Raw genomic sequence first — 115,343 nt, 5'->3', positions numbered from 1 at the left:
CCCCAAACGCACCATCGGCGCAGAAGAACCGTTGATCACCGCCGGCGAACAACCGATGGCTTCCAACATTTTCGGCAGGCTCGACCCTCAGGGTCGGAATGGGCTCATCGCCATCAAAGTCGAAGCCAACAACCAGGTGGATTGGGCGTGGATAAAGGGCTGGCAGATGGCCGATGCAGCACGCCGTACTCCCGGCGCACTCATCATGTCCCTCAGGATGAATTTCAGCACGACCGCCATTGACACAACCACAAATGTAGCGCGAAACCGAATCGTCACGGACTCCTCGGGCCAATCGTCGGCAGACTTGGCAAAACTTGTCGATGACGACCCTTCAACCTCGGTGACCGTCGGCGGAAAAATTCTCGACTGGATCGAAATCGATCTCGGCCGCGACCGCGTTGTGGGCGAGCTGCAACTGGTCGGCGGGTCTGACGCCTTTTGGGAGTCTTTCGACATCTTCGTCTATGCCACTGGGCAGACCGCCGAGCAAGCGCTGCCTTGGTCCCGAGAAAAACTGTGGAGTTGGTCGTTCGCAAACGCGGGAGCAAGTGTCACAGGGGGCGGACGCGCGGTCGCCTATCGAGGTGTCGCCCAGAGATTTCGTTATATCCGGATCGTCAATCGAACGCCCTCCGACAAGGCAACCCTGCATGAGGTTCGCGCCTATCCTATCGTCCGCGAAGGCGGCTAACGACGAGGAACGATCAGGAGCGCACCACTCCGTGACAATCGACAAACCAGCAAACCAATTCAGAGGGAGCAAGCGTCGCAAAAATATGCGAGTCTTGCTTGTTCTGCTCGGGGTTTCGCTCTCATGTGCAGCAATGGCACAAATGCCATGGATTTACGCACGTAGCCAGAACCACGCTTGGATGCTGTATCGACCCCAAAAGCTTCGCATCAACGTTGTGACAGACGCACGGATCGGGCAGGTGACGATGAAGGTTGAAGCGGTCAAGCTCGACGACAAGGAGTGCAGGCTCTACTCATCGAAGACCGAGCTTTGGCCACACGCTGGCGGGCCAGACATGCAAATCGACACGTCCACCCAGACCTGGGTTGACGACAAAGGCAAGGTCCTCAAAATTGTTTCGAGATACGAGCGGGGCTCCACTGTGGCTATCGCAACCGCCGTTGTAAAAGGTGATGAGCTCGAAGTAACCACCGAAAACCGCGACGGCAAAAAGATCGCTATCCTCTTTCCAGCGGGTGGCGTCGAGCTCTTTGACCAAGCCTTTTCACCCTTCATGAGAGAGGAAAAGAAGATTGGCGATACCTGGGAGTGGTACACGCTTGACCCTCTCAAGGGCGTCCCAATCAAAAACACCGCCAAGGTCAAAAACACCTTCCAAGGCAAGTTTGGTGATGTAGTTTACGATGGCCGATCTTTTGAAATCACAACGCCTACTGGCACCATGGTCGCGTATGTCTCGAAAGACGGCGAGCTCATGCAGATCGACTACACCAACGGTGTGCGCATTTATCCTGACTATTACGTTCCGACTTGGAGGACTCTCGAAACTCCAGGTGTGCCGCCGCCTCAGCCATAAGATCAGGCTGTTGCTAGCATGTCCATCTCGTTGAGAGATTCGGAATCCAAGACCATCCTCACGGCAAGAACAGGTAAAACGCATCCGGTGAAATGATGCGTTCAAGGGCAATCTCTCTATTTGCAATCTTGCTGGTTCTGGCTCCTGTATTCGGACTCTGCCAGGCCACAAAAGTTGATCTATCGATCTTCTCAGGGATGAAGTACCGGCAGATCGGGCCGTTTCGAGGCGGACGCTCCGTCGCCGTCTCTGGTGTCTACGACCAGCCTGAGCACTTCTATATGGGCACTACAGGAGGCGGTCTCTACAAGAGCACCGACACTGGTGAGAATTGGGTGCCCGTTTCCGACGGTTTCTTCAAGACTGGTATCGTCGGCGCGATCGGCGTCGCCAGAACCAACGGGAATATCGTCTACGTCGGCATGGGAGAGACTCCCATCCGAGGCAACATCTCTCATGGCGATGGCGTGTACAAGACCGAGGACGGCGGCAAGACTTGGACTCACATGGGTCTGAAAGAAACGCAGTACATCTCCCGAGTCCTCGTCCACCCAAAGGATCCAAATACGGTTTGGGTTGCCGCACTTGGGCCTGTGTTTGGTCCGAGTCCTGAGCGGGGCATTTTCAAATCCACCGACGGCGGCAAATCCTGGAAGAAGACGCTCTTCGTGAGCAACAAGGCAGGGGCGATCGATCTTGATTTCGATCCGAACAATCCCGACGTCATGATCGCCGCAACTTGGGAGGCCTGGCGTACGCCTTACGGAATGAATAGCGGCGGCCCGGGCAGCCGTATCTTCCAAACCAAAAACGGCGGGGAGACTTGGACGGATATCACTTCCCGCCCTGGCCTTCCCACAGGGATGCTCGGCAAGATCGGCCTTTGCATCAGCCCCGCTAACCCCAACCGTTATTACGCGATCATTGAAGCCGAAGCCCGCGGCGTTTACCGCTCCGACGACGCTGGCCAAACGTGGAAGCTGATGTCGTCAAATCCCAACTTGCTCCAACGTCCTTGGTACTACATGCGCATCCACGCTGACCCCAAGGATGAAAACGCCGTATACGTTAGCAACGTCGGGTTCCACAAGTCCACCGATGGCGGGACAAACTGGCGTGGAGTGAGGACGCAACATTCCGACAACCACGATCTTTGGATCGATCCGAACGACCCCAAACGGATGATCAACGGCAACGATGGCGGTGCGAATGTCACCGTTGATGGCGGTCAAAACTGGTCCGAGCAGGACTTCGCCACCGCCCAGATCTATCACGTATCTACCGACAACGCATTCCCATACAACATCCTCGGCGCACAGCAGGACAACAGCACAATCCGCATCCCCAGCCGAGCTCGGGGGGCGCTTGATAAGGACAGCTGGACCTCAACGGCAGGTGGTGAAAGTGGCTACGTTGCAGCAAAGCCTGACGATCCCGATATTGTGTTCGGCGGTTCTTACGGCGGTGACCTGTCGTGGAGAAACCACAGAACGGGCGTCAGCCGGAGCGTCGATCCTTGGCCCGATAACCCAATGGGCCACGGTGCAGGCGACCTCGAACATCGGTTCCAGTGGACGTTCCCGATCGTGTTTTCTCCGCACAACCCGAATGTGCTCTACACCGGATCGCAGTACGTTCTTCGATCGACCGATATGGGGGAGAGCTGGACGAAGATCAGCCCCGACCTCTCGCGGAACGACAAGTCGCGTCAGGGGCCCTCTGGCGGGCCGCTCACGAAGGATAACACCAGCGTTGAGTATTACTGCACCGTCTTCACAATCGCCGAATCGCCGAAGCGAGGGGGAGTGATTTGGGCGGGCTCGGATGACGGCCTCGTGCATATCACCCAAAATGGTGGACGCACTTGGATGAACGTCACACCCAAAGATGCCCCGGATTGGGGTCTTGTGAGTCTTATTGAAGCCTCACCCCATAACCCAGCAACCGCATTCGCGGCGATCAACAACTACAAGAACAACGACCACAAGCCGTACATTTACCGCACAGATGATTACGGCAAAACATGGACAAAGATAGTCAACGGCATCGGCGGCACGTTTGTCCGCGCCGTCCGCCAAGACCCCGTCAATCCCGATCTGCTCTTTGCTGGAACGGAGAACGGCGTGTATGTGAGCTTCGACGGTGGGAAAGCCTGGCAAGACCTGCGCCTGAATCTGCCGTTTGTCCCCGTTCACGACCTCGTCATCAAAGAGGGCGATCTCGTCCTCGCAACCCACGGTCGTTCGTTCTATGTCCTCGACGACATAAGCCCTCTGCGTCAAGCAACTCTAGCGATGGCGAAAGCTGGCAACTACGTCTTCGAGCCTCGAAACGCATACCGCGTTCGTTGGGGAAGCTCGTCAACTCCGTCGGCAACGGCAACTGTTGGTGCAAACCCATTGAGCGGTGCAGTTGTTAACTTCTATTTGAAAAAAGCCGTTGCGAACATTGATTTGCAGGTTTTAGACTCAAAGGGCGAAGAAGTAAACGCGGGCGTACGCACCGTCCGTGGCCAAGAAGGCTTCAATCAGGTTGCGCTTTGGATGACCTATCCTTCCTACAAATCGATCCCTGGCGGAGTGTTCTGGGGTGCTTTCCCGTCTCCGGTGTTGGCACCTCCCGGCGAGTACACGCTGAAGATGAAGATCGACGGCGAAGAGTTCGTTCGCAAATTCCGATGGATGTGCGATCCACGATCCAATGTCAGCGATGCCGATGTAGTCGAGCAGTTTAATCTCTCGATGAAAGTCATTGCCCGAACGACGGAAGCTAACCAGGCCGTGCTCGATATCCGGGCGCTAAAGGCACAGATTGAGGATCGGGTTGGCAAGAACGCTTCGCTCAAGCCAGATGCCGACTCACTGAGTGCAAAGCTCACCGCGATCGAGGACGAACTGCATCAGGGCAAGTCCAAGAGTGGCCAAGACCCCTTGAACTATCCGATTCGCCTAAACAACAAACTCGCCGCTTTGGCGGGGTTTGTCCAGAGTGGGGAGAGGAGACCACCGAAGCAGAGCTACGATGTCTTTAATGACCTGTCGAAGAAGCTCCAAGTTCAGCTCGATGCTCTCAAGGCAGTTCTTAGCAAAGACCTCGCTGACTTCAATCGAAAGGTGAAAGCTGCAGGGCTGGACGAAGTGAAGACAGGTTAGCAAATCCTGAAACGTCATGATTACTTCCCGTCCAGCTCGGAAGGGAAGTAATCATCAGTTGGATGCTGTGAGAAGGACGAATGGGTTGGCTATGCAAGCGATAGCACAGCTTCGGAACAGAAGTGCTTGCCTGTTCGAGTGAGTTTGACTCGATCTCCAGCCTTCTCAATCCAACCCCTTTCTTCAAGCGCGGACAACTGAGCGCTATCTAATTCGAGTCCATCGGAGATCAGTCCTTCGTCCAGTCGCAATCCCAGCATAATCTTCTCCAATCGTTCTGCATCCGGTGTGAGAGATTCCTGCTCGCACCACAGCGGTGCGCCTTGCTCCACCGCTTCGGAATACCCCTTCGGGTGTTTCAGGTTCGTATATCTCACCCTGCTCTCGTCTACACTCACGCAGCCTACAGCCCCTGGCCCGTAGCCCAAGTAGTCCTCTCCATGCCAATAACACAGGTTGTGTTGGCACTGACGCCCAGGCTTTGCGAAGTTGCTGATCTCATACTGGAAGTACCCAGCCGAAGCCATGAAGTCCAGCGTGTAATCGTACATGGAAACTTGATCCTCGTCGCTCGGCAACTTCAGCAGACCCTTGTGATAGAGCTTGTAGAAGCGCGTGTTCGGCTCGATAGTGAGGCAGTACAGACTCAAATGGTCCGGCCCAAGCCCAATCGCTGTCTCAAGATTTCGCTGCCACCCCTCACTCTTTTGCCCAGGCAGTGCGAACATCAAATCCAGATTCAGATTCTCAAACCCTGCCTCTCTTGCTGACCCCACTGCTCGCCCGATGTCGTTCGCCTGGTGAACCCGTTCAAGCTGCTTGAGATCGCGGTCGAGGAAGCTCTGTGCACCAAGGCTGATGCGGTTGACCCCTGCTTTACGCATCGCCTCAAACTTAGGGATGTCTACAGTCCCCGGATTCGCTTCACTGGTGATCTCACAGCCCTCAACAGGCGGGTGAGCGTCCAAGATCGCGTGGATCAGTTTCACGATTAGGGCTTCAGACAGGAATGTAGGGGTTCCCCCGCCGATAAAGATGGTTTTGGCAGGCTGTCCGCGCCATCGGCTCGTCTTTAGCTCACGGATCATTGCCTCGGTCGTCCTCTCGACAATATCCCCTTGCATCGCATAACTGTTGAAGTCGCAATAGCCACACTTCGATGGGCAAAAGGGTGTGTGGACATAAACGGCGATCGGATTCATTTGAGTTAGTCTCGGCGCTCCATCAGCACGGCGAACGCCCCTATCAGTACCCCAACAATCACCGGCACCGCCGGATTTTTGGCGTTGATTCATCCCGACCCGCACGAGCGCATCAACAGCGAATAGCCGCCACCAAGAGCAGCACCAATTGTGCACGCGAGGAGAAGCTTGCGAGTCATAGAGTTAGAATACGGCTTAACAGGTTCAACTGTTTAAGCCACTAGGCACTCCAAAACGAAACATTCGTCCGTAGGATCAAGATGGCAGTCGTGTTACCGTCATCTGAGCGTCGACCGGCGTCCGCGACCCTGGGTAGGGAGCATTCTTTAGCTTGACGTCGGACTTGACCAAGCTGCCGTCCGCGACATTGATCCACACGGTTCCTTCGCTCTTGGCCGACTGGGCTCCCGAAGATTCTGCATAGGTGAACTTGACCACTGCTGTTTTCATCCCGCTGACCTCTTCCAGTTTGGTGAGTTCATAGTTCATCTTCGCGCCGATCTGGTCATTGTTCGCGCTGGGTTTAATTTCGATGGACCACTTCTCGCCAACTTTGAGCGTCTTAGAAGGATCAAGCTGGATGTTTGTCATGTTCGCGATGCGAAAGGCGGTTCCACGTTCGGAGTCCCCCACGATATCGAGGATCTCACCCCAAGCGCTGTACTTCACGCGTTGAGCTGGAGCTGGGTCTGGCGCATAGTCGCGTTCGCCATACTTGACCCGTACCTCGCTCTGGAGCGTGACGATGGAATACGAGCCATCTTCGTTGATCTCTGTAACTCGGTCGGTCGAGATACCGGAGAAAATCGCTTCAGTTCCTGCGAGGTCGATCGTCACGTTGACTTGATACTTGATCGTCTGCTCTAATTTTGGACGCCGTGCGAGGCTCACTGAGTCCTGCGCAAAAAGCAGGCTGACCAAAAATGTCGCCGCGATAAGGAATCCGAAACGCTTAATCATGGGTTGGTTGTGTCTCCGAACTGTCTATTTTGAATGGATTGCAGTCTAAAACGCCACCTTCGTGAGGATAGGACGGATCAACGCTCTTTGAATTACATCAGCCTCACATCATTAGCGAGTCGTTTTGAATATTGGCGGCAACGGATAAATAATGCCAAACACAATAGTAATATTCAATTTCATTTTATGCATTTTGAACTTGTTACGGGCAATTGTTAGCAAGTTTTGATTTGAAGGGTAAATGTTTACGATAGTTTGCCGTACAATAAGGATGGATCATCCCCACCAGAGGGATGCAGCAGCCCAAACAATTGCTTGCGCGCCGTCCCCAAAGGGAGACGGCGCTTTTTTCTCTCGATTTCATCAAAACTCTATCAGGATCGTCACATAGAGCAAGCCTCCATTTCGGTCGCGCTGGCATCATTTCGATATGCTTTCGGCAATCATGGCGGCATGTGGCTTTGCCGCGCCTCTTTCCGGCATTAGCGCTTACACTCCGAGCTGCCCCTGTCATTCGTTTCTGCCTGAACTCACTAGTTCGGTCGTGATGGACGCTCATCAAGCCTTTGCTCAAGACTCGGTCCCTATCGACTCGCATCGCCAAGAGAAGCACTTGAAGAACATTCGACAGCTCACCTTCGGTGGGCAGAATGCCGAAGCCTATTGGAGCTACGACGGTTCCAAAATCACCTACCAGACCCGACAGCCACAATGGCCCGACGAGCAGATTGTGACGATGAACCTCGATGGTTCAAACAAGCAACTCGTGAGTACAGGCAAAGGACGCAGCACATGTAGCTACTTCACGGCAGACGGAAGATGGATCTATTTCAGCTCGACTCACGAAAAAATGCCCGGAGCACAGCCGCCGCTTGACATGAGCAAGGGCTATCTGTGGATGGTGAATCCGGCATTCTCCCTTTACCGAGCCCGTCCCGATGGGTCCGGCATACAAAAACTAATTGATAAGGGGTCGTACATCGCAGAAACAACGATCGATCCAAACGGCAAGTACATGACTTTCACAGGCGATTGGGAAGGAGACCTGGAAATCTATCGCGCAAACCTCGATGGGACTGGTATCCGCAGACTGACGAACGAATACGGCTATGACGGTGGCCCGTTTGTGAGTTGGGACGGCAAGAAGATCGTCTATCGGAGAGCCTTTATCGAAAATGAATCCCAACGCAAAGAATACGCCGACCTCCTGAAGCAGCACCTCGTCAGGCCAAGCAAGCTTGAGATCATGATTATGGATGCCGACGGCAAGAACAAGCGCCAGGTTACGAGTCTCGCAGTGGCATCGTTTGCACCGTTCCTGCACCCTGACGGCAAACGTATCATCTTTAGCTCGAACTTCGGAGACAAGAAGGGCAGAGAATTTGAAATGTGGATCGTCAATGTAGATGGAACAGGCTTGGAGCGCGTTACTTACACAAGCGATTTCGACGGTTTTCCGATGTTCTCTCGTGATGGGAAGAAGATCGTCTGGGCATCAAACCGGAACGGCAAGGTCCCTGGCGAAACCAATATCTTTGTTGCCGATTGGGTGGATTGACGAAAGTTCATTTCAACGGGGCTTTTGCACCTATTCCGTGGGCCAGAAGAGCCTATTTGTCCTACATTTGGACGGAAGGGATTATCCTAAGCAAACAGCCGCGCCCATCGTGCGTGCGGAATGCTTGGAGAATTATTGATGACAAAAAGAATTGCAGGGGTGATGGTTGCCATCGCCCTGACAGTAGGGCTGGTGTTCGGCCAGGACGCCCTTTCGATCAAGCCAAAGCCAAAAGCAGGCTCCACATGGAAGCTCAAAGTTCACGCAGACGTTGAGATCATGGGAACAACCGCCGCTTTCAGCGCACTCGAAACCGCGAAGGTCACAAAGGTAGATGCGAACGGCGACTTTAGCGTTGAGCTGAGCATGTCGGACGTCAAGGTTGACGTTGGCGGCTCAGTCCAAGAGCAGCCAGAGGAGCCCCCGACCACCGCAAAGCATAACGCTTCTGGCGAAATCATTGATCTCAAAGGCGAAAAGCCCACTGCAGCCGATTACACGATGGGCACAGTTTCGACACCGATCTTCCCGAAAGAAGATGTTAAGGTCGGGAGCAAGTGGACTGTCGAGACAAAAGGAATGTCGAGCCTCGGCGCAGCGGGAATCAAGCTCAGCTACGAAGTTTTGCGTGTCGAAGAAGTCCTTGGAGTCAAGGCCGCCGTTGTCAAGTTCACGGCCAAAGAAACCTCAGGGGATGCTCCGATGAGCGCCTCCGGTCAGTATTGGGTTGATCTGTCAAACGGGTTTGTCGTGAAGGGCGAAATGGACATCAAGCAGATCGTCATGAGCCCGGAACTTCCTCCGATGGACATGAAGATGAAAATGGAAAGAGTGAAGTAAATTCGACTCTTAGGAATTGAAACGTGCCTGTCAGTAACTGAGAGGCACGTTTTTCTGTCTCTTTCCCGGGCCTGCATGCAATGGACAAGATTATTGTTCGTCTATACGACATGCATCTCTTGGCAACGCTTTGCCTTGCTGCAATGGGCAGCTTTCTCATTCAGGACCCCGATCCAGCGCCAGTAGACATCAACTTCACACCGAGGCAGGATCAAACAACAGCCTACGCACTGCGAATGCGCGTTACTGTGGGCAAATCAAGCGTGCTGACGACGGCGACCCTCTCAGAAACGATCAATAACATTGAGAAAAACGGCAACTACGGCGTCAGTGCCAAGTTAACTCAAATCGTCAAAGAAACGACGGTTGAGAAGGGCAAACCCACCCGAAGTACTGAGCCAGATCGAACTGTGCGCACGGTCCTTCTTTCCCGTCTGGGAGTCCACCTTGGTCACCAGGTGCCGAAAATAGACGCTGCTGATTACGCTCTACAGCGCTATTTTTATGTGACATCGCCGGGTAGTCCAATCTTTGAAGGCGTGGGCTGGCGGACCGATTGGCAAAGCGCTCAGTATCCAAAAGTGCCCAAGGTGTCGGTTGATTACGAGTTGACCGGTTTTACCGAGACCAACGGTGTCCGATGTGGGGTGGTCAAGGTCACAACGTCTGAGCAAAATGGATCGGTTACCGTCGAAGGCAGCGGAAAGTGCCTGGTTGAAGTTGGAACCGGGGCCGTGCATCTTTACATGATCACGCTGAATAACGTCGTCATTCCCGGCTCACAATCGCGTGGCACACTCACCTACTACAAAGAACTCATCCGGTGATTGTAGATTGAGAGCTCGGGCCGAGCGATAGTTGATTGGACAGCATCGAATGTCGGGTCACCAATCACCAATCTACAATCTACAATCTACAATCTACAATCTACTTTCCCCTACTCATTCGCCCAACGATTGATAAGCCACCAAGAGGCTTGATCGTGCGGCACGAATTTTGGATGGGTAAGAATCTCAAAGGCTGGCAGGTAACCGAGCGAACCGTCGCCATAATCGCGGATGCGCTTGATCACTCGCTCGACATGTTCGTGGGCAATCCTACAGCGCTCAATATCTGCCAGTGAGCCACCCCAGTTGATATTCGCAGCCATTGCAACTTTCTCCAAGTGTTCGAAGACTTGGCGGCATGGCGCGAGACTCGCCACCGCAACTCCGGGGATGCCTTGTGCGTAGGCTTGGCGGGCTTGTTCGGCGAAGCGTACGAAGTCGATCGTGAGCTTCACAAACTCGGTGATCCCGCGCATGGAAGGGTTCGGGGCAAAGTGTGCTGCACGATCCAGGATGGCCAGCGCCTCATCTCCTTTCAGGCCACAAAGCTCCTCGTGATGGTGCATCCAGCACAGGAATGGGTTTGCGTTGAGCAGGAGCCTGACCTTGAGTGAGGAGCGTGTCTTGCTAAAGCCGAAAACTCCACCTACTTTCGGCAACTCCACACTCATTAGTCGTGCCCACTCAGCATCACTTTCGCCGACTTCAGCGTAAGCAGCGAGCATTTGCGGCGCGTCGGTGAGTGTGAAATAGTTTTCCGGGTTCCCCTCCCTCGTCAATGTCGGAGACTTGATGAGGGAGGGGTTAGGGGAGGGAGAATCTGATTGCAGATTGGCGATTGTAGATTGATGATTGTCATTCCCCAACATCTCCCCCGCCGCCTTAATCGCAGGCAGAATCGTCCCGTAACTCCCCATCAACCCGCACTCCCACGTCGTCACACAAACCCCGTATGCCCCGACTTCATCTGCCGAAGCAACCGCATCGGCAACGTTCTGCTCGCTTTGAGGCAAGTGGCACCAGACCGAGTTGTAGGTGTGAATCGACGGGCAGCAGACCACATCAAAGCCCCTCTCTTTGAACTGGCGCGACGTCTCTGTACAGTTGTTGAAGTACTGCCAGTCGAAGATCAGCGTCTCCTTTGGCAGAAACTCTAGGGCGGCTGGATGTTCCAGAACCATATCGTGCCAAACAGCAGGCCGCCGACCTTTCTGAAGTACTCGATGGGCAAGCGGTCCAAAATGGCTGCCATACAGCATCGCCTTCCCATCTTTGCCAAGAGCATTGTCCCGCTCGACTTTGGCTTTGCAAATCTCGCACTGCCCAAGCTGCCAAGTCTCGTCTCCGCCAATGTGGATGATCTCCGAGTCAAAAATCTGGATGGTTTCGTCAACGAGCGTTTCGCAAAGCTGAATGAAGTCGGTGCTACATGGGCATGCCTGCATTCCTTGGAGAAGGGCTTCCCGGTATCGCTTCCCGTGCTCGGTGTAGATCATGCCTTCAAAGTGCCCGAGCAGGTTGATAAACGGGATGATTGGTGTGTTCGGAAACTCCTCTTGGAGCGTCTTGACCATCTCTGGTGTGACACAACCTTTGGCATGCGCCCAAGGGGTTGAGGGGTAAGCAAAACGGTGCTCCATGTACAGCCCGAACGCGTTGTAGCCTGCGTCCTCAGTAAGGCGCATAAAGTCGCGCAAGTGGTCAAGCGTGGGGGCCTGCTCGCGGGCGAGATCGTAGCTCCACATGCGGAGTTGCATCGGTCGAGGTTACCTTTGGTGATACGTCGGAAGGTGGTTATCAAGTTGTGGGCAAGGAGTGAGCAGGCTGTTCATTGCACTTGATTGCAACATGCCAACCACTTGCCAACTACCTGTTGACTAACCTTCCGTCCCCGTATCCCTCTCCATCTTCTCTGGAGCCGAAATTCCAAGCAAGTTGAAAACTGCGCGCAGACCGCTTCGCGTCGCCAGGCAAAGGGCAAGTCTGGCCTGCGTCAACTCCGGCTCTTCCGGTTGGATGACGCGGCAGGCGTCGTAAAAGCCGTGGTAGGCGCGGGCAAGTTCGGTGGCAAAGGTGGTGAGGCGGTGGACGCCGTAGTCCTCGGCGCAACGCTGGACCTCGTAGGGAAGGTCGAGAATTTTTTTGATAAGGGCGAGCTCGCGTGGGTGATTCAATTGACGATTGACGATTGACGATTGACGATTGTCTCCACCCCCTGCCCCTTCTGCCTTTAACTTTGCCTCCAACCCATCAACATCTATCCCCGACTCCTCGGCCTTTCTAAGCACCGAGCAAATGCGCGCGTGTGCGTACTGAACGTAATAGACCGGGTTCTCGTCGGATTGCTTCTCGGCGAGGTCGAGGTCGAAGTCCATATGGGTGTCATGGCTTCGCATCAGATAGAAGAATCGAGCAACGTCTTTGCCGATCCGCATCTGTTCTTCTTCGGGGGCGTTGGGGGCGGCGTTCTTGCCGATCTCCGACATGAGATCACGTAAGGAATAGATGTTGCCATCGCGCTTGCGCATGGGGGCAGGTTTGCCCTCTTTGACAAATCGGACGATCTGGAAGATGACGACTTCCAACTCCTTTTGGGCCTTGGCAAGGGCGGCTTGGCAGGCGGCCTTCTCTTCGGGAGAGTGCCAGATTTTGGAGTCGAAGTCGTCGAGCGGATCGCTGATCGCCGATCGCTGATCGCTGATTTCCAGCTCCAACGCTGCCAAAACCGCGTGCAGCCGACCAATATATCCGTGGTGGTCCGGGCCGAGCACGGTGATCAGCTTGGTTGCGCGCTCTGTTCCAGCCTTGTTGCCCCGGTTGAACTTGTCTTTGTGATAGGAAACGTCGCTAGAGATATAGGTCAGGCGTCCGTCTTTTCGGCGCAGGACGCGGTCCATATCGTCGCCGAACTTGGTTGACCGGAGCCATAGGGTGTTCCCCTCAGGACTCTGACTCCCTCCCCCTTGACGGAGGAGGGTTGGGGTGGCATCAGCCCTTGTCTCGACCCCAGCCACATCATCCTCATCAACTTCACTCGCTTGGCTCAACCATTGAACATCTTCGACCTTCCCGCCTTTGCCCATCTTGATCACCGTTCGATGCTCGTCTTCGTCGGCTGCACCTTTGGCGATAAGGTCGGCGACGTCTTTTTCCACTTGGCCTGATTCGTGGAGCGACTGCTCGGAAAACCATGTGTCGAACTTAACGCCAAATATATCCAAATCTTCATGCTGTCTCTGGAGCATGACGCTTTGCACGAATGACTGATACCACTCAAGAGTTGGCAACGCATCACCAGGCAAGGGATGAAATGGGACAGTCTCGTTGAGCGCTTGGTAGAGTAGGTGGTCAACCTCCGTTGCAATTTGTTCCACTGATCGCGGTTCGCTTTTTACACGCTTATCCCCATTAAAGTGAAACGTTCCTACATAAGTAAATGCCACAGCAATGGCTTTTTCCAGCTGTACAAAAGACAACCAATTCGTGGTACTGACTGTCTGCACAGAATTCATGTACAGAGCACAGATGCGAATCATCGAATCAAACTCGTGATTTCGTTGACCAGCTACCGGCAAATTTAGGGACAGTTTGAGCTGAGTTCTTAACTCACTAACAAGTTGTCCGGGGGTGAACTTCCAATGAGTGGGAAAAGCACCAGCCTCAAGTGCAACTTTAGCTCCAAACAGCGAGACTTGCAGGTAGCACTCGGCAAATTTTGCGGCAGCCGAAACATAATCGCCCTTATAACCTTTTTCAGGCAGTGGCTTACCGGTGACGAAAGACATCACACTCTCTGCAAACAGTCGCATCTGCTCGCTGTTGACGCCATCGTTGATGTAGTACTCCCGATGAACGTCGTTCCCTGCCGCTTCCAGGACGTTGCAAAGCGTTGAACCAAAAGCCGCGCCTCGCCCGGAGCCCACCGTGATCGGACCGTTAGGGTTAACGGAGACAAACTCAACGTTAATTTTGGATTTTGGATTTTGGATTTTGGATTCAGTTTTTGCTAAGTCGTTTCCGAGCCTGACGATCTGCGGGACGTAGGCCGCTAAAGCATCAGCCTTGAATCTAAAATTGATAAACCCGGGTCCTGCGATTTCGGATGATTCGATCAGATCGTCTGCGTCCAGCGAGTCTAGCAAAGCTTGGGCGATTTCGCGTGGGGGTTTGCCTGCAGCCTTCGAAGCAGTCAGACCGAAGTTGCACGCAAGGTCGCCATGATCCGGTTGACGCGCATCCGAAATCTCCATACGGGGCAGCCCGTCGGCGGGCAGAAAGCCATCACTGACGAGCTTTTGGACAGCGGAGACTAATCGGGATTCAAGTTCAAAACGGATCAAAGTAGTTCGTGGTACCCGTTGACGGGTGAGGGAAGCAAGGCCCGCCCAAGCCACTCTGAAGCTGCCTTAAGGCTTAGTCAAGCACGGATGACGGCCTTAAATCGTGCTAACGAATGGAGAAGATCGCTGCTATCTAAGCATAGTCAGCGTTCAAATGGGGAAAACTCTGCGCTCAATTTCACAAAATCCCCGCAATTTGTCTTGAACCTTCCCTTCAACCTGTCCCGTCCTCACAGCAGATGAATATTTCCGAGGATGAGGGCGCTATTCTCGGGACTATTGGTCTAAAATAGGTGTCTGGTGGGGAAGGCACGGGCCACGAGCCCATGCCCGAATGAGTTCGACCGGCAATGTCCGGTTGGGAGTGTAGAGATATATGGCATTACCGCGCGTGCCCATGGAAGAGTTCCTTGTCAATAAGGAATTCCTGAAGCCCGAACAGCTCGCAGAAGCTAAAAAAGTACAAGCCCAAACAGGCGATGACCTGGGAAGGGTTCTCGTTGAGCTCAACATGGTTGGCGAACGAGAAATCTACATGGCGAAAGCTCAAGAGGCTGGCTATCCGTTTGCCGATCTTGATCGCGTCAAAATTGACAGCTCTGCGATTAACATCGTCCCGGAAAGAATCGCCAAGAATCATGGTGTTTTGCCTGTCAAAAAAGAGGGAACAAACCTCTGGCTCGCCATGGCGAACGTCAACAACATCGTTGCTCTTGACGATGTAAAGCTGGCTTCTGGATGCCGCGTGTATCCGGTCATGGCGCTTCCAAACGCCCTCGAAGACGCAATCCGCAAGTATTACGGAGGCGGACTTGCTGGCGGCCCAGCCAGTACTTCGGATGGCGACAATGAAGCAGGATCCGTCACCGTTAGCAATGCTCAAGTCGCGAATGAATTGAAGATTGCCATCGCGACAGCAAACGTTGAGCGAAGCCGCGAAGGCGACGAGGGAGCAGATGGCGACGCCGAGAAGATGGCGGAGCAGGCGCCGATTATCCGCCTTGCGAATGCCCTCATCCAGCAAGCGATTTTAGACAGAGCGTCGGACATCCACGTTGAGCCGCAGCATCGCGCGGTTCGCGTTCGATACCGAGTTGACGGCGTTTTGGCCGAAGCGATGATGCTTCCGAAGAACCTTCAAGCTCCGCTCGTGAGCCGCTTGAAGATCATGGCGGACATGAACATCGCGGAGCGACGTGTCCCTCAAGACGGACGTATTGAGGTTCGCCACGCAGGTAGAGACTTCGACCTTCGTGTCAGCACGGTCCCCACACCGTTCGGCGAAAAGGTCGTTATGCGTATTCTTGACAAGTCGAGCGTTATGATCGGCTTGGGCAAGCTGGGCTTTACCGACGAGAACATGCTCAAGATTGAGGAGCTGACCAATCAGCCCAACGGTATGTTCCTTAGCACAGGTCCTACGGGTTCTGGAAAAACGACGACGCAGTATTCGGTCATCAACCGACTCAATACAGTGGGTGTTAACATCCTGACCGTTGAAGACCCGATTGAGTATCAGCTTAATGGCATCGCCCAGGTTCAGGTAAACCGCAAAGCCGGTCTTACCTTTGCAACCGCTCTGCGATCCTTCCTTCGTCAAGACCCTGACATCATCATGGTCGGTGAAATGCGTGACCTTGAAACCGCTGAAATCGCGATTGAATCGTCACTCACGGGTCACTTGGTCTTGTCCACGCTTCACACCAACGACGCCCCGTCGGCTACGCTACGTATGATCGACATGGGTGTTGAGCCGTACTTGATTGCGGCAACGGTTATCGGTGTCTTGGCTCAACGACTTGGGCGACGTATTGACGGCGAGCATAAGGAACAGTATTCGGTCACACAGCTTGACCTCCGACGATTTGGCTTCCAGGTGCAAAATCCAGAAGAAGAAGTGATGCTCTATCGTGGAGTTCCCCACGAGAACAACCGTATGACTGGCTTCAGAGGCCGAACCGGTTTCCATGAGCTGATGGTGATGAACGCAGAGATTGCGGAAATGGTTGTTCGCAGAGCCCCGCTTGCCGATATTAAGGAAGCAGCAAAGGCGAACGGCATGAAGGAGTTGCGCGAAGACGGTCTGGTCAAGGTTTTGGCCGGTATTACCACGCCCGATGAAGTTATGCGTGTTGTCTTCACCGCTGGCTTCTAAGCAAAACGTAGGAACAAATTAGAACAGAGAGTGTTCAGAAGGTAACAGAAATAGAATGAGTGAGTTTCCATCGTTTCAGGTGGGTGCGGAAACTACCGTATCCCAAACCGAAGAGAAGTCGGCCGATGCGCCGTTGTCAGTAGAGGACTTACATATCGATGAGTTGCTCCACATCGTCGTGGATCGCAACTGCTCGGACCTCCACATCAGCGCGAACTGTCCCCCGGTCATTCGTGAGGACGGCGAATTGAAGCGGCTTAACTACGAGGCATTCCCCGCGTACGTCACGCAGAGAATGATCTACGATATCCTTACCGATGAGCAGATTCACAAGTTCGAAACGACCTTAGAGCTCGACCTTTCTTACGCATTGCCGCGTAGAGCCCGGTTCCGCGTGAACGTTTATCGCGATCGCGGTTCTGTTGCTGCAGCCTTTCGTCTGATTGCTCAGAAGATTCCGACGGTTGACGAGCTCAACCTTCCGAGGATCCTTCTCAAGCTCACCGAGAAGCCTCGTGGACTCGTGCTCGTTACTGGACCGACGGGTTCCGGTAAATCGACTTCACTCGCCGCGATGATCGGACACATCAACGCTACAAAAGCGGTCCATATCATCACGATCGAAGACCCGATTGAATATCTGCACTCAAACAGAGAGTGCGTTATTAACCAACGTGAGTTGGGGCAAGATACAAAGAGCTTCTTGAACGCGCTTCGCGCATCCCTTCGTGAAGACCCAGACGTCATTCTCGTCGGTGAAATGCGTGACCTGGAAACGATTCAGTTAGCGATCACGGCGGCTGAAACGGGTCACTTGGTCTTTGCCACGCTCCACACGAACAACGCAGCGGAATCCATCGACCGTATGATTGACGTTTTCCCCCCTGGGCAGCAAGAGCAGATTCGTATCCAGCTCGCCAACAACCTGCAGGCGATCATTTCGCAGCAGCTGTTGCCAAGGGCGAGTGGATCGGGTCGTGTTCCGGCGAACGAGATCATGCTCGCTACGCCCGCTGTGCGAAACCTTATTCGTGAAAACAAGTCTCACCAAATCCACTCAACGATCCAGACCGGACACTCGTACGGAATGATCTCGATGGACCAGTGCCTGCGCGATCTCTACCTCAAGGGAATCATCACCTTGGAAGAAGCGATGTCGCGCGCGGTGAACGTCGACGAATTGAAGAAGATGATTTCGACGCCCCAGACTTCTTCTGGTGGCGGTTCTTCCCAGGGCGGAGCGGCCCCTCCCGCAGGACGATAGTAGGAGCAACCCATGCCAGTCTACAGCTACACCTATAAAGACGCTAGCGGCGGTTTTCAAAAGGGAACAGCCGACGTTGAAAGTGAAGAGGTTCTTCGCAAACGTTTTGAAGAGCAGGGCTTCGTGATTACCGAAATCACGATGATCAAGTCGAAAAGCCCACGCGCCAAGACGTACGGAAAAGTCCGTCTCACGAACCTTTCGATCTTCTGTCGTCAGTTCTCGACCATGGTCGATGCTGGCGTATCTCTCGTGCGCTGTCTTGACGTTCTTGCGCAGCAAACACAGGATCCAAAGCTGAAGAAGATCATTGCCGACCTTGGCGAGCGGGTAGAGGGAGGCGAAAGCCTTTCCCGTGCAATGCAACGACACCCGCGAACCTTCAGCAACCTGTTTGTTGGACTTGTCCGAGCTGGTGAAATCGGTGGTGTCTTGGAAGAATCCCTCCAGCGACTTTCGCAGTTCTTGGAGAAGGACGTTGAACTTCGACGCAAGATCAAGTCAGCGATGACCTATCCGGTCCTCGTTATGGTCATGGCGTTTGGTATTACCTTCTTCCTGGTTTATTGGTTCGTTCCGCAGTTCGCAAAAATCCTTGAAGATCTTGGATTGAAAAAGGACGACATTCCTGGACCAACACAGTTCCTTATCGATCTTGCGCACAACATCGAAAAGAACTGGTGGATCATGCTGTTGACAGTCATCGGCATCTTCGTGGCCTACAAGCTTTTCGCAAGCACGAGGTTTGGACGACGAGTCGTCGACCGAGTCAAGCTCAAAGTGCCTGTCTTTGGCAAACTCCACCATAAGATCTGTATGGCGCGGTTTAGCCGAACGCTTGGCACGCTGCTCACGTCAGGTGTTCCGATTCTGCAAGCGATGGAAACAACGGCGGGTGTCGTTGGCAACACGATCATGGCAGACGCTGTGATGGAAGCTCGCGCTCGCATCAGAGAAGGAGACCGTATTGGGGATCCTCTCGAAGCCTCACGACTTTTCCCACCCATGGTCGTTCACATGATCGGTGTCGGTGAGGAATCGGGTTCGCTTGACTTCATGCTTCAAAAAATCGCAGAGTTTTACGAAGCAGAGATCGAAGCGACTTTGGCTTCACTAACCGCTGCGCTTGAACCGATCATGATTGTCTTGCTCGGCTTCATCGTCGGTTTCATCGTCATCTCGATGTTCTTGCCGTTCGCTCGTGTTATTGAACGCCTCTCGGCGGGCTCTACAGACTCCGGCTAAAGAGAGAGCTATCGATTAAGCGCTCTGCAGTTCAAACTGCGGGGCGCTTTTTTGCTTTATGAACTCAAAATCAGTACAATGACTCCACGCGGCAAGGATCGCTGCACAACGAGCAAACGTGGGATCAGGTTTCTTTCCGGAATGGACATGGATCGTCGGCTTTGTAATCGGCGCGTTCATAGGCAGTTTCTTGAACGTGGTTATTTACCGCGTCCCCCGAGCCATCCCTCTTTGGAACCCTAGCCACAGCTTTTGCCCCTCTTGCAAAGCACAACTCGGCTTTAGCGAGATGGTCCCTCTGTTGAGTTGGCTTTTTCAGAAAGGTCGATGCCGATTTTGCGCGTCAGTTGTTCCTGTCCGGTACTTCTTGGTCGAACTCCTGAACGCGGCCATTTGGGGTGGGATTTGGTACCAGTACTTTAGCGCAACATCCGACCTCTCCCACGGCATTGCCTACCTCGCCGCATCAAGCACACTCGTCGCGATCATCTTTATCGACTGGGATCATTACATCATCCCGGATCAGATCAACGCGTTCCTGTGGTTCATTGGCATTTCTTACAACATCTGGCTTTTCATCGACAAGGACGCTGCCGCCTGGACGTGGGGCACCCCGAGTGCGTTGGCTGGCTGGCTTGTTGGCACAGGCGCTCTTTGGGGCATCACCTTCTTAGGAAGGGTGATGCTGGGACGCGATGCGATGGGACACGGCGACATTAAGATGGCGCGGGGTATCGGAGCGGTACTCTTTCCGTCACTCGCGCTAATGAGCTTCGCGCTTGCAATTGTCGCGGGAGCGGTTCTTGGTGTAGTCCAAGTCATTCTTTTCAAAAGACAAGAGGCACAAGAATCCTCTGCGAATGCAGCAGAGTCTGGAACATCTGGAGACGGTGATGCCGTCCAAGAAGAGGATCAGGAGGCATCAGAAGAGGAAGAGCTTGAACCTGAGTCGATACCAAGTTTGCTTAAGTGTGGGCTTGGATACGTCTTATGTATTGACATCGTGGGGCAGTTCTTCCCCAAACTGTATGAGAGTTGGTTCGGTGAACCGGCTTTTGAACCGATTGAGGAAACTGAAGACTATCCGATCGAAAGGACAATGATTCCTTTCGGTCCATATTTGGCGTTAGGGGCTATAGCTGCCGTTGTATTTCAGCAACAGCTGCTTGGTCTCGTGAACGCATATATGCGTTGGGCATTCCCGCCGCCAACGTAGGGAACAAATAGGCGGGTCAGAGGGTCATAGAAAGGATTTAGCCAGTGGAGCGAGGATTATGAAGCGGAACCGCGCCTTTACACTTATTGAACTGTTGACTGTTATTGCCATCGTTGCCATCCTGGCAGCGATCATCACTCCGGTGATTGTTCGGGCGAAGGATTCGGCTTATCGCAGTTCAGACATCAGCAAGATGAACGATATTCGTTCGGCACTTCAGCTATACAAAGCTGACCAAGGCGAGTATCCCCCGGCATTGCTGGGATACATCACTACTTATTCCGGCGATCCGATGACGAATGACATCATCCCCGCCAACTTGCTAAACAACAACTATTTGTATTCAAAGCGGGTTCCGGCGCTGGAGACGTTCCGCCCCGCATTCAATCGCACGGCGGTTGATGTTGCCACGACTGCGGTCTGGCCCAGGCAGCCTGCTGGCGGACCGGGCATTGTGAACCAGCGGTTCACCAACACCGACCCGGTTGTCCGCCCGAGCTTCTGGACGGGTTCCTGTGTGACGATCCCATCACGCTTCTATAAGATCAGCGGCTATGACGTTGCCGAGGTCCCGACGCAGCCGAATCGTACTGAACTGAGATATGCGCTTTTCTGGTCCGAGCTTGCTACTCCTGCCGATCCTTGCAACATTCAACCCAACGAGCGAGGAAGCGCTATGGATAGCCCAAGGCAGCTTGGCTACGCAGAGCCTCCCGAGGACACTGTCGTGACTTGGGATAGCTTCTTCCGAGAATGGACAGTCGAATCAGGTGTCCGCGTTCCGCTGCGGATCAAACGCGATATCGTCCTTTTCCTTGGTGGAGCCGCCCGCCCGATGGATTCGCGCGCTGTTTATGACCTGAACTGGAGAGTCGGACCGTAACGCTTGGCGTGCGGATGGATAGGATTTGGAGAAAATAATGAACCGAAGCAGGCTTGAAAGAGGTACGTCGCTCATTGAGCTGCTTGTCGTGATTGTGATCTTGCTGATCGGGATTCTTGGCGTTGTCCAGGTCTTCCCCGGTGGCTTTGGTGTCCTTCGCGATCGTGCAAAGGCCACAGAGGCAACCCAGCTTGCAGGCACGATGATTGACACGCTCAAGAGCCATTCCGAGCAGCTTCCGGAGATGATCGTCCCCGTTATCTACCTTTGGAATGGCAGTAACGTGACGATTGTGACCGACCCGAGTCGTAACAACAACGACTTCAGTATTGCGGGTGGTGGCGTTGCTCAGAACGGCGAAGTGATTGACGCCATGAACAATCAGCTTGGGCAGTGGCAGTACCTTGGCGCGGCAAATATCATGCGCCGTATCATCGGTGAGGGTGGTCGAGTCCCCGCCCCCCGACAGGTTGGCCCAGCCACTTTCGGTGGCCTGATGGTTCTGCAGTTTGCTCCGATCGTTTACAACGCCCAGTACAGCAACCTATTCATCGTATACGGCAACGAAATGGTTCGCGGATATGGCGATCCAGGCTTCCGACCAGCACGGCCTTGGCAGTACTTCTTGGAAGATGCCGACGAGCCGAACGGTCGATTGTATCTGCCTCGCCCTGCAATCAATAATTTCAACGGACGATGGGTGTACCGCGTTCAGATGACCTGTTGGGTCAGCGATGGTGCAAATACCTTCCGTCGTGATGTCATCGGTCAGACTGCCAATGTCCCCTTTGTCGTTGGCGGAGGCTGGCAGGCGTTCGATCTTTCGACCCTTGCCGGACTAGGCGGCGGTGAAACGTTCGTAGGCGCAGACTGGGATACTGTACGCGTTCAGCACGTCTTTGACGAGGTTCCAACATTTACCGGCGGATCCGAAGTTTATGAGTACCAGTTGCTCGACGCGAACCTCGGAGTCCTGCTTTTCCCGCCGAATGCGTATGACCATCAAGAGCGTCGGCCAGGCAACCGGCGAGTGCCCCTTGTCTCACGCGTTGACTACGACGTGTACGACTGGCGAATCATCCGAGACGACTTCCGAGTTGTTGATGAGGACCCCTACCAAGCCAAGCTCACTCTGCGCAACATCAAGGTCATTAACGGATTTGAAGCCGACAACACCACATATCTGGGTATGCCGATTCCAATCCCGGACGGTGTTGGTGGAACACGTCAATCCGACGTGATTTTACTTGACGTTGAGACGGGCGCAATTGTCCTTCATGACCCGAATAATCCGCCTGATCCCACCCCGCCGGTAGGCACGACAAGCGACTACATGTCGGTCGATCCCACTCGATCCTCTTTTGTAGTTGACAAATCTATCGGTTTGGTTCGCTTCATCGATGCAGATCGAACGACACCTGGCCTTCAAATTCGCATTATCTATCCTGGCGATACGGTACCGACAATCGTTAATGCTTCCGGCAGACTGCTCCGCGCTCTGTATCGAGCGAACGGTGAGTGGTCGGTGCAGGTCCTCAAGGCTCCAGCAACGTTTAATCGAGCCTATGGCACGCCCAGCGTTGCTCAATTCTACGTCGGGCAGACGCCGCTCCCAAATCCTCCCGGAGGAGTTGGACCCGGCTCGGCGACACGCATCTACTTCCCAGGAATGGACGTTGGCAAGAAGGTTGTCATCGGTGAGATTCACTACATCTCCGGTGGAACCCAACAAGTGATGCGCGATCAAGAATTCACGATCCGACCCGCCGCAGGCGATCCGGTAGGTGCATTTGCGGAGATCACGGAGATCGACCCTGGCGCTACGACCTTTGATTGGTCGGTTGGCGCCCCCGTGAAGCGGGTAAAGGGTGCGTCCGTATCGGTGCGTGTCCTCTGGAACCCTTCAAGTTTCACCTTGGGTCCGGACCCAACTGCAAACCTCCAAGCGATTGAGCGATGGGGACGCAACTGGCGTCGATACACTGTCGAAACCTATCTGCAACGGGGTGAGGACTGATATGAAAGCCCGAGTTCATAAGACACAGCGCGCGTTTACGCTCGTTGAAATGCTGACGGTTATTGCGATCACGGCAGTTCTGCTGACGCTGATCATTGTGCCGGTCATCCAAAGCTTCAATTTCACTCGCGCAGCGGAAGGCTTTTCCGACGCTCAAGAAAAAGGACGCCGGCTCATTGAACGGATTTCACGCGAGATTGGCAACGCATCGGACATTCGAGATAACTCTGAGCGACGTGGCGAGTTGGCATTTCAGGTGCCAGGACGCAATGGCGTTGCCATCGCTCCGATTATCTTAGAGAACACGAAGCTTGACATTATCAAGGCCGCTGAAGGCGAACCGATTTTCGGTCCGGGTGGTGGACTTTGGAATCCGAATATTGGCAAGGAGGACCCAACTCAACAAAGTCCAATCGGGCAGATTGTTCTTCCCGTAGCCCCAGGCTCTACGATTATTCGATACGCTGTCGGCCTACGTGATCCATTTCGACCCTATAACAACCCCTACGATGGCATCCTGATGGCGCGAAACGGTGATCGCGACAACCTATTTGTCCTTTACCGATTCGAGGTACGCCCCTATATTTGGCAAGGTGGACGTTACGTCGCCAACACTACGCTTTTTGAAACTGATCCCGGAACGATCATCGGCGGCGACCCACTTACCGCAAAGCCGATCCTGGATGATCCGTATTTCTTGATTCCTGACCGTGACTCCACCGGCACAATCCTTGGCGGTGCTGCGCTCGCAGCAAAGCAGGCGCGAGTTCAAGCCTGGCTGGATGCCAGCACGAACATGACCGAGGTGAGTCGCTACGATATGATCCAGGCCGTCTTCGAGCGGCGAACACGTCAGCCGATTTACGACGGCGATGTTCCCAGGCTGTTGAGCTTGATTCAGTTTAAGCCAGCTAGCATCGGCAATGAGCCTGCTACCGCGATGGCAGCCGTGCGTATCTCGGAAGAAACCGACAACCGCCAGGAGTTGGCTCCGGACGTTCTGCAAACCAAATACCACTCGTGGACTTCGAGCTTGGTGCGAATGTGGCCCTCCGGATGGAGTGGCAATAACCCCTATCTGCTTGGGCGATGGGAGACGACACCAAACGGACCAAGGTTCATCATCTTCCTATATGACCCGCTTTCCGGCCAACCCGAACTAACAGGTGGCCTACAGCAGTTTGACTCCACCTACTACGATTTGGTCGTTGCAGCGAATCACCCATATCCGTTCAGCAAATCGCTGATCCCAGCCAATCTCTCGACGATTGCACAGCGCGGCTTCTTCACTCCATATGCGGTCAACATGAAGTCGGGACGCATCACCGCGAGCTTCTCAATAGAAGAGGTTGGAGACCCCACACAAACGATTTTCCGCGCCGACAGGAATCGCCCGACAGCTGAGACCGGACCGGAGCTCACACCCTCGAACGATACGAACACGGGTGGGACAATTGCTGATCCAATCTATGCGCCTAGCAATTCGCTGTATCAGATCAATAAGCTGTTTAACAAGATTTGGATTGAGAATCCGGGCCTTCGCCCGAATATCCATCGATTTATCGACTTAAGAGTTCTGCCTGCGCCCGACGGTACACCGAGTCCGCTCCACCCTGATCCGTTGACCGGATTTGCCAAGGCGCGCATGGTGCCCGGCAGCGAAATCGTGACCGGACCGGATCAGCGCCCAGGGCCGAACTACGGCAATCCCGTTCGTTACACAAGAACGACGCGAGAGCCGAGCGCGAACCAATATCGAATCAACTACGTAAACCAGCCCGAACCGAACTATGCTCTGCTTGGCTTGCCGAACCCTCCGCCGGTTTATACGCCTTCGGATATCGTTTCGGCTGTCATTCAGCCTCGGTATAAGGCAGGATACGTCCAACTGTATTCCGACCCGAACGTGCCACTTCCAAACACGCTGGCCCTGGGGAACATTACAGTCAGTTATCGCTTCCAATTCACTGGGGTGGGAGATACCTTTGCCGTGGATTACGACACACGCGAGCTTATCGACGTGCTGCTCACGATTCGCAACTATACGCAGAGCAATCTGCCTAACCCGCAGACGATCACATTGAAGGCTACGCCGAACGTGCGCAACGTCATCCGGTGAGAAAATCATGAGTTTGAGACGCTATCGACGAATTATACAAAAAGGCCAGACGCTGATCATTGCCCTGGCGGTTCTCGCGATCTTGCTGATCCTCGGGTTTATCTTCGCCGGGATTATCAACCGGAACATCATCCAATCGGCGAGGAGCCAGCAGCGGTCTGTCGTGGACGATCTCGCAGAAGCGGGTGTCCGTTTCGCACACTCACAAATGCTGTACTCGGCAAGTGGCGCTGACTGGCGTCCGACGCCGACAGCTCCCATCGACATCCCCTTGACCCCAGGGATCGAAGACCCGGATAACGACTATCTGCAGCCGGGCGGACCCGATGGTCTTGGCGAATACGCAAGGGTTAGCTTTACTCAAGGTCGAGCTCTAATCCGAGTTCGATATGCGCCGAGTGATGCCTACCTCTTTTCGACCACGCAGTCGGGGCCGCTTCGTAACCCAGGCCGTGCGCGGTACTTCACGATTATCGAGTCGATTGGCCGTTACGGAGCCATTAACCCGAACGACCCAACCACGGTCAACATTCAGGACAAGCGTGAGTCGCGAAAGCTCATCGCCTTTGCCTCGATCGGCATTATTGAAACGGCGCGATTTGTCACGGACAAGGATCACACGAGCCGTGCCGCTGAGTTTGGAATTCCCAATCCACTCGGAGCAAGTTATGAGGGAGCTCCCGTCCAACCCGTACAGGTGATGGGAAATAACCAGCAGGTCTTGCTTTTTAGCCCGACCCCTGGTCCGTTTGCCCCGCTCGCCCAACCGTTTGGAGCAAGCCTGTATTGCAACACCGATGTCGTGATTGACGGGCAGTTGGAAGCAAACATGAACAAAACGCTCGGCGATGGATGGTACATCGCCGGAAAGATGCGTGGAGCAGACAACAGCGCTTTTCTGAGGATGAACGTCTCAGAGTGGGATGCAGTTGGCGGCAACTGGATCACCAATACATCGACGCTGAGCAATGCCGGTGTGCTGAGTTTCGACAGCACCAACCCGAACTTCTTCACGAATTCTGGAATCCTGCGCGACAATGCGGATGGCAACGATCAAAGCGGCTATCCGAGAAGCGTTGGCAGAAAGGAACCCCCGTCTATCCAGGTTACCGACCCGGATAACGGCAGCAACCGCTATCACTTGCTTACAGCCGACAGCGGCATTATCGGCCCGCGAGGAAACGACGGTCGATTTGGGCACGGCAGCGGCGTTTATGTCAACAACTTCAACGACAGTCAGCTTGGCAGCGATGAGACGGCTCGCGAAACACAGGGATCAAACAACTCGCTCGTTTACGAGTGGTTCAACCCGCCAACCGCCACAAGTGGTGGTGGTACAACCAGCTGGCAAGGGCAGTACTACATTCCGCCCGGCGCATACGTTGAGCTTTTGAGCGATGGTTTCCGTATCACGCGCAACGCTGCGGCTCCTCAAGCTGAAAGGCACTGGCGACGGCCCGATGGCACCGATACCGGCAGCAGCGCAATTCGATATCGGATTGGAACTGTCGGCGGCGTGACGTACATTATCAACTCCTTTACGCCTGGTGTGAACATCAACGATCCGGCTCCGAACTTTACGCTTGGTCGAGTTTTTAACGGTGTTCTTTACTTCGAAGGCAATATCCGAATCCGTGGGATTATCCCCACGAACCGACAGCTCAGCATCGTCTCCAATGGAACCATCTACATCGAAGGAAGCATCACGAAAGGTGTGGACATTGGTGGAGCCCGTATCAACCAGCCGAGCAGTTCGATGCTGGCTCTGATGGCAAAGGATTACGTTGCCGTTAACACGACGATGTTCTACGGGCCCAAGGTTGCCAACAATGTCGATCCGGGGCGAGATCTCATCCGGATGAATACAGGCGGTGGCACGATCAGCTTAGCGATGGATATGCTTCTCGACCCCAATGGGCCGGGAACCAATCCACTAAACCCGTCGACATGGGGACTCTTCTCGTGGGGACCAAACCCCGACCAGGGTTATAGGCAGTTTTCAAACGCAGCAAACAACACGGGGCTTCGACTGCCCGCTAACCTTATCGTGAGCCACACGATGGAGGATGGGCAGGCTCCCTATACGTTTGTTGGAGGCGATGTCAACTTTGGAATCGGCACCCCTGGGAACCCGACGACTTATCTTTGGCCGATCGCGCCGTTGTCGATTTCTAACTCGGCTTCTGGCATCGCAGGCTATAACGCAGGCTACATTGAGCCCGGGTATACACAGCCGAACTTTGCGCCGATTTATGGTCTTGGCGCCGAGCCTTGGCAGCGCTTCGCAAAGTTTGAAACGATAGCTTTCCCAATCGTCCCCGCAGACAATACGCTGAACTACGCTTATCCGTTCTTGAGCATGACGAATAACCAAGGTGAAGGCCTCTACAGGTTGATCGCAGGGACGACGAACGATATCCGTTTCCGCCACAATGCCGTTGCCTTTGGTCCGACGAACAACTGGCTTATGTCCAGAGCTGCCGTCGTTCCTGGAGATATCCGCATCGAGGCTGCGATTTATGCCGAGGAAGGCTCCTTTGCCGTCGTGCCAGGCAATTGGTTTAACGTCAACCCGAACGATTCGCGAGATGCTTTCAACAACGCGGTTGCGGCTTATCAGGGCGCACCGAACAACCTTCCGCTTGCCCAGGCTATCCAGGCCGCACAGCAGGATCGTCTGACGAACTATGGCTCGTTCCCAGAAGCGCCCTTCTACGGTGAGCCGATTGATGTCCGAGTACAGATCATCGGTTCGGTTAGCGAAAACATGCCGTTGCCGATGAGCTATCAGGCAGAGTGGCTGAGAAAGTGGGGCTGGATCCCCCGGCAGCTTGGTGGAAGCTTCAACACCCCAGGCAACACACCCACTCTTATCCCTTGGTCGCATGTGCCGAGTGGATTTGACATCACTGGGCCGGACCTGTACGTTCCGAATTTGACCATTGCATACGACCCGGCTCTGGCGACAGCAAGTTGGGCTGGATTTGACAACTCGGTTCCAAACCGATACATACGAACGGATGTTTATGGCAGGGCGTTGCCGCCCATGCCAAGGCTGCCCGTCGGGCCGAAGTTGGTTTACTTTGGAGAGGTACGTCGATAATGATTCGCAGAATTCTTACGCTGGCTGTGATGATAGGCCTGGTGACCGCGTTCTCCGCGGGCCAGGTTTCTCAAGCTCAAAAATCGGTTGACATTCGCGCGGGCATTGTCATCACAAGGAGCTACTCGGGGCAGAACTTTAACCCCTATGTTTGGTACCTCTTGGACCTGAACCGACGCTCGAAACCGGCAGGTTGGAATTTTTACAACCCAGCCGCTCCGACGCGTGTGACCCCGGCTGTCAATGCGCGCTGGCCTGGCTTAGCCCTCAACGCCCCGGTGACCAAGCGTGATGCGCCTTACTGGGAACTCGATTTAGACGGCGCAAGCGATTCGCAAATGGCGTCGTTTGATGTGCTGCACCTTGGCATAGGTCGGGCATTTTCTCTGAACTCAAACGAGCGTGAGAAGCTGCGTCGATTTATGGAAAACGGTGGCGTGCTTTGGGTCGAAGCCTATGGTGATGCCAGCCCGATGGACCTCGTGAACGCGATGCCCATCGCGTTTTCAGTGTCAACTGCAAATATCGGCGGCGTACCGAATCTTGTTGCTGACTACACGCACCCGATTCTAAACTTCCCGAACCAGATTGGAGCCGATCAGCTTCGCACGATGCAAGAGGATCGCATCGCTCCTGCCGCTCGCGGAATCACCTATGCCGATCTTGCCGCGGCGGGCTACGGCGGCCTTGTACCTATTCAGTCTCCCTTGGTGGCGGACTCCTTCCGATTAAGCCCAATCGCCGAGGACCCGGGCGGAGCATTTATAGCCGTCGGTAGCGTCGGCGACGGCCATATGGTCGTTACGATTCGTGGCATTGCCAATGCGATCAGTGGATCGACGGCGGTGAACGCAAACAACTCCGGTTTTGGCGGTGGTCCGTATGTTCCGAATATCGGCGTAACTTCTGCGAAAGAGTTTTATCGGCGTTCTGGAGACGCGGCTTGTAATCTCGCCGTGAATATCGTCAATCTGGCGAGCGGGTTTAACCAATCCTCCAAAGGTAGCCATCGACAGAACAGCAGCCCCATCGACCTTGGAGCCCCGCTGCTCAAGTCTTTCTTTGGATCGTTGGTGCTGGCCCCAGGCAACTTGAACTATGTTCCGCCTGCCGTATACAAAGGTCTCGTTTTTGTCGTTAACGACAACCGCATTTTTGCTTTCGACAGTCGACCAAGCCAAGACCTGAATGGCGATGGTAACCCTGACGATGGAATCCAGGATTTCGTTTTTGGTGCAAATGAGGACCTCGTTTGGAGCAGTCAAGCTTTGCCTGGGCCAATCTCAGCGCCAATCGTCGTTGAAGTGCCGAGCGCTGGCGGAACGGTCAATCAGCTTGCCGTCGTAGACTTTTCCGGTAATTTGCGCATTTTCAATGCCTTGCCGAACACTCCGGCGCTTAATATGGCCCCGGTTGCCACGATAGCGCCCCCTGCAAACTTCACACCGTTCGACACGAGTTTGACGGGCCGCGGCCCTTACTCGGCCACGTATCACGATGGGCTCTATTTCGTCGTTGATGAAACGCCTTCCGGCTTCACCAACAATGGTCGTGTTTGGGTTGCAAGCGCCGACTCGCTCGCTAAAGTGACCTCGGCGAACGACTGGCTGGTGGGAGGTCCCACAAATCCGATTTTCCAGCGTGCTTCGGGTTCTGCAACGGTGGGATACATCCCAATTTACGATAATTCGGGTGGCCTTGATCGTGTTCTTTATATCCCAACCCGACCTGGCCCTCCCGGCGGACCGACCGCAGGAATGATCAGTATTTGGCTTGGCGCTCGAGGCGAGAAGCCCGTGAGCTTTGGGCAATCGGGAACCCTGCTGAACGTACAAACCCGTGCGAATCTCCAAGGTCTTGACGTTTATCTCCCGCCCGCTAGCCCAAGTCCGCTTGGAGTGAAACTCACGATTCTCGATCCCAGCGGTGTGCCCTACTCGACAGCACAGCTAGATACTTGGTTCACGGGTGCGGTCACTCAGACGAGTGGATTAGTCACCTTTACTCTCAAACCTGCCGTGGTTCTCCCGGCAAACATCGGAGTAAGGATCGATTACACGCTTGATTGGGGCACCGGCTCGCCGGCAACCAATGCCCAACTCGTACGAGGAACCGTAAACTTCCCGGATGACTCCTCGCGATCGCGCCGAGTACTTCACAATCTTGCGCTGTCCTCGCATGGAACCATTCATGCCGTTCTCGGCAACCAGACCAGTGGAGGCACCTACTTCGCAATCCGTGAAGAGAATGGACGTGGAACGTTCCGGCTGTTGAATCGATACGAGCTGTATCCTGAGCATCGCTTCACGCTTAATCAGACGGTGACGACGACTTACCCCGAGACACTAACGGACAACGACCCGCTGAAGTCCTTGATTCCAGCGATTGTTCTCGGAAGCGGACGATTTGCGAACCTCGCGTTCAAGAGCGGTCCGACAGTTCTTGGCGACGTCGCTTATGTCATGGCGGGCGCCTCGGTTGGCTTTGTGCCCACTTCGATCGTCATGGCGTTTGATGCGGACCCCGAGCCTGCCGAAATTAAGTTCGAGGGGCTTACCTCTGGGTTCTCATTGATCCAACCCGATTTCGCGCGAAGCGATACCAAGACTCAGCCCACGGCTTTCAACACTGTTCAATCCTCGCAGGTGAACTATGAGGCAGACGCCGGTCGAATTCGAATCGACAACTTGATGACAACCTCACGCGGTCCAGTACAAAACGCGCTGAGCAGAAGTCAGCCTGTCATCCTGCGTCGAAATGGACAGCCAGATGTCCTGATCGAGCCGGACCGAAACGGCAGCAAGTGGAATACGCTTCTTTGGTACACCGTGTATCACGGCTATCAGAACGATTCGCCACCGCTGGTCACCGGCAATACGGTCTTCTTCGCGTCGCGTAGCGCCCTCCCAGACATCGTCAGTGGAGTTCCTTTTGGCTCTTGGTCAGAGAGTGGCCTTTTGAGCGCACTTGACGCGGATGTGAGCCCGAATAACGCTTTCCTTAAGGCAGACAACACTCGGCCCTGGTTGCAGCAGCTAAATCACCTTCAGTTCCCGGCCCCAGGCGTCTTCTCACCGAATCCGTCCTTGCGCTGGCCGCAATTCACGGGAGTGACGAACTTCACACAGTGGCGAACGAGGCTGTTCCAGACCGTTCTGGACAACTCAAACACGGCGTTTGGTGTGGTCGGTGGCGATGGCAGTTTGTTTAGCTGGAGCCCGGCTGGACTGTTTGGGTTCAATAAGGCAGATTTTGTTGTCGTTGACGAGGGGCGCGTCGCTCGCTTCGATCCGGCGGGTAATCCGCTTTGGTCGAGCGACAGCAGCGTACTGACCTCTCCAACCGTCGATGGTGGCAACTCGAACAGCACCAAGCCGCTCGTACGACCGACGAAGGCATACGCAATGAACTCACGCGAGTATCTCATCGTGGATACCGGCGCGGATCGAATTGTGCGGATGGATATCAATGGTCGGGAAAGCCGGTCCATCACAGGCTTGCAGCTTGATCCTACATTTGGAGCGCCAGATGGTTTCAAGACCAACGGCCCCACCAATTTGAGCCAGCCGAGGGATGTTGTCTCTTATGTCTCATTTGAGGCGAGCCCAGCTGGATTTGCCGACGCAAAGCCGCTCGAATACTGGGTGCACTATCTGATCGCCGATACAGGCAACAAGCGGCTTATCGAATTGGTCGATAGATATGAGGCTGATCCGGTGACTTTGCGCCGAGGTGATCCCGTGCTTTACACGGCGAACAACCAGAGGGCGCTTGGAGTGTTGATTTGGCATAGTCCATCCAACCTCTCCGGTAAGCAGTTCGACTATAACAGCGTCGCCAGGGTCTGGTCAGAACCGACCGCTGGTTCTGGGCAGTGGGTCTTTGCCGCAGGCATCGGCTCGGCTTTGCCAGCACGCGTTGATTTCGGCCTGGATGTTCCAACTCCGACATCAATCCGTGAATCGGTTGCTGGAAATGGTGGAGTTGTCGTCTTTGATGCAAATGGTTCCTTCGTGATCAACGAAGTCACAGTGCCTGGCAACCCAGCCGACATTTTCTGGAACCCGACTACGGCAAGCTGGAATTCGCCCCTTAAAAATCAATATCAAAAGCGAATTGGCAACGTGAGCTCGGTCACGATGCGAAACGTTATTGATCCCAACTTTGGACAGCGCCTTGCCATCATGTTCACCGATGACGAGGGCGTTTTCGAGATCATCCAACCCGCAGTTGCTTCAGGCAACCTCGATCCCACCGCCGGATGGCAGGTTCGATGGATGATTACCCGAGAGGCATTCAAGTTCATGCGGCGTGATACGGTAACGGACGTCCCCATCGGATTCAACCCAACCGACTTCCGTCCAATGTATGCACGTCGTTTGGATTCGGGTGAGGTTTTGCTGGTCAACGGATATCTGGGTAGACGCTTAAACGGCGATCCCGTCTCAGGCGAAGTAATCCAGCTTGATGGATTGATCGACGGATCTGGTGTGGCGTCATCAGGATTCTGGTTTACAAAGCGTAATTTTGGATTTAACGCACTCAGCATTAAATTTGAGCTGCCCCCGATTCAGGGCGCTCGAGGATTGGTACTGCCGGTGTTTAGCGACCGGAGATAGGGCGGATTGGAGAGAGCAATGCGAAGCAGTCGAAGATTCTTGTTGTGGATTTCTTGCGTGATCGTAGCGAGTCTAATGACCGCTGCCCTCGGGCAAGACTTCCCAGCACTTAAAGGAAATGCCTCGCGTACCGGTGAGAACGGTGCGCCGTTAACCAGCGGACCTGGTCGTGGTTTCCTGAGATGGTGGAGACCCAATACGGGTGCCGATTTCGCGATTATCAATCGCGTGATCGACAATATGGATGCTGCTGCTGCTGCGATTAGCGGCGGTTGGGCTCAGCCAGCTACCCTCGCCGATGAGGCTCAGAATTCGCTCGTCCCCGCACCTTACGACACGATTCCCGGCGCTGCTCCTTACCGACTCGCCGCTAGCGAACCCGCTCTCTCAAACGCTAGCAACATCGTTCCTCAGAACGCAGGGAATCATGCGGTATGGCAGTGGACAGTCGATCCCGGCGACGGAATCGCGCGAGCCTACTCACTTCATGCTTGGCTTCCGATTGGCCCGACCTACGTGGGCGGTATTCCGTTCTATCCGCAGCGATATTTTACGTATGAGATCATCTATGCAAACGGCTTAACTTACATCGACACGGTCGACACATATCAAGCCGGTACAGGCTGGGTTCAGCTTGGAAACGGCGGACGCCCAACCACAATCCAGTTTGCCTACGATGGCATCAACCCCATCCGAATTAGGCTCCACAATATCATTCCTCGCGATCAGTTTGGGAATCTGACCTCCCCGCCAGCCGATTCTGTCGTCTATGCCGATGCCGTCTTGGCAGTACCGGCGGTTGGAACCTACCAAGCATCGCCCATCGTCAGCCAGTTCACACCTCCGGGTGGTGGCCCGAACGTTATTCACACCGTCGACGCGATGAATCGCTATGAAAGCACGGTAGAAACCGACGGCAGCATCACCTCCCGACTGGTCGGTGTCGTGCGCTCTTTGCTGCACGATATCGCGAACGCAGGCCAGCTCAACAACACTCGCTGGGAATACAATCCCGCAATTGAGTCGGAACAGGCGATCCAAACAGACAATGTAGCCGCTTCGTTTATCGGAATAGGATGGGCGGTTACAGCCGCACCCGCCGGATTCCGTGGTGTGGACTATTTACGGACAGCCGCGACTGATTTGAGCCTCGGCTCCCCAGCGCTCACGACCGTCGAATATTCACCGAACGTCAACGATGGCGTGTACGACGTTTACGTTTGGACATTTGGCTCGGGTTCGGGTACTTTCGGGCGCACGGTTCGATACGAGATTTGGGAGAACGGAATTCTCGCCGAGACTCCGATCCTTGACCAGGACAATCAGGCAGGCTGGATCCGAATCGGAACCCGCCGGTTCTCGCACACTGCAGCGAACCCAATGCGCGTCGTCGTGACGAACGAGGTTGGTGCGCTCGATTTGGGTCGAGATGTTTATGCCGATGCCATCCGAGTAGTCGGACCGACAAACTCAGCCATTACCTCAACTCCGATTCATGCCGTCGCTCGTGTACGGCTCTCCCCTGGCGGACCGCTTGTCGCTCGCCCGGTTGTCGTTGCTGCCGCTGAGAACGGACGAATTTATTGTCTCGACGCTGAAGGCGACGTGACCCGCCGTGAAACCAATGTGTTGTGGACCTATCCGAGCACGCCAGATAACGACAACGCGGGTTGGACCGACCCGAACGCCGTTGCTGGAGAAGACGGTGGCGTCGCGGAGATGCCCACAGGGTTCAATCTGAGTTCGTCGATCATTGCCGACGTAGCGGGCGAAGATGTCCTTTACCTGTGCGGAACGAACGGACGCATCTATGCGATCAACATGTCTGGTCGAGGTGATATGGATTTCACCCTGCGAAAGCCGGGTACCACAACCCGTCGTTGGACTTACCCCGACGACTATCCGGCCCCGCGCAAGTCCTCTAACCTTGGACCGTTCATCGGCTCGCCGCTGGTTATCCCCGTAGCGGGAGTTCCAACGGTTATCGTTCCCTCCACACAGGGTCGCCTCTATGCACTCGACGCGGACGGAACGGCGAACAAGAGGACAACTGTCACTTGGGCCTTCCCGCAACTGAATCAACCAACAATCGGTGCGATCAGCTCGACTCCAGCATTCATGAACGGGAATCTGTACTTCGGTACGGAGGCGCTTGGAGACAGAGGAACCTTCTACTGCTTGAACTCCTCGGGTACCCCCCAATGGACCTTCGACAATACGACTCTTTGGGATCCGCTCGGCGTTACACCGGTCCTTGCTGATAGTTTCATTAGTGGTCCAGCAGTTGCGGACGCCGCGACCATGGGGCTCGGAATGCCCAACATGGTTTTTGTAGCGAACGAAAACGGCTGGATTAGCGGTCTGAATGCAGACACAGGAGCTATTCGTTGGACGACAAATGAGCTTGGCTCAAATGTCCTGGCGAACCTGTCGTTCACGCAGATGACAGTTTACACTCCGGGTGGAATATTGAATCCACGCCGGGTCGTCATTGTCCCCACTGCGGACGGGCGCATCACCGCGCTATACGCCCGCGACGACGAATTCAACTCTTTCGGAGGCGGCGGACCTCTTTCGCCACGATTGGTATGGGGCTACGACACGGATAGCCGATTCGAAGCCTCTGCTTCTGTGGGTCGAAACTTCATGTACATCGGCGATACGGGTGGCGTCCTATATGCTTTCGCAGATAACGCGCCCTTCGGTACGTCGATAGGGAATCCTCCCGGAAGACCCCAAATCGCCCCAGATGATCCTGCGGGTCAGGTTTACCGAAATGCAAAGATTCGATTCGTCAACAAGACTCTGTATGAGGCTTATCGAAACGGTACGGCAACGTATGCTCAGTTGACGAACGCCGCTAACTGGGTGAACGGAACCGCTTTTGAGTGGGGCGAAACCATCTACGTGATGGCTTACGATTTCCCAGGAAACGAAAGCGCTCAGCCCGGACGCGAAGCCCAGATCGAATTCAGATTTAGCGCCGAGGGTGCGGCTTTCCGCAACGTCACACTACGTGCGAAGCTGGCAGCTTCGTCACCGCCAGATCGTGATGGCTATGCAATCTATCAGTTCCCGATCCAAGGCTCGGGTTCAAATGCGATGCCGCCCGGAAACGGACAAGTCTCCATCGGCATGAATGCGTGGATTCCAAACGGCAATCCTCCGCCAAACGACGCAACGTTGAGCAATGTCACCTTGGATCCCGCGACCTCTCGTCGGACCTTCCAAGTGGCCAATCCCATCGCACTTGTGATGGCACAAATTGGTGGTCTGCCGGACCTCAATCGTTCGCTGGGCTACACCATTGACCCCAACGATGCTGAAGCATTGATGAACGGTTCACAACCGATCAATGCGACACCCAAGCTTGAAGAGCGGATGCTCGCCAGCATGGGATTGGTCCCACACAACCAAACAGGAAACTATATCGTTGGTGTGGTTGACCGAAGCCTGATGACGCTGCTGCGACGTCCTGGACAGGGTCTCGACAATGTCCGCGTCGAGCGCTATGATCTGGCCTGGCAGGGCGGCGCTGGTGCGGTAATCAAACCGCTGAATCAGCTTCGATACCCATTGTTCGAAGAGATGCCTGTAAACTTCCCGAACAACAGCCTCGACTATTCGAATATCGGAAGGCAGAATCTATTTGTCACAAAGGATAAGTTTGCAAACGCGGAGAATCCGCTGATCACCGGGGTTGGACTTCTTCCACCGACGATCACCGATCCGTCCGATCCGAGGAACAACCGAACGCTTAACATCACGCCATTTGATCTTGATCTTAACGTTCCGCGATTCCAATCGGCAAATCTTTCCACAACTATCGACTCGGCAGGCGCTTCTAACCCAGGCGGTTACCTGACAGGAGCTTTGGTCTACGTCGATAGCGACGGCAACAGCCAGTTCACTGGCAGAGGCCGCCGCGAAGCTTATCGAAGGTTCTTGATCTCGGTGGGAATCCCGGTCGACGAAAGAATTACCGTCACCACGCCGAACGTCGATCTGAGTTCGCTGGTACCTGGAAACGGCTACACGCCACGACAGCCATGGGATCCGGCCTCGATCTTCTCGCCGTGGGGCGGCATCTATCAGCCGATGTTCCGTCCGTTCAACACGTTGAACGAAGGAAACGTTAACCTGCTTGACCTGCGCATCGCCAAGGCGACAAACGTCGGCGGAGCTCGCGATCCTTGGCAGCTTATGGCTCCCGCGAATCACGAGCGAAGCTGGCTCGACGGCGATATCCATCTTTGGAGCGATATCGACAGCCGATTTGCTCCTGTTTTCGGTGGCAGCAACGCCGTCGGCCTTCAAAAGGCTCGCGTCGGTGACCGAGTGGGAACAGCGCTCTCGGCAAACCCCGAGCAGCGTCCGAACGCGAACCTTGGCGCACCCGGCGGACCGCTTCTTAATACAGCGGCCTTCCCGCCCGGACCGCCGCGAATCGCGGTTTCGATTCCGATCGGTACACCCGTCGGAACATACGTCACAACGATGCACGTCATTGAGGACCCCAACCTCGACGAGTCACTCGCGATGGACGTTTCGGGGCGCGCTTTGGAGATTTACTCCGACCCGACCTTCACGCTGACCTTCAAAGTTCGTGAAGCCCGTTTGACAAACGACTCAACCCGAATCTATCAGACCGGCAATGAGCGCAACGGACCCTTCATCGACAACCAGCTCAGCGGCGCAGAGAACTTTATTTCGTCAAACGCTCAGCCTGCGGCAATGCGATCCGGCAGCGGACGTCTCAGCGTGGTTTGGGCATCGAACCGTCCCAACTTCACGACCAACATCTTTGCATCGACGCCGAATCAGGATAACTGGCGGCTCTACTTTGCAACGATGAACGGCGTTGCCCCAACGACGGGTCCAAACCCCTCGAACCCGGGCAACAGTCCATTGAACGACTTGAATAGCTTCTCGCCGATCAATGTGAACACCCGCTGGTTCAGCCAAGACGGGGCCGCGTACCCGCCCGCTGCGAGCGATGCTGGCTTGTTTAATGTTCAACCGGGTGAGACCCTGATTCCTGAGACAGTGCGCTACGGCTCACCGTCGTATCCGGTCTTAGGCAGTTTCGATCCGTTTGGCGGGCCAGCGCGAAGGGCGACCTACATCGTCTTCGTCGGCGAAGCCCAGAAGCAGACTTCGCAGGGTCGTATAAGCGATTCCCGCGTATTCATCGCCAACGTCACGATGACGCCCAACGGAAACCCGGTCGGCGTCTCGAACCCGATCGGACTTGACTACAACCCCGAAATGCGGAAGTTCCGCCCGACCGTTATTCAAGTCGGCAGCACAGCAACCGTCTTTTTCAGCGGAGAGGGCCCTGGACAGCAGAGCTTCTTCTACGCGACGTTCGACGGCACAAACTGGGGACCGGTCCGACAGGCACAGGTTGGCAACGGCTTCGAGCAGATCGGTTCAGTAAGCTCCTCGGCTCGTATTTACAGCGGCGCCTCAGTCCCCGGACTGGGCAGCGGCAGTGGAATTATCGAGCTGACCTTCTCTGGCAAACTCAAGGGACGAAACCTGACCGAAGCGTTTTATGGACGCATGGTTGCCGGTCGCTCGGGAGCGCCAGCAGGGAATGGAGCCTTTGTGAACTTGCCTGCTCGAACTACTGAGCGATTGATTCCGGACGGCGAGCCTGGCGCTTACCGATCCCTGGGCATCCAGTGGAACACCGGAGCGACGACTCAGCTCTTCCAGACGTTTAATGGCGCTACGACCAATATCGAGGTTGCGGGAACGCGAACCACTGATCCTGCAACGGGGCTGATCTCCTTTACGTCGACACTCGGCGGCAAGGTTTATCTTGACCCTGCTCTTGGAAAGGTCCGGTTCAGCGGCACCTCGCCGAATCGAAATGCGATTATCATGCTCAGCTACACACCGCGACTGTTGCGTGTGAGCACGGCACAGAATGTCGCCTATACGAACCCGTCTGGCCTGTTCGACAACCGATTGATCGGCGAATTCGATTACTGGGCTCAGCCGGGCAACACAGGCATTACGCCGAATCAGCAAGTCAGAAGTGGCCGGTATCTGTTCTCGTTCACGCGAGCAGCTTCGGGTAACGGTCAAGCCACGCGTCCGTTCATGCGAACAATGCGGCTTGGCGTTGAGCTTCCGTTGCCGGTCCACACGCAGCCGAACGGAACGGTTACGTCGATCAACGTTGCAGGTAACACGTCGTTCTACCAAATCGATCCGGCAAATGGCCGAATCTATTTCACAACGGACGACGAGAACCGGACGGTCACGATCACCTACACCGGGCTTGATGCCACAACAGGGACTCCAATTCCAGGAATCCAGGTACAGGCTCCGGTCACGATGATCGAAGAGAGAGGAGAGGCGCCTGTGCCACTCGATCAGGCAGTGAACGAATCGCAAATGACCACATTTATCGATCCGTTCGACTTCCCGAATGCGGCAAACCGACGCGCAGGACTGGTTTGGATGTTCTGGACCAGTACGCGAGGCGGCACGCCAGACCTGTTCTTCCAGACAATTGCACCGAAATTTGCCCCGAAGGCAGCAGGTCAATAATTCTCAAAAAGCACAAAATAGATAAGGCAGGGACACAGTTCCTGCCTTTTTCTACATAGGTTGAACTCATCAAGGGCTGAAGTTCGTCTCTGTAGAAGCAACACGAAGTTGACATAGGTTCGACCAGGGTGATAACATAACTCAGCTCAGCCACGGAGCGGGATCTCGACATATGGCGAAAAAGCTAAGCAGCGTCGTTGGAATCGACATCGGGAGTCGGTCTATCAAAGTCGCCGAAATTCGTAACGCCGGGAAGGAAGCCTCGGTTACGGGTCTTGGCATGATTGACACACCGGAAGGTGCCGTCGACCATACAGGTATTTACAATGCAGAAGCAGTTGCAGGAGCGCTTAAGCAAGTGCTGTCTGCAAGCGGCATCTCAAACCCCAATGCAGTCGTGTCGATTGCAGGGCAAGCCTCCGTTCTGGTGCGCACGCTCGAAGTGCCGCGGATGAACCCTGCTGAGCTCAAAGAGCATATGCAGTGGGAGATCAACCGGAATATCCCCTTCTCAGAGAGCACGGTCGTGAGCGACTTTAAGCCTCTCGCAGACGAGGATCCGACTTCTCAGAATATGGAAGTCGTGATGGCAATCAGCCCGCAGTCAGCGATTGACACCGTCATGGCATGTCTGAAGAAGGCCGGACGCAATACAGCCGCCATTGACGTTGAGCCGCTCGGTTTAGCACGGTCGCTGGTCACGAGCTATGACGATCAACACGTTGGCAAAACGGTTTGCCTCGTCGAGATCGGCCACAAAACAACTTCAATCAATATCTACCGCAACGGTAAGCTTCTCCTGCCGCGCCAAGTTCCAATGGGCGGTGAGATGTTCACGCAGGCAATTGCCGATGCGATGGGCGTTTCCAACGAAGAGGCAGAACGGCTTAAGCAAGAGACCGCAGACCTCGACAGAGTCGATGTGGCTGCTGGTGTTGGCGGAGTTGCAACGCAAGCGTTCACTCCCTACAATCCATTTGCCGATGAAACCCCAGCTGACGATGCGGGCAGCGCGCCGACAGCAGCCGAAGCGCCTGCCGAAATCGCGCCGGTTGCCGATGCAGGCAACGACGGTGTGAACAAGGCGCTCGCTGGCGTAGCCGAAGAGTTCGCTGCTGAAATCAAGCGTTCGCTTGACTACTACCGCAGCCGAGGCAGCAACGTCGATGTGATCGCCCTCTGTGGAGGCGGTGCCAAACTTCGCGGTTTGGGAACGTATTTAACGAAGAGCACGGGGCAGACCTGTGACAATTACGACCCGATGAGGCGTCTGAACTTAAACATTCGGAAAGTTCCGCCGGCATATGTCGACGAACATCGCGAAGAGTTCGCGGTAGCCGTTGGAAACGGTCTGCATATCTGCTTCGAATAGGTGACACGGATGAAACTGAACTTAATTCCACAAACTGTAAACGAAGGGAAGAAAACCCGTGCGGCTATCGTCGGAGCGGTACTTATCGCTGCCGCCGGATTTGTTATCGGTATAGGGATGGCCGCAAAGTCGAGCAAGGACCTGACCGATGCTAGAGAAGAAGCGCTCAAGGTTGTTCCGACCGCAAAAGAAGCTCTCGACGAGTCGCTTTATGCTGACAAGGTGATGTCAGAGGCCAAACAGGTTATTTTGAACATCAACTTGGCTGAAGCCATGAAGAAGCACTCGGCCGTCTATCCCGACCTTTACGACGAGGTTCGACCCTATATTCCGGGCTTCTACCGAGTGGTAAGCATGAGTGCGGCTGCGAATGGGCCAGATTCATGCACGGTGACCCTCGTGGGCTATCTGAGAACACAGCAGCAGTACGCGGACATGATGTTCGCTCTGCGACGAATTAATAACGGGCAGGTTCTCGTAACTCGTTCCGGATATCAGTACAACGAAATGTTCGTACCGCCGATTACGGATAACGATCAGAACGCAGACCCGCGCCTGCGCAGCGATGCGCCCGTACCGGACGATCCCCTTGAGCGAATGGACTACTTCTTAGCCAAGGGTAGCGCTTCGGGATATGAAGGGGCCGGTGGTTTTGGATCGGGAGTGCCTGGAGTTCGAGGAGCGATGCCGAACGAGCATCAGGTAACGGTGACAATTACGATCCCCAGGAATATTCAGACGCCTAATCCGCGAGCAAGCCTTTCTGGAGTAGGCAGCGCGGGTACGGGTCCGGGAGGCCCTGGCGGCGGCCCTGGTGGCCCGAATGTAGGCGGTGGCGGTCCGGGAGTGCCCGCTGCGGAAGATCGCTAACTTAAAGGATTGAGGAAAAAAGGATGAAATTAGGCGTAATACCGATACTCTCGATTGGCGTCGCGGTCTTCATGATCGTGATGGCCTGGTCTCTGTTCTTTGTGACGATGCCCAATAAGCAAGAAACGGACTATTGGATCGAGAACAGGCAACTCCAGCAAACGGAAGCCGATAAGCTTGCAAAAGCCAAGCGACGTGTGGAGATAGCCAAAGAGATGGTCGAAGCCAAAGCAGCAGCTTGGCGGGCTACGATTTTGACCAATACTCCTCAGGCATCCCGACAAGGTCGAGGAATTGATCTGTCTGTCAACCCCTATCAGCTCGTGATCGATTCCCAAGGTTTTGGAAACGATATTCAACGCGCAGTGAATGCGCAGGTGCGACAGGGTGGCGTTCACGTTGTGAACGGTCCTGAAGTGCCCCGTCCGGTATACAACGCGAACCAGATTCTGTCGAGCTACTACAACTATCCGGCAGCTGGGTTCCCGATTGTTCTTTTTGATCTTGGCCAGGTCACAGTGACCGGCACATATGAGCAAATTACAGCAAACATGCGTTCCTGGGCGAGAATGCCAAACTATCTGGCCGTCGCAGACGGTCTACAGTTATCAGGAACATCGCCGAATCTAACCGGTACGTATAATGTAACCATCGTTGGCTACATTCGTGGGAAAGATATCTTCCCGCCCGTGCCAGACCAGGATCTCACCGGTGGTGGCGGGTCAGGCGGAGGCAACACACAGCCAGCAGGCGGAGCGCCCGGCGGTGGAGCTCCCGGAGCTGGTGGTGCAGCTGGAGGACGAAGCAGGCCCTCGCTGGGCGTGTCGGGCGGATAACGATCTCGTTCGTCAAATTGGAACCTAAAGGTGTAATGACCGATATGAAAGACGTGAGAACGATTTTAACGATGGCGGCTCTTGCCCTGGTCTTGGCCGGGTGCGGAGACGGTAGCGGAGCCGCAGGCTCCGGTGTCACGATGCCTGGAGCTTCAGGCAATGCAGGCACGAGACCCGTCGAGAAGCCCAATGCTGACGCTGGCGTTGGCTTTGAAGTGAAGCCCGACGAGCAGCGCTATGCGATGCTGTGGAGCAACAGAAACTTCGGTGGCTCGCGACGAGATCCGTTTGCGCTCAAGCCAAACGAAGTAGCTTACGATTACGCACAGCTTACCGAAAGGCTAACCAGCGACTTCGGCTGGGATCAGCGATTTGAGCCAGAGCCCGAAGTGACAGTCCAAGAGCGCCCGCAGCCTCAGCCTTATCGCAGGCTCGCTGGCGTGATTATTGGGGACACAGTTACGGCGATCATTATCATGGAGGACGGACGGGCAGTTCAAATTCACCCCGGAATGCAGATTCCCAACAGCCCGTGGACCGTTATCTCCATCGACGAGAACAAAGCCATCCTACGACGGGGTGGTAATGTGAAGCCGAACGATATCATTGTCAACCTCGAAAGCGCACCTCCCGGCGCTGGCGGTAGAAACTCTGGCGGCAACGCCGGTGGAAACGCAGGCGGACGTGGAGGCCGTGGCGGACGACAAGGTGGCCCTGGACTAGGAACCAGTGGCGGCTAAGAATAGTAGATTTGATGAAACGACCGACAGGTTCATCCATCATAAGGTACGGAGAATCTTTATGAAGAACGCGCAAAAAACGATTATTGCGGCTATCCTCGCAATCGGGATTTGGGCTGGCGGTATCGCCAATGCTCATGCCCAGAGCGATCCTAGCCAAACAATCATTCCGTCACTTGAACTGCAGGAGGCAGACGTTCGAGAAGCTCTTAAGGCGCTTTTCAAGAACGTTGGCGTTTCCTACAGCATTGCACCGGATGTTCAAGGAACGATTACGCTCAGCGTTAGGAACGTTACATTCGAGACCGCGCTTCAGGCTATCTTGAAGCAGGTTGATGCAACGTACCGCGTCGAAGGCGGCATCTACCAGATCATCAAGCGCCCACCGGACAATATCACCCCCGGCGGCGGCACCGACCCGGGTCCCGTAGCAAGCGCTAAGCTTCCTATTCGGCGACTCAAAATCCGAAGCGCAGACCCGCTGTTTATCATGCGTATGCTTTCGGGTTCGCAATCAACCTCGACCTGGCCCGAGATGAGCACCATCTTTAACACCCAGAACATCGGTGGTGGTGGCGGTGGCGGCGGCTTTGGCGGCGGTGGCGGCGGCTTCGGCGGCGGCGGCGGCGGTCTTGGCGGTGGCGGCGGCTTCGGCGGTGGCGGCGGCGGCCTTGGTGGCGGCGGCGGCTTCGGCGGCGGTGGCGGCGGCTTTGGTGGCGGCGGCGGTGGTGGCATCGGCCGGTAAGCCTGTCTGAATTCAAGGAGGGTAAGGAGAATTACGATGCGTAATAAGTTCGTACGATGTATGCTCACCGGAGCGCTTTTAGCGGTTGGCGTTTGCGCTCCGATGAGCGCCGTAGCCCAAAAGGCTCCGGAGGAGATTCGGATTTCGAATCTGCGACTGGAAGATGCCAATATGACGGCGGTTATCCAGACGCTGACTCAGCTCACAGGTCTAACGTTCGTTCTCGAACCGACCGAAAAGGAGTTCCATCCGGTCACTCTGCAGCTGAAAAACATCTCGGCTGACGATGCTATTCGCTATATTTGCAATGCAGCGGGCGCAAGCTTCCGCCGTGATGCAAATGGCGTGTATATCATTGGCCACAATGTGGGCAAGACGGACGTCGGACCTGTTGAAGCAGCCCCGGCTAAGCCGATCAAGCGCGTGCTTAAGAAGATCAAACTTCAAAAGGCTGACGCACTTGATATCTACATGAAGCTCGGCGGTAGCCCTGGCGTGGACCCGAATGCTGGATTTGAAAAGATCCAAGAGTTCCTCCGCGTTACGGACCCGTTTGGCGCCAAGTTCTACGGCAAGATGCCAATCCTGGCAAACAGCAGCGGCAACTATACGCCCGTTCCCATCGATAAGATTGGAGCAGCGGAAAGCGGCGGCGACATTCGACTCCCCGGTGAGTCGGCTAACCAGGTTGGCGGACGCGGCGGTGGCGGTGGCGGCCAAGGCGGCGGCGGCTTCGGCGGCGGTGGTCAAGGTGGCGGCGGCTTCGGCGGCGGCGGTCAAGGTGGCTTCGGCGGTGGTGGCCAGGGCGGAGGCGCTCAGCTAACACCTGGACAAGGCCTCGTTGGTGGATCGATCGACTTTATCAGCTACGACCCGACCGATAACTCGATTATCGTCCGTGGTTCGGAAGAGGATATTGCTGACCTCCAACGCAACATTAACCTGTTCGACGTAGCCCCAAAACAGGTGCAGATTAAGGTCGAGTTCGTGACGACCAGCTCAAGCTTTGCAAAATCGCTCGGCTTTGACTGGCTCTACGAGCGCGGAACGATGATCACGGGTAACCGCCCGGGAACATTCGCTCGCTCAGGCGATCCGATCTTCTTGAACTATGCTACGGGCAACATCACTTCGCGAATGCGAGCGCTGTTGCAAACAGGCACAGGTAAGGTTGTCCAAGCTCCGGTTATCCGAACGCTCAACAACCAGCCCGCCTCCATCCAGCAGCAGGTTCAGACGAGCCTCTTCATCAACCAGGTGATCAGCGTCGGTAACGGCCAGGTCATCAACGCTCCTCAGCTAGTCCAGTTCACGATTACTACGGGTCTGGCAGTTGCGCCGCGTATCAATGAAGACGGCACCGTCACTTGTTTCATCAACGTACCGGTTCAGGACTTCGGCCAGATTCGCCGAGGCCCAGACGGTCAGGAAGTTCCAGACATCCTATCGCAAACCATCGCTGTTGTAGCGCGCGTTCGCAGCGGCGAGACGATTGCATTGGGTGGTCTGACACGTAAGTCGGATACGGGTTCAGAATCCCGATTCCCGATCCTTGCTGACCTTCCGATCGTCGGGCAGTTCTTCCGGTCAAAGTCTCAGGACAAGAACCATACCGAGCTCATCATCTTTGTGACTCCGACTGTTCTTGAGGACGACTTCGGTCCCGGGTTCCCGTAGACTCTAAGTCTCCTTATCCTGTCAAGCGGTGGGTCCTCTAGATCCACCGCTTTTCTTTCATAAAGCCATGGCGCGGTGTTGGATACTAATCGGCATGATGGGAAGCGGAAAGAGCTCCGTAGGCAGGCAACTTGCTGAGATATCGGGCCGCCCGTTTGAAGATACCGACATGTTGCTGGAAAGACGCTTTGGAAGAACCGTTTCCCAAATTTTCAAGGTCTACGGTGAGGAGGCCTTCCGCGGACACGAGACGAGCGTCCTCAAATCCCTGACTCCGCAGGACTGTGTCCTCGCTACCGGTGGGGGAATTGTGATGCGAGATGCGAACTGGGACGAGATGCGACGTCTTGGCACTGTCATCTACCTCCGCGCCGACCTTAGCAGACTTACGAACCGTCTCGAACAAAGTAAACGCAAGCGACCATTACTCATGGTCGAAGACTGGGAAGGGAAGCTTAGCGACCTCATCGATCAACGCGCCCACCTCTACGAAAAGGCCGACATTGTCTTCGACACCGAAGACTCACCCGTCTTTGAGGTCGCTGCTAAAATTAAGCTCTTGATAGAGGAGTACGAACAGAGGCTTGAACATGCTTAGGCATGACCTTGGTTGCGGGGGCTCCGTGGTCACCTTCGGCGGCGTTGCGGAACTCATCCGCGAGATACCGACGGATTCCTTGATCATCACAGACGAAAACGTCTTTCAGCACTGGGGTCACGCCTTCTCCGACTGGTCAATATTAACGCTCCCGCCCGGAGAGAAAACAAAATCGTTCGAGTACTTCGAGCGCACAATAGACCGGGTCGCAAACGAAGGGGTTAAAAGATCGACGACTCTGGTCGCACTTGGCGGAGGAGTAATCGGTGATCTTGCTGGATTCGTCGCCGCGACTTATATGCGCGGAGTACCCCTCATCCAATTCCCCACCACACTCCTTGCACAGGTAGATTCCTCGGTGGGCGGAAAAGTGGGCATCGACCTTGCGCAAGGCAAGAATCTGCTGGGCTCGTTCTATCATCCGAAGAAGATTCTCATCGCCGCCGAAACTCTGACGACCCTTGACATACGACAGCTTAGAAATGGCCTGGCAGAAGTCTGGAAGTACGGCTTCATCATGGATTCTGAGTTCGTAGACGAGTTGAAGCGGGAAACGGACGATACGAAACGAGATTTCAGTCAGATTGCCTTACGCTGTATTAAGCTCAAAGAGAGCGTCGTCGCTGCTGACGAGTTCGATCTTAGCGGCAGACGCGCCATCCTTAACTTCGGTCACACCGTGGGTCACGCGCTGGAAGGTATCCAAAACTATGAAGGGCTGCTTCATGGCGAAGCTGTGGCGGTGGGCATGGCCGTCGAGGCTAAGCTCGGCGAGATTATCGGCATCACGGAAGCAGGCACGACACGCGAGATTGTTGATGTCTTAAAGTTGTCCAACCTCCCCACCTCTTCCGATGATCTCACCCGCGCCGACGAGCTTCTTGAGTTTATGGGCCGCGATAAAAAAGCCACCGGCAAGGGTCTTAGCTTTAGCCTCCTCGAAGGCTTGGGAACGTGTAAACTCGTTGAGAACGTACCCGCCGATGCCGTGCGGGAGGCGTTGTTATCGGCATGAAAGCCTTACGGTTTGCCCTATCCGTGTTTGCCGTGCTTGGCCTTGTAGGTGGCTACTTCGCTAGCCAATACGCCTACTTCACGGGCCAGGCCGCGACATATGCTGCCCGGGTTGACCAACAGCCGGTTTGGCGACTTTCGTTGGCTTTACTGCTCGTAGCCATTGTTCTGTCATTTGTCAAAGATCGGGAGTCGTCGTGATAGGAAACATCCTGCGTCTTCGGTACGAGCTCCTTGAGAATCTGCACGATGAACCGCTTTTCGACGTTTATGCGGCAAGAGACAAAGTTTCTGCGCGCGATGTATGTATCCGCATCCTGAAACAACCCTATGCCTCGGAAACCAAGTTTGTCACGGCTCTCGGCGAAATCATCGCGCGTCTGAAAGATGTTCAGAGCCCATCCCTTGAGCGTGTGCTTGAAATTGACCGAGACGAGAAACATACGTTTCTCGTCTGCGAGCTCAGCAAGGGCACTTTGCTTTCCGACCGAATTAAACGGCTCGCGCCATTCTCTGCTCCCGTCTCGCTATCCATCGCCATTTCAATTTGCGAAGGTCTGACCGCCCTCCACAGAGTCGGCCTCACTCACGGAGACATTGGCTCGCATAATGTGATCGTCGATCCAGAAGGGAACGCAAAGATTAAGCTCAGTGCGTTTTGGCCGAGCTATTCCGCGAGCATGACAGCGGGTTCGGTCGTTCTGCCAAACATGGCGCCCTACCTCGCCCCCGAAGTGAGCAAGGGCGATATGCCAACGGCGCCTTCCGATGTGTATGGAATGGGTGTCATCCTTTTTGAGCTGCTTACTGGCAGAAAGCCGTTTGTCGCCGATCAACCCGTTGCAATGGCGATCAAGCATGCCACGGACACGCCGCCATTTGTAAAGAATTTCAACGCCGCAGTCCCCAATGCCCTCAATGAGATCGTCTCGAAAACACTCAGCAAAGACCCCAAAGAAAGATACAACGACGCAGGCGAACTCCTGAGCGAGCTCAGATTCGTTCAAGACGCCCTTCGATTTGGAAGGTCAGCTGCGGCTCCCGCAAGTGTCGCCCCCGCTCGAAGCGGAGCCGCTGGTTTCACCAAGGAGCCAGCGGGCGTTGCTCCCAAAATGTCAGCGATCAAGGAAGAGACCAAAGCAAAGCCCAAACCTACCAAAGTCGACGATGAAGACTACGACGATGGGGTCCCTTCTTGGTTGAAAATGGTCATGATCTTCGTCGCTGCCCTCGTGATCTTCACCATCGGGGGGTTCGTCATGTTCAACATGACCCGACCCAAGATCGTCAAGGTTCCCGATATTCGCCGCCTGACGGTTACAGAAGCCGAGTCTCGCCTGAAGCAGCTTGACCTCAAGATGCGCATCATGCGCAGAGAAACCAGTGAGGAGTTTGCGACCAATACGGTCATCGAGATGGACCCTCCACCAAGCAACGATTCCTACGTCGGCAGCGTCATCGGAGTGGTTGTTAGCGATGGCAGTCGATTTGTCGAGGTCCCCGATCTTCGCGGGCTCAGTGTGGACAAGGCAAAGATTACGTTGCAAGAGATTGGCTTGGTTGGCGATGATCGCGTTGACGAGGTGCGTGATCGCCAACTCGAACCTGGCTTGGTCGTGTCGCATGTTCCAGAGAGTCGAAAGAGGGTGGAGAGAGGCACAAAGGTGCGGTTCAGAGTCTCCAGCCAGACGAGCGGGCGTTCAGATCGGGCAGACGAAACCAAGTACCTCTACACGATCCGGATACGACTCACCGGTCTCACCGCATCAGTCGGATTGCGGGTTGATATGACCGATGCCCGGGGAACTAGAACGGTCCACGAAGATTTTCACGATCCAGATAATCTCGTGGAGATCACCGCAGAAGGCTACGGCGCCGAGGCGGTTTTCAGAATCTTCTACGATGGTGAACTAGTCAAGCAGGTCACGAAGAAAGCCGATGCGGAAAGCCTGACACCTGACACGGACGAAGAGCAGGTTTCACCGCCGGGGCGTGATAGAAATGCGGACACGGCAGGAGGGGGCGGTCAATGAATAGAGTTGAAATTGCTCCATCGATTCTCTCGTGCGACTTTTCTCGTGTAGGCGAGGCCGTAAGGGCGATGATCGACGCGGGCACCGACCGCATCCACTTTGATGTCATGGACGGTCAGTTCGTGCCCCCGATTACCTTTGGCGCGCAAATGGTCGAGAATCTGCGCAACTACGGTGACCTCTGTTTTGAAGCCCATCTCATGACACAGACCCCTGAGGCCCATTTCCAAGCCTTCGCTGATGCCGGGGCCGATGTGATCATCTTCCATGCCGAAGCCACAGTCCATGCACATCGCCTGATTGGGCAATTGCGAAACATGGGGATACGGCCCGGTATCGCGATCAATCCTGCAACACCTGTTGATGCGATTGAAGAAGTGCTCGGCGAAATCGACCTTGCTCTGGTCATGACTGTCAATCCAGGTTGGGGAGGACAAAAATTTATCGGTAAGGCGTTGGAGAAGGTGACCGCCATCCACAAGGCTTATCCAGAGCTCGATATTGAGGTCGACGGTGGGATCGACCCTTCGACGATTGGGGCGGCGCGGATTGCAGGCGCAAATGTGTTCGTCTCAGGAAGCTATCTCGTGAAGCAATCCAGCTATGCACAGGGGTTGGAGGAGTTGCGCCGGGCATGTGGCTGAAGATCGCAACGACCATCAGCTTTGTCACAGGGCTACTGATGCTTGCGCTCTGGCCATGGGTTGTGGGTGCGAAACCAGAAGGAACCGGCGATGAACTCAAGCGCTACGCCCTGAGATACGGTTACTATCTTCTCGCCGTTCTGTTTGTGTTTGTTCTCACCTGCGCCTTGTCACTTTGGCTCTTGCGGCGCCAGCGCGCACAGTTTCGCGAAGAGGCCAAGGAGAATCTGAAAGAGCTGATCGAAGGGACGCTCAAGGACCATGAGCGAAAAGACGCCTGAATTCTGGATGGCTCGCGCGGTTGAACTCTCCCGCCGAGGATTTCCCGCGCCAAATCCCCACGTCGGCTGTGTGATCGTTCGGCAGGGCGAATGCGTAGGCGAGGGATGGCACGATTTCGCTGGCGGCCCGCATGCCGAAGCTGTCGCGCTTCAGCAAGCAGGTGGTCGAGCCCATGGCGCAGAAGCTTATGTCACGCTGGAACCCTGCAATCACGTGGGCCGTACGGGACCATGTTCCGAAGCTCTCATCTCAGCAGGCGTCAAACGGGTCTCTTTTGCATGTCCAGACCCCAACCCAAAGGCGCAGGGAGGATCTGCGCGCTTACGTGAAGCTGGAATCGAAACGTCGGTCGGCCTATTGCAAATGGAAGCTGCTGAAGCAAACCGTGTGTGGTTGACAGCAATGCGACTTCAGCGACCATATGTTTGTCTCAAAGCGGCCATGACCCTCGATGGACGGATCGCCCTTCCAAGTGGCGAGAGCCAGTGGATCACATCTGAGGAGTCGAGGGCTGCCGCGCACCGGCTTCGCGCAGAGATGGGAGCTGTTTTAGTCGGCAGTGGCACCGTGCTTGCCGACAATCCCAAACTCACGGCTCGGATAGAAGGTGTTGTGAACCAGCCTGCACGGATCGTGTTAGACCCAGAAAGGGCTCTAAACGGCACGGAGAGCGTCTTTTCTGCTGCTGACGCAAAAGTATGCTGGGTGGTAGCAGGCGAGCCCGCAAACGAGCGCCAAATCGGTTTTGAAGCGGTGAGTGGACAATTTGACCTTACCAAGGTGTTGCGGCATCTGTGGGGATTGGGTGTAACTTCGATCTTGGTTGAAGGTGGCGCGAAGACAATCGCTTCGTTCGTTCAGGCCAAACTCTTTGATGAGATAGCCCTTTTTATTGCTCCAAAGGTCTTTGGAAGCGGTCCCGCTTGGATCGAAGGTTCGATCACGAAACAGCTTGCTGACGTGCCGAACCTCAAAATCGAATCTATAGAGCGGATAGGCCCTGACCTCTTCCTGCGGGCTTTTCCTGCCTAACGCGCCATGCCGCGTTGAACAGAACCAAGGCCATAGCCAATTGGTCCCAAAGGGCAAAACCCCCGATAGACTCACACGTTCCAAACCTACTCTTGCAACGTTGGAGGAACTTATGAAGGGCATACAACGACTGACCATGACACTCGCCGCTGCTGGCCTTACCGCTCTTGGCGCTGCCGCTGACAGAATTGAACTGGATCGCAACATGGTGATCCCCGTCAAGTTCGATCAGGAACTTAGCATCAAGGGTAGCCGAGAGGGCGACCGGTTTACGGCTACCGTCGACAAGAATCGCGATCTTCCACCCGGTACCTACTTCCGTGGTCGCATCCTGAACATCGACAAGAAGAAAAACAAAGAGTCGCTCAAGCTCGCGTTTGATGAGATCGTCCTGCCCGATGGCACTCGCGCACGCATCCATGCTGTGCCCGTGAAATGGGATGGCAAAGACCGCTACGAGGACGATGGGAAGTTTGATGCCAAGCAGGGCAAAGATGATGGCAAATCTGTATTTAACGGTATCGCGATAGGGGGTCTTCTTGGTTCATTGATAAAGAAGCCGTTTGAAGGCGTAATTATCGGCGCATTAGCGGGAGTAATCATCAACGAAACCGAACGTGGAGAGCGTGGGAACCTAGTCATCCGAAAAGACGCTAAGATGGGCGCATATATTCAAGAGTACGTTGAATTAGAATATGAGCCACGACGCGATTCTCCCTACTACGGTGCTTCGCGCGATGACGACGATCGGTGGGAGCTGGCAAGGCGAGATCGCTCGAACGATCGAGATCGAGAGGCCGCTGACGAAAGGCTGCCAAGAGACCAAAGGGACAGCCGACAAATCGGTGAGATTCGAGTTGGCGACCAATCACTTCGGTTCAATTCTCGCTACGGAACCCCTTACTACGAAGGCAAGACTCTGATGGTCCCCATTGTAGACGCCGCCCGACAGTTGGAACTGGATTACGACCAGTCGCCCCGATCTGGCAGAATCTACGTTTTTACCCAGGACCGTGATCTGGTGTTGGAACAAGACTCCAAGAAATACCGTCTGAATGGTAAGTCGAGAGAAATGGACCAACGTGTTACCGAGAAAGATGGCGTGGTCTATGTACCCGTCAAAGTGATCGGAGAACTGTTAGAAAAGTCCATCTATCTCGACGATAAAAAAGTTAGCGGCTGATGAGATCAGCAAGCACTTCATAAATCTTCCTTCCTCCCCCCAGAAAGCCCCGTCTCCGTGCCCTCAGAGCGGGGCTACTTTATTTGCGAATCCTGACTGCATATTGTGACTTTCAGTTAGGCGATCTCAAACCTCAAAAACCTGCTTGGCAGCGCTTACGCCTTACGGCCCCTCACCCAGAAACAGCGGATGAAATTACTTCTCGCTAGATCGTCGATCTGCCCTAGAATCCCAAGAACCACTCATGGAGACGGATGTCGTCGGTTAGCTCAGGATGGAACGAGGTTCCGAGTAGCCGTCCGTGCCGAACTGCAACGACCTTATCGTCCATTCGTGCAAGCTCCTCAACCCCACCACCCAGCCGGGTCACGATTGGGGCGCGGATAAACACTCCTAAGACAGGTTCGTCAAATCCCGACATCTCAACCGGCGCCTCAAAACTGTGGACCTGTGCGCCGAAGGCATTTCTCTCAACGGTGATATCAAGCAAGCCAAGCCGGTATTGGTCCCTTCCAGCCACACTCTCGGCCATCAGAATCATCCCCATACAAGTGCCCCAAATAGGCATTCCGTCACTTGCGGCTTCTCGGATGGCTTGTCCAAGGCCGAAGCGCTCAAGCAACAGACCGACCGTTGTAGATTCACCGCCAGGGATGATCAGCCGGCCGACTTGAGCGAGATCCTCGGTCGAGCGGACTTCAAGGATCTCGATGTCCGGGTCGCACCTTCGGATGGCGTTGACATGCTTGTCATAGTCGCCTTGAACGGCAAGAACGCCGACCGCTGTGGGCATGGTAATGAGTGTACTTTGCTCAGTCAGGCAGCGGGCGGACCTGCTGAGGCTGAAGGGCTGCAACACGGAATCAAGGTCTGACTCCAGTCCAACAGCAATCGGCAATCGTGAGTACACTTCCCCCCGTGATCGAAATCATTGGCGCACCATTCGACCTCTGCGGAAAGCGTTTGGGCAGTCGTCTTGGCCCGGATGCTGTCCGCCTTGCGGGACTTTCGCAAAGCCTCACCTCTCTCGGGAAGACTGTGAAGGATAGAGGCAACATCAAGGTTGGAAGCGAGGCGACAGCCAAGGGAGGAATTCGCAATTTCGATCCTGCGATGAAGTGCTATGAGAAGCTCAAGTCGGAGGTTTCGTCGTCAATCAAGAGAGGGGCGTTGCCCATCGTCATCGGCGGAGACCACTCAATCGCAATCGGTTCGGTTTCTGGTGCGATGGAGGCGTACGGTGATGACCTCGCCGTGCTTTGGGTAGATGCCCACGCCGACCTAAACACCATCGGTACTTCTTGGAGTGGCAGCCTACATGGCATGCCGTTTGGAGCTTTGTTTGGGATGGAATCCGGAGCAACCGGGCTCCGTGATCGCCAATGGTCCAAGCTGACCAAGGAGATCGTCCCCGCAAACCGCCTTTGTCAAGATCACGTCGCTTGGGTGGGACTGCGCGACGTAGACAAGGCCGAAAAAGAGGCCTTGAAATCCTTAAAGGGTGGCTATACGGCCACGATGTTCGACATCGACTCGCGTGGGCTTGTCACCGTGTTGGAAGAGTTTCACGGGTGGATGGCAAAACGCAAAGCCAAGAAGCTTTGGATCAGTTTCGACGTCGACGTGCTTGACCCAATCCTCGCCCCTGGAACAGGAACAGCAGTCCGCGGTGGCCTGAACTATCGAGAGATGCACCTGATGGCCGAACTGCTTTGCGCGTTCCTCGGCAGCCCAAAAACCACTTACCAACTCGCTGGAGTTGAGCTCGTTGAAGTGAACCCCTTGATCGACTCCAACAATGTGACCGCGATCACCGCCGTCGAATTCCTGGGGTCCCTTTTCGGCAAGCGAATCCTGCAGTAACGGTAGACTCGAATACCATGAGCCTGGAAGTGATGCGCGGTGCGCTGGTGCAAGAAGCGGATGCGATCCGCTACCTCGCCGAGCATCTCGACGAAACCCACGCCAAAGCCGTCGAGTGGATTCTCACCTGCACAGGCCGCGTGATCACGTGCGGGGTAGGGAAGTCTGGGCACATCGCTCGAAAGACAGCCGGGACGCTCAGCAGCACAGGAACCCCCAGCCTCTTTCTTCACGCCTCCGAGGCCGTGCATGGCGACCTCGGCATGGTCACAGCCAACGATGTCGTCCTGCTCTACAGCCACAGTGGCGAGACCGGCGAAATTCTTGATCTTTTTGTGCCCCTCAAGGCTATCGGCGCGAAAACGATCTTGATCACCGGAAGGCCAGACAGCAGTTGCGGGCGACAGGCCGATCTGGCCATCAGCACGCTCGTCACTGAAGAGGCTTGCCCAAACAACCTCGCCCCGACCACCAGCACAACCGCGATGATGGCCCTCAGCGATGCCCTTGCCGTCGCGGTGATGAAGGAACGACAGTTCACAGCCGAAGACTTCGCAAAGTTCCACCCATCGGGAACGCTCGGAAAACGGCTATTGCTGCGAGTCTGCGATGTCATGCGAACGGGCCACGATCTGGCTCTCGTCCAGCCCGAAACCCCGATCCTTGAGGTGATGCAAGCCATTACCAAAGCAGGGGCCGGTGCGGCTTGTGTTGTGAACGAAGAGGGCAAATTTGAGGGGATCATCAGCGATGGCGACCTGCGAAGACACTTTATCAAGGCCACTGACCCCTTTGAAGCCAAAGCGTGGGAGCTGATGACGATTACCGCTTCGACCATCACGCCAGAGCTGCTGGCTGTTGAAGCCCTTGAGGTCTTCCAAAATCTGCCCGTACCCAAGAAGATCGGTGAGATTCCGGTGCTTGATGGCAAAAAAGTCGTTGGGCTTTTGATGCTCAAAGACCTTATGCGCTCCGGCATTGTCTGACGTCAATTCCGTCCTCCTAAGGCCGTGTCCGGGTAAAACCGATGATTAGAGAGAACATTCCTGAAGGTTCAGGGGTCTAACAAACGTAATGAAGCGTCTGCTTGCTACCGTCATGATGGGTTCGGCATGTATCTTTGCATGTGCGCAAACCCCTGCCTTCCAAACGGTGCAAGACAGCTTTGTTAATCTCCGCTCGAACGATTCTCTTCTCCTGCGTATGAACGCTCGAAACGAGATCGGCAAGAAGGTTTACACCTACAACATCGACTTAAGCTGGCTCCGAGGAGTCACAAAGACTGGTGATGTCGTCTACCAACTCGAGTCGGTTTCGAGCGATGCGAGTGGCATGATCCGCCGGATCGTCGGAGATAGTCGTACTTTTTGGGTCTACGAGGCACCCTCCAATACCTATTGGACCGAGATCTACTGGAAAGAAGGCTCGTCGCAGCCAGCAACCTATCAGTCTCAACTGATGCAGGCGTTCTCTCGGGCGACCCGTGGATCGGAATCGTTCTTGGCGCGAATGATCCAAGAGGTCTACGCTGGTGCTCAGGCTGCCTATCGCCCGTGGGTGATCGCCGACTCTGGAAATTCTCGACTCGTCGGGCCCAGTAGCCGTACGTCAGACCCCATGAATCCAAACGACCCGAACGCCGACTTCGTCACCGGACCGAATCAAGAGATCGCACTTTTTTGGGCTGCGGCTCAAAACCAGCTTGCCCATCGTTGTGTCGTCTTCTTTTTGGACATCGATAACAACAACGTTCGGCACTTGAAGGCTATTGAGCACCGAGACATTCAATCTCAGTCGCCGTTTCGATTCAACTCTTTCCGCATTGATGTGACGGAGAGCCCCAACATTCCCGCAGGCACGTTCAACTTCGTTCCTCCGCAGAACGCGCGAGCCATCGTCAACACACGGCCTGGCATCGGCTAAGATTCGGTTTTCGCCGAGATTGGCAACCCCGCCCTACGTACACATTTACGTGTCTTAGACCTGCCGTGTTGTCGTGATATGCCAAGGTAGAATAGATCGTCCTGCTGGCCCGTCATGAAGTGCAATTTGGCATTTTTTGAGTGCGCCAGAGTTCAATGCGGCTCCGTAGCTCAGTGGATAGAGCGCCTCCGTCCTAAGGAGGGCGTCGGGGGTTCGAGTCCCTCCGGGGCCGCCATTTCACTTATGTCCATTCCGGACACATGGGTTACAAAACGTTCCGGACACATAGGTTACACCCAGCCGACTGCGAATCGGGGGAGGCGCGCACTGCGGGTCGGTAAGTACCTGCAAGACGCCGTATCACATGAATCCAAGTGTTTGACATCACACCAGGGATTCACTAATTTCGAGTCACTCGAGCATTAGCCTACTTTTCAGGCCTCGGCCTGCGTTTTGGACCCTCCATCACCCGAATAATAGTGCGTGGTTGGACCGGTTCGTCGCTTTGCACCGCACTTTCGTGCGCTTGGCGAATCAAGTCGTGCAGGTAAGGATCGTCGAGGTCTTCGAGCCGGTTAAGTCGAATATGACGGATTCTGCTTCCATTGCCGCACAGCCTGCCTTCGGGGTCATTGAACTGTGCCCCGTGTGAAAAGCCGATATTCACATGCTTCGTATAGACAGGCAGATGAATGAAGTGGTCTGCATTGTGTTCAGTAAATCCGAAAGCAACCCCAACTGCATTCGTTGCATCCCAAACGGTCTCGATACACGAGGGAAGAAGTTCAAGAAGCCGCTTTCGCAACCCCCTTGCAAGGATCCTTGTGGGTTCTGGATAAGGCGACAGAAACTCGACGTATTCAGGCGACTCGGGCAATGATTTCGAGTTCATCAATCCATCTTCCTTACAGATACTTCGCAATGCTGAAGGTATTTCCTTCACAGTCAACGACTCGGGCGATATCGCAAACCGAGGGGATGGTGACCTTCGGCATCGTGATGCTCCCACCGCTCTTCTCAATGAGCGCGGCGACCCGATCAACATCATCCACCGCGATCGTACATTCAAAGTTGCCGATGTGAGTCGGGAACGGCTCGTCTTGGCGTTTTTGAATCGCAGCATGAAGGTCGCCGACGTTGGTGAGAAAGAACCCGGGTGGCCCCCATGCCGAGAACTGCCATCCGAACACGGCTTTGTAGAAAGCAATCGCTCGGTCGCAATCTTCAACGTTAATCGCGAAGTGGGAAAGGGTGTTGGGTTGACTCGCGGTAGACATTCTCTGATTATAGAGGCTTCAATCTTTGGCGTGATTCACTATAATAGACATTAAATGTCGCAATCACGACAAGCTGCTGATTCTGGCGTATTGATCCGTTTTTGGTCACTCGATCATCATCGCTCCGAGCCGATTCTTTGGCCTGTAAGCCCGTGGGCAAAGCTGGTCTTTGCCGTGGAGGGAGCGATCCAAGTGGAAACTTCGCAAGGACTGCACATTCTGCCTGCCAATCGTGCATTGTGGGTTCGAGCAGGCGAACCGCACCCCGGCAAGACTTTGGGCAAGGCCAGAGTGCGCACACTCTACTTTGCACCAGAGCTTGAGATTGATCGCGAGAATGGCCCGCTGGAGGTCCGCCCATTCTTGCGGGAGTTGATCACGGAAATCTGTCGAGTTGGTCCCGTAATCTTGGGACAGCCTTTCGCTACTGCCTTTGCGACTCTGATTCAACACGAAGCACAAACTGCTCCAGCGATTCCGACAAGCATCCCGATGCCACAATCTGAATGGCTTCGGACATGGGCTGATGACTTCTTTCGCGATCCGTCCGTCGTACCGGATGCAGGGACTTCGCGGCGAACAATAGAGCGTCACATTATCAAGGAAACAAGCCTCACGCTCGGGCAGTGGTGTCAGCAAGCCCGTGCCCTCATCGGACTGCGTTGCCTTGCCACTGGTTCTACCGTGCTGGAAGCCGCGACGGAGTCGGGGTTCGAAACATCAAGCGGCTTCATCCAGTCTTTTCGCAAACAATTTGGAACAACACCGGGCAAGATCTTGAGGTCACGGTATCCCGATTGATCTCGATAGTGACATGTAGGATTGGTTCCGAAGTGGCGTGGATAGTGACAAGGTGAAGTATGAAGTTAGCTCATGGCGGCTGGTAATTGGCCTCGCAGAGTGAACTGCCCAAAACAGGCGGGAGATGGCGCCCCCGTGTGCCAGAATCCGAGCATGAGATGGCTGTTCTCAATAGTTTTGGCGCTTGCTGCGGGTTTGGCCATCGCCCAAGCGAAGGGCGTTGGTGCCCCAGTTCAGATCGACGGTCGTCCCGTTTTCTCCGTCTACGTCCGGGTGGGCTCATTCTCCCCAGCAGAAAGAGCCCGAATCATTGAGCAGCGTTTCCAAAAAATCGCCGACGATCCCCGCTACGACATTAACCTACTGCGGGTCGAAGACACCCCTACCCAACAGGACATCTATATCGGCCAAGAGCTGCTTGTCAGTCTTGGTCAAGCCGACGCCGATATCGCCGGAAAACCGCTGAATGAGTACGGGACCGAGGCTTTGACAAACACGGTAGCGGCGATAAGGAGCTACAGAGAAAGCCGCTCGACATCTGCACTGACCCGAGCCGCCGCATTGTCGCTGGTTGCTATCCTGCTCATACTCGCGTCGTGTCGGCTGATCAAGATCCTGCTCGACTTCCTTTGCCGCAAGTTGTATCGCATCCCCAGGTCGTTCCCGCTTCAAGTCAAGCTTCGCGACACGGTCCTAATCAATCGTAAGAGTTTCAAGCGCCTCTTCCGAAAACTCATCCAATTCATTAAGCGAGTGGGATACCTCGTTGTCAGCTTCTTTGGGCTGTCCTATATTCTCGGCCTTTACCCTTGGACCCGGGAGTACAGCGATCAGTTACTCGGCCTGGTCGGCGTAGAGGTCTCCAAAATAGGTAAGGGCTTTGTCGCCCAAATTCCTAACTTCTTGGCGATTGCCACAATCTTGTTGATTGCATGGCCAATCATCCGTGGGTTACGATTGCTGTTCCGAGGTTTGGAAACGGGTCAGTTGTCGTGGCCCGGCTTTGAGCGCGACTGGGCCATGCCGACGTTCAAACTGATTCGCCTCGTCGTGATCGCTGCCGCTGCAATAGCCATCTTTCCCTATCTTCCAGGGTCGGCTTCGCCCGCATTTCAAGGGATATCTGTGTTCGCGGGTGTTCTCTTATCCCTCGGCTCTTCCGGGGCTGTGTCAAACATGGTGGCGGGGATCGTGCTGACCTACATGCGTCCATTCCGGCTTGGTGACCGAATCAAGGTCGGGGAGACGATCGGGGATGTCATCGAACGAAACCTGCTCATCACCCGCATCCGAACGATCAAAAACGTCGAGATCACTGTCCCGAACTCGGTTCTCCTCGGTGCGCACATCGAGAACTATTCAGCTGCAGCCCATACAAACGGCCTGATTCTCCACACAAGCGTGACCATCGGTTACGACGTTCCTTGGCAGAAGGTACACGAACTCTTGATTTCGGCGGCGAAGAAGACAAGTGGGATCGTTCTGTATCCAGCTCCGTTCGTACTGCAAACCGCCCTCAGCGACTTCTACGTGGAGTATCAAATCAACGGCTATACACGCTCTCCGCAGCGGATGGCGCTGATCTACTCCCAACTTCTTCAGAACATCCAGGATGCCTTTGCCGAGGCTGGCATCGAGATCATGTCTCCGCATTACAGTGCAATCCGGGATGGAAGTTCGTATGCACTGCCGCCTGAAGCTGCCGACGGATTGCCGCCTACTGCGCCGTTCCGTGTTCAGACGGAGTCAGGCGATCAAGATTCGTGATCTCCATTGTCGCGCTGCCAAACTGCACTCTTCCGCCGGTAGCCGCAACGTCGTCCAGAATACGTTCGAATAACCGATCCTTGGTCATGCGTCGAATTTTGTACTCGACCACGTATCGTACGGTGTACTCTAGCCAGTTGTCGTTGACGATGAGCGATACATAAGGGTCAACATTTGCATCTTCAAGACGATAGCCAGAACGAAGCTCCTGCCAATTCTTTCGAGCTTCGGTGGACAGGGAGGCAACGGTCTCATTGCACGCATCGACCAGGATTTGACGGGCCAGCTTGTGGTCCGACCCTTGCCTGATCGGAATGACTATCTCATCCCAAAGAAACGGGAATTCACCAGAATAGTTGTAAACGGGCTCCTTGAAGACAAAGCTGTTGGCCACGCGTACAATGCGTCCGTTGTATAGGTCGCCCTTCACCCATCCGCCAGTCTCCATGATCGTGGTTCTCAACACGCCGATGTCGATCACATCGCCGGCGATACCTCCGAGCTGAACACGATCACCCGGCTTGTAAAAGTTTCCAAGTGTGATCGCAACCCACCCGGCAAAGGACGTAATCACCTCTTGCAGGGCAAACGCAATGCCGGCGCCCGCAACACCGATGGCAACGCCAAGTCCAGCGATATTGTGTCCATACACAACAACTGAGGCGATCAGAATAGCCCCAAATGCTCCCGCGCTGATCGCCTTTCGAAGGCGGTACTGGGAACTGTTGTCTCGGACAATTCTTCCAACAGCGCTTGCTGCAACACGAGACACAATGAGTACCACGATGGCAAAAGCCAGTACTCCGGCTCCTTGCAGAAGCAGCGGGTTTTTCAAAAGTTCCATGAGAGAAAGATAAGTGAAGCCCCGGGTTCAACAACCCGGGGCTTCTCTGTTAGCCGGCACGCTCGTTCGATTTTGGCGCTAACTTGCGCTCAAGCATCTTTTCAACAACCGGCTTCGCACCCAAGCCAACGCTGATCGCGAAGGCCAAGGAGACACCGCCAATGATGAGCAGCACCGAACCTTCGACGACCTGGCCTCCAACGCCAAGCTGCGTCAAAGCCATGGTGATTCCGAAGACAAAGACCGAAGCGCGGGTGACGACGCCCAACGTCTTCGCAACGGAATCTTCCAGGCCACTTGCTGCGTTTTCAGCAAGTTCTCCAGCGATCGCTCCAAGCCGCATGGCAACGCCAAGAACTACCACGGCGACCAACACGTTCGGCAAGTAGTTGACCACGTTTTGGACCATGTCCGCCAGGTAAACCATCTGCAGCGTATGCAGCACCTCCTGAGTGACGATCAACGCAACAACCACGATAACCGTGCGGGTCACGATCTCAGAGGGCGACAATCGAACCCTATCGGAATCGACCGTCTCCTGCATCTTGACCAGCCCAACCTTGCCAAGCAGATTGTCTACGCCAAGTCCTTCAAGCAGACCTCGAAGGATCGGTGCGAAGATGCGTACGGCGAAGTAGGTCGCCAGCACGATGAGGAACGCTGCTCCTATATTCGGAAGCGCAGCGAAGACCTTGCTCCAAACCTCTCGCAGCGGCTCTACCATTGGCGTGAGCTCAAGATGATCCAGCACTGCCGGGAAGGCAAAGAGCATGATCAGCCAGAAGCAAAGGTGCGAGATGACTCCTGATAACGTTCGTTTCGGAGGAGTGGGAACCCCCTCTTCGGATGCAGGCTCTCCATTAGTAAATCCAACGTGTGAGCCGTACTTGTCGATATTCGTCGATTCCAATCCGCTCTTAACAATGGTCCGAACCACCGAAGCGATAAGGAATGCGGCAAATAGGATCACGGAGGCGCTCAGCAGGTTTGGCAAAATGCTTGCTGCCGAATCCACCAGACCTTGAACCGTGGAAGCTACCAACTGAAGCCCGATGAGCTCAAGCGCAGATTGCGCAAAGAGCAAAATGACTAGACCGTAAATGAACAGCCCAACCACCTGAGAGAACCGTTTTTTCTCAGTCATCTCTGGAGTGAGCAATCCCAGGTCTTTCAGTCGATTGTCTGCCTCAATACGCCCCAACCCTTTCAACACAAGACCCTTCAACAACGTTGCGACCACCCAGCCGACGCTGAGCAAAACGATCGCTCCGAGTAGGTTCGGTATTCCCGATCCGACTTTATTGAGCAGGTTGGTCAGCGGCTCGGCGACCATCTGCAGATTCATCGCAGAAAAGAAGCCGATGAACACCAGCAGCATGAGTATCCAAAACGTGACCAATCCGGCTAAGGCCGATGGACGCTTTGTCTCGGGGACGAGGCCCGATATATCTTTGAGTGATGACTCAAAAGGCTTGTCGGCACCTAACCGGCGGCAGGTCGACAGGACGACCCGTTGGCTGACCTTCGCGATAACCCAGCCGACAAATAGTAAGACTAAGCCGATCAAGACGCGAGGACCCCACACAGCTATCTGCTCAAGTACCGTATTGAATCCATTTCTGATTGATTCCATGACGCTTTCCTCTCTGCGATTGGGCAGATTCACAAGCGACAAGTCTGAAATGACTCATGAACGCAACGGAGAAGCATCAAAGCCGGATACTGTCGCCCGGCAGATGCCTCTCAATGTTGCGTTCGCACTCAAACGAAAGTCGCATCGTCAAACCGTCCGGTTTGATCCCACCTAATCGTGAAGTTGCCGAGTGGTCGGGATGTAACCCGGCCCAGGGACCGCTCGCAGTCCCACCTCGGCAATTGTCCGGCCGGGCAGTCTGTCCGAAGAGAAAGGCTCTTCAGTCTTTTAAGCGCAGAAATCGCGCACAAGCCCGAACTTGACCATAGGAAGTCATCTTCATTCCCCCGCCCTACGGTCTCAACAACGACGCACACGGAAGAGGAGCTATTTCGATTCAGGCCAATGACCCATTTTGGAGGTGCATTAGATGATCCGTTGCGTCAATATTCGGTATTATACCACATATGAAGCAGCAAATTTACAGTGATTCATATGCTCCTAATGTCAGTCGTATTATTCCGTTGACGGACTTCAACCGACATTCGAAGACATATTTGCAAAAGCTTGAGGGAACTCGAGTGCCGCTCGTATTGACGGTAAACGGCGTTGCTGAAGTGGTCGTTCAGGATGCTGATACTTACCAAGAGATGTTGGATGCACTCCGCGCCGCTGAAAGATTCGTGCGTGATCTCAAGAAGTGTAAGAACATGTCAAAAGATGTGAAAACGCTGCTCGAATCTTATCAAGAGTGAAGTAGTTCTTGTCATGCGATTGAAAGCGATGCCTTTCAAACGATTGCCAGCCCTGATTAGCTACATTTATAGAATTTGCCCTGCAAAGTTTGCAGAGTTCTATGACGAGAGTGCGCTGAATATGATCTTCTCGATCAATGCCCGGACATCAGTGAGAGAAAGGGCCGCCTGAATGTGTGCTCCGTTGTATGAAGAACGGATTACATTTTCACCAGGACGTTTCCAACTTTGTGGCCGGTCGAGACATGTGCGTGCGCTTTCTGAATCTGGTCGAAGGGATACACCTCGGCAATCACCGGCGTGAGATCGCCCTGCTCCACGAGTTTAAGGAGGAATTCTAGATTCTCTGCACGGTCGGTAGCGACACCTGACAAAACGTACGATTTGGGAAGTACCAGTTCTGCTAACGTCGCGACCATCAGCGCAAGTTTGCCATTTGGGGTGAGAAGTCGCTTGCCATTGGATGGATTCAAGTTTCCGACGGTATCGAGAACCAGGTCGTAGGTATCCGTGTGCTTCTCAAGGGGATTTTTGTCATATGCTACAACCTCATCTGCCCCCAATGATCTCACGAGCGCCTCATTGGCCTGGCTGCATACTCCGGTAACGGTTGCGCCTAGGTGCTTCGCAATCTGAACCGCGTTCGTCCCGACGGCCCCCGAAGCGCCGTTCACGAGCACGCGCTGTCCAGAGGAAATCTTGGCCCGATCTCGCAAGAAGTACAGCGCGGCAGTGCCGCCAAAGACCATAGCGGCAGCATCGGCAAGGCTCACTGTTGCGGGCTTAGCCGCCAGCGCACCGGCTTGGGGAATCACAAGAAACTCGGCGTGGGCGCCCATCTTCATGCCGGTCATTCCGCACACTTCGTCGCCAACCTTGAACTTGGTTACTTCGCTGCCGACCGCAGACACCGTTCCAGAAAAGCAGATGCCGAGTACCTTTCGGCGAGGGCCGAAGACGCCGAAAACGGCGGGTCGTGCAATCAGTGCAAATCCCTTCGGGAATTGAGCCGCGCGGATGCGGGCATCTCCTGACGTGACGGCGGCATATGCAACGCGTACTTGTACTTCGCCAGCGCGCGGACTCGGAGTAGGGATATCGGTGACAGAAACGACCTCAGGCGGTCCAAAGCGTTGGTAGACGGCAGCACGCATAGATCAGGATAGACGGAGGGGGCCGTCCCTCGTTTCAGAAGGACCCAGAACGCGGCTCTTTGGGTAAGTCGAAGGGAGTTTCGACTTAGGTCACTTAAGGCACACTCGGTCCATTTTCGCAAGAAGCTCAGCACCCAATCGCGGAAATCACGGAAATCCCGGCATCATCCGAATGAACCAGATTTGCCCGGTGTGATAGCCAGCATGTTGTGATAGGCGAGTGAGCCCCCCATATCCTGAAAGCGTGTCGCCTACAGGGCTTGTCATCGTGATCGCCAGTTGAGAGTCAGTGGCATGCCGAAAGAGCTCATCAATACGCCCATACATCGACCGCAATGTAGAAAGGACAAAATCGGGCGTTAACTCCTCTGGCCGATAGGGGAAATCGGTCGGCTGTAAATAGCCATCAATCACGGCTCGATCCAGGCGCTCGTCATACTCTCCCGAACTCGGTCTTAAGTTGATGATGCGGGACCACCAGTAGAACTCAGCTCCGGCAATGTGCATCACGAGTTCGGCGATGCTGTGGGACTGAGGATGCGCCCGCCAAGCCCATTGCTCTTCGGTCAAGTCCTCGATAGCCTTGTCCAGCCGAACGCGTGTGAACTGCCATACGTTTGCAATGCCTTGGATTTCGCTCATGTGATGGGTATACCTTTCTTGTTGTGTATCGTGGGATCAAACAGTCAGCACGTGCGTAATGTTCATACGTCCGCTTATTGATGCGGCGGATTGAGAGGGAACTGTGATCTGTGCGGTGATTGCATTGACTGCGATAAATTTCAGGCAAGAAGCGCCGGTAATGCCACAGAAGCTTTTTGAGCAGATGGTGCGGTGGGACGCCCTTGCCCGAAAGGGAGTGCGTGAAGTCGCTCCTTCCATGGCATACACCCCTAAACTCCGCTTCAGAGAGTTCAACGATACTGACCGTCGAATCGCGCGATATGAATACGGCACGCAGGGTTTCGCGGTCGACATGCGCACCCATCTGATTCGTGGATATTCTAACGGCGCTCAGGAAGCCGTAGATCCCACGCTCCCCGACCTTTCAGAGGAGACTCTGCTGAGTATGCTGGAGCCGTTCGCCGAGATGTCCGGCTATGAATGGCCCTTCGATCTCTACCTTGCAGAGGACAGAGGGGATGCGGCTTTCTTCCATCTATTGCCTGCATACAGAGGAGTTTCCTTCACCTACGGGGCCGCAGTTACAGCAGAGATCGAGAGGAAGCACGGCATTCTGAAGAGCTATACCGGCAGCTTTCCGCCAACGCCGCCTGCCGATCTATCTCCAGCGATAACCGTTGAGCAAGCTCGCGCTAAGCTGACAGCATCGATCCTGTCTAACTACGTGAGAGTGGACACCCTCTTTGAAAGGCACCGCGTTCGCCTTGCCATCTGGGATCCATTTGAGCGAGGGCAAGACCGGTCACGAGGCAAACTTGGTTGGCAGCACGATTACCTCCTTCCCGAGCACATTCAAGCCGGACAGAGGAAGCAGGGAATTCTGGTTTACTGGGCTTACTATCACGATACCGTCTATTCACATGGCGAGCCTCGAATGGCGTTCGATGTCAAGCTTGACGCCAAGACAGGTCGCATTCTCAGCATAGACGCCGCAGGTGCCGAAGGGATGGGCGGAGGAGGCAGCATAGGCGTATCTGCCCCGTTTTCCTGGGATCTCGGCCTCGGAACAATTGGGATCGCTTACAACGGCAGAACGCAGACGGTTATAGATGCAGACGCGATCGCGACCGCCAAGGTCAGTAAGCCTCCGACCGAAGGGAAGGAGGTCACTCTTCAGCGCGGACGCCTCATTATCCGAGCCAAATTTGATCCGAAGTCAGGCCTGCTTTGGAGTGGCAGGGGGAAAAGCTTACGCTATGCCATTCCCAACGCTCGCCTCCTTGAAGGGCTGAAAGCTGTCATCAAAGAGTAGCGACAAGCCGACAGCAGTCTCAAGGGATGTACACTTCGGACTGTGCATCCCCCAAAAACGTATCTCTGCCGAAAGATTGACCGCCCGCTCAATCTCACCGGACGGCTTGACGATCCCCAATGGGAGAGAGCATCCTGGACCGACGACTTCCTCGACATCCAAGGAGAATCCCTGCCCAAGCCCCGCTTCATGACCCGAGCCAAGATGCTCTGGGACGACGAGTTCTTCTATATAGGGGCTGAGCTTGAGGAGCCGCATGTGTGGGGAACCCTCACCGAGCACGATTCCGTGATCTTCCACGACAACGACTTCGAGGTCTTCATCGACCCGAACGGCGACAATCATGAGTACTACGAGTTCGAGATCAACGCGCTGGGCACCTACTGGGATCTGCTCCTCACCAAGCCCTACCGCGATCAGGGAAGCCCCGTGAACGGATGGGAGATTCCCGGGCTCAAGACCGCCGTCTTCGTCCATGGGACCCTCAACGACCCCACCAACGTGGACAACGGCTGGACCGTCGAGATCGCCTTCCCCTGGAAGGCCCTCGGCGAATGCGCCCACAAGCCCGTCCCGCCCAAGCTCGGCGACTGCTGGCGCGTGAACTTCTCAAGGGTGCAGTGGGAGCATCAGATCATCGAAGGAAAGTACAAGAAAACCCCGAAGAAGCCGGAGGACAACTGGGTGTGGTCACCCCAGTTCGCCATCGACATGCACAGGCCGGAACATTGGGGAATTGTTCAATTTTGCTCTGACAAACCTATCCATAATTTTGAAGAAGAATTGGCAAGGTGGCAAGCCAGCCGAAAGCTGATGAAGGTGTACTGGGCTCAGCAGGCTCACCGCAAAGACAAGGGCCGCTATGCCGATAGCCTGGACGATCTCAAGCCTTACTGCGTGGAAGATCCCTTAGCCGAAGATGTCGTGATGAAACAAACGATCTCGTCGTTCGAATGTTCGACGACCGTGATGCAACCGTCGGGTGATCGCAAGACCTTCGTTTTGAACGGTGATTCCAGATTCTTCGAGCTATAGCCCAACAAGGCCGATTTCAGAGCCGAACTTGCGATAGAATTGGAAACGTTTGGCATGGGACTCTCCCTCAATGCCAGACGAAGGTTCCGATCCTCAAAGATTTGGCGCATGTCCGTAACGGTTCTGATGCTGGGAAGGGTCGGCCGTACCGGAGCGGCTGCCATGGCCTGACGTGCGACCGGCGTATCCTGTTTTGCAACAGGCGCAGTCTGCTTCGTCGAGGTTTGCCCAACCCCGATAAGGGCCAGTGCACCGACAAATAGATTTCGAAGAAGCGAGAGCACGTTCATGGTTGTTCGGTACGCTGACGTTCTTAGCCGCAGTTCCGTTACGCCCGTTTCATAGGTCTATGGTTGTTATCAGTTTTTACAAGTTCGTTTCGCTGGATGACTGCCCGATTCTCAAAAATCGGTTGCAACAACTCTGCATAGAACGAAACCTGCGAGGGACAATCCTTCTCGCTCATGAAGGGATTAACGCGATGCTTGCCGGAGATCGGGAGTCGGTAGACGGCTTTTTGGCGGACCTGCAGGCGGATGCACGCTTTGAGGGATTGGATGTCAAAGAGTCGATGCACGATGAGATTCCGTTTAAGCGAATCAAAGTGAAGATCAAACCGGAAATCATCACTTTTGGGGAGCCCGATGCCGACCCAAGCATCCAGGTTGGAACCTATGTTGAGCCTGAGGATTGGAACAGGCTTATCGAATCCAGCGACGTCAAGCTGGTTGACACACGAAACCGCTACGAGGTTCACATGGGCACGTTCAAAGGAGCGCTTGACCCACAGACCCGCACCTTCACGCAGTTCAAAAAGTACGTCGAAGAAAGCCTGGATCCGACAAAAGATCGCAAGGTGGCGATGTTCTGTACGGGCGGCATTCGGTGCGAAAAGGCGTCGGCGTATCTGCTCAGCAGAGGGTTCGAGGAGGTCTATCACCTCCGAGGTGGAATCCTTCGTTACCTGGAGGTTGTACCGACAGAGGAGAGCCTCTTTGAAGGCGCTTGCTTCGTTTTCGACGAGCGTCGCGGTGTCGACCACGGGCTTGAAGCCGCTACCGATGCTGAAGACATCTCTGCGGATATGAGCTGAGCCGCTTAGCCAAGAGCGCTGAAGAATGGCTTGACCCAGATCATCAGAAACAGGAAGAGGACTGACAAACAGAAATAGAACAGCAACAGCCGATGTCGCCGGATCTCATCCTCTTGGTCACGGTAGGTTCGCCATTGTGAAAGCGTCATGAACAAGCAGATAATAGACAGTACAAAGAATATCAGCTGCGCCAGATTGATACGATCACTGTCGCTCATCGAACCACTTCTCACGCTCCAGTAAAGGGCTGTGCTGGCAGATCAGCGCCGCACCAGGCACACCGGTTGCGCGCCCGAGTAAGCAGTTGTCTGCCGCAGTGAGGGCAGTTCGCGAGCCTCTTCGTGATCTTTCCATCCCGAACGCCATCCATTTCGTCGACGGCCTGCACGGCAAGGACAAGCTGCTCGTCGGTGTAGCCGTGATGATGCTTAAGAAGGTGCCATAGCCCTGCACAAGCGAGTTCCAGGTTTTCAATCCTGCGCTCCATCTCAATCGCATTGCTGTCGGGAAAAATATTCTTGCCAGGCGTAGGATTTGCGGTAGGTTCGTAGCGGGGAATGGAGCCAAAACCAAAGAGATATCCAAGCATGAAATGATAATACGCGGAATTTGAGCGAGTGCGATGCGTATGTTTCTTGGTAGCCTTAGGAACATGGCTCCGACGAGTACAACCCATCAAACATGAAAGCCCTCGTTTACTGCATGGAAGGTTGGCTGGGCATCGCGCACATGCCGAGATTGCTCAAGAACTTGGGCTGGGAGGTTCACGTATCCAGCCCGATTGGTACGCATATCTCCCGCACCCGCTACAAGGATCGTTTTCTGCCGCAAGGAATCAGAAAGCCTGACCCGGGTCCCATCGCTCAGTTTGGCCTCGTGCTTGCCGATTCCCGACCCGACTTCATCATCCCCGGCGACGATTCTTCGACTTCGCTGCTTCACGTCTACTACGAGCTTGGAGTTCAGAACAAAGCTCCCCAGTGGGAGCTCGACGTGATCCGTCGGTCCTGCGGAAACCCTGAATTCTACGCCAAGCTTGAGCTCAAGAGAGCCCAAATGGAGATTGCCGACAGGGTCGGCATTCCTGCACCGGCGTGGCGGCCCGCAAACCTTGCCCTCGATGCCCTCCAATTTGCCGAAGAACACGGATACCCCGTGGTGCTCAAAACTGACATCGGAACAGGCGGCAGAGGCGTCAAGTTCTGTTACAGCGAAGACGACATCATCCGAGAAGTGAAGACCCTCAATGGGACTTGGAACGTTTGCGAATTCGCTAAAGGCAAGTCCATCTCCTCCGCCTTCATCGCTTATGAAGGGGAGTTGCTTGAGGCCTTCATCTTCGACCGTGTCCGTGACAATCGCGGCAAGACCACGGTCGCGGAGATCATCCACCAGCCCCGATTGGTCGAGCATATCGAACGATTTGTGAATGAGGTTGGCTATACGGGATTTGGCTCGATGGGCTTCATCCTGGACGAGAAAGGGGTCGGACGCTTCATGGAGGTCAACAGCCGGGCGACTCCCGTCGGCATGGCGGCGAGTCTCCTCGGAATAGACCTGCCAGGTGCGCTGACGAAAGCGCTTCGGGGTGAGCGCGTCGCCCCGAACAGTGGAATCACCGGCAAGGTCGTGCTCTTTCCCCAAGAGCGCGAGCGAGACCCCAAGCTTGAAGGACTTGAGGGTGTTCCCGAGTTTATGCCAACGAACGATCCCGAATTGCTCCGCTCGTTTTGGCAGGCCATCGACACGCCCATGCCGCCGGAGCTTGCCGGTGTCAATCTATGGGAGAAGCCGATCCCCAATCCCCCCACATTCGACAAGGCGAACCCGAAGAGGCTTCTGCTCTTCTGCGTCGATGAATATTGGTATGGGGCCGCGCGTCTGCCTGCGATGTTTGAAAAATCCGGGTGGGAGGTTGATGTCTGCGCTCCGCCCACGTCGCTGGTGGCAAAGAGCCGCTTCCGGAATAGCTTTATCCCCAGGCCATCGCCCAGACAGACTAACGCCTTCTTTGAGCTGAGCGAAGCAATCCGCGAGTCTTTGCCGGATGTGGTGGTCCCCGGTGATGACCGCACCGTCCGGCTGCTTCGCGAGTATGCTGTGCGCGCTGAGAGAGAAGGGGCATCGCGCTGGGAGATCGAGCTGCTCCGCCGATCAATCGGCGCTCCCAGCACCTTCGCGGGCCTCGAAGGGAAGATTCGCCAGATGTCTATTGCCGCCAGGGCGGGCGTGCAGCTCCCGGCTTGGACAAGCTGCACCAGCGTGAAAGATGCGTTGGCCTTCACGGTTGAGCACGGCTACCCGGTAGTGGTCAAGCCAGACTTCGGCAGTGGCGGCGTAGGCGTTGCCATCTGCCATTCCGAAGAAGAGATCAGGCGGGCTGTTGCCAACATCTCCGGTGCATGGTGCGTGTCCAAATACATCGCCGGGCCGGAGCAGGTCTTCACGCTCTACGCCTACGAAGGCCGGGTCATCGAAGGTTTCACCTTCCTCAAGGAGCGTCGCAACCCCGAGCTTGGGCCCTCTACCGTTGGCTTAATTGTCGACAATCCAACGCTACGACGGATGGCGGAGCGGTATTGCATCGAGGTCCGCTACTCCGGCTTTGCGGGATTCAGCGCGATCGTGCGGGAAGATGGCGAAGCGTTCTTCGTGGAGTTTAACTGCCGTCCCGTGCCTATGCACGCCGCCATCAGCCAGCTTGGGCTGAATTTTGGCGAGGTTCTCATGGCGGGGCTGAAAGGTCAGCCCTTCCGTCAGGAGGTCCCGGCCGGCGAGAGAATCGCCCTTTTCCCCCAAGAGCGGCTGCGCGATCCCAGCCTGCAAGGGCTGGAGGGCGTCCTCGAAGACATCCCCGAAGACGATCCCGAACTGATGGAAGCCCTCTGGTCACGGCTGAAGCCCAAGCTGACGGTTCACTCGTAGATGCTTTCCACAGGCTGTGTCGCCTTCCATTCATGCAAGAATAAGGTTGCTTATGTCCGAAGAGGTTTCCAAAGGCAAAATCGTGATCGCCGGTGCAACCGGTTTTCTGGGTCGTGCTATTGCGAAACACCTACACGCATCTGGCTACGAAGTTGTCGCGCTAAGCCGTAAATATAAGCCCGTTGCGGGAGCGCGTGAGGTCCGCTGGGATGGCAAGACCGTCGGCGAATGGGCGAGCGAACTTGAAGGAGCCGCCGCCGTCATCAATCTCTCCGGCGCGCCCGTCGCCAAGCGCTGGACTCTCGCTTATCGAGAATTGATCGTCAGTTCGCGCGTAGACCCAACCCGCGCGATCGGCGAAGCCATTCTGGCCTGTAAGACCTCGCCGCCTGTGTGGATCAACGCCAGTGCTGTCGGCATCTACGGAGACGCAGGAGACCAGCTTCAGAACGAAGACTCAAGGCTCGGCGACGACTTTCTGGCGATGACCACCATCGCCTGGGAAAAGGCCGCCACCGATTTCTCGCTCCCTGCGACGCGGCTCGTCCAGCCCCGCATTGGCGTGGTCCTCGGCGAAGGTGGAGGCGCTTTCGACCTCCTCCTCAAGCTGACCCGATGGTTCCTCGGCGGACACCTCGGCGACGGCAAGCAGTGGCTCAGCTGGATTCACATCGACGACCTGACCGGCATCGTCCTTTGGTCGTTGGAGAATCCTGAGATTCATGGCCCGATCAACACTGTCGCCCCCGCCCCGGAACGCAACCGCGACTTCATGTTTGAGCTTCGGCGCGCCGCCAGAAGGCCGTGGTCTCCTCCGGTGCCTTGGTTTGCCGTTCGGCTTTTGGAAAAGCTGGGCGGACCGACTACAGAGCCAGCGGTTGCCAGCACTCGCGCCAGCGCAGAAAAGGCCCTCCAAGCAGGCTACAGGTTCCAGTTCCCAACGCTTAGGCAGGCGTTGGAGCAACTCATTTAGATTGCAGATTGCAGATTGCAGATTGCAGATTGCAGATTGCAGATTGCAGATTGCAGATTGCAGATTGCAGATTGCAGAGGGAACACTTCTCACTAGAATCATCAATCATCAATCATCAATCATCAATCATCAATCCCTACTTCCCCCATCCACTCCTTCATCAAATCCTGCCTCAATCCCAAGGATTGAAGAATCCGCGCGACCACCGTATCGGCCAACTCCTCCAGCGACCCCGGATTCGTGTACCAAGCCGGACAAGCCGGCAGCACCGTTCCGCCCGCCTCGGCAAGCTGGGTGAGGTTGCGCAGCATAATCAGGTTCCAGGGCATCTCCCTCGGCACCACAATCAGCTTCCTGCCCTCCTTCAGGCAAACATCTGCCGACCGACTGATCAGGTTGTCGCTGATCCCGTTCGCAATCCGCCCGATCGTTCCCATCGAACAAGGCACAATCACCATGCCGTCATGCTGGAACGAGCCACTTGCCGGGGGTGTGAAATAGTCTTTGTCATCGCAGAGCGTGATATTTGGAAACTCTTTACCCAACCATGATTCGGTGCTGAAATTTGCCTTATCAATGCTGATACGAAGCTCGGTCTGAGCAACCTGTACAGCCTGAGCGCTCAACATCAGAAAGATATGCTCATAGCACTCCGCAACCTGTTGCAAGAACCGTTGGGCATAAATCGCCCCACTCCCGCCCGTAACTGCAACCACCAATCGACCTGTGCTCATACAGCATAAGTGTACGTCCTGCGACGCACGGCAGGTTTAGAATTAGGCGGGATCGGGACTTGGGTTGGCCCTCGCCTTAACGGGGTCAGGCAGAATGATCAGCGCCAACACACACACCAAACCCGCGAGCAGGTAGGGCGATTCGTGGACGATGTCAAAGAGAATCCCTCCCAAGATCGGCCCAAGAAGGAATCCAATCGAGCGTGTCGCCTGCATCAGCCCAAAAAGCTCTCCTTGCCTGTTGTCGGGGGTGAGATGACTGCATATCGAATTGATCATCGGCCCTGTAATGGCGATGCCAAGACCGTAGACCGTGCTCGTCAGGAGCAAATACATAAAGGGGCCAGGGATAGGCAAACTGCTCCAGTCACCCGCGATCTCTTTAGCAAAGGGCATCAACCCAAGCCCCAACCCTTGCACAAGAAACCCCCACCTTAGCAGCCCACGCTCGTTCGGGAAACGTCTGGTAATCCAGCCAAGCAGCAGTCCACTTACAACAACGCCGAGCAGTGCCTCATAACTAAAAATGATGCCGAACTCTTGCTGACCATAACCGAGCTTACTTTTGATCAAGCGCCCAAATGTCCCTTCCAAGCACGCAAGTGCAAACCAGCTCACGGCAATGACACCGATGAAGCCCTTGAGAGAGGGGAATTCTTTTAGAAGCCGAAGGTCAATGACCGGGTTCTTGCCTGGTCTTCGCTCTTCTGTCGGCTTGTGCCCGGGGACGCCTAGCCAGATCCATAGGAGACTCAGCGTCGATGCACTCGCGGCAACTAACCCCATTAGATAGTTGCCGCCAAGATGAGCGAGAAAACCACCAACCGCCGGTCCAACAATCAGTCCAGCCGAAATTGCAGCCCCCACACGCCCCATAGCAGCGGCGCGCCCCTTTTCCGGGGTGACGTCGGCGATGTAAGCCTGCCCTACCACAACGTTTGCCGCGGCAAGTCCGGCAAAAACTCGGCTGAGCAGAATGATCCAGATCGAGCCAGCAAAAGCATAGACAAGCATCGAGAGCGCAGAAAACGCCGTGCAGATGATAAGCACTGGCTTACGCCCTATCCGATCACTGAGGACGCCCCATCGTGGTGAGGCCAGTATCTGGGCACCAAAGTAACTCGCCAGAACTAAGCCAATCATCATTCCGAGGATCGGCTCACGAACTCCTTGCTCTTGTCCAAACTGCTCGGCGCGCAGTTGAATGTCTGGAAAGGCCATCCCAAACCCGACAAGGTCCAAGAAGATTGCGAATAGGAGAGGCCATTCTCGTCGAGACATCGGTCACCAGATTACGTCATTCATCGCGTTCGCGGTTAAACAGCTTTGCCTTAGTCACACCTTCACTATTGTCTCAAAGCTGCGTTAACCTATTTTCGAGTCTTGGAAGTGATGACAGAGCCGTAAGTGTTTTGACGAGGGTCGTTCGTTTTGTCTAAATTTTTCTGCCTTTTCTTAGATATTTTTATGCTTGCTTCATTCTCGGGGACAAGTCGATCAGGCTTTTCAATTAGGGGCTCTTGAATCCGGATTTCTATGCTCTGCATGTCGGCGAGGCGCTCCCGACATTGCTCCACAAACTCAGGATTCAACTCATACCCAACCGACCCGCGCTCCAGTTCAGCCGCCGCCACCGAAGTCGTGCCACTCCCCACGAACGGATCAAGCACCGTATCCCCAACGAAAGAAAACATCTTAATCAGTCGCCTCGGCAGCTCAACGGGGAAGGGTGCAATGTGCTTTGCATGACGCACTCCGGGGAAGTTCCAGTGGCCGTAAAAGTACTTGTTCCACTCTTCCGTGGTGAGTACGGAAGCTTCCTTTTGCGCCTTCGTCGGCCTTGGCGCTGTCCCGGGTTTCTTAAAAAGCAAGATGTACTCGTAGTCCATCTTCACGATTCCGTTTCGAGGATAGGGGAATGAACCCATCACGACCGCGCCACCGGTCGTGTTCACAGTAGTAACTTTTTGCCAGATGATTGTGCCCATATAGTCGAAGCCCAACATCTCGCAAAAATGGATGATCTCGCTCTGGATAGAGATAATTTTATACCGTCCATAATAGACAGATCGTGCAAATTGGTCGCCGATGTTTACGCACATCCGACACCCTTCATGTAGAACGCGAAAGCACTCCGACCAGACTTGATTCAAGTCGTCAATATAGCTGTGAAAATCGGAGTGGAATCCAATCTGATTGTCCGGGCCGTAGTCCTTCAGCTGCCAGTACGGCGGGGAAGTGACGATCAGATGCACCGATGCATCCGACAAGTCATGCATGGAACGAGAGTCGCCTTGAATCAAGAGATGGTCGGGCATCAATTCTTGTCTAAGGACGAACCGCATCCGCATTTAGATTGCGGCTTCGTTCATTCGGCCCCTTTGTCACGACCTGGGGCAAAACGGTGGCGCTAGTCAAAAAGATTTGGTATAGTAGCGTTACTTTACAGGAGAGGTTATGCCAACACAGAAATCAGTCGCCGAATTCGCAGCCACCTCGTCCATTCTTGCCGGCTAATAGCCATTGGCTCCAGCACCGGCATTTGAGTGGCCGGGCGTGGTACTTCCTAATTCTTCTTAAGAGCGCATGATTGCGCCTTGTCCGCCCCGCTTTTTGGGGCCAAAAGGAAGGTCACTTGAATTGGAGTCCCCAAGACGATTCTGAACGCCAAAAACAGAAAAAGATTCGTAAGAAAGCCGCAAAGCTGCGCACGCGTGAGCGTCGCGAAGGCGGACCGATAACACCCTCAAGAGTTTGGGAAAGGCGAGTAAATGAGGCAGGAGGCAAGGCCGATGCCTTGCTTGGCTTCTCTTGCCGTAAGTGTGGGATGTTAGTACCATGGGATGGCGGCGGTACCGAGCATCGCAACCATTGCCCAAGCTGCCTGCACTCGGTCCATCTCGACATTGAGCCGGGTGACCGCGCCGCTGATTGTGGAGCGGTCATGGAGCCGATTTCGGTATGGGTTCGGCGTAAGGGAGAGTGGGCGATCGTTCATCGCTGTCTCGACTGCGGCGCATTATCGTCAAATCGGATCGCTGCCGACGACAACGAAGTGCTGCTCGTCTCGCTCGCGATGCGCCCGATCGCTATGCCCCCGTTCCCATTGGACCGCCAAGGTCAGAGGTCTGATGAGGAGGCATAAGAAAAGGCGTCCCGATATTTCGGGACGCCTTTTCAATCTGAAAAGTGGAACTACTTGAGTTCGACCTTTCCACCGGCTTCTTCGATCTGAGCCTTGATCTTGTCGGCTTCGTCCTTGCCAACGCCTTGCTTGACGGGCTGGGGCGCGCCATCGACCAGGTCCTTGGCTTCTTTCAGTCCAAGTCCGGTGATCTCGCGGACGACCTTGATGACGTTCAGCTTGGCATCGCCAGCGGCTGTCAGCACGACATCAAATTCGGTCTTCTCTTCGGCTGCAGGAGCGGCATCGCCGCCTCCGCCCATCATCATCGGCATGCCCATCATCGGGGCAGCGGCGGTGACGCCAAACTTCTCTTCGAGAGCCTTCTTGAGCTCGCTGAGCTCGAGGGCTGTCATTCCACTAATCTGTTCAACGATGGTCTCAACGTTGCTGGCCATAATCGTTCTCCTAATTTAAGCTTCGGTTTCGCCTTCCGCTTCGGCGGTTTCGGCTGGGGCAGGGGCGGTTTCCGCCTCGGACGACGAATCGGAATCGGTTGTGCTTGCTTCTTCAGCAGCAGGCTCGGATGCAGCTTCGGCGGCTTCCTCAGTGGGAGCAGCCTCGGCTACTGGTTCGGGTGCGGGTTCTTCTGCAGCAGGGGCTTCCTCAACTGCGGGGGCCTCAACCTTTGCTTCAGGCACTGGCGAACCTTCGGCAACCTTGTCGGCGACTGCACCGATAACCCGAATGGGATCGGCATAGAGCGCTTCGACAACGCCAACGAGATTCGACAGCGGAGCGGCGATAACGCCGATCAACTGAGCAATGAGGACATCCCTCGGTGGGAGCTTGGAAAGACTCTCGACTTCCTGAGTCGTAAAGGCCTTGCCTGCAAAGTAACCGCCCTTAACCGCGAGCTTCTTGCTCGATGTGGCGTAGTCCACAAGAACCTTGGCGCATTCGGCTTCATTTTCATAAAGGAATGCTACTGCCGTTGGGCCGTTGTGCAGCTCAGCGGGCATGTTCTCGTAGTCTCCACCAGACGCGAGCCTGAAGAGGGTGTTCTTGATAACGTGGATCTCGCCGCCCTTTGCCTGCAGCTGACTTCGCAGCTGCTGCATCTCCTTAACCTTCAGGCCTCGGAAGTCGGTAAAGACCACGCCAACAGACTTTGAATACCACTCTTTCGCTGCCGCGACGGCTTGTTCTTTTTCTGCGGTGGGCATAAAATTCACCTACGATTGCGCTCCGTAGAAAGCTGACAAACAAAAAAGACCTCTGCCTAGCCGAGCAGAAGTCCATCCATCATCCATGCGCTCAAGGCACACAGATCGATATTCGGTTTCTTGCCCCTCGGCTGGCCAGCTCTTTCGAGCCGATTAAGACTTCTGTCGCCTGCTGTCTGCGGAGAACGTGAAATTATGGCACATTTCCGGCTCGCCGGTCATGGGACCCGCCATTATCGCTCTGTTTAGAATCTTTTATGTGTGTGAACTATCCGATGACGTTTCCCGTTCGGTAAATTGAAACGACATTGCTTCTTATTTGGTTATTAGATTAGCGCCAAGTGTTCTGATGTATTTTAAGTCTGTTCCAAGAGACAAGATGAATCGACTATCTTTCCTAATGGGTCGGTTTGTTGGAAGTCAAGATTTGAAGTTTCCAGGCAAGCAGCCTGTGAACTTTGAGTTCCTGTGCTTTGGCTCAAAACACGAAGACGAACGCTGGCTGTCACTTCAATTCGTCGCGAAGATTCCAGGCTACGGCATCGAATCTCGGCACGACTTTGTGACCTGGGATAACGACAAAGAACGATATCGCTGGGTGATGCTGAGCAATATGTCGGTAGATCCTCTCATACTCGACGGCGAATTTAACGGTGATACCTTGGAACTAACGAGCCAACCCTGGCAGTCAGCCTGGGGCAACGTCATCCTGCAAGCGCGGCTTCGACCGCTTGAGCATGGTTCGTGGACATTCGACTTTTCGACGCTCGACGATACAGCTGATCCACTTGCGTCAATGATGGCTATCCCCGACATCGCTGCCGCCTTCGACTGACAGGCTCGACAACACATTGCCGTTGGCAATGCACGCTGAAAAGGCAACCAACTGCCAGAGTGAAATCGCGCGGCTGAGAGGACTCGAACCTCCGACTTCTTCCTCCGGAGGGAAGCGCTCTATCCACTGAGCTACAGCCGCATTCAAGCTCTATTCTACAGGATTGGGGCCTTGCTACGGAGCCATCGCAAGAGCCTCAGCACCTTCGACGATGCTGCGCTTGTGCTCGATGAAGTACTCGAATTCGTTCCGGAAAACACGGATCGCTGCCTGTACAGGCCATGCGGCCGCGTCCCCCAAACCACAGAATGAACGACCGTCGATCTGTGCGCAAACCTCTTCGAGAAGCTCAATGTCTCCGGGCTGCCCAAGACCTCGCCGAATGCGATCCATGATCTGCAACAGCCAGCGGGTTCCTTCTCGACAGGGTGTGCACTTGCCGCAGCTTTCGTTGGCATAGAAAAGAGCTGTCCGCCAGATGAAGTTGACGATACAGGTGTGCTCGTTCAGGAACATGCATCCCCCCGAACCGACCATCGTCTTGTACTCGCCCATCTCTTCGTAGCCGATGATCGCTTTGTTCGTCGCGTCAGCGTCGATAATGGGCACCGAGCTTCCACCAGGCACACAGGCCTTGAGAGCGCCGCCCTTCATCCCCCCAGAAAGCTCAAGCAACTCCTTAAGCGTTGTTCCAAACTCGATCTCGTAGTTGCCTGGCTTGTTCACGTGCCCGGAAACTGAGAAGAGCTTTGTTCCACGCGAATTCTTGGTGGAAGCACCGATGCTCGCATACCATTCTCCACCGTTCTTGATAATGTACGGAGCGCAGCAGTAGGTTTCGACGTTGTTGATGACGGTCGGAGAATCCCACAATCCGGCAATGGTCGGGAGCGGGGCGTGGGGAAATTTCAGCCGAGGCATACCGCGCTCGCCCATGAGTGAGCTCATCAGCGCAGACTCCTCGCCACACTCATACGAACCTGCGCCGAGGTGGATGTGCAGATCGAATTCCCAGCCTGAGCCGAGTATGTTCTTCCCAAGCAGTCCGGCCTTGTAGGCCTCGTCAATGGCCTTGCGCATGGCCCGAGCTGCATCGATAAATTCGCCGCGAATATAGATGTAGCCTACATCCCCCTGCGCCGCCCAACCTGCGATGGTCATGCCCTCGATCAGCTCAAAAGGAGTTTGCTCCATCAACTGCTTGTCTTTAAAAGTGCCAGGCTCGCCTTCGTCGGCATTGCAAAGGATATAGTGCTTTTTGGTCTTTTCCTTGGGGATGCCGTTCCATTTGATCCAGGTAGGGAAGCCAGCTCCTCCACGACCGCGAAGACCCGAAGCCTTCACCTCGTCGATAACGGCCTGACGGTCCATCTTGATCGCCTTCTTCAGACCCTCATAGCCGCCCTTGGCTTGATAGCCAGCGAGGGTCGCAAAAGCTGGATCGTGTGCGTGTTCAAAAAGGAGTTTGTATTCACCCATGATCTTAAGCCTTCTCTGTCTCCATGATGTGAACCTGAACAATCTCATCCGCCATCTTCACGACGGTTGATTCCTTGCTTGCTCTCAAATCGCTCAAGAGCTGGTCCAGCGAAGTCTCATCCACAGGGCCGTAATACTGATCGCCGACCTGAATCAACGGAGCTCGATCGCATGCGTTCAGGCACTCCACCTCTTCGATCATGAACATGCCATCGGACGTGACTTCGCCAGCCTCCACGCCAAGCTTTTTCTTGAGCAGATCTATGATCCGGTAGCCGCCGCACACCGCACAGGTCAAACATGTGCAAACTTCAATCTTGTGTTTGCCGGGGTTGTGCTGCGTGTTGTACATCGAATAGAACGTGGCAACACCTTCGATCTCGGCGTAGCTGCGCTTAAGCCGTATGGCAACTTCAGCTAATGCAGGGCCGGTGAGCATCCCTTCATATTCGCGCTGGGCGATCCATAAAGCGGGGAGGATGCACGATTTCCAGTCCGGGTAGTGGGTTTTGAGCGCCTCCAACTCGTGGATCGCTTTGTCAGAAAACCGCATTTCGACCTCTTCAGGTCTGGGCGGACGTGGACGTTCGTTTTGACTGCCGAGTTGGATGAGTTCGCTCATCGAACGCAGAGTTTACTCGAAACCACTGCGTTGTGGCCCATCCAACTCGGCTGCTTTTACGCAGTCAGATTTAGCTTTCGACTGCAGATAGCGGAATCCAGAGCTTGCCCTCGTCATACATGACCACGTCAGGCAGCGCACGCCAACTGTCGCCAATCTTGATCTGGTCGGTGCCCCAACACATAATGCAGTTCTTTCCCTTCCAAGTAAAGGAAAACCGCTTAGCTTCGTCGTTGCGATTCAGCGTGACATTTCTTGCCTTGGCCCAGGCAGTGACCTCTAAGAAGCGTGCACCGGTTTTCTTTGCGGAGAAGCTTGGGATGTTCTGCCCGGCGATATTGACGTGCGAGTTTAAATCTCGACGCCGCGCAGCGAATCGTCCAAGTGCTTCACGAGCGAAACCTTCAGCAACCGCAAGGTCACCATCTATGTCCTCAAGTAGCGAAAGGCCCTTTGAATTACCTTGTACGATAAGTCGACCTCTGATATCGACATCAATGCTTTCATAATTGTTTAAACAAAGAATTGACGACCGTGATTGTTCCTTTCTGATCCTAACCTGTCTTCCAAACGGGTATTGTGAAGGTGCTCCCTTCCAAGCGTCTGGGTGATCGACCTGGTTAAACTCAGGACGTCTGCTCGCCATCTCTGGCGTATATTCACGTGCTCTAATCGTGATGACTGCGTTATCGGCAAGTCTCTCAAAAGCTACAAAATCTTGTCTGATGTTCGATTCAATGTACTTGAACCGAGAATTATCTCTCAGCAGTTCGGGAGTCCACGAGGGCATCTCGCCGCTTGACGTGTAGAGAGCGATTATGGCTGAACAAGTTAGTATCATCATTGTACACCTATTCTATCTCATTGATATTCGTGATAGTTTCATTATGATAGTTTGGCGGCGGAACAAATGCAGGAGAAAGAGCCCCAGCAACCAAGCCAAGCGATGATCCACCTAGCTGAGTTTGCCAATATCCAGCGGTTACCCAGTGTGCAGGTGGATTTCGGTAAGTGGCACCCGTGAGGTCAAACTTTTGCGCTACTGCTGCGTCGTACACACCGTTTGATATTCGGGTTACCTGGTGGAAGCCAAACGGATGTTCAACATATGTTGGCGCACCGCTGATCGGATTGTAGTCAACACTTGCGTCGTTCCCCATGCCACACACCGGATTGGTCCAAAAAACAGGGTAAATTTGCACTTTTAACCGAATTGGAGTCGACGAATGACCAAGTGAGGCCATACACAATGTATTGAATCCTGCTGCATCACGACAGTCCATGTTAACCGTTGATGTTGAATTCAGTGCATCGAACAGGTTATAGATGACGTGTGGATTGCTACCATACATCCAGTCTTGCCAGAAGTAGTTCCCGCTTGGATCGTATATCCACCTCTTTGACCAAAAGAGCCCGAAAGTTAAATCGTGACATACGTTAGCTTCTCCTGTCTGGCCGTAAGCCCACAAGCATGAATAATCTAATAGATCTGTCCACGGTACAGATTGTAAGCCTACAGGGGTAGCGTCGGTATAATAAAACGTCTCCCAGTCCTGCCAACTCGGCCCTCCCCAACTGCGTGCTCCTGGCTCTCCTGCATGCTGCACGCCGACATTGCTATAGATTACAGCGTTGATTTGAAGCTGACCCTTAGCTACGTAGTTTGGTACATTCGTCAGTGTGATATTAACAGTTGTTGTTCCCGGGTAAGGTGAAATGGAAATCGCACTTGCGCTGGGCACTCCAAGATTGACGAGTTGCTGAGTCGGCGGGTTTGTAGGCAAATCAATGATGAGCCGAGCCGCATTTATGTGAAGGTTCCCGACAGCGGCGACTGTTGATTCATTCTGAAACTTCAATGAGACCTGAATATCTGTGCCACGAACATAGACGACTTTAGTGATCTGAAATGCCCGGTTCCCATCCATTTCAAGGCCTGGATAGGCTCCACCGCCAGTCAACGGGTTTTGAATCGAGCCGTCAGAGTTCAGATAAAACCAAAACCGATCGGTAGCTGTGACATTGTTAGTGTAATCTTTTTCAACGAGTTTGATGCCTGGAGTTCTCTGGGCGAACGAAATTGCGCTCAGCGACACCAGGCCAACGACAATAAAAAGGAATCTGAAGTTGCGTTTCATACACGAAATAGAACGTGTACAACTTGAAATCGGTTTCAGAACATTTACGATTTTGTGTGTCTATGGACTTCCCCAAGTCAAACTATTGTATTGACAAGATGAGATACTCTAGTTGCTAACGATCAATTTCGCCAAGCACAATATCCACCGAACCAATGATCGCGATAAGGTCAGCGATCAATCTTCCTCGAGCCAAAACTTCCAACGCTTTTAGGTTCATAAAGGATGACGGACGCTCGTGCCAGCGGTAAGGAGTGTTCGTACCATCGCTGACAATATAGAATCCAAGCTCACCCTTCGACCCCTCAATTCCAGCATAGGCTTCGCCTACCGGTGGTCGGAACCCCTCTGTCCAGAGCTTAAAATGGTGGATAAGTGACTCCATAGAACTATCAAGCTCTTCGCGAGGCGGTGGAGCAATCTTGCGGTCGAGAGTCTGGAACGGACCTTCGGGAAGTCCATCAAGCGCTTGCCGGAGGATCTTACAACTCTCCTTCATCTCGGCAAGTCGCACCAAGAATCGATCATAAACGTCGCCTCGTGAGCCGACAGGAATCATAAAGTCGAAATCTTCGTAGCTGCAATATGGGTTACTCTTGCGCAAATCCCAAGCAATGCCCGACGCCCGCGCAATCGGTCCAGAGCAACCAAGCTCCAGGCACTCGTCCCCAGTTAATACGCCAACATCATAGGTTCGCTCTTTCCAGATTGGGTTCTCGACCAGGAGATTTTCGACAACGTCAAGCTCCTTCGGAAACTCCATCAAGAATGCATTCAGCTTCTTGTCAAAACCCTCGGGCATGTCGCCCCGCAATCCTCCAGGAACGATCCAGCTAGGCATCATTCGCACACCGGAGAACATCTCGAACATATCAAGAATGCTTTCGCGTTGCTGCATGATGTAGAAAAACGGGGTCATCGCGCCAAGGTCGAGTGCGCTTGTTCCAAGCCAAACACAGTGCGATGCAACGCGGCTCAACTCAGCCAAAATGACACGGAGATACTGCCCCCGCTTGGGGATCTCGCAGCCCAGAAGCTTCTCCACCGCGAGCGCGTGAGCCAGATTGTTTCCGTTTGCATTGAGATAATCCATGCGGTCAGTCATGACGACGCATTTCATATAGCTCTGGAATTCGGCCTCTTTTTCCATCCCGGTGTGCAGGTAGCCAATCACCGCTTTGCACTGAATAATGGTCTCCCCTTCAAGCTCAAGAATGAGCCGAAGAACGCCATGGGTCGACGGGTGTTGGGGACCCATGTTGACGACCATCGTACTTTCACCCGTCTTCTGAAAGACGGTTTCCGTGGTGGGCATGAAGGTGTGAGAACTCATTACTTTCCTTCTATCAAAGACCCAATCATGTTACCCGTTGAGTTCATTCGGTAGAAGAACCCGAGACATCTACATGCTCACGAAGAGACCAATCGTCACAGAAAAGCGGCCCGCCTCAAGTGAGGCAGGCCGCTCTTTGAGAGTAACGCTTCGCCGCATAGCTGCGCTGCGCTGTCTCTTTGACTTTAGATGCCCATCGGGTTCAGCAACTTGGAGACGTAAACGCCTGCAGTCTTGCTGGGTGACGGGTTGTAGATTTGGCCTCGGAAGTCAACCGATCGAGCGGAGCTGTCCGTCATGGTCGCTGTGGAGCGGCCCTGCGGGATGAAGCATCCAGCTGTGAGACCGTTCAAACCGTTGAGCGGTCGTGTGGTCGTCGTGATCGGGGCGCTGTAGTTGCCACCGTTCGCATTGTATTCGACCGGAATCCAGCGAATGCAGTAGCGAAGCGGGTCGAGGGTGACGCCATCGCCGGGGATTAGCGGGAACCAGTTGTCCCAGTTGGAACCCTCAGCAAAGAGGATCGTGTTGGACACGTCGTCAACCTGAGTGTTGCTGTAGGACGTAGCGACTGCACGGCCAAGCCAGTCCGGAAGGGTCGTGTCGAGGTTTACAAAACCGCCGACGCCTTCGTGTCGGACGTTCTGTCCGGCGTGCGTTCCCTGGTAGTAGTTCTGAGCGACAACCGTAGCGTTAGCAGCGGTAGCAGCTCGTCCCGGCATACCGATGTGCTGCAGTCGCGTCCAGTACAGGTACGCATTTGCGGCAGGTCGGTTTCGCTTGGGGTTGAGGATCAGCTCGTAGTTCTTCATATACGGCTGAGTCAGGTCTTGCCAACCGAGGTCGATGGGCTGAACCGGGTGGCTTGCCATCGTCGGTGCGAAGATGTCGTCGTAGTCTGCCGAGTAGATCATCTGCGATGTACCGGCTTGCTTGATGTTGCTCAGAAGAGCAGTGTTCTTAGCCGAATCCTTTGCCTGTGCAAAGACAGGGAATAGGATAGCTGCGAGAATTGCAATGATGGCAATAACAACCAGAAGTTCAATGAGCGTAAACGCTTTCTTGTATGACATTCTAAATGAGTCTCCTAATGTATATTTTCTTCCAATCGGAAGCGCTCCACGCCAACGACAATCGTCAGACGTGGTGTGCGAATCCTGAGGAGCCGCACATAACCATCATAGCATTCTTTGCGCCAAATGACAAAAAAATTACAAAAAATGTTCTGCAATTCCAATCTTAATCTCGTTTTTGAACATACTTGCGGATTGAATTGAACGAGATTTGGAATTGTAGGTTTTTTACTTTTTGTGGAGACGGACTGCAAAATGCAGTCCGTCTTTGCATGTTGATCTCGCGTTTTCTTAGCCGAGAACGATTTAGATGCCCATCGGGTTCAGCAGCTTGGAGACGTAAACGCCTGCTGTCTTGCTGGGTGACGGGTTGTAGATGTTGCCTCGGAAGTCAACCGATCGAGCGGAACTGTCCGTCATGGTCGCTGTGGAGCGGCCCTGCGGAACCACGCAGCCTGTCAGACCGTGAAGTCCGTTAAGCGGTCGGGTCGTAGCCGTGATCGGCGAGCTGTAGCTGCCACCGTTCGCGTTGTACTGGACCGGGATCCAGCGAATACAGTATCGCATTGGGTCAAGGGTCGTACCGTTGCCGGGAACGATCGGGAACCAGTTATCCCAGTTGGAACCCTCAACGAAGAGGATCGTGTTGGACACGTCGTCAACTTGAGTGTTGCTATAGGAAGTAGCCACGAAGCGACCAAGCCAGTCGGGAAGGGTCGTGTCGAGGTTTACAAAACCGCCGACGCCTTCGTGACGGACAGGCTGTCCTGCGTGCGTTCCCTGATAGTAGTTCTGCGAGCGAACAAGTGCATTAGCTGCGGTTGCGGCTCGTCCCGGCATACCGATGTGCTGCATTCTCGTCCAATACAGGTAGGCATCATTGGCGGGTCGGGTTCGTTTGGGGTTGAGGATCAGCTCGTAGTTCTTCATGTACGGCTGAGTCAGGTCCTGCCAACCGAGGTCGATGGGCTGAACCGGGTGGCTTGCCATCGTCGGTGCGAAGATATCGTCGTAGTCGGCAGCGTAGATCATCTGCGACGTACCGGCTTGCTTGATGTTGCTCAGAAGAGCAGTGTTCTTCGCCGAATCCTTAGCTTGGGCAAAGACAGGGAACAGGATGGCGGCAAGGATCGCGATAATCGCAATCACAACCAGAAGTTCAATAAGTGTAAATGCATTCTTGCGTGACATTTGTGTCTCCAATGTATATATTTCTTTCCCCTTGCGGGGCCCGATTCTCTCGGCAATACGAGCGCCGAACGCTCTCATGCACCGAGAACCGTCAATGTACAGAATAACACAAATTGTTCAAATATCAGTAGAAATAATTCCAAAATAAAAAAATTATACAAAATTACATCGTTGCTTATACAGTATCTACGTTTGGCTAACAAAGACTCAGATCGGCTTCTATAGTGTGATGCGACCCAGAGCCTTGCGAGTTCAAGTTTCCCAAATATTGAAAATGGCGGGCCGCCAATAAGCGGCCCGCCCATACTCTCACCAGCCACAAGTGACCGGTTAGATGCCCATCGGGTTCAAGAGTCTGGAGACGTAGACTCCTGCCGTCTTGCTGGGCGAAGCGTTATAGATCTGCCCACGGAAGTCAACCGATCGAGCGGAGCTGTCCGTCATGGTCGCCGTGGAGCGGCCCTGCGGAACCACGCAGCCTGTCAGACCGTGAAGTCCGTTAAGCGGTCGAGTCGTAGCCGTGATCGGCGAGCTGAAGCTGCCACCGTTCGCATTGAACTGGACTGGAATCCAGCGGATGCAGAATCGCATCGGGTCCGTCGTGACTCCGTCTCCCGGCACGATCGGGAACCAGTTATCCCAGTTAGAACCCTCAACGAAGAGGATCGTGTTGGACACGTCGTCAACTTGAGTGTTGCTATAGGAAGTAGCCACGAAGCGACCAAGCCAGTCGGGAAGGGTCGTGTCGAGGTTTACAAAACCGCCGACGCCTTCGTGACGGACAGGCTGTCCTGCATGTGTTCCCTGGTAGTAGTTCTGATTACGAACCGTGGCGCTGGCTGCTGTCGCCGCACGCCCAGGCATTCCAATGTGCTGCATCCTCGTCCAGTAGAGGAAGGCATCGTTAGCGGGTCGGTTTCGCTTGGGGTTGAGGATCAGCTCGTAGTTCTTCATATACGGCTGAGTCAGGTCTTGCCAACCGAGGTCGATGGGCTGAACCGGGTGGCTTGCCATCGTCGGTGCAAAGATGTCGTCGTAGTCTGCCGAGTAGATCATCTGCGATGTACCGGCTTGCTTGATGTTGCTCAGAAGAGCGGTGTTCTTAGCCGAATCCTTCGCCTGTGCGAAGACGGGGAACAGGATAGCGGCAAGGATCGCGATGATCGCGATTACAACCAAAAGTTCAATTAATGTGAATGCTTTCTTATTTGACATGATATCTCTCCATCAACGGAGTTTTTGTATTGATGTAGCGAAAATGGATCATTTTCAACTCCATCAAAACTCTTCGAGAGACAATAGTTGCCCAGCGTAACATTGCAATCGATTGTTTCATGCAAACAGTAGAAGATCACCGAACAATAGAACCCGGAAATTCGAGTTCTTTTACGCCTGAATGTATGACCTCAAGAATTAAGAAACCCCGAGTCGTAGTCGCGACTCGGGGTTGTTAAAGGGCGATGCGGAGGAAATGCATGTTGAAGATTTGCGGATTTTGCCCTCCTACATCGTCCCTTTAACGGTCGTTATCTTTAGATGCCCATCGGGTTCAGCAATTTGGAAACGTAAACGTTCGCAGTCTTGCTGGGTGATGGGTTGTAGATTTGTCCTCGGAAGTCAACCGATCGAGCTGAGCTGTCGGTCATGGTCGCCGTCGACCGGCCCTGTGGAGTAAAGCATCCCGGCACGAGTCCATTCAGGCCGTTGAGTGGTCGAGTCGTCGTCGTGATCGGAGCGCTGTACTCAGAACCGTTCGCATTAGCGTCGGGAACTGGGTTCCAGCGAAGGCAATAGCGCATCGGGTCAAGAGTGACGCCATCACCAACATTCATCGAGAACCAGTTGTCAAAGCTTGACCCCTCGACAATCAGGATCGTATTGGACACATCGTCAACTTGAGTATTGCTGTATGAAGACGCGACAAAGCGACCAGCCCAATCGGGAAGAGTGGTGTCGAGGTTCACAAATCCGCCGACACCTTCATATCGGACATTTTGTCCTGCATGTGTTCCTTGCAGATAGCCCTGAGTGCGAACTTGGGCAACTGCCGACGTTGCGGCCCTAGCGGGCATACCCATGTGCTGAAGACGTGTCCAATACAGGAACGTGTTGTTGGCAGGGCGTGTGCGCTTTGGATTGAGCACAAGCTCGTAATTCTTCATATAGGGCTGAACCAAGTCTTGCCAGCCAAGGTCCACTGGCTGAACGGGATGGCTCGCCATAGTTGGAGAAAAGATATCGTCGTAGTCGGTTGCATAAATCATCTGAGACGTTCCGGTCTGCTTGATGTTGCTTAGCAGAGCCGTATTCTTCGCCGAGTCTTTTGCTTGGGCAAAAACCGGGAATAGAATCGCTGCAAGAATCGCGATGATAGCAATGACAACCAGAAGTTCAATTAATGTAAAGGCTTTTTTGTAATGCATGATGACCTCTTATAGAGATTGATAAGTGCTTTGTCTGCAGACAACTACACGACTGCTATTAAGAAGCCAAAATTCCCATAATCCCAAAATAGTAAGGTTGTCACGGATAAATAGGTTGAGTTGTTGCATAGATGCTAACAACTATCAATATAAGGCATATCATGCAAAGATCAAGTCATTGGTTTGTATATTCTGTGCGGGAATAGACTTAAACAAAAAGACGGACTGCCTTTTCAGGCAGTCCGTCTTAGATTAATGGTCTGAGTTAGAGAGCGTCTACTCTTTGGCAGGAGTTTCAGCAGGTCCATCTCCCAGCGACGGGCGCTGGTCGGTAGGATTCTCTTTCCGAATCTGATCGTTGTCCGCAGCCGGTGTGCCGCTATCCGCGCCACAACCCACAAGGGCGATCGAAGCGGCTACTGCCACAACTGCAAAGATGCTCTTTAGTTTAAGACTCATAAATCTCTCCAGTTAGATACCCATCGGGTTCAGCAACTTGGAGACATAGATGCCTGCCGATTTGCTGGGCGACGGATTGTAGATCTGGCCTCGGAAGTCAACCGATCGAGCGGAGCTGTCTGTCATGGTCGCTGTGGAGCGGCCCTGAGGAACGAGACAAGTTGCTGTAAGACCGTTAGCGCCGTTGAGCGGTCGTGTGGTCGTTGTGATCGGAGCGCTGAAGTTGCCTGCATTCGCGTTCGAAGCGGCGGGGGTCCAGCGGAAACAGCCAGTCAGCGGGGAACCGGAAGCAGCGAGCGAGAACCAGTTGTCCCAGTTCGAACCCTCAACCATCAGGATCGTGTTGGACACGTCGTCAACCTGAGTGTTGCTGTAGGACGTAGCCACGGTGCGGCCGAGCCAGTCGGGCTGTGTCGTGTCGAGGTTCACAAAACCACCAACGCCTTCGTAGCGAACGGGCTGGCCGGTGTGTGTTCCAAGATAGTAGTTGTTCGTGCGGACAGTCGTGTTCAGCGAGGTTGCTGCGCGAGCCGGGAGACCCATGTGCTGCAGACGAACCCAGAACAGGTTAGCCGGATCGTTGGCAGGGCGGGTTCGCTTCGGGTTCAGGATCAGATCGTAGTTCTTCATGTACGGCTGAACGAGATCCTGCCAACCGAGGTCGATAGGCAGCGTCGGGTGGCTGGCCATCGTCGGCGAGAAGATATCGTCGTAGTCCGATGCATAGATCATCTGCGAAGTTCCAGCTTGCTTGATGTTGCTCAGCAAAGCGGTGTTCTTAGCGGAATCCTTGGCTTGGGCAAAGACAGGGAACAGAATGGCGGCAAGGATCGCAATGATGGCGATCACAACGAGAAGCTCAATGAGTGTAAATGCTTTCTTGTTAGACATGTGAAATTTCCCACAAAGCATGCTTTGTAATGGTTGGTCAACACCGTGATCGCTACTCGCGGCCACAGGTACGACAGTTTGACGTGCTCAACCTGCCGGTCATCACAGGTCCCACCAAATGTTTCAATCGGATGGGACGTCGAACTTGACAATTGAGCCTGAGTAGCTCCTATGGACCTAGTACAAAGACCCATCAAGCCATGGTGCTAACAACAAACAAAAACACTTCAGATCTACAAATCAAAGGCATCCACAACCTCAATCTTCAAATCAGGATCAATAAGAGGGCAGTCACAAAAAACAAAGCGGGCCGTCAAACGACGGCCCGCTATTGCTTTCTCGAAAAGGAAATTACTCTTTTCCGAGCTGAGTATTCGGAGTTGCTCCCCCAGTTTCTCCACCCGCGCTCAAGCTTGGGCGTTCGCTGGTCGGATTCTCTTTCCGAATCTGGTCATTGTCGGGCATGGTGGATCCGCCGCCGGATCCATCACCGCAGCCTACGAGTGCTATCGACATCACGAGTGCTGTCAATGCAAGTATTGACTTGATGCGAATTGACATTCGATTACGATACCTTAGATGCCCATCGGGTTTAGCAACTTCGAGACATAAATGCCTGCAGTTTTGCTGGGTGACGGGTTGTAGATCTGTCCGCGGAAGTCAACCGATCGAGCGGAGCTATCCGTCATGGTCGCTGTGGAGCGGCCCTGCGGGATGAAGCAAGCAGCTGTCAGACCGTTCAGACCGTTAAGCGGTCGTGTGGTCGTCGTGATCGGAGCGCTGTAGTTTGCACCGTTAGCGTTTGCATCCGGAACCGGGTTCCAGCGAACACAGTAGCTAAGCGGTCCAAGGGTAACGCCATCGCCTGCGATGAGCGAGAACCAGGCATCCCAGTTCGAACCCTCAGCGTAAAGGATCGTGTTGGACACGTCGTCAACCTGAGTGTTGCTGTAGGACGTAGCGACCGATCGGCCAAGCCAGTCGGGAAGGGTTGTGTCGAGGTTTACAAAACCGCCGACGCCTTCATATCGAACGTTCTGGCCAGCATGAGCGCCCTGGAAGTAGTTCTGAGTAAGAACCGTAGCGTTGCCCGAGGTTGCTGCACGTGCCGGAAGGGCGATGTGCTGCAGACGGGTCCAGTACAGCCAAGTGTTGTTGGCAGGACGTGTTCGCTTCGGGTTCAGAACCAGTTCGTAGTTCTTCATGTACGGCTGACAAAGGTCTTGCCAACCGAGGTCGATGGGCTGAGTCGGGTGACTTGCCATCGTCGGCGAGAAGATGTCGTCGTAGTCAGCCGAGTAGATCATCTGCGATGTTCCAGCCTGCTTGACGTTGCTCAAAAGAGCGGTGTTCTTAGCCGAATCCTTCGCCTGTGCAAAGACAGGGAACAGGATGGCGGCAAGGATTGCGATGATTGCAATAACAACCAAGAGTTCTATAAGTGTAAATGCTTTCTTCAACATGCATTCCTCCATTTGAGGACAGGGGAATTTTATTAAAATTCCAGACTATAAGTGGTCTCTGACAACCACCCACAATCGTCAATGATATTTCAAGAAAGTGGCCGTTTTGGAGGAAGATAGCTTCATTCGCTTCAAAACGAATAAAGTCCGCATCGTATGTTCAAAGCACAATGCAGACGCGTTACAAAAGGGTTGATTTGGTCCAAAATCAGCGACCGCTGATCTCATCCGATCCGGTTTTGCCGTCAAAACTTTCACCGGCATGAGGCATCTGAATGTCCTCAACGGCAGGGCCGCGAGTGCTCTGATCAAAGAGAACATCCTCACCGCCGAGAGGAAATTCCTTACGGAGTGGAAAGCCCACCCAGTCATCCGGGAGCAAGAACCGCTCCGTCTGTTCATTGCCCTCGAACACCACACCGTAGAGATCCCAAATCTCTCGCTCCGGATACTCTGCGCCAAGCCAAACGTGCTTGAGTGTTGGAATTTTGTCCCCGTCGTTCGCCCCTACTTTTAAGAACAGCCGGGAAGAGTGCTTGAGCGACATCAGGTTATAAACGACCTCGAAGCGCTCAGATAAATCACGCTCGTGTGTCCAGGTGGAATAGTCGGCACCAACGCACTCGGCAAAGTATTTGTATTGAAGTTCAGGGTCCTCTTTGAGGAATTTCGCGACCTCGACCAGGTTCTCCCTCTTAATAAAAATCCAAGTGTCCCCTCGATACTCCTTGGAGCCAAGGATCGCGTCGGGAAACGATTCACGGATGCGCACGAGTTCAAGGCGCTCATTGCCGACTGTAGGTGTGGACATTACTCGCCACCTCCGCCTTGAAGGGCTGGCTGCAACGAAACCGGAAGCTCTCCATCGTCAAACTCGGTATCGCCGAGCTTCGCCGGATGCAGCGATGTCGCTTCGTCCCAGTCGATGGCTCCAACTCGTAGAGCGTACACATCTCCCAAGACCCACAGCGCCATATAGACCATCAAAACAGCGAAACTGAAGATTTGATAATCTTGTCCACCGCCCTTAAACGAAGTCATCCATCCCCAAAGGAAAACGACTTCAATATCGAAGAGGACGAACAAGATCGCAACCAAGTAAAACTTGATAGGGAAGCGCTCGTTCGCATCGCCCGCGGGCGAGACACCGCATTCGTACGGAGCCGACTTGTAAGGGGTCACCTTCTTCGGGCCGAGGACCCAACTCAAAGTAACCATTGCTGCGCTGATTCCCGCCGCAAGCAAAACCGCGATGATGATGCCCCAATACTGGCCCATAAGTTCCCCGATTCTACCCACCCTGCCCGGGCTCTTGGTGCTTCAACCCTAACACAGACTGTTCAGCTTTCGCATCTGGCCTGTCCATTCCTTCGGCTTGAAGCTAAAATGAACCGGATGGAATTTCGGGAAGCGCTTGCCAATCTTATCGCACAAAAAAGCCTGTCCGCCGACGAGGCACATCATGTCATGTCAATGGCCCTTTCCGAAAAGCTAACCGAAGCACAGATTGCCGGTTTGCTTATCGCAGTCGCCGGCAAGGGCGCGAGCGGTGAGGAGCTTGCCGGGTTTGCCACTGCGATGCGTGAGCATTCTGTCGGCTTTCAAGCCCCCTATGATGTCGTCGATACCTGCGGGACAGGTGGTGGCTCTGCGTCGTTCAATATCTCCACCGGTGCGGCAATTGTCCTTGCCGCTTGTGGTGTGAAGGTCGCAAAGCACGGAAATCGTGCTGTCACAAGCTCTTGCGGAAGCGCGGACGTGCTCGAAGCGCTCGGAGTCCGTATCACCAACGACTCCGTAAGCGCCCTCCATCTGCTCAATACGGTCGGTATCGCGTTCCTTTTCGCTCCCAGTTATCACCCAGCCCTCAAAGCGATTGGGAAAGTAAGGAAGGAGCTTCAGGTGCGAACGGTCTTCAACCAACTCGGCCCACTCGCGAACCCTGCTGGCGCCTCCTCACAAGTCATAGGCGTCTACGACCGTACGCTCATTCGTCCCACAGCCGAAGCAATGGCAATGCTTGGCATCAAGCGCGGGCTCGTCGTTCGTGGAACCGACGGGCTTGATGAGATCAGCCCTTGCGCATCCACTGAATACATGTTTGTAAATGGTCGAGAACTCACAGAAGGAAAATACGATCCGAAAGACTTCAGTATCGATGGCCTCAGCCCAAGCCAGATTCTGCCCGGCAGCACTGTCGAAGAAAATTCATCCATTCTCCGAGAAGCGCTCACCGGAGCTCATCCAAGGAGCCAAGCCCTTATCCCGAGCGCCGCTGCCGCGCTCTGGCTCGTTCGTGGAGGAGCGCTTATCGACAGCGCGTCTGAAGCAAGGGATGCGTTGGAGAGTGGCAAAGCCATCGCCAAGCTTGAGGAGCTTATTGAGGTGAGCAGTAACGCATGAGCTACCTTGACCGCATCTTCGAAACTAAACGGCGAGAGATCGCCGACGCCAAAGCCGAACTTTCTTTGGATGAGGTGCGTGCAAAGGCCCGAGATGCCGATCCTGTGCGCGGGTTTCGTAAGGCACTGGCAGAAGCTGAGCAGCCGGTAACTCTCATTGCAGAAGTAAAGGCGGCAAGCCCATCAATGGGTTCTATCCGTCCAAATCTTGACCCGGTTGAAGTGGCACGAACCTACGAATCAGCAGGCGCACACTGCCTTAGTGTCCTCACAGATGTCGAATATTTTAAAGGATCGCCTCAAAACCTTATCAAATCGAGAGAATCCACGTCGATCCCAGTTCTTCGCAAAGATTTCATCGAAGATCCCTATCAAGTGTACGAAGCCCGCTCATGGGGGGCCGACGCAATACTTCTTATCGTCGCTGCTCTCGAACAGTCTCGCCTCCGTGACTTGCAAGCCCTTGCGTGGCAGCTCGGCATGGATGTCCTTGTCGAAATTCATGATGAACAGGAGGCAGAAAGGGCTCTTGAGGCAAAGGCAAATTTGATCGGCATAAACAACCGCGACCTTTCGAGCTTCCAAACCGACATTGAAACCTCCATTCGGTTGCTCCCCCAAATCAAGGCCTTTGCCCACACGGTCAGCGAGAGTTCGCTGGCAACGAGCGATGATGTCCAGCTCGTGAGCTCTGCTGGTGCGCGTTCTGTCCTTATTGGAACAACCTTCTGCGCAGCTGAAGATATTGGAGCGAAAGTGAAAGAGGTGATGCGCTGGTAGAGGTCAAAATATGCGGGCTTCGTACACGAGAAGATGCTGAATTTGCCCGTGACTGCGGAGCCGATTACCTGGGCTTTGTGTTCGAGCCATCCTCGCCGAGGTGCTTTGGTGACCCCTCACAAATCCCAGATTGGATAAGTGAGCTTGCTGCCAAAAAGGTTGCTGTGTTCGGGGTCTGCAATCTCGCCCATCTGCCAAAAGGCTTCGACATCGTGCAATCGGTGGAGTGGCTATCAAGCCCGCAATCTCGCTGGCAAGCCGTACGCCTCAAGCCTCAAAATACAGTTCAAGAAGTTCTTGAAAGCGCCTCCGGCGCCCAGAAACTCCTCATTGATGCTTACCATCAAGGGGCTTTTGGAGGAACGGGCCACCGAGCGGATTGGGATCTAGCCGCGAGGATAGTGACCCAGAGCAGCATCCCAGTTGGGCTGGCGGGTGGACTTTCCCCCGAAAACGTAGCGGAGGCTATCAACGCCGTCCGTCCTCACTTTGTCGATGTGAGCTCAGGGGTGGAATCTTCGCCCGGCATAAAAGATCGAGAAAAGTTGCGTGCGTTTATAAAAGCCGCAAAAGGGGCCTAATCGCAGAAATGCTCAGGACAAATAAAAAAATGCGAGAAGGCTGAAAGGAGAGCAAAGAACCTTCTCGCAAGCTTTCCTCCAAGGCCTAACCTCTCTCGCGAGGACCCTTTCGAGTCCAAACCGGAAGTTTGGGTCTCTTGGCGCTTGAATGATTATATACACGATTGAAGCGAATGTCACAAGTTGTTTGCTGAGTTTTAGGGCGATGTTTTGCACAAAGTTCGCGCTGGGAACCAAAAAAGGAGCAATCGCGTTTGGCTTTCAAGAGCTGGCACGGGCTTTGGCCCAAAGCTTGCCTTGGTATAATCTGCCGTCATTGACTCATAGGAGGTCATTTACTTTTGGCCGCTGCCATCGAAACGATCAACCTTACAAAATCTTATCGAACCCGAGCCGGAAAGATCAACGTCGTCGACAATCTCAACTTGGAGGTCGAGGAAGGAGAAATCTTTGGATTCCTTGGCCCGAACGGTGCGGGTAAAACGACTACGATCAAGATGCTGCTCGGCATCATTTATCCCACGACAGGAGAGGCCTTCGTTCTTGGAAAAGAGATCGGAGACATAGATGTCCACAAACTGATCAGCTACCTGCCCGAGCGCCCGTATTATTACGAATATATGACGGGCCTTGAGCTGCTGAGATTCTATGCCTCACTGTTCGGAATCCATGATATCGATCTTTGTAAGCGTCTCTTAGAAAAGGTCAACCTGCATAAGGATATGACCAAAACCATCTCGCAGTACTCGAAGGGTATGCAGCAACGCGTCGGTTTGGCGCAAAGCCTGCTCAACGACCCCAAGCTCCTCTTCTTGGATGAGCCCACCGGTGGTCTCGACCCTATCGCGCACAAAGAGATTCGTGACCTCATTCTCCAATTCAAGGGAGAGGGCCGCACTGTCTTTGTCTCGTCACACGAAATGAGCGAAGTTGAGCGCATCTGCGACCGTGTTGCCATCATTAACCACGGACGCATTGAGCGCCAAGGCAAACTCTCAGACCTTCTTCGAGGCGAACTCGTTGAGATCACCGCCGAAGGCGTAAGCGTCGATTGGGTTGGTGGCCTCGGATTAAACGGAGCAAAAGTTCTTCCGTTTGAATCGGACGGGGTCCTCATCGAATTGAACGACACTCACGATCACAACGCCGTCATCGACAGCATAAGAACCCAGAAGGGCAAAATCGTGCAGGTAGTCCGACGCCGCAAATACCTCGAAGACCTCTTCGTAGAAACGGTAAGCAGCGCAGCCCCTGGCCCTGGAGGGAAGAAGTGAGAGTTATCTGGTCTTTAGCCGCAACGACGATCGGTGAAGCGATCCGACGTCGAGTGCTGCTTATTATTCTGTTTATCGGTGTGTTCCTCACCATGATCGCTCCTGCGTTGACCGTCCTCTCGGCGCGGCAAGAGATGACCGTTCTCAAGTCGTTCATGCTCGGTATGGTACAGATCACCGGCGCCGTCATCGCGATTGTGCTTACGGTTTACATGATCCCGAACGAGGTGGAACGCCGAACGATCTATACGATTCTGTCTAAGCCCGTCCAACGCTGGCAATTCCTCGTTGGGAAGTTCATGGGCGCAATTCTCGCGCTTGGCCTGATGATGGCCCTGATGGCAGTGGTCGTTGTTATCCTGTTCATCTATCGTCAGAGTGGAATCACTTCCGAGTCGCTGGCATTGGTCAAGGGCATCATGATGTTCTATGTCCAGATGTGCCTCTTGGCCGCAGTGGGCGTCTTCTTCTCGACTTTCGTATCGCCGATTGTGAACTTCTTCCTTACTGGCGGCTTGTTCTTGGTTGGATCGGTCTTCAACCCGTTCATGCAGACGATGACCGAGAACAAGGAACTGCCCCCGGTTCTGCTGATGTTGTTTAAAACGTTGAACGTCGCAATTCCAAACTTTGCGAATTACAACGTTCAAAACCCGATCATCAACCCAGGCCAAGTCATTCAAAACGAACAGCACTACTTCATCGCGGTGACCGGATACGGTCTCCTCTATATCGGAATTTTGCTGGTCGGGGCGATTCTGATCTTTGATCGAAGAGAGGTTTAACCGTGAAAGGCAAATCCACATTTCTGGCGATCCTCGCAGTCTGCTTTATTGGTCAAGCTGGCTTGCAGCAGGGTGTCATCTACGATAAATGGACGAAGAATTACAGCACGAAGAACAGCGCTCAAGGCATCGCGCCCGGGCTTGACCCGACGCAGTTGATGCTCGCGGTGGCTGGATTCCGAGAGATGATCGCTGGAATTCTGTGGGTGCGCGCCGACTCTTTCTTCGACACCGGCAACTACGACGCTGTCTTGCCGATGATACGATTGGTGACGTGGCTAGACCCTCACCAGATCGACGTCTACTCCACTGGAATGTGGCACATCGCCTACAACTTCACCGACGAAGAGTCGCGATCGGACAGGCGTTATGTGCCCCAAGCGCTCGCGCTTGGCGAAGAAGGAACGGTCAATAACCCAGACACCTACGAGCTTTTCTTCGAGACAGGCTGGATTTGGTATCACAAAATCGACGACGACTACGAAAAGGCCGTCGACTGGTTCGTGAAGGCCCACGACAAAAAAGACATCCTTCGGGCTCGCCGCAATCTGTTGCGTATGGCCTACTATCGAGCGGGAAGAATCGAAGACGCTCTTAAGCTCGAGTTTGATCTGGTGGATGAAGCCAACAAGATTATGGAGGGCAAGGACGCAAGCTCCGCCTTCTCCGATAACACATTGCGCGACACCCGAGAGAACAATCTCGACACAGACCTTGTGCGCCTTGCAAGCCGTGGCTATTTTGCGAAAGAGCGGAAGGATGGCAGTTTTGAAAGGCTGCCCTATGACGTGAAGCCCCCATTCGATGTTGGCTTTAGCGCGAAGGTGACCGTCGAATCCTCTGCAGTCATGCTGATCGAAGGGACGTGGAACGTCCTTCCGGTTGGAACTCGCGTCCGTGTTATTCTTCGCGATGCCGAAGACGAAAACGACCCCGAACGCAAGACGAAGCCCGCCGCCATGATTTGGGATTACGTCAAGGGAGTCGATCTTGCCGTGCCGACAAAGCTGACTTTCATGCAAGACCAGCTTTACGTTCGCAGCCGAAGATTCAAGAAAAGAATCGACATGTCTCGCGACTACACCATGTATCCGTTCGCTGCCGAAAAGTATTACATCGAGTTCTACTACAACCCGCGTAGCGCCCCCGCTCATATGCAGGATAAGTTCGGATATACGGGCGAAGGGTTCACAGACAAGAACTTCCTAAACACCGAGGTTCGCCCCGGAGAGCGCGTCATGTTCACTCGGTTGGAGATCACCCGGGACCAAATCAAGCGCGAAGGGAACTTCCGACCTGGAATGGAAACCCCGATCCTCAAGACAGCGAACTATATCGAACAGACGAGTGCAGACCGACAGAATGAAGACCTCATTCTCGTTCCAGGACTACGCTCCGATGCCAAAACCCCTGAGGCTCCTAAGCCCGCAGACAACACTTTACGGCCGATACGAAAGCCGTAACATACATAGAAACGGACTCCGATGCCACCCGGCGGAGTGCTACAATGAAGCAGTTCGCCGGGAACTGCGCGGCATGCAGACGGTGAACCCCGCCAGGCCCGGAAGGGAGCAACGGTAAATCGGCTTGGTGCGCGATGCATTATTCCCGGCATTCGGAGTCCTCTCGCTTTGGCTTATCTATCCCTCTATCGCAAATATCGAAGCCAAACCTTCTCTGACCTTGTTGGTCAAGAACACGTCGTACGCACTCTGCAAAACGCCCTCGAAACGGGCAGGATCGCCCACTCTTACCTCTTTACCGGACCGCGTGGAACGGGCAAAACCTCTGCTGCAAGGCTGCTCGCCAAAGCCCTGTGCTGCGAAAAAGGCCCGACTGCCGAACCTTGCAACGAATGCAGCATCTGCACCTCCATCACCGATGGCAGCTGCATGGACATCGTCGAGATAGACGCAGCAAGCGAATCGGGCGTCGAGGACGTCAGAGAGACGATTGTTCAGGCATCCCAATACCAACCTTCGACCTGCCGCTACAAAGTCTTCATCGTTGACGAAGTTCACGATCTGTCGTCCAAGGCATTCGATGCCCTGCTTAAGACCATCGAGGAACCACCGGCCCATCTGATTTTCATTCTTGCAACGACCGAGTACATCAAAGTCCCCCCGACTATCCGCTCGCGATGCCAGAAGTATGAGTTCCATCGAGGGAGCGTGCCTGACCTGATCGGACGGCTTGAGCATGTCGCCAACGCTGAAGGCATGAAGTTTGAGCCCGCCGCACTTGCCGCGATTGCCCGCATGGCCGATGGTGGATTTCGAGATGCCCTCACTCTCTTAGAGCAGGCCGTACTCACAACCGATGAGGGTATCACGGTCGCGCATGTTTACGACCAACTTGGTCTCGTCGTCGAAGAGGTGGTGGACGAACTCCTCGTCGGTCTAAAGGAGGGCAGTATCGCCAAGATCGTCGAACTGCTCGAACAGACAAATCGACTGGGTCGCGACCCAAGAATGGTCGTCGAATCCATGATTCATCGTCTTGCTGACCTCACCCGCTCCGCCTATGGCGCGGGGAAGGAGCAGGAGGCAACCGTTTCTGCCGCTTTGCACGAAACCGCCGCCCGACTGGGCCCGGATGCAATCTTAAAGATTCGAGGAGCGCTTGCCGAAGCCCACCGCGTCATTCGCGATGTATCCATCCCCCGCTTATGGCTGGAGTCGGAGCTAATTAGGATTTCCCTCGAACTGCGCAATCCCGCCCGCACTCAGACAGCTCAAGCATCGCAGGCTCCCGCGCTGCCTAAGGAGAAGCCTGCGACCCGCGCTGAGCCGCCTCAGCGGGCAGTTGCTGCCCCATCAAGCCAAGCCGCCGCGCCGACCAATGGCTCACCTAAGCCAGCTCCCGAAGCCCCCGCAAAGGCTGCACCAGAGCCGATCGCTGAGCCAGAACCCACCGGCGACCCTGCGCTTGATCACGCCCGAAAGGTTTGGACCGCAGTGCTCAACGACGCGAAGTCCCACGGTGGCTCCGTTGCTACCGCCCTGCTGTCAACACACGTGTCCAAGTTTGCGGACAATACAATGTTCGTCGCATTTGAACGGCAGATCGACCACGACCGCATCTTCGCCAAAAACCCAGAGAAGAAAGCTGCTTCCTTCGAGAAGATGGTACGCGATGCTGCAGGAGAGAACTGGCGCGTTCAATACGAGGTCGCGAAGAAGGGACCCGCAGTCAGCATGCAGACGGCTGCGGTAGAATTGGCTGCCGAAGGAACAGAACTCGCGGAACTTGCGCGGGAGACCTTCAAAGATTTTTAAAGCGGCGGTTTCAGCTTTCAGCAACGCCGCGACCAAAGGAAACACGCATGAAATTGCCCAAAGGATTTGGCGGTCAAGGAATGTCGGGAATGTTGCAGCAGGCCCAAGCTGCAATGGCCCGCGCACAAACACTCGAAACCGAACTCGCTGCTGAGCGCATCAACGTCGACAAGGGCCCGGTCAAGGCTGTTTTCAACGGAATTGGCGAGATCGCCGAACTCAAGATCGACGCTTCGGTCGTTGACCCGAGCGATATCGAAGCGCTTGAGGACCTGATCGTTTCCGCTGTGCGCGATGGCTTCACAAAGGCTGTCGAACTCCGAGCTGCGAAAACTCAAGAGATCATGAAGGGTATGCCGGAAATTCCGGGTATGAAATTCTAGAATGCTTTACGCGAGACCTCTCGCTGAACTCATTGCCGAGCTTGAAAAGCTCCCTGGCGTGGGGCCAAAATCGGCTCAACGCCTTGCTTTTCACCTGCTCCGACTGCCCGACGAAGACGTTGTGCGTCTTACCCAGGCCATCGCCATTGCCAAGAAATCACTCCGATTCTGCGTCGTCTGCCAAAACTTTAGCGAGTCGGAAACCTGCGAGATTTGCCTCGATCCCCGTCGCAGCGACGAGACGATTTGCGTCGTCGCCGAACCTAAGGACATCAGCGCGATTGAACGTGTCAACGAATTCAAGGGGCGCTATCATGTGCTTCACGGGGTCCTCAACCCCATGGATGGCATCGGCCCTGAGCAATTGCGTGTGCGTGAGTTGTTGGCACGCCTAAGCGAAGGCGTGTTTGAAGTCATCCTCGCCACGAACCCAACAGTCGAAGGCGACTCCACTGCCCTCTACCTCGCCAAGCTCATCAAACCCGCAGGTATCAAGGTCACGCGAATCGCTCATGGAATGCCCATAGGCGGCGAACTTGACTACGCCGATTCGGCTACCCTTCTCAGCGCCCTTGAGTTCCGGCGCGAGATGTAAACTTCCGTAATGAATCCACAAGCGGTCTATCAATCCGTCCGAGCGCACTGCCTGGCAAAGCCCAATGCTGTGGAGGAGTACCCCTGGGGTCACGTGGTCTGGAAGGTCAAAAAGAAAATCTTTGCGATTGGATCAGAGAACGAGGCTCGTTTTACCGTCAAGAGCACACCCGATCGTCAGTCTCAGCTCATCCTTCATCCAAACATCGTGGTTGCCAGTCACGTGGGCCGATTTGGCTGGGTGTCGATTCTTGTCGACAGCGAAGAGATGCTGGAACTTGCCCTGGAAATCATCGATGAAGCCTACGATTCAATCGTGGTCAAAAAGTCAACGCTTAGGTCATAAGACTTAACGTCGAAAGGTACATCGTTTAACTAACTTTGACCAGGGGTAATCGCGCATAGCGAACTAACCACACTTCTCAAAGCAATTGCCCCGGCATTATTTACAGGCTTCGAATACTGCCAAGCGTTTGCCTATTCAAAAATCCACGATTATTCAAACAGCCAAGATCAATACGTTGACATCACTGCGATAGTTCCATTCAAAACAATAATTGGAACAAGACTGAATCAAGGGGTAAATTGTGCAAAAACGAAGCTGTTTTGTACATTTGAATACTTGTAAGCTATCTATATTCAATGAAAGTACTTAAAAGAATATAACTGATAACAAGTGTTTAGAAACGCACTGCATCATTTGATCAAATATCAGCATAACAATAGTGCTTTGGCCTATAAATTTTGTAAGTTTCGCGTTAGTGATATTACAATCACCCTGTCTTCGGACATTCAGACAAGTAATTATTAGGAAGTGAAATCATGTTTTGCAAAAAAGCATTCACATTAATTGAACTCTTGGTGGTTATCGCGATCATAGCGATTCTCGCCGCTATCTTGTTCCCCGTCTTTGCCCAAGCTAAGGATTCGGCAAAGAACACCGCTCTTCTGAGCAACATCAAGCAAGCCGGTACGTCGCAGATGATCTACGCTGCCGACTACGACGACATCTTCTCGCCGACGATGGCAAGTCACCCGACTCTCCCCATCGACCTCGGTTGGCAGGACCTGACTCAGCCGTACATGAAGAACTACGAGCTGATCCTCAACCCCAAGCGAAACCGACCCGCCAATGATGCGAACCTGTACTGGACGCGTCTGCAGCACATGGGCATGCCAGCTCGCGCTGCTGTATCGGTCTCGTTGACAGCAAACACAAACAACTACTATCAAGGTACGCACGCCGGTCAGCTCGTTCGCTACGAAGGCGTTGGTGGTCTCGTGAATCTTGATCCGACCCTCGCAGACTGGCTTGGCCGAAAGATCGCCACGTCCTACAGCAACACTCAGGTTGACGACGTGTCTAACACGATCCTCTTCGTTGAAGGTTCCAACTGGGACAACTGGTTCCCATTCGCTTCGGGTGGCAATCCGCTCAGCACATGCTGGCGCTGGAATCCGGCTGCGGCAAACGCAAACGGTGGCAACTTCAGCTACGTCATCACGACGACGACACGCCCGCTCAATGGCCTGAACGGTCTCCACACAAACCCGACGCAGTGTCTGCTCCCGCAGGGCCGCTCCACAGCGACCATGACGGACAGCTCCGCTCGATCGGTTGACTTCCGAGGCCAAATCTACAACCCGTCACCCAGCAAGACCGCAGGCATTTATGTCTCCAGACTGCTGAACCCGATGGGCATCTAAGGGACAAAAATAATGTTGCAAAAAAGACTCATCCTAGCTCTGGCGCTGGCAATCGTGCCGTTCGCGCTGATTGGCTGCTCAGACTCAGCCTCAGGAGGCACGATGCCTGACAACAAGGAGATCCGAAAGGAGAATCCTGATGGTCAACGCCCCGTGGACTCCGCCGGAGGAGCGTCGAGCATGTCGGTCACCGAGTAGGAGACCAAAGCGCAACATTGAGCCGGGCTGAAACCAAAGACGGCCCGGCTCACACTTTGTACGAACAACGTTTTCTTCCGAAGGTATAGAAAGGCAAAAACAACCAGAAGCCATGTGAATGGCTACTTGGATTCATTTGGACCGTCAAAGGACGGTCCATTTTTTTGCAGATCCCCCAAACTCAGCGCCGCAAAACAAGAAGCCCACGACACGGGGTCATGGGCTGGCATTTACGGAACTTGGTTGTATCAAAGTCAACAACTCAGCGCGTCGATTCGGTTCCAGGTCCCACACCCTGTGGGACCTGGAAGATGTGCCAGTTCCAGACGATCAGGTTTTTACGAAGCCTGAACAGACACACGGACCGTCCCAGCGCGTTGGTGCTTGAGCTCTACGTCATAGGTTCCTGCACTCGCGACGACCCACTCGAAGACTGCCATATCGTCGGTGCCATTCACTTGCCATCCAAACCCGCCTGCTGTGACGTGATTTCGTCCCACAAGCTGGCCTTTGTCCTGCCTCAACTCCCCGCTGACAAGCCAATCTGGTGAGGATGCACCTTTCGGATCGCGTGATTCCCCGGCAAGAGTAATCTCGCCCACCACGCCCCGGACGATTTTCTTCTCCTCAGCGCGCTTGCTCACACAAGTCGGAAGCCAGCCCGTGTTCTGCACGGCGACCCGGATTCGCCAAGCGCCTGCCCCCGCGGCCTCGACGTGTGTGCTGTGAAGCTCGAGCTTGGGTGAACAAAGAGCTTGCCATATCGCCCAATCACCAAGCGGGGCCACCTCATTTTCCAAAAAGTTGAGTGGGGGATTTCGAAAAGCATACAAAGCATCCCAGCCCCCAAGCTCCACTTTGCCCAACTGTGGATGATCGAACTCATACCAATCGATGTGACCCTTCCCGTCCAACTTCTCATCCGACCATTTCAAAAGCATTAGGTCGTGCTCCACAGGGTGCTCCCTAAACCAATCGATGTATTTGTAATCGGTAATCCCAGCTTGTCGCTGGGGAGACCAGATTTCGGTCGTCCAAGCATAAACGCCCAGATGCTCATACATCCAATCGTCGAAGACGCCGGTGATGACCTCCTTGGGGTGGTACTTGAATTCGTGGAAGTTGCTGATGGCGGGGTAGCCCGTCATCTCTTTGCCCTTGTCGCCGAGGGCCTGGTACGTCCAAAGGTCTTCGGCGGGCAGTTCGTCGTCTGCGTAACGGCTCGGCGGGCGAAGATGGACTCCGCTGAAGGTGTGGAAGCATATGGCTCCGCAGATGTTCGGGCGGTCGACGATGGCCTGAACAGCCGCCCTAATCTCCGGCTCTCGGGCCGGGTAGTCCCCCGCGCCGTGCTGCTCATGCTCCGGCCTCCAAGAAGAAGGGAAGTGCCTGTTCATGTCCAGGCCCTCTTTCGTTTTGCGTGCGCGCATCGTCAAACCGTCAAAGTTGTGGAAAGTCCCTTCTGGGAGCACCCGATAAAACTTGCCCTCATAATCGCCCGGCTCGCGACGAACAAGCAATCGTTCATCCTGATCGCAGACTTTCCATGCGCCGTTGGGATCCTCAATGCGCATATTTAGGATTCGACCGTCGCCGTCCATGTCTTGCCGCTCCAGGCCGTATGGGTCCTCTTCATCAAACGGGTAGGGCCGAATCGATGAGCGTACGATTCGAGGAGGAGTTTCCAAAGCCCATTCTGCACCGTCCGGACACAGTCGAGGAACGAGATAAAACGTCCGTGTATCGACCGCAAGAGTGATCTGCTTGTCTTTGCCGTACTGTGTGCAGAGCTTGTTGAGCATATGCAGCACAGCCGTCGAAGCGCTGAGCTCGGAGGCATGGATATTCGCATCGCACCAGAATGCTGGTTTGTCCGCGTGATCGCCCTTGTCCTTTGCCGTCACGGAAACAAGCCAAATGTCGCGTCCTTCGTAAGAGCTTCCGATCTTCGTAACGGTTACGAGGTTGGGATACTCGCTCTCATAAGCCTTCAAGAGTTCGCCGATCTCGGCGTGATTGTAGTAGCGGTCGAATCGTATCTCGGGCATAAACAAAGATTACTTCTCTTTTGAGCAAAATCGTTTGCAACGAAGCGAACGTGCACGTCGTTAAGATGGCGGAATTCAATCTATGGAACAGGCAGTTTTCATCGTCGGGGCGATCATATTTGGGTTAATCCTGATCCTGTCGATGATGTACGCCAAGAAGAAGGCGGAGGAACGACGAGTCGCGATGTTCGAACTCGCCGGAAGACTTGGGCTCCAGTTCATGCCCTACGGCCTGAGCAGAGAAGAGAGCGGAAGCGGATTTTTTGAGCAGATGCTTGGCTTTGGCGTGTCGAGCGCAGATCGATTTCTTGATGGGTTAGACGGCTTTGAGCCATTTGGAAAGGGCTATGGACGCGACGTATCCAGCTTGTTGATCGGAAGGCGTGAAGGTGTTGATTGGTTCATTTTCGACTATGAGTATAAAGAGGACACCCGGCGCGACGACAAAGTCGAGACAACCACCTATCGATTCGGCGTTGCAGCCGTCAGGATTCCTATGATGCTTCCCGGCTTGCGGATGAGCCCGGAAACTTTCGCAGATCGAGTGATGGAGAAGCTCGGCAGGCATGAAATTGAGTTTGAGTCGGCCGAGTTCAACAAGAGATACTTCGTCCAATGTAACGACAGACGCGCTGCATACGATCTGATCCATCCGCGCATGATGGAGTACCTGCTGACAGTTCCTGCTCGCGATTGGCAAATCGCAGGCCCATTTATTATTCTCCATCAGAGGAGTTACTACGAACCGATGGATATCTATCGGATTGTTAGCGACGTTGAAGGGTTCGTTCAGCGGATTCCAAACTATGTCAAGCAAGATCGCGGAATCTCTACCCCTTGGGCAAGCCCATTCGATAATATGAGCTGAGAGATGCAAGTTTCCTCCTCCATGATCATCCCCGTCGCACTCGGTCTGCTCGCGATAGTTTTTATCGTGTGGATAGTCTCGACACACAACCGTTTCGTCTACTTGCAGAATCTCATTCGTGAGTCATGGGCGGGTATCGACATCGCACTTAAGCGACGGCATGATCTCATTCCGAACCTCGTAGAGACAGTGAAGGGGTATGCGGCGCACGAAAGCAGTGTTTTTGAAAGGGTAACGCAGGCCCGAGAAAAAGCAGTCGGGGCGCTTGGCAACGTCGAGAATCTTGTCCAGCACGAGCAACAATTGGTGTCAGCTGTGAATATGCTGATGGCGCGGGTGGAAGCCTATCCTCAACTTAAGGCAAGCGAGCACTTTGCACAACTTCAACAAGAGCTGATCGACACCGAAGATCGTATTTCGGCCGCCCGAAGGCTTTACAACGGAAACGTCCGTGAGTTCAACACTTATCTCCAATCGTTTCCAGCGTCCTTGCTTGCTGGGAATCGAAAGTCTGCCGACTTTTTCGAGGTCGAGGAGATCAAAGTGCGGGAACCGATACCTGTCAAATTCTGATATACGGTCGTCGGTGGCGAGTCTGGAACTCGGATTTCTTGCTATTTCAGTCCAAAATGCCTTAGAATTCTTACAATAGAAAGTCTTCTCTATAGGGGTTCTAAACGATGCTCACAACTTTACTTACTGCGATGGTGCTTCAGGGCGCTACCGACAAATTGCCAGACTGCACACTTTGGGAGTCTTACTTGGCAGAGGCGGCCATGGGCACGGCCTCATCAAGCGAATTCCCACCAAGTGGGTCAAGTCGTGCACTTCGATTTCCGACAGTCTCCGTAAATAAGGGCATCGGTCGCCTGGAGATTTTTGGCGGTACCGGCCCCGGCGATATCGTCAACGGTCAGCAGCGCGTCTATCAGCGCATCTATCGCACTGACGGCTCGACGTGGACACGTCCTGCAGGGTGGTTTACCTATCACCCGCAGCATGGGCACATCCACTTCGACGACTGGACGGTGTTTCGCCTACGGGTTCTAAATCCGAACGGCACGCCCGGACCTATTCTCCGAACTGGTGCGAAAACGAGTTTCTGCATTTTGGAGCTTCTGCACTATGACAGTAGCGCTCCCGGACACAACGACCCTCCCGGCTACAACAGCTGTGGCACCTTGCAGGGACTTCGTCCGGGCTGGGCAGATATCTATAGCGCTGGCCTTGCTGGACAGTTCATCGACTTGACAGGAATCGCAGACGGTACCTACTATCTCGAAGCTACCGTTGATCCCGACAATCAGATTCTTGAATCGGACGAAACGAACAACACAGTCGGCATCCCGATCGCCATCGGAGCCGCACCGCCAGCTACCCCCGATCCTTACGAGGAGAATGACAGTCGGGCTCAAGTAGATGCCGCTCCTGAGGGTGGATTAAATAGCCCGAATTTGGGATTGGTGCTGGACTACAAGCGCATCGGCAACCTGTCACTCCAAGATGACGATTACTTCAAATTCAAGATTCACGCGGCAAGCGAAGGCGACTACATTCGTGTCACTTCGCCATACAACCGACTTGGCAATTTCTCTGCCCAACTCCTGAACTCAGCAGGTTCGGTTATTCGAAGCTCGACGCTTTCGTTCAACTACGAGTACATCTCATTGGCCGGAATCGCGCAGGGCACCTATTACGTGAGAGTCTTTAAATCTTCGTCAGGCAACCCAGATAACCCGAACTACTCGATTGAAATCGAACCAGGCGGCAACCTACCGCCCGAAGTGAGCGTGACGATACCGGACGAGAAGAGTTACGCGGAATATGCTCATCAAACCTTCCCCGTGGCGTGGCAGGGTAGCGATCCCGAGGATGATCCCAAGTTCGTTTCCCTCTACCTGACACCGGTTCAGGGCAGTTCAGCAGGCGCAATTCCCATCCCCGGCTACCAAAATCTTAGTGGAAACCAGGGCAACGTCAACGTGAATACGGTTGGCCTACCGCTTGGACGTCACTACATCATGGTCAGGGCAACGGACGGTGGTATGTACACCGAAGCTTGGTCAGTGGCCCAAATCGTCATCTACGTAAAGGGTGACCTTAACTTCGACGGACGGATCGGCCGAGACGAATACGCGCTCGTTAGAAAGGTCGTCCTGAATGGACTCGAAATCCCCGAAGAGTGGCATGAGATCTGCGACTTCGACGAGGATGGAGATGTTGACGAGGTTGACGTCAAACTAATGGGTATGTAGCCTGAATAAAAGACGGTAAGGGCCTGAACCGAAGTCCGGTTTGGGCCCTTTTTTGTTGTGAACAGCCGCTTCGCTTTAAGCTAACGCCTGCATTCGGTCATAATCGCTTCAAGTGAGTCCAGAACGCCCAAGCTGGGATACCTATTTCATGCAAATCGCCCATCTGGTCGCGACGCGTGCGACCTGTCCTCGACGAAGTGTCGGGGCGTTGATTGTGCGAGAGAAGCGCATTCTCGCAACCGGTTACAATGGCGCGCCGAGAGGCCTGCCCCACTGCCCGGTTGATGGTCATATCAACGATTGGCCGAACGGCTGTCTGCGCGCCGGGCACTGTATTCGGTCGCTCCACGCCGAACAGAACGCATTGCTCCAAGCAGCCATGATCGGAGTCCCTTGCGAAGGCGCAACGATGTACGTCACATGTCAGCCTTGCAACACCTGCGCAAAAATGATTATCAACGCTGGCATTTCACGCGTCATTTATGAAGGAGACTATCCTGATCCGTTCTCGCTAGAGCTGTTCAGGGATGCTCATCTTGAAGTCTTCGTTTATCGCGAAGACCGATTGGAAAAGGTGGACCTCGGCTCGTGACCGAACTCCTTCACTATTTTATCGCCGAAGCTACGACAAAGCCCCTCGCAGGCTTTCGAGCGCCATTGCTGACAGCAGTGCTTGCGATGGTCGCCAGCATGCTATTGACGCCCGTTGTACGCAAAATGGCCTTCAAGTATGGCGCGGTAGATGACCCTAAGCGTGATGACCGAAGAGTTCACAAGGAGCCACTTCCGCGCTGGGGCGGCATGGCGATCTTCGGCGGGTTCATGGTCGCGATGCTGGCCATCCTTCCGTTTGCTTATCCACTTCAACCGTTCCCACTTTATCTGATCGGAATCTTCGTGGTTGGAGCGCTGGTGGTCGTAGTGGGTGCGCTGGACGATCTGTTCCAGTACAGCGCCAAGATTCAACTGCTCTTCTTGCTGGCTGCTGGCATCGTGATTCAATTCATCTTCAGTGGAAGTAGTCGCATCCAAATTGCAGGGATGAACTGGCCGCTCTTTAGCGACGAGTCTGGACAATGGATAGCGTTCGGAGTCTGGGCCGTTCCAATCACAGCTTGTTACATCTTCATCGTGACGAAAACGATGGACACGATAGACGGGATCGATGGCCTGGCGTCCGGCATCGCCGCCATCGCTGGAGCCACCCTTTCACTGATCGGGACTTACCAAGGTCAGCCGAGGGTGGCGCTGATCGCGGCAGCTTTGGCGGGGGCCTCCATCGGATTTCTACGGCACAACTACAACCCAGCGAAGATCATCATGGGCACTGGTGGGGCGCAGTTCTTAGGATTTGTGCTGGCATCTTTGAGCATCGTTGGGGCGATGAAGACAGCCGCAGCCTTTATGATCATCGTTCCTGTGCTGGTTTTTGGGGTGCCATTGATCGATGCGGTGCAGGTGGTCATTCGCCGGAAACTGAGCGGAGTGCCAATCACTCAGGCAGACAAGAGACATATTCACCACCAGCTCTTGAATCGGGGACTGACCCAGCGCCAGGCTGTCTGGGTGCTGTATGGCATCGCGATCGTGCTGTGCGGAACACTTGTGGCGGTGATAAGACTTTATGAGTAGGCCGCGTATCGTATGTGTAGTCGGGACGCGCCCAGATGCCATCAAGAGCGCTCCCGTAGTTTTGGAACTCAAGAAGTGGGAAGCGGTAGAGACTGTTTTGGTCGCAACCGGACAGCATCGTGAAATGCTTGACCAAGCCCTCGACACCTTCGGGCTTAAGCCAGATCATGACCTCGCCATCATGAAGCACGGGCAATCGCTTGCAGAAATCACGACGCGCTGTCTAGAAGGGCTGGACCGGCTGTTTACCCAAAGCCCACCCGATTACGTGATCGCCCAAGGTGACACAACGACAACGTTTTGCAGCAGCCTCGCCGCGTTTTACAGGAGAATCCCCTTCGGTCATGTTGAGGCAGGCCTGCGTACACCAACCGTGGATGATCCCTTCCCCGAGGAATTTAATCGTCGGGCGAGTGGACTGATCGCCACGCACCACTTCGCGCCCACTGCGTGGGCGGCAAAGAACCTGCTAAACGAAGGCAAAGACACCGCAACCGTCTTCGTGACGGGCAACACCGGTATCGACGCCGTCCTCGCCGTCGCTGAACGAGAACCCCAAACGTGGCTCTCCGATCACCCTCACGACGTAATTCTCCTCACTACCCACCGTCGCGAAAACTGGGGGCAGCCTCAGCAACGGATTGCTGAGGCTGCCCGCGAAATCATTGATGCCCATCCCGATTTGCGCCTCGTCGTCCCGATGCATCGGAACCCGCAAGTACGCGAACTGTTGCAAAGAGTCCTTGGCAATCATCCCCGAGTCGATCTTATCGAGCCCCCCGAGTATCCCAAATTCGTGAAGCTGATGCAAAGAAGCAAGCTCATCCTCACCGATTCCGGCGGCGTGCAAGAAGAAGCGCCTGCTTTTGGCATACCCGTGCTGGTGCTTCGTGAGACGACCGAACGTCCAGAAGGCGTGGATGTCGGAACCGCCCGCTTGGTCGGAACGGACAAGGAACTCATCATCAAGACCGCAAACGAACTCTTTTCGAATCCAGAAGCCTACGACAGAATGGCTCGTGCGGAGAGCCCATATGGCGATGGCAAGGCCGCTGCGCGTGTCCGGTCTGTTGTTCTTAGCAGTCTTAGAATAGAGACAGAACAGGTGAAGATGTGGGCATAATCGAGGCGATAATCCTCGGAATTGTTCAAGGATTAACAGAATTCTTGCCCATATCCAGTACCGCGCATGTTCGGATAGTTCCTGCAATATTCGGATGGGACGACCCAGGAGCGGCCTTTACCGCCGTTATTCAGCTCGGCACGCTCATCGCTGTCCTGATCTACTTTCGCAAAGACCTCATCGACGCGGTCGTCGGTTGGGTGAAAAGCATTGTAGACCCCGGTCGCCGCAACACTTACGAAAGCCGAATGGGCTGGGCTATCTTCATCGGCACCATCCCCATTGTCATCTTCGGGACGTTGTTCAAGCACCGAATCGAAAACGATCTTCGCTCACTGCACGTTATCGCCAGCTCTCTGATCGGTATGGGTTTGTTGCTACTTCTCGCCGAGCGCGTGGGCACTAAGCAGCGGGACGTCGGACGGGTGACTGTTGGAGATGGCTTGCTGGTTGGACTCTTTCAGGCTATCGCGCTCATCCCTGGCGCAAGCCGCTCCGGCTCGACCATCACAGGGGGTCTCTTCGCCGGGTTTGATCGAGCCTCAGCCGCTCGCTTCAGCTTTCTCCTATCCGTGCCGAGCGTCTTTGCCGCCGCCATTTTTAGCCTCAAGGAGCATGCCCACGCATTCCAGGGGGATTTGCTCGTGCCTGCAATCGTTGCCAATATCGCGGCCCTCATCAGCGGCTATGCTGCCATCGCATTCTTGATCTCCTATCTGCAAAAGCATGGCACGGTCGTGTTCGTCGTTTATCGGGTCCTCCTTGGCCTCGTCCTGTTCGGGCTACTATTCACCGGAGTACTTAGCCCCGATCAAGGACTCCCAACTAAGCCGGATATATCCGCAGCCCAAAAGTAAACCCATGTTTTCACACCGGAAGACCAAAGAGCACATCGATCCCGAATGGATGATCGTGGGTCTCGGCAACCCGGGCCCCGAATATTCGGGCACACGGCATAACGTCGGCTTCGACGTGATCGAACTGCTCGCCGAGCGCTACAAGATCAAGCTCAACCAAAGCAAACACCGTTCGCGGTTCGGCACCGGACGTATCGACGGAATACCCGTCGTACTCGTCAAGCCACTCACTTACATGAATCTGAGCGGTCAAGCCGTCGCCCCAATGGCGCGTCAATACGGACTCAAGCCAGACCGAATACTTGTCGTCTCCGACGAAATGGATCTGCCGATGGGGCGACTTCGATTGCGGGTCAAAGGCAGTTCAGGCGGACACAACGGACATAAGTCCATAAGCGCTTCTCTGGGCAGCCAGGAGTATCCACGTCTAAGGCTCGGCATTGGAAGGCCAAAGGAAGAGGCGTCGAGCGATCATGTTTTGTCGAAGTTCCATCCCGAAGAACGCCCCGACTGGCAAGAGATGATCGAAAGCGCCGCTGCCGCGTGCGAGAAGGTGCTTGAAAAGGGCGTGGAGCCCGCCATGCAGGAAGTCAATCGCAACGATTCTGGCTATTAGCGCATCGCAAACGCTTCTGTCGAGCGCTCGCAGTACGAATGGTGGGGGGCAAGAATGTGAATCGTCCCTTGATGACCATTCCAGAACGGCGCTGCCATTCCTAAATAGGTGTGATAAACGTAAGCGCCATCCTTCGTTTTGCCCCAATGAGGAGTCCCTTTTCCGGTGCTCACCAACACGAAAAGACCGGGTGGAATGTACTCATCCTCGCGGATAACATGTGCCGAGTCGGAAAGTCCGCAGCCCTCAATCGCATCTTCGCTCATCAGGATGTGTCCACGGAGACGAACGCGCAGGTGCCCCTGATTCTGCAGAAGGATAAACTCCTGCGCTAGCGTTTCGCTTCGTTGGACTCCGACAATCCTTAGCACCGCCTTTTGGCCTCCGTTGAACGAAAGGACGTCACAATCGCGAAGATTGGAGCGGCATAACGGGTTCTTTTCGGAAAGAAAGTCAAGATTAGCCATGATCTTCACCCGCTAGGTTCCCTATGCATTTCGAAAGGATTCGCTCTGTCTGCTTCAAATCGGACGAACCGATCCCATGAAGCATCTTTAAATTCACATTATCTAGGTGAACTAGGGTTTCCGAAATCAGCCGATTTCCCTGTTTGGTAAGGCTGACACGTTTGGCCCGACGGTCGGTGTCAGAGGGTTTCTGCTCGACAAGTCCTTTGTTGCTCGCAGTCTTTAATGCCTCGCAAAGTGAAGCCGCTGTGATCCCCATCCTTTGCGCTAACTCAGCCTGAGTGATATTCGTTTCCGAGGCTTTGATTGCCGAGAGGAGTTGAAAGGTGGAGAGGCTGTGCCCTTGTTTGCGAAGTCCGCCTTCAACCTGCTCGGATACGAGTTCGGACAGAATGGCAACTTGAGCAGCGAGGTTCTGCTGTGCCGGAGATCGTTTGGCTGCCATACGATACGTATTATAGCAAGGATTTCTACGGAAGCCAAATATTGCGACAGAATTGACTAGTGAAGCTAGTAGAAACTATAGCTCTTCGCGAGTGTTCGTCTCCTGGCACTCCCACTCCCCAAGCCAATCATCAACATTCTTTCGAAACCTTAGCTTGGCTGCCGATTCAATTCTCTCCCTTTCCGACCAGTAGCCCACGCTCAACGGATGGGCGTGCAAGATATAGGCGATCACTGAGATTCCAATCTGAAGCACAGTGCTTACCGAGAAGAAGAATCCGAGCCCAAGGATAGGAAGGCACCAGAAGTAGATTCGACTGGCGGCGCGCCAAACCTCCCCTTGCCACTTCTGACGGTGAGCGAGGGTCATACCGATCTGGTGCAGGCAGTAGGCATATACGGCGAGCGCGATGCCGCCGAAGATGAAGAAGCCCATTGCCGTAATGAAGACGGTGCCAGGGTCCATTTCTACACGACCAAGCAGATACTCTGCAATCTTTCTACGCGCATCTTAAGCCGTAGGATACGCGCAATATAAAGGATGATCCCAGCAAAATTACCAGCAGGCAGAGACTGACACTATCGACTATCGGTCTTTTCTCAAAGTTCTTTAGGGTTCGAATTGTCGTTTTTTCGGCACACTTGGTTATTGCGCAATCGACGAATTGAGCGGAAACTTAACAGTGATTGTGAGGTTTCGTTATGAATTGCACTTTTCTCGACTATGAACCGTTTTGCCGAGCCGCCCTTAGCCAAAGCTCATCTCTGGAGTTAGGTCCGGTCCAGGTGGACAAAGTCCGCGAAGCGTTTGAAGCGATCTTTCCCGAGATCGACCAAGCCGTCTGCGCCTGCCGCCCCGAAGTCCTAACAAAAACTCTGCGTCGTCGAACAACCCTTGCCCTGTACGGATTCATCTCAGTCGCCTGTGCCGACGATCTCTCCGATTCAGAAATTGAGTCGATTGTTGGCAGCCTGTTCGTCTCCAAGCAACTGGTCGCCGCATAACACTTACTACCTTCCAAGTGAGCAAACAAAGCCTGCGCTTCGCGTGGGCTTTTTGCTTATTGAGATTGGGCGCCAAGGCGACCTGTTGTAAAATCAAGGCTGACAATTCGATCCCTTCGTAGGGGAGGTTGACAGTTATGAATAACGAATATCAGCAATCTTATCTTTATCGCCTGCGCCACTCGGCTGCCCACCTCATGGCCCAAGCGATCACCGAGCTCTATCCTGGAGCCAAGCTTTCCATCGGCCCGCCTATTGAAAACGGCTTTTATTACGACATTGAGTTTCCCACTCCCCTAAAAGAGGAAGAGCTGCCCGCAATAGAAAAGCGGATGAAGGAGCTTAGCAAGCTCGATCAGCGTATCGAACGCACTGAGGTTTCTCGAGAAGAGGCAAGGTGTCTGATCATGGATGACTCGATTCCAGGCATGGG

Annotated in this window: 102 protein-coding genes, 2 tRNA genes and 1 other RNA gene (2 of these 105 only partly in view); 67 read left to right on the top strand and 38 right to left on the bottom strand. The window is 54.3% G+C overall.

Going from position 1 to position 115,343, the window contains the following annotated elements:
• From KF784_02115 to KF784_02105, 3 genes are all read left to right on the top strand, one after another.
• Positions 1 to 694, top strand: partial view of a hypothetical protein gene (locus tag KF784_02115; GenBank protein ID MBX3117831.1) — the 3' portion only. It extends 1,874 nt beyond the left edge of the window; the window shows 694 of its 2,568 coding nt (coding positions 1,875–2,568); its start codon lies beyond the left edge, outside the window; the stop codon is at positions 692 to 694.
• A 31-nt stretch (positions 695 to 725) separates the two neighbouring features.
• On the top strand, positions 726 to 1,553 hold the full coding sequence (locus KF784_02110; protein MBX3117830.1) for a hypothetical protein: 828 nt from the start codon (positions 726 to 728) through the stop codon (positions 1,551 to 1,553).
• Positions 1,554 to 1,645: 92 nt separating this feature from the next.
• The gene (locus KF784_02105; protein MBX3117829.1) at positions 1,646 to 4,705 is read left to right on the top strand and encodes a hypothetical protein; all 3,060 of its coding nucleotides are present in this window, start codon (positions 1,646 to 1,648) and stop codon (positions 4,703 to 4,705) included.
• A gap of 89 nt (positions 4,706 to 4,794) precedes the next feature.
• Here KF784_02105 and hemW read toward each other — a convergent pair whose 3' ends face one another.
• Together hemW and KF784_02095 are read right to left on the bottom strand one after the other, a co-directional pair.
• Entirely contained in the window at positions 4,795 to 5,907 is a 1,113-nt protein-coding gene (hemW, locus tag KF784_02100) for a radical SAM family heme chaperone HemW (protein MBX3117828.1), read from the bottom strand.
• 255 nt (positions 5,908 to 6,162) lie between these two features.
• Positions 6,163 to 6,867: a hypothetical protein gene (locus KF784_02095; GenBank protein MBX3117827.1), complete on the bottom strand. Its 705-nt coding sequence runs from the start codon at positions 6,865 to 6,867 to the stop codon at positions 6,163 to 6,165.
• 430 nt (positions 6,868 to 7,297) lie between these two features.
• Between KF784_02095 and KF784_02090 the strand changes: the two genes are divergently transcribed.
• The 3 genes from KF784_02090 (at position 7,298) to KF784_02080 (ending at position 10,092) form a co-directional block, all read left to right on the top strand.
• Complete coding sequence (locus KF784_02090; protein ID MBX3117826.1) at positions 7,298 to 8,425, top strand: PD40 domain-containing protein; 1,128 nt, start codon at positions 7,298 to 7,300, stop codon at positions 8,423 to 8,425.
• 138 nt (positions 8,426 to 8,563) lie between these two features.
• Positions 8,564 to 9,265: a hypothetical protein gene (locus KF784_02085; protein MBX3117825.1), complete on the top strand. Its 702-nt coding sequence runs from the start codon at positions 8,564 to 8,566 to the stop codon at positions 9,263 to 9,265.
• 80 nt (positions 9,266 to 9,345) lie between these two features.
• A complete protein-coding gene (locus tag KF784_02080; protein ID MBX3117824.1) occupies positions 9,346 to 10,092 on the top strand; it encodes a hypothetical protein in 747 nt (248 codons plus the stop codon).
• Positions 10,093 to 10,202: 110 nt separating this feature from the next.
• Here KF784_02080 and KF784_02075 read toward each other — a convergent pair whose 3' ends face one another.
• Both KF784_02075 and KF784_02070 read right to left on the bottom strand, forming a co-directional pair.
• A complete protein-coding gene (locus KF784_02075) occupies positions 10,203 to 11,849 on the bottom strand; it encodes a family 20 glycosylhydrolase (protein MBX3117823.1) in 1,647 nt (548 codons plus the stop codon).
• A 120-nt stretch (positions 11,850 to 11,969) separates the two neighbouring features.
• Positions 11,970 to 14,432: an arginine--tRNA ligase gene (locus KF784_02070; protein MBX3117822.1), complete on the bottom strand. Its 2,463-nt coding sequence runs from the start codon at positions 14,430 to 14,432 to the stop codon at positions 11,970 to 11,972.
• 376 nt (positions 14,433 to 14,808) lie between these two features.
• On the opposite strand from KF784_02070, the gene tadA reads away from it, so the two are divergent.
• The 24 genes from tadA (at position 14,809) to KF784_01950 (ending at position 52,643) form a co-directional block, all read left to right on the top strand.
• Positions 14,809 to 16,587 (top strand): Flp pilus assembly complex ATPase component TadA, encoded by a 1,779-nt coding sequence (tadA, locus tag KF784_02065; GenBank protein ID MBX3117821.1) that lies wholly within the window; start codon positions 14,809 to 14,811, stop codon positions 16,585 to 16,587.
• 55 nt (positions 16,588 to 16,642) lie between these two features.
• Positions 16,643 to 17,851 carry a type IV pilus twitching motility protein PilT gene (locus tag KF784_02060; protein MBX3117820.1) on the top strand — a complete coding sequence of 403 codons (1,209 nt, stop codon included), beginning with the start codon at positions 16,643 to 16,645 and terminating at the stop codon, positions 17,849 to 17,851.
• 12 nt (positions 17,852 to 17,863) lie between these two features.
• Positions 17,864 to 19,096, top strand: coding sequence for a type II secretion system F family protein (locus KF784_02055; protein MBX3117819.1), 1,233 nt, complete (start codon positions 17,864 to 17,866; stop codon positions 19,094 to 19,096).
• A gap of 118 nt (positions 19,097 to 19,214) precedes the next feature.
• Positions 19,215 to 20,312: a prepilin peptidase gene (locus KF784_02050; GenBank protein ID MBX3117818.1), complete on the top strand. Its 1,098-nt coding sequence runs from the start codon at positions 19,215 to 19,217 to the stop codon at positions 20,310 to 20,312.
• 58 nt (positions 20,313 to 20,370) lie between these two features.
• Complete coding sequence (locus tag KF784_02045; GenBank protein ID MBX3117817.1) at positions 20,371 to 21,195, top strand: type II secretion system protein; 825 nt, start codon at positions 20,371 to 20,373, stop codon at positions 21,193 to 21,195.
• A gap of 37 nt (positions 21,196 to 21,232) precedes the next feature.
• Positions 21,233 to 23,212, top strand: coding sequence for a hypothetical protein (locus tag KF784_02040; GenBank protein MBX3117816.1), 1,980 nt, complete (start codon positions 21,233 to 21,235; stop codon positions 23,210 to 23,212).
• 1 nt (position 23,213) lies between these two features.
• Complete coding sequence (locus tag KF784_02035) at positions 23,214 to 25,331, top strand: prepilin-type N-terminal cleavage/methylation domain-containing protein (protein MBX3117815.1); 2,118 nt, start codon at positions 23,214 to 23,216, stop codon at positions 25,329 to 25,331.
• 7 nt (positions 25,332 to 25,338) lie between these two features.
• Positions 25,339 to 28,434 carry a hypothetical protein gene (locus tag KF784_02030; protein ID MBX3117814.1) on the top strand — a complete coding sequence of 1,032 codons (3,096 nt, stop codon included), beginning with the start codon at positions 25,339 to 25,341 and terminating at the stop codon, positions 28,432 to 28,434.
• The gene (locus tag KF784_02025; protein MBX3117813.1) at positions 28,434 to 33,053 is read left to right on the top strand and encodes a hypothetical protein; all 4,620 of its coding nucleotides are present in this window, start codon (positions 28,434 to 28,436) and stop codon (positions 33,051 to 33,053) included. Before KF784_02030 ends, KF784_02025 begins: the two co-directional genes overlap by 1 nt.
• Positions 33,054 to 33,071: 18 nt before the next feature.
• Entirely contained in the window at positions 33,072 to 39,617 is a 6,546-nt protein-coding gene (locus KF784_02020) for a PQQ-binding-like beta-propeller repeat protein (protein MBX3117812.1), read from the top strand.
• Between the two features lie 172 nt (positions 39,618 to 39,789).
• Positions 39,790 to 40,989 carry a type IV pilus assembly protein PilM gene (gene pilM, locus KF784_02015; GenBank protein ID MBX3117811.1) on the top strand — a complete coding sequence of 400 codons (1,200 nt, stop codon included), beginning with the start codon at positions 39,790 to 39,792 and terminating at the stop codon, positions 40,987 to 40,989.
• Positions 40,990 to 40,998: 9 nt separating this feature from the next.
• The gene (locus KF784_02010) at positions 40,999 to 41,859 is read left to right on the top strand and encodes a hypothetical protein (GenBank protein MBX3117810.1); all 861 of its coding nucleotides are present in this window, start codon (positions 40,999 to 41,001) and stop codon (positions 41,857 to 41,859) included.
• A 23-nt stretch (positions 41,860 to 41,882) separates the two neighbouring features.
• Positions 41,883 to 42,695, top strand: a complete 813-nt coding sequence (locus KF784_02005) for a hypothetical protein (protein ID MBX3117809.1) — start codon at positions 41,883 to 41,885, stop codon at positions 42,693 to 42,695.
• Positions 42,696 to 42,739: 44 nt separating this feature from the next.
• On the top strand, positions 42,740 to 43,435 hold the full coding sequence (locus tag KF784_02000) for a hypothetical protein (GenBank protein ID MBX3117808.1): 696 nt from the start codon (positions 42,740 to 42,742) through the stop codon (positions 43,433 to 43,435).
• Positions 43,436 to 43,496: 61 nt separating this feature from the next.
• Positions 43,497 to 44,180, top strand: coding sequence for a hypothetical protein (locus KF784_01995; protein ID MBX3117807.1), 684 nt, complete (start codon positions 43,497 to 43,499; stop codon positions 44,178 to 44,180).
• Between the two features lie 1,050 nt (positions 44,181 to 45,230).
• On the top strand, positions 45,231 to 45,857 hold the full coding sequence (locus tag KF784_01990) for a type II and III secretion system protein (protein MBX3117806.1): 627 nt from the start codon (positions 45,231 to 45,233) through the stop codon (positions 45,855 to 45,857).
• Between the two features lie 67 nt (positions 45,858 to 45,924).
• Entirely contained in the window at positions 45,925 to 46,455 is a 531-nt protein-coding gene (locus tag KF784_01985) for a shikimate kinase (protein ID MBX3117805.1), read from the top strand.
• The gene (gene aroB, locus KF784_01980; GenBank protein ID MBX3117804.1) at positions 46,442 to 47,470 is read left to right on the top strand and encodes a 3-dehydroquinate synthase; all 1,029 of its coding nucleotides are present in this window, start codon (positions 46,442 to 46,444) and stop codon (positions 47,468 to 47,470) included. Before KF784_01985 ends, aroB begins: the two co-directional genes overlap by 14 nt.
• Positions 47,467 to 47,670: a hypothetical protein gene (locus KF784_01975; protein MBX3117803.1), complete on the top strand. Its 204-nt coding sequence runs from the start codon at positions 47,467 to 47,469 to the stop codon at positions 47,668 to 47,670. The genes aroB and KF784_01975 overlap by 4 nt, the downstream gene beginning before the upstream one ends.
• A complete protein-coding gene (locus KF784_01970) occupies positions 47,667 to 49,502 on the top strand; it encodes a PASTA domain-containing protein (GenBank protein MBX3117802.1) in 1,836 nt (611 codons plus the stop codon). Before KF784_01975 ends, KF784_01970 begins: the two co-directional genes overlap by 4 nt.
• Complete coding sequence (gene rpe, locus KF784_01965; GenBank protein MBX3117801.1) at positions 49,499 to 50,146, top strand: ribulose-phosphate 3-epimerase; 648 nt, start codon at positions 49,499 to 49,501, stop codon at positions 50,144 to 50,146. Before KF784_01970 ends, rpe begins: the two co-directional genes overlap by 4 nt.
• Entirely contained in the window at positions 50,137 to 50,427 is a 291-nt protein-coding gene (locus KF784_01960; protein ID MBX3117800.1) for a hypothetical protein, read from the top strand. The genes rpe and KF784_01960 overlap by 10 nt, the downstream gene beginning before the upstream one ends.
• Complete coding sequence (gene ribD, locus KF784_01955; GenBank protein ID MBX3117799.1) at positions 50,408 to 51,460, top strand: bifunctional diaminohydroxyphosphoribosylaminopyrimidine deaminase/5-amino-6-(5-phosphoribosylamino)uracil reductase RibD; 1,053 nt, start codon at positions 50,408 to 50,410, stop codon at positions 51,458 to 51,460. Before KF784_01960 ends, ribD begins: the two co-directional genes overlap by 20 nt.
• Positions 51,461 to 51,572: 112 nt before the next feature.
• The gene (locus KF784_01950; GenBank protein MBX3117798.1) at positions 51,573 to 52,643 is read left to right on the top strand and encodes a hypothetical protein; all 1,071 of its coding nucleotides are present in this window, start codon (positions 51,573 to 51,575) and stop codon (positions 52,641 to 52,643) included.
• A gap of 223 nt (positions 52,644 to 52,866) precedes the next feature.
• Here KF784_01950 and pdxT read toward each other — a convergent pair whose 3' ends face one another.
• A complete protein-coding gene (gene pdxT, locus KF784_01945; protein ID MBX3117797.1) occupies positions 52,867 to 53,436 on the bottom strand; it encodes a pyridoxal 5'-phosphate synthase glutaminase subunit PdxT in 570 nt (189 codons plus the stop codon).
• Positions 53,437 to 53,561: 125 nt separating this feature from the next.
• Here pdxT and rocF point away from each other — a divergent pair, with 125 nt between their 5' ends.
• The 4 genes from rocF to KF784_01925 all read left to right on the top strand — a co-directional run bounded on the left by rocF (position 53,562) and on the right by KF784_01925 (position 56,664).
• Complete coding sequence (gene rocF / locus KF784_01940) at positions 53,562 to 54,506, top strand: arginase (protein ID MBX3117796.1); 945 nt, start codon at positions 53,562 to 53,564, stop codon at positions 54,504 to 54,506.
• 17 nt (positions 54,507 to 54,523) lie between these two features.
• A complete protein-coding gene (locus KF784_01935) occupies positions 54,524 to 55,492 on the top strand; it encodes a KpsF/GutQ family sugar-phosphate isomerase (GenBank protein ID MBX3117795.1) in 969 nt (322 codons plus the stop codon).
• An 88-nt stretch (positions 55,493 to 55,580) separates the two neighbouring features.
• Positions 55,581 to 56,429, top strand: coding sequence for a hypothetical protein (locus tag KF784_01930; GenBank protein MBX3117794.1), 849 nt, complete (start codon positions 55,581 to 55,583; stop codon positions 56,427 to 56,429).
• Between the two features lie 159 nt (positions 56,430 to 56,588).
• Positions 56,589 to 56,664, top strand: a tRNA-Arg gene (locus tag KF784_01925).
• 192 nt (positions 56,665 to 56,856) lie between these two features.
• Here KF784_01925 and KF784_01920 read toward each other — a convergent pair.
• Positions 56,857 to 57,321 carry a DUF1801 domain-containing protein gene (locus KF784_01920; protein MBX3117793.1) on the bottom strand — a complete coding sequence of 155 codons (465 nt, stop codon included), beginning with the start codon at positions 57,319 to 57,321 and terminating at the stop codon, positions 56,857 to 56,859.
• 13 nt (positions 57,322 to 57,334) lie between these two features.
• On the bottom strand, positions 57,335 to 57,706 hold the full coding sequence (locus KF784_01915; protein MBX3117792.1) for a VOC family protein: 372 nt from the start codon (positions 57,704 to 57,706) through the stop codon (positions 57,335 to 57,337).
• A 54-nt stretch (positions 57,707 to 57,760) separates the two neighbouring features.
• Between KF784_01915 and KF784_01910 the strand changes: the two genes are divergently transcribed.
• Both KF784_01910 and KF784_01905 read left to right on the top strand, forming a co-directional pair.
• Positions 57,761 to 58,507 (top strand): helix-turn-helix domain-containing protein, encoded by a 747-nt coding sequence (locus KF784_01910; protein ID MBX3117791.1) that lies wholly within the window; start codon positions 57,761 to 57,763, stop codon positions 58,505 to 58,507.
• A 153-nt stretch (positions 58,508 to 58,660) separates the two neighbouring features.
• Positions 58,661 to 60,274 (top strand): mechanosensitive ion channel family protein, encoded by a 1,614-nt coding sequence (locus KF784_01905; GenBank protein ID MBX3117790.1) that lies wholly within the window; start codon positions 58,661 to 58,663, stop codon positions 60,272 to 60,274.
• On the opposite strand, the gene KF784_01900 is transcribed toward KF784_01905, so the two are convergent.
• Positions 60,225 to 61,118 (bottom strand): mechanosensitive ion channel, encoded by an 894-nt coding sequence (locus KF784_01900; GenBank protein MBX3117789.1) that lies wholly within the window; start codon positions 61,116 to 61,118, stop codon positions 60,225 to 60,227. The genes KF784_01905 and KF784_01900 overlap by 50 nt on opposite strands.
• 49 nt (positions 61,119 to 61,167) lie before the next feature.
• The gene (locus KF784_01895) at positions 61,168 to 62,751 is read right to left on the bottom strand and encodes a mechanosensitive ion channel (protein MBX3117788.1); all 1,584 of its coding nucleotides are present in this window, start codon (positions 62,749 to 62,751) and stop codon (positions 61,168 to 61,170) included.
• A 467-nt stretch (positions 62,752 to 63,218) separates the two neighbouring features.
• Between KF784_01895 and KF784_01890 the strand changes: the two genes are divergently transcribed.
• Positions 63,219 to 63,506: a type II toxin-antitoxin system Phd/YefM family antitoxin gene (locus KF784_01890; protein ID MBX3117787.1), complete on the top strand. Its 288-nt coding sequence runs from the start codon at positions 63,219 to 63,221 to the stop codon at positions 63,504 to 63,506.
• A gap of 200 nt (positions 63,507 to 63,706) precedes the next feature.
• On the opposite strand, the gene KF784_01885 is transcribed toward KF784_01890, so the two are convergent.
• Both KF784_01885 and KF784_01880 read right to left on the bottom strand, forming a co-directional pair.
• Entirely contained in the window at positions 63,707 to 64,660 is a 954-nt protein-coding gene (locus tag KF784_01885; GenBank protein MBX3117786.1) for an NAD(P)-dependent alcohol dehydrogenase, read from the bottom strand.
• Between the two features lie 147 nt (positions 64,661 to 64,807).
• The gene (locus tag KF784_01880) at positions 64,808 to 65,302 is read right to left on the bottom strand and encodes a DinB family protein (GenBank protein MBX3117785.1); all 495 of its coding nucleotides are present in this window, start codon (positions 65,300 to 65,302) and stop codon (positions 64,808 to 64,810) included.
• Positions 65,303 to 65,462: 160 nt separating this feature from the next.
• Between KF784_01880 and KF784_01875 the strand changes: the two genes are divergently transcribed.
• From KF784_01875 to KF784_01865, 3 genes are all read left to right on the top strand, one after another.
• On the top strand, positions 65,463 to 66,596 hold the full coding sequence (locus KF784_01875) for a hypothetical protein (GenBank protein ID MBX3117784.1): 1,134 nt from the start codon (positions 65,463 to 65,465) through the stop codon (positions 66,594 to 66,596).
• Between the two features lie 42 nt (positions 66,597 to 66,638).
• Entirely contained in the window at positions 66,639 to 67,631 is a 993-nt protein-coding gene (locus tag KF784_01870) for a carbohydrate-binding family 9-like protein (protein ID MBX3117783.1), read from the top strand.
• Positions 67,632 to 67,980: 349 nt separating this feature from the next.
• Positions 67,981 to 68,724: a rhodanese-related sulfurtransferase gene (locus KF784_01865; protein ID MBX3117782.1), complete on the top strand. Its 744-nt coding sequence runs from the start codon at positions 67,981 to 67,983 to the stop codon at positions 68,722 to 68,724.
• 5 nt (positions 68,725 to 68,729) lie between these two features.
• Here the strand turns inward: KF784_01865 and KF784_01860 are convergent, their stop codons facing one another.
• Positions 68,730 to 68,873, bottom strand: a complete 144-nt coding sequence (locus KF784_01860; GenBank protein ID MBX3117781.1) for a hypothetical protein — start codon at positions 68,871 to 68,873, stop codon at positions 68,730 to 68,732.
• Positions 68,874 to 68,953: 80 nt separating this feature from the next.
• A complete protein-coding gene (locus KF784_01855) occupies positions 68,954 to 69,313 on the bottom strand; it encodes a hypothetical protein (GenBank protein MBX3117780.1) in 360 nt (119 codons plus the stop codon).
• 92 nt (positions 69,314 to 69,405) lie between these two features.
• On the opposite strand from KF784_01855, the gene KF784_01850 reads away from it, so the two are divergent.
• Together KF784_01850 and KF784_01845 are read left to right on the top strand one after the other, a co-directional pair.
• Positions 69,406 to 71,649 (top strand): ATP-grasp domain-containing protein, encoded by a 2,244-nt coding sequence (locus KF784_01850; GenBank protein MBX3117779.1) that lies wholly within the window; start codon positions 69,406 to 69,408, stop codon positions 71,647 to 71,649.
• Positions 71,650 to 71,701: 52 nt separating this feature from the next.
• The gene (locus KF784_01845) at positions 71,702 to 72,622 is read left to right on the top strand and encodes a TIGR01777 family oxidoreductase (GenBank protein ID MBX3117778.1); all 921 of its coding nucleotides are present in this window, start codon (positions 71,702 to 71,704) and stop codon (positions 72,620 to 72,622) included.
• A 122-nt stretch (positions 72,623 to 72,744) separates the two neighbouring features.
• Here KF784_01845 and KF784_01840 read toward each other — a convergent pair whose 3' ends face one another.
• The 3 genes from KF784_01840 to KF784_01830 all read right to left on the bottom strand — a co-directional run bounded on the left by KF784_01840 (position 72,745) and on the right by KF784_01830 (position 75,674).
• Complete coding sequence (locus KF784_01840; GenBank protein ID MBX3117777.1) at positions 72,745 to 73,356, bottom strand: UbiX family flavin prenyltransferase; 612 nt, start codon at positions 73,354 to 73,356, stop codon at positions 72,745 to 72,747.
• Between the two features lie 42 nt (positions 73,357 to 73,398).
• Positions 73,399 to 74,637 carry an MFS transporter gene (locus KF784_01835; protein ID MBX3117776.1) on the bottom strand — a complete coding sequence of 413 codons (1,239 nt, stop codon included), beginning with the start codon at positions 74,635 to 74,637 and terminating at the stop codon, positions 73,399 to 73,401.
• Between the two features lie 89 nt (positions 74,638 to 74,726).
• A complete protein-coding gene (locus KF784_01830; GenBank protein MBX3117775.1) occupies positions 74,727 to 75,674 on the bottom strand; it encodes a site-specific DNA-methyltransferase in 948 nt (315 codons plus the stop codon).
• A 317-nt stretch (positions 75,675 to 75,991) separates the two neighbouring features.
• Between KF784_01830 and KF784_01825 the strand changes: the two genes are divergently transcribed.
• The gene (locus tag KF784_01825; GenBank protein ID MBX3117774.1) at positions 75,992 to 76,501 is read left to right on the top strand and encodes an RNHCP domain-containing protein; all 510 of its coding nucleotides are present in this window, start codon (positions 75,992 to 75,994) and stop codon (positions 76,499 to 76,501) included.
• A gap of 50 nt (positions 76,502 to 76,551) precedes the next feature.
• On the opposite strand, the gene rplL is transcribed toward KF784_01825, so the two are convergent.
• Positions 76,552 to 76,938: a 50S ribosomal protein L7/L12 gene (gene rplL / locus KF784_01820; GenBank protein MBX3117773.1), complete on the bottom strand. Its 387-nt coding sequence runs from the start codon at positions 76,936 to 76,938 to the stop codon at positions 76,552 to 76,554.
• Positions 76,939 to 76,953: 15 nt separating this feature from the next.
• Positions 76,954 to 77,706, bottom strand: coding sequence for a 50S ribosomal protein L10 (gene rplJ / locus KF784_01815; GenBank protein ID MBX3117772.1), 753 nt, complete (start codon positions 77,704 to 77,706; stop codon positions 76,954 to 76,956).
• 379 nt (positions 77,707 to 78,085) lie between these two features.
• On the opposite strand from rplJ, the gene KF784_01810 reads away from it, so the two are divergent.
• Positions 78,086 to 78,541, top strand: coding sequence for a hypothetical protein (locus KF784_01810; GenBank protein ID MBX3117771.1), 456 nt, complete (start codon positions 78,086 to 78,088; stop codon positions 78,539 to 78,541).
• A gap of 68 nt (positions 78,542 to 78,609) precedes the next feature.
• On the opposite strand, the gene KF784_01805 is transcribed toward KF784_01810, so the two are convergent.
• From KF784_01805 to ndhC, 16 genes are all read right to left on the bottom strand, one after another.
• A tRNA-Arg gene (locus tag KF784_01805) sits at positions 78,610 to 78,682 on the bottom strand.
• Positions 78,683 to 78,715: 33 nt separating this feature from the next.
• Positions 78,716 to 80,020, bottom strand: a complete 1,305-nt coding sequence (nuoF, locus tag KF784_01800; protein MBX3117770.1) for an NADH-quinone oxidoreductase subunit NuoF — start codon at positions 80,018 to 80,020, stop codon at positions 78,716 to 78,718.
• 4 nt (positions 80,021 to 80,024) lie between these two features.
• Positions 80,025 to 80,642 carry an NAD(P)H-dependent oxidoreductase subunit E gene (locus tag KF784_01795; protein MBX3117769.1) on the bottom strand — a complete coding sequence of 206 codons (618 nt, stop codon included), beginning with the start codon at positions 80,640 to 80,642 and terminating at the stop codon, positions 80,025 to 80,027.
• 70 nt (positions 80,643 to 80,712) lie between these two features.
• On the bottom strand, positions 80,713 to 81,288 hold the full coding sequence (locus KF784_01790) for a hypothetical protein (GenBank protein ID MBX3117768.1): 576 nt from the start codon (positions 81,286 to 81,288) through the stop codon (positions 80,713 to 80,715).
• A 205-nt stretch (positions 81,289 to 81,493) separates the two neighbouring features.
• The gene (locus tag KF784_01785; protein MBX3117767.1) at positions 81,494 to 82,780 is read right to left on the bottom strand and encodes a hypothetical protein; all 1,287 of its coding nucleotides are present in this window, start codon (positions 82,778 to 82,780) and stop codon (positions 81,494 to 81,496) included.
• A 115-nt stretch (positions 82,781 to 82,895) separates the two neighbouring features.
• Entirely contained in the window at positions 82,896 to 84,113 is a 1,218-nt protein-coding gene (nuoD, locus tag KF784_01780; protein ID MBX3117766.1) for an NADH dehydrogenase (quinone) subunit D, read from the bottom strand.
• 185 nt (positions 84,114 to 84,298) lie between these two features.
• Complete coding sequence (locus KF784_01775) at positions 84,299 to 85,186, bottom strand: prepilin-type N-terminal cleavage/methylation domain-containing protein (protein MBX3117765.1); 888 nt, start codon at positions 85,184 to 85,186, stop codon at positions 84,299 to 84,301.
• 306 nt (positions 85,187 to 85,492) lie between these two features.
• Entirely contained in the window at positions 85,493 to 86,377 is an 885-nt protein-coding gene (locus KF784_01770; GenBank protein MBX3117764.1) for a prepilin-type N-terminal cleavage/methylation domain-containing protein, read from the bottom strand.
• Positions 86,378 to 86,707: 330 nt separating this feature from the next.
• Complete coding sequence (locus tag KF784_01765; protein ID MBX3117763.1) at positions 86,708 to 87,592, bottom strand: prepilin-type N-terminal cleavage/methylation domain-containing protein; 885 nt, start codon at positions 87,590 to 87,592, stop codon at positions 86,708 to 86,710.
• Positions 87,593 to 87,909: 317 nt separating this feature from the next.
• Positions 87,910 to 88,800 (bottom strand): prepilin-type N-terminal cleavage/methylation domain-containing protein, encoded by an 891-nt coding sequence (locus KF784_01760; GenBank protein MBX3117762.1) that lies wholly within the window; start codon positions 88,798 to 88,800, stop codon positions 87,910 to 87,912.
• 276 nt (positions 88,801 to 89,076) lie between these two features.
• Positions 89,077 to 89,259 (bottom strand): hypothetical protein, encoded by a 183-nt coding sequence (locus KF784_01755; GenBank protein MBX3117761.1) that lies wholly within the window; start codon positions 89,257 to 89,259, stop codon positions 89,077 to 89,079.
• A gap of 12 nt (positions 89,260 to 89,271) precedes the next feature.
• A complete protein-coding gene (locus KF784_01750; GenBank protein ID MBX3117760.1) occupies positions 89,272 to 90,150 on the bottom strand; it encodes a prepilin-type N-terminal cleavage/methylation domain-containing protein in 879 nt (292 codons plus the stop codon).
• Between the two features lie 351 nt (positions 90,151 to 90,501).
• Complete coding sequence (locus KF784_01745; GenBank protein ID MBX3117759.1) at positions 90,502 to 90,711, bottom strand: hypothetical protein; 210 nt, start codon at positions 90,709 to 90,711, stop codon at positions 90,502 to 90,504.
• A gap of 14 nt (positions 90,712 to 90,725) precedes the next feature.
• Positions 90,726 to 91,613 (bottom strand): prepilin-type N-terminal cleavage/methylation domain-containing protein, encoded by an 888-nt coding sequence (locus tag KF784_01740; protein ID MBX3117758.1) that lies wholly within the window; start codon positions 91,611 to 91,613, stop codon positions 90,726 to 90,728.
• Positions 91,614 to 91,821: 208 nt separating this feature from the next.
• A complete protein-coding gene (locus KF784_01735) occupies positions 91,822 to 92,424 on the bottom strand; it encodes an NADH-quinone oxidoreductase subunit C (protein MBX3117757.1) in 603 nt (200 codons plus the stop codon).
• Entirely contained in the window at positions 92,424 to 92,891 is a 468-nt protein-coding gene (ndhC, locus tag KF784_01730) for an NADH-quinone oxidoreductase subunit A (GenBank protein ID MBX3117756.1), read from the bottom strand. Before ndhC ends, KF784_01735 begins: the two co-directional genes overlap by 1 nt.
• 117 nt (positions 92,892 to 93,008) lie before the next feature.
• Between ndhC and trpD the strand changes: the two genes are divergently transcribed.
• From trpD to KF784_01665, 13 genes are all read left to right on the top strand, one after another.
• Positions 93,009 to 94,016 carry an anthranilate phosphoribosyltransferase gene (trpD, locus tag KF784_01725; GenBank protein MBX3117755.1) on the top strand — a complete coding sequence of 336 codons (1,008 nt, stop codon included), beginning with the start codon at positions 93,009 to 93,011 and terminating at the stop codon, positions 94,014 to 94,016.
• Entirely contained in the window at positions 94,013 to 94,795 is a 783-nt protein-coding gene (gene trpC, locus KF784_01720) for an indole-3-glycerol phosphate synthase TrpC (GenBank protein MBX3117754.1), read from the top strand. The genes trpD and trpC overlap by 4 nt, the downstream gene beginning before the upstream one ends.
• A complete protein-coding gene (locus tag KF784_01715; protein ID MBX3117753.1) occupies positions 94,789 to 95,376 on the top strand; it encodes a phosphoribosylanthranilate isomerase in 588 nt (195 codons plus the stop codon). The genes trpC and KF784_01715 overlap by 7 nt, the downstream gene beginning before the upstream one ends.
• Positions 95,377 to 95,717: 341 nt before the next feature.
• On the top strand, positions 95,718 to 96,650 hold the full coding sequence (locus KF784_01710) for an ABC transporter ATP-binding protein (protein ID MBX3117752.1): 933 nt from the start codon (positions 95,718 to 95,720) through the stop codon (positions 96,648 to 96,650).
• Positions 96,647 to 97,435, top strand: coding sequence for an ABC transporter permease subunit (locus tag KF784_01705; GenBank protein MBX3117751.1), 789 nt, complete (start codon positions 96,647 to 96,649; stop codon positions 97,433 to 97,435). The genes KF784_01710 and KF784_01705 overlap by 4 nt, the downstream gene beginning before the upstream one ends.
• A gap of 2 nt (positions 97,436 to 97,437) precedes the next feature.
• A complete protein-coding gene (locus KF784_01700) occupies positions 97,438 to 98,898 on the top strand; it encodes a hypothetical protein (protein ID MBX3117750.1) in 1,461 nt (486 codons plus the stop codon).
• Positions 98,899 to 98,953: 55 nt separating this feature from the next.
• Positions 98,954 to 99,052, top strand: an RNA gene (gene ffs / locus KF784_01695) — signal recognition particle sRNA small type.
• A gap of 14 nt (positions 99,053 to 99,066) precedes the next feature.
• Complete coding sequence (gene dnaX, locus KF784_01690; protein MBX3117749.1) at positions 99,067 to 100,713, top strand: DNA polymerase III subunit gamma/tau; 1,647 nt, start codon at positions 99,067 to 99,069, stop codon at positions 100,711 to 100,713.
• Between the two features lie 47 nt (positions 100,714 to 100,760).
• Positions 100,761 to 101,096, top strand: a complete 336-nt coding sequence (locus KF784_01685) for a YbaB/EbfC family nucleoid-associated protein (protein MBX3117748.1) — start codon at positions 100,761 to 100,763, stop codon at positions 101,094 to 101,096.
• A gap of 1 nt (position 101,097) precedes the next feature.
• Entirely contained in the window at positions 101,098 to 101,691 is a 594-nt protein-coding gene (recR, locus tag KF784_01680; protein ID MBX3117747.1) for a recombination mediator RecR, read from the top strand.
• 9 nt (positions 101,692 to 101,700) lie between these two features.
• Positions 101,701 to 102,036 (top strand): MmcQ/YjbR family DNA-binding protein, encoded by a 336-nt coding sequence (locus KF784_01675; GenBank protein ID MBX3117746.1) that lies wholly within the window; start codon positions 101,701 to 101,703, stop codon positions 102,034 to 102,036.
• A gap of 476 nt (positions 102,037 to 102,512) precedes the next feature.
• Complete coding sequence (locus KF784_01670) at positions 102,513 to 103,397, top strand: prepilin-type N-terminal cleavage/methylation domain-containing protein (protein MBX3117745.1); 885 nt, start codon at positions 102,513 to 102,515, stop codon at positions 103,395 to 103,397.
• A gap of 12 nt (positions 103,398 to 103,409) precedes the next feature.
• Complete coding sequence (locus KF784_01665; GenBank protein ID MBX3117744.1) at positions 103,410 to 103,595, top strand: hypothetical protein; 186 nt, start codon at positions 103,410 to 103,412, stop codon at positions 103,593 to 103,595.
• A gap of 338 nt (positions 103,596 to 103,933) precedes the next feature.
• Here the strand turns inward: KF784_01665 and KF784_01660 are convergent, their stop codons facing one another.
• On the bottom strand, positions 103,934 to 105,643 hold the full coding sequence (locus KF784_01660) for a hypothetical protein (GenBank protein MBX3117743.1): 1,710 nt from the start codon (positions 105,641 to 105,643) through the stop codon (positions 103,934 to 103,936).
• An 82-nt stretch (positions 105,644 to 105,725) separates the two neighbouring features.
• On the opposite strand from KF784_01660, the gene KF784_01655 reads away from it, so the two are divergent.
• From KF784_01655 to pth, 8 genes are all read left to right on the top strand, one after another.
• Complete coding sequence (locus tag KF784_01655) at positions 105,726 to 106,511, top strand: hypothetical protein (GenBank protein MBX3117742.1); 786 nt, start codon at positions 105,726 to 105,728, stop codon at positions 106,509 to 106,511.
• A 3-nt stretch (positions 106,512 to 106,514) separates the two neighbouring features.
• Positions 106,515 to 107,084, top strand: a complete 570-nt coding sequence (locus KF784_01650; GenBank protein ID MBX3117741.1) for a LemA family protein — start codon at positions 106,515 to 106,517, stop codon at positions 107,082 to 107,084.
• Between the two features lie 107 nt (positions 107,085 to 107,191).
• A complete protein-coding gene (locus tag KF784_01645; protein ID MBX3117740.1) occupies positions 107,192 to 108,766 on the top strand; it encodes a hypothetical protein in 1,575 nt (524 codons plus the stop codon).
• A gap of 112 nt (positions 108,767 to 108,878) precedes the next feature.
• On the top strand, positions 108,879 to 109,358 hold the full coding sequence (locus KF784_01640; GenBank protein ID MBX3117739.1) for a dCMP deaminase family protein: 480 nt from the start codon (positions 108,879 to 108,881) through the stop codon (positions 109,356 to 109,358).
• Positions 109,355 to 110,398 (top strand): undecaprenyl/decaprenyl-phosphate alpha-N-acetylglucosaminyl 1-phosphate transferase, encoded by a 1,044-nt coding sequence (locus KF784_01635; protein MBX3117738.1) that lies wholly within the window; start codon positions 109,355 to 109,357, stop codon positions 110,396 to 110,398. The genes KF784_01640 and KF784_01635 overlap by 4 nt, the downstream gene beginning before the upstream one ends.
• Positions 110,391 to 111,521 (top strand): UDP-N-acetylglucosamine 2-epimerase (non-hydrolyzing), encoded by a 1,131-nt coding sequence (gene wecB / locus KF784_01630; protein ID MBX3117737.1) that lies wholly within the window; start codon positions 110,391 to 110,393, stop codon positions 111,519 to 111,521. Before KF784_01635 ends, wecB begins: the two co-directional genes overlap by 8 nt.
• Entirely contained in the window at positions 111,512 to 112,378 is an 867-nt protein-coding gene (locus KF784_01625; GenBank protein MBX3117736.1) for an undecaprenyl-diphosphate phosphatase, read from the top strand. The genes wecB and KF784_01625 overlap by 10 nt, the downstream gene beginning before the upstream one ends.
• Before the next feature lie 49 nt (positions 112,379 to 112,427).
• A complete protein-coding gene (pth, locus tag KF784_01620; protein ID MBX3117735.1) occupies positions 112,428 to 112,994 on the top strand; it encodes an aminoacyl-tRNA hydrolase in 567 nt (188 codons plus the stop codon).
• Here pth and KF784_01615 read toward each other — a convergent pair.
• From KF784_01615 to KF784_01605, 3 genes are all read right to left on the bottom strand, one after another.
• Positions 112,991 to 113,461, bottom strand: coding sequence for a hypothetical protein (locus KF784_01615; protein ID MBX3117734.1), 471 nt, complete (start codon positions 113,459 to 113,461; stop codon positions 112,991 to 112,993). The two genes, pth and KF784_01615, sit on opposite strands and share 4 nt — an antisense overlap.
• The gene (locus tag KF784_01610; protein ID MBX3117733.1) at positions 113,454 to 113,906 is read right to left on the bottom strand and encodes a winged helix-turn-helix transcriptional regulator; all 453 of its coding nucleotides are present in this window, start codon (positions 113,904 to 113,906) and stop codon (positions 113,454 to 113,456) included. The genes KF784_01615 and KF784_01610 overlap by 8 nt, the downstream gene beginning before the upstream one ends.
• Before the next feature lie 75 nt (positions 113,907 to 113,981).
• Positions 113,982 to 114,371 (bottom strand): hypothetical protein, encoded by a 390-nt coding sequence (locus KF784_01605; GenBank protein MBX3117732.1) that lies wholly within the window; start codon positions 114,369 to 114,371, stop codon positions 113,982 to 113,984.
• 236 nt (positions 114,372 to 114,607) lie between these two features.
• Here KF784_01605 and KF784_01600 point away from each other — a divergent pair, with 236 nt between their 5' ends.
• Both KF784_01600 and thrS read left to right on the top strand, forming a co-directional pair.
• The gene (locus KF784_01600; protein MBX3117731.1) at positions 114,608 to 114,910 is read left to right on the top strand and encodes a hypothetical protein; all 303 of its coding nucleotides are present in this window, start codon (positions 114,608 to 114,610) and stop codon (positions 114,908 to 114,910) included.
• A 137-nt stretch (positions 114,911 to 115,047) separates the two neighbouring features.
• Positions 115,048 to 115,343, top strand: partial view of a threonine--tRNA ligase gene (gene thrS, locus KF784_01595; protein MBX3117730.1) — the 5' end (the start) only. 1,588 nt of this gene lie beyond the right edge of the window; the window shows 296 of its 1,884 coding nt (coding positions 1–296); the start codon lies at positions 115,048 to 115,050; the stop codon falls past the right edge of the window.

The sequence above is a fragment of the Fimbriimonadaceae bacterium genome (assembly GCA_019638775.1).
GTDB lineage: Bacteria > Armatimonadota > Fimbriimonadia > Fimbriimonadales > Fimbriimonadaceae > JAHBTD01.
The sequence above is the reverse complement of the archived record's forward strand: the minus strand, read 5'-3'. Positions and strand labels throughout refer to the sequence as shown.

Excerpts from the sequence above, each read along its gene's own strand:
- KF784_02105 (MBX3117829.1), top strand. The coding sequence starts at position 1,646 with ATGATGCGTTCAAGGGCAATCTCTCTATTTGCAATCTTGCTGGTTCTG.
- hemW (MBX3117828.1), bottom strand. The coding sequence starts at position 5,907 with ATGAATCCGATCGCCGTTTATGTCCACACACCCTTTTGCCCATCGAAG.
- KF784_02095 (MBX3117827.1), bottom strand. The coding sequence starts at position 6,867 with ATGATTAAGCGTTTCGGATTCCTTATCGCGGCGACATTTTTGGTCAGC.
- KF784_02090 (MBX3117826.1), top strand. The coding sequence starts at position 7,298 with ATGCTTTCGGCAATCATGGCGGCATGTGGCTTTGCCGCGCCTCTTTCC.
- KF784_02085 (MBX3117825.1), top strand. The coding sequence starts at position 8,564 with ATGACAAAAAGAATTGCAGGGGTGATGGTTGCCATCGCCCTGACAGTA.
- KF784_02080 (MBX3117824.1), top strand. The coding sequence starts at position 9,346 with ATGGACAAGATTATTGTTCGTCTATACGACATGCATCTCTTGGCAACG.
- KF784_02075 (MBX3117823.1), bottom strand. The coding sequence starts at position 11,849 with ATGCAACTCCGCATGTGGAGCTACGATCTCGCCCGCGAGCAGGCCCCC.
- tadA (MBX3117821.1), top strand. The coding sequence starts at position 14,809 with ATGGCATTACCGCGCGTGCCCATGGAAGAGTTCCTTGTCAATAAGGAA.
- KF784_02060 (MBX3117820.1), top strand. The coding sequence starts at position 16,643 with ATGAGTGAGTTTCCATCGTTTCAGGTGGGTGCGGAAACTACCGTATCC.
- KF784_02055 (MBX3117819.1), top strand. The coding sequence starts at position 17,864 with ATGCCAGTCTACAGCTACACCTATAAAGACGCTAGCGGCGGTTTTCAA.
- KF784_02045 (MBX3117817.1), top strand. The coding sequence starts at position 20,371 with ATGAAGCGGAACCGCGCCTTTACACTTATTGAACTGTTGACTGTTATT.
- KF784_02040 (MBX3117816.1), top strand. The coding sequence starts at position 21,233 with ATGAACCGAAGCAGGCTTGAAAGAGGTACGTCGCTCATTGAGCTGCTT.
- KF784_02035 (MBX3117815.1), top strand. The coding sequence starts at position 23,214 with ATGAAAGCCCGAGTTCATAAGACACAGCGCGCGTTTACGCTCGTTGAA.
- KF784_02030 (MBX3117814.1), top strand. The coding sequence starts at position 25,339 with ATGAGTTTGAGACGCTATCGACGAATTATACAAAAAGGCCAGACGCTG.
- KF784_02025 (MBX3117813.1), top strand. The coding sequence starts at position 28,434 with ATGATTCGCAGAATTCTTACGCTGGCTGTGATGATAGGCCTGGTGACC.
- KF784_02020 (MBX3117812.1), top strand. The coding sequence starts at position 33,072 with ATGCGAAGCAGTCGAAGATTCTTGTTGTGGATTTCTTGCGTGATCGTA.
- pilM (MBX3117811.1), top strand. The coding sequence starts at position 39,790 with ATGGCGAAAAAGCTAAGCAGCGTCGTTGGAATCGACATCGGGAGTCGG.
- KF784_02010 (MBX3117810.1), top strand. The coding sequence starts at position 40,999 with ATGAAACTGAACTTAATTCCACAAACTGTAAACGAAGGGAAGAAAACC.
- KF784_02005 (MBX3117809.1), top strand. The coding sequence starts at position 41,883 with ATGAAATTAGGCGTAATACCGATACTCTCGATTGGCGTCGCGGTCTTC.
- KF784_02000 (MBX3117808.1), top strand. The coding sequence starts at position 42,740 with ATGAAAGACGTGAGAACGATTTTAACGATGGCGGCTCTTGCCCTGGTC.
- KF784_01995 (MBX3117807.1), top strand. The coding sequence starts at position 43,497 with ATGAAGAACGCGCAAAAAACGATTATTGCGGCTATCCTCGCAATCGGG.
- KF784_01990 (MBX3117806.1), top strand. The coding sequence starts at position 45,231 with ATGATCACGGGTAACCGCCCGGGAACATTCGCTCGCTCAGGCGATCCG.
- KF784_01985 (MBX3117805.1), top strand. The coding sequence starts at position 45,925 with ATGGCGCGGTGTTGGATACTAATCGGCATGATGGGAAGCGGAAAGAGC.
- KF784_01975 (MBX3117803.1), top strand. The coding sequence starts at position 47,467 with ATGAAAGCCTTACGGTTTGCCCTATCCGTGTTTGCCGTGCTTGGCCTT.
- rpe (MBX3117801.1), top strand. The coding sequence starts at position 49,499 with ATGAATAGAGTTGAAATTGCTCCATCGATTCTCTCGTGCGACTTTTCT.
- KF784_01960 (MBX3117800.1), top strand. The coding sequence starts at position 50,137 with ATGTGGCTGAAGATCGCAACGACCATCAGCTTTGTCACAGGGCTACTG.
- ribD (MBX3117799.1), top strand. The coding sequence starts at position 50,408 with ATGAGCGAAAAGACGCCTGAATTCTGGATGGCTCGCGCGGTTGAACTC.
- KF784_01950 (MBX3117798.1), top strand. The coding sequence starts at position 51,573 with ATGAAGGGCATACAACGACTGACCATGACACTCGCCGCTGCTGGCCTT.
- pdxT (MBX3117797.1), bottom strand. The coding sequence starts at position 53,436 with ATGCCCACAGCGGTCGGCGTTCTTGCCGTTCAAGGCGACTATGACAAG.
- KF784_01935 (MBX3117795.1), top strand. The coding sequence starts at position 54,524 with ATGAGCCTGGAAGTGATGCGCGGTGCGCTGGTGCAAGAAGCGGATGCG.
- KF784_01930 (MBX3117794.1), top strand. The coding sequence starts at position 55,581 with ATGAAGCGTCTGCTTGCTACCGTCATGATGGGTTCGGCATGTATCTTT.
- KF784_01920 (MBX3117793.1), bottom strand. The coding sequence starts at position 57,321 with ATGAACTCGAAATCATTGCCCGAGTCGCCTGAATACGTCGAGTTTCTG.
- KF784_01915 (MBX3117792.1), bottom strand. The coding sequence starts at position 57,706 with ATGTCTACCGCGAGTCAACCCAACACCCTTTCCCACTTCGCGATTAAC.
- KF784_01910 (MBX3117791.1), top strand. The coding sequence starts at position 57,761 with ATGTCGCAATCACGACAAGCTGCTGATTCTGGCGTATTGATCCGTTTT.
- KF784_01905 (MBX3117790.1), top strand. The coding sequence starts at position 58,661 with ATGAGATGGCTGTTCTCAATAGTTTTGGCGCTTGCTGCGGGTTTGGCC.
- KF784_01900 (MBX3117789.1), bottom strand. The coding sequence starts at position 61,118 with ATGGAACTTTTGAAAAACCCGCTGCTTCTGCAAGGAGCCGGAGTACTG.
- KF784_01895 (MBX3117788.1), bottom strand. The coding sequence starts at position 62,751 with ATGGAATCAATCAGAAATGGATTCAATACGGTACTTGAGCAGATAGCT.
- KF784_01890 (MBX3117787.1), top strand. The coding sequence starts at position 63,219 with ATGAAGCAGCAAATTTACAGTGATTCATATGCTCCTAATGTCAGTCGT.
- KF784_01885 (MBX3117786.1), bottom strand. The coding sequence starts at position 64,660 with ATGCGTGCTGCCGTCTACCAACGCTTTGGACCGCCTGAGGTCGTTTCT.
- KF784_01880 (MBX3117785.1), bottom strand. The coding sequence starts at position 65,302 with ATGAGCGAAATCCAAGGCATTGCAAACGTATGGCAGTTCACACGCGTT.
- KF784_01875 (MBX3117784.1), top strand. The coding sequence starts at position 65,463 with ATGCCACAGAAGCTTTTTGAGCAGATGGTGCGGTGGGACGCCCTTGCC.
- KF784_01865 (MBX3117782.1), top strand. The coding sequence starts at position 67,981 with ATGGTTGTTATCAGTTTTTACAAGTTCGTTTCGCTGGATGACTGCCCG.
- KF784_01860 (MBX3117781.1), bottom strand. The coding sequence starts at position 68,873 with ATGACGCTTTCACAATGGCGAACCTACCGTGACCAAGAGGATGAGATC.
- KF784_01855 (MBX3117780.1), bottom strand. The coding sequence starts at position 69,313 with ATGCTTGGATATCTCTTTGGTTTTGGCTCCATTCCCCGCTACGAACCT.
- KF784_01850 (MBX3117779.1), top strand. The coding sequence starts at position 69,406 with ATGAAAGCCCTCGTTTACTGCATGGAAGGTTGGCTGGGCATCGCGCAC.
- KF784_01845 (MBX3117778.1), top strand. The coding sequence starts at position 71,702 with ATGTCCGAAGAGGTTTCCAAAGGCAAAATCGTGATCGCCGGTGCAACC.
- KF784_01840 (MBX3117777.1), bottom strand. The coding sequence starts at position 73,356 with ATGAGCACAGGTCGATTGGTGGTTGCAGTTACGGGCGGGAGTGGGGCG.
- KF784_01835 (MBX3117776.1), bottom strand. The coding sequence starts at position 74,637 with ATGTCTCGACGAGAATGGCCTCTCCTATTCGCAATCTTCTTGGACCTT.
- KF784_01830 (MBX3117775.1), bottom strand. The coding sequence starts at position 75,674 with ATGCCCGACCATCTCTTGATTCAAGGCGACTCTCGTTCCATGCATGAC.
- rplL (MBX3117773.1), bottom strand. The coding sequence starts at position 76,938 with ATGGCCAGCAACGTTGAGACCATCGTTGAACAGATTAGTGGAATGACA.
- rplJ (MBX3117772.1), bottom strand. The coding sequence starts at position 77,706 with ATGCCCACCGCAGAAAAAGAACAAGCCGTCGCGGCAGCGAAAGAGTGG.
- KF784_01810 (MBX3117771.1), top strand. The coding sequence starts at position 78,086 with ATGAATCGACTATCTTTCCTAATGGGTCGGTTTGTTGGAAGTCAAGAT.
- nuoF (MBX3117770.1), bottom strand. The coding sequence starts at position 80,020 with ATGGGTGAATACAAACTCCTTTTTGAACACGCACACGATCCAGCTTTT.
- KF784_01795 (MBX3117769.1), bottom strand. The coding sequence starts at position 80,642 with ATGAGCGAACTCATCCAACTCGGCAGTCAAAACGAACGTCCACGTCCG.
- KF784_01790 (MBX3117768.1), bottom strand. The coding sequence starts at position 81,288 with ATGGCGAGCAGACGTCCTGAGTTTAACCAGGTCGATCACCCAGACGCT.
- KF784_01785 (MBX3117767.1), bottom strand. The coding sequence starts at position 82,780 with ATGAAACGCAACTTCAGATTCCTTTTTATTGTCGTTGGCCTGGTGTCG.
- nuoD (MBX3117766.1), bottom strand. The coding sequence starts at position 84,113 with ATGAGTTCTCACACCTTCATGCCCACCACGGAAACCGTCTTTCAGAAG.
- KF784_01775 (MBX3117765.1), bottom strand. The coding sequence starts at position 85,186 with ATGTCATACAAGAAAGCGTTTACGCTCATTGAACTTCTGGTTGTTATT.
- KF784_01770 (MBX3117764.1), bottom strand. The coding sequence starts at position 86,377 with ATGTCACGCAAGAATGCATTTACACTTATTGAACTTCTGGTTGTGATT.
- KF784_01765 (MBX3117763.1), bottom strand. The coding sequence starts at position 87,592 with ATGTCAAATAAGAAAGCATTCACATTAATTGAACTTTTGGTTGTAATC.
- KF784_01760 (MBX3117762.1), bottom strand. The coding sequence starts at position 88,800 with ATGCATTACAAAAAAGCCTTTACATTAATTGAACTTCTGGTTGTCATT.
- KF784_01755 (MBX3117761.1), bottom strand. The coding sequence starts at position 89,259 with ATGAGTCTTAAACTAAAGAGCATCTTTGCAGTTGTGGCAGTAGCCGCT.
- KF784_01750 (MBX3117760.1), bottom strand. The coding sequence starts at position 90,150 with ATGTCTAACAAGAAAGCATTTACACTCATTGAGCTTCTCGTTGTGATC.
- KF784_01745 (MBX3117759.1), bottom strand. The coding sequence starts at position 90,711 with ATGTCAATTCGCATCAAGTCAATACTTGCATTGACAGCACTCGTGATG.
- KF784_01740 (MBX3117758.1), bottom strand. The coding sequence starts at position 91,613 with ATGTTGAAGAAAGCATTTACACTTATAGAACTCTTGGTTGTTATTGCA.
- KF784_01735 (MBX3117757.1), bottom strand. The coding sequence starts at position 92,424 with ATGTCCACACCTACAGTCGGCAATGAGCGCCTTGAACTCGTGCGCATC.
- ndhC (MBX3117756.1), bottom strand. The coding sequence starts at position 92,891 with ATGGGCCAGTATTGGGGCATCATCATCGCGGTTTTGCTTGCGGCGGGA.
- trpD (MBX3117755.1), top strand. The coding sequence starts at position 93,009 with ATGGAATTTCGGGAAGCGCTTGCCAATCTTATCGCACAAAAAAGCCTG.
- trpC (MBX3117754.1), top strand. The coding sequence starts at position 94,013 with ATGAGCTACCTTGACCGCATCTTCGAAACTAAACGGCGAGAGATCGCC.
- KF784_01685 (MBX3117748.1), top strand. The coding sequence starts at position 100,761 with ATGAAATTGCCCAAAGGATTTGGCGGTCAAGGAATGTCGGGAATGTTG.
- recR (MBX3117747.1), top strand. The coding sequence starts at position 101,098 with ATGCTTTACGCGAGACCTCTCGCTGAACTCATTGCCGAGCTTGAAAAG.
- KF784_01675 (MBX3117746.1), top strand. The coding sequence starts at position 101,701 with ATGAATCCACAAGCGGTCTATCAATCCGTCCGAGCGCACTGCCTGGCA.
- KF784_01670 (MBX3117745.1), top strand. The coding sequence starts at position 102,513 with ATGTTTTGCAAAAAAGCATTCACATTAATTGAACTCTTGGTGGTTATC.
- KF784_01665 (MBX3117744.1), top strand. The coding sequence starts at position 103,410 with ATGTTGCAAAAAAGACTCATCCTAGCTCTGGCGCTGGCAATCGTGCCG.
- KF784_01660 (MBX3117743.1), bottom strand. The coding sequence starts at position 105,643 with ATGCCCGAGATACGATTCGACCGCTACTACAATCACGCCGAGATCGGC.
- KF784_01655 (MBX3117742.1), top strand. The coding sequence starts at position 105,726 with ATGGAACAGGCAGTTTTCATCGTCGGGGCGATCATATTTGGGTTAATC.
- KF784_01650 (MBX3117741.1), top strand. The coding sequence starts at position 106,515 with ATGCAAGTTTCCTCCTCCATGATCATCCCCGTCGCACTCGGTCTGCTC.
- KF784_01645 (MBX3117740.1), top strand. The coding sequence starts at position 107,192 with ATGCTCACAACTTTACTTACTGCGATGGTGCTTCAGGGCGCTACCGAC.
- wecB (MBX3117737.1), top strand. The coding sequence starts at position 110,391 with ATGAGTAGGCCGCGTATCGTATGTGTAGTCGGGACGCGCCCAGATGCC.
- pth (MBX3117735.1), top strand. The coding sequence starts at position 112,428 with ATGATCGTGGGTCTCGGCAACCCGGGCCCCGAATATTCGGGCACACGG.
- KF784_01615 (MBX3117734.1), bottom strand. The coding sequence starts at position 113,461 with ATGGCTAATCTTGACTTTCTTTCCGAAAAGAACCCGTTATGCCGCTCC.
- KF784_01610 (MBX3117733.1), bottom strand. The coding sequence starts at position 113,906 with ATGGCAGCCAAACGATCTCCGGCACAGCAGAACCTCGCTGCTCAAGTT.
- KF784_01605 (MBX3117732.1), bottom strand. The coding sequence starts at position 114,371 with ATGGACCCTGGCACCGTCTTCATTACGGCAATGGGCTTCTTCATCTTC.
- KF784_01600 (MBX3117731.1), top strand. The coding sequence starts at position 114,608 with ATGAATTGCACTTTTCTCGACTATGAACCGTTTTGCCGAGCCGCCCTT.